General features: G+C 48.5%; 67 protein-coding genes (2 of these 67 only partly in view). 23 read left to right on the forward strand and 44 right to left on the reverse strand.

Annotated features, from left to right (window positions below; translation table 11 throughout):
* The 5 genes in view from pilQ to CWB99_RS07390 are tightly spaced (at most 57 nt apart) and all read right to left on the reverse strand, a layout consistent with a single transcriptional unit that may run on beyond the window.
* Positions 1 to 1,797, reverse strand: partial view of a type IV pilus secretin PilQ family protein gene (pilQ, locus tag CWB99_RS07370; protein ID WP_249331778.1) — the 5' portion only. It extends 207 nt beyond the left edge of the window; 1,797 of the gene's 2,004 nt are visible here — the first part of the coding sequence; its start codon is at positions 1,795 to 1,797; its stop codon lies off the left edge, out of view.
* A gap of 57 nt (positions 1,798 to 1,854) precedes the next feature.
* Positions 1,855 to 2,391 carry a pilus assembly protein PilP gene (locus CWB99_RS07375; RefSeq protein WP_138551781.1) on the reverse strand — a complete coding sequence of 179 codons (537 nt, stop codon included), beginning with the start codon at positions 2,389 to 2,391 and terminating at the stop codon, positions 1,855 to 1,857.
* Positions 2,391 to 2,993 carry a type 4a pilus biogenesis protein PilO gene (locus tag CWB99_RS07380; RefSeq protein WP_138551782.1) on the reverse strand — a complete coding sequence of 201 codons (603 nt, stop codon included), beginning with the start codon at positions 2,991 to 2,993 and terminating at the stop codon, positions 2,391 to 2,393. The genes CWB99_RS07375 and CWB99_RS07380 overlap by 1 nt, the downstream gene beginning before the upstream one ends.
* Before the next feature lie 3 nt (positions 2,994 to 2,996).
* Positions 2,997 to 3,593, reverse strand: coding sequence for a PilN domain-containing protein (locus tag CWB99_RS07385; protein ID WP_138551783.1), 597 nt, complete (start codon positions 3,591 to 3,593; stop codon positions 2,997 to 2,999).
* On the reverse strand, positions 3,581 to 4,660 hold the full coding sequence (locus CWB99_RS07390) for a pilus assembly protein PilM (protein ID WP_138545873.1): 1,080 nt from the start codon (positions 4,658 to 4,660) through the stop codon (positions 3,581 to 3,583). The genes CWB99_RS07385 and CWB99_RS07390 overlap by 13 nt, the downstream gene beginning before the upstream one ends.
* A 224-nt stretch (positions 4,661 to 4,884) precedes the next feature.
* Here CWB99_RS07390 and CWB99_RS07395 point away from each other — a divergent pair, with 224 nt between their 5' ends.
* Complete coding sequence (locus CWB99_RS07395) at positions 4,885 to 7,332, forward strand: penicillin-binding protein 1A (protein WP_138551784.1); 2,448 nt, start codon at positions 4,885 to 4,887, stop codon at positions 7,330 to 7,332.
* Between the two features lie 61 nt (positions 7,333 to 7,393).
* Here the strand turns inward: CWB99_RS07395 and metL are convergent, their stop codons facing one another.
* Positions 7,394 to 9,742 carry a bifunctional aspartate kinase/homoserine dehydrogenase II gene (metL, locus tag CWB99_RS07400; protein ID WP_138551785.1) on the reverse strand — a complete coding sequence of 783 codons (2,349 nt, stop codon included), beginning with the start codon at positions 9,740 to 9,742 and terminating at the stop codon, positions 7,394 to 7,396.
* A 5-nt stretch (positions 9,743 to 9,747) separates the two neighbouring features.
* Positions 9,748 to 10,971, reverse strand: coding sequence for a cystathionine gamma-synthase (gene metB, locus CWB99_RS07405; protein WP_138551786.1), 1,224 nt, complete (start codon positions 10,969 to 10,971; stop codon positions 9,748 to 9,750).
* Between the two features lie 300 nt (positions 10,972 to 11,271).
* On the opposite strand from metB, the gene metJ reads away from it, so the two are divergent.
* A complete protein-coding gene (metJ, locus tag CWB99_RS07410; RefSeq protein ID WP_010386199.1) occupies positions 11,272 to 11,592 on the forward strand; it encodes a met regulon transcriptional regulator MetJ in 321 nt (106 codons plus the stop codon).
* Positions 11,593 to 11,662: 70 nt separating this feature from the next.
* Here metJ and CWB99_RS07415 read toward each other — a convergent pair whose 3' ends face one another.
* Together CWB99_RS07415 and rpmE are read right to left on the reverse strand one after the other, a co-directional pair.
* On the reverse strand, positions 11,663 to 12,904 hold the full coding sequence (locus CWB99_RS07415; protein WP_010386198.1) for a malic enzyme-like NAD(P)-binding protein: 1,242 nt from the start codon (positions 12,902 to 12,904) through the stop codon (positions 11,663 to 11,665).
* 632 nt (positions 12,905 to 13,536) lie between these two features.
* On the reverse strand, positions 13,537 to 13,752 hold the full coding sequence (gene rpmE, locus CWB99_RS07420) for a 50S ribosomal protein L31 (protein WP_010386197.1): 216 nt from the start codon (positions 13,750 to 13,752) through the stop codon (positions 13,537 to 13,539).
* Positions 13,753 to 14,059: 307 nt separating this feature from the next.
* Between rpmE and priA the strand changes: the two genes are divergently transcribed.
* From priA to CWB99_RS07445, 5 genes are all read left to right on the forward strand, one after another.
* Complete coding sequence (priA, locus tag CWB99_RS07425) at positions 14,060 to 16,231, forward strand: primosomal protein N' (RefSeq protein WP_138551787.1); 2,172 nt, start codon at positions 14,060 to 14,062, stop codon at positions 16,229 to 16,231.
* An 8-nt stretch (positions 16,232 to 16,239) separates the two neighbouring features.
* Positions 16,240 to 16,773: an SPOR domain-containing protein gene (locus tag CWB99_RS07430; protein ID WP_138551788.1), complete on the forward strand. Its 534-nt coding sequence runs from the start codon at positions 16,240 to 16,242 to the stop codon at positions 16,771 to 16,773.
* Between the two features lie 76 nt (positions 16,774 to 16,849).
* Positions 16,850 to 17,368, forward strand: a complete 519-nt coding sequence (gene hslV / locus CWB99_RS07435) for an ATP-dependent protease subunit HslV (protein WP_054016975.1) — start codon at positions 16,850 to 16,852, stop codon at positions 17,366 to 17,368.
* An 11-nt stretch (positions 17,369 to 17,379) separates the two neighbouring features.
* Complete coding sequence (hslU, locus tag CWB99_RS07440; RefSeq protein ID WP_138545866.1) at positions 17,380 to 18,708, forward strand: HslU--HslV peptidase ATPase subunit; 1,329 nt, start codon at positions 17,380 to 17,382, stop codon at positions 18,706 to 18,708.
* A gap of 40 nt (positions 18,709 to 18,748) precedes the next feature.
* Complete coding sequence (locus CWB99_RS07445) at positions 18,749 to 19,111, forward strand: gamma-butyrobetaine hydroxylase-like domain-containing protein (RefSeq protein WP_138551789.1); 363 nt, start codon at positions 18,749 to 18,751, stop codon at positions 19,109 to 19,111.
* 62 nt (positions 19,112 to 19,173) lie between these two features.
* On the opposite strand, the gene CWB99_RS07450 is transcribed toward CWB99_RS07445, so the two are convergent.
* The 3 genes from CWB99_RS07450 to CWB99_RS07460 all read right to left on the reverse strand — a co-directional run bounded on the left by CWB99_RS07450 (position 19,174) and on the right by CWB99_RS07460 (position 22,733).
* Entirely contained in the window at positions 19,174 to 21,054 is a 1,881-nt protein-coding gene (locus tag CWB99_RS07450) for a methyl-accepting chemotaxis protein (protein ID WP_138551790.1), read from the reverse strand.
* 108 nt (positions 21,055 to 21,162) lie between these two features.
* Positions 21,163 to 22,215: an MJ1255/VC2487 family glycosyltransferase gene (locus CWB99_RS07455; protein ID WP_138551791.1), complete on the reverse strand. Its 1,053-nt coding sequence runs from the start codon at positions 22,213 to 22,215 to the stop codon at positions 21,163 to 21,165.
* Complete coding sequence (locus CWB99_RS07460; protein WP_138545863.1) at positions 22,212 to 22,733, reverse strand: phosphatase PAP2 family protein; 522 nt, start codon at positions 22,731 to 22,733, stop codon at positions 22,212 to 22,214. The genes CWB99_RS07455 and CWB99_RS07460 overlap by 4 nt, the downstream gene beginning before the upstream one ends.
* 161 nt (positions 22,734 to 22,894) lie before the next feature.
* Between CWB99_RS07460 and rraA the strand changes: the two genes are divergently transcribed.
* Both rraA and CWB99_RS07470 read left to right on the forward strand, forming a co-directional pair.
* On the forward strand, positions 22,895 to 23,401 hold the full coding sequence (gene rraA / locus CWB99_RS07465; protein WP_138551792.1) for a ribonuclease E activity regulator RraA: 507 nt from the start codon (positions 22,895 to 22,897) through the stop codon (positions 23,399 to 23,401).
* Positions 23,402 to 23,477: 76 nt separating this feature from the next.
* Positions 23,478 to 24,536 (forward strand): formimidoylglutamase, encoded by a 1,059-nt coding sequence (locus tag CWB99_RS07470; RefSeq protein ID WP_138551793.1) that lies wholly within the window; start codon positions 23,478 to 23,480, stop codon positions 24,534 to 24,536.
* Here the strand turns inward: CWB99_RS07470 and CWB99_RS07475 are convergent.
* Positions 24,533 to 26,377 (reverse strand): GGDEF domain-containing phosphodiesterase, encoded by a 1,845-nt coding sequence (locus CWB99_RS07475; protein ID WP_138551794.1) that lies wholly within the window; start codon positions 26,375 to 26,377, stop codon positions 24,533 to 24,535. The genes CWB99_RS07470 and CWB99_RS07475 overlap by 4 nt on opposite strands.
* 24 nt (positions 26,378 to 26,401) lie before the next feature.
* The gene (gene hutI / locus CWB99_RS07480; RefSeq protein ID WP_171045285.1) at positions 26,402 to 27,622 is read right to left on the reverse strand and encodes an imidazolonepropionase; all 1,221 of its coding nucleotides are present in this window, start codon (positions 27,620 to 27,622) and stop codon (positions 26,402 to 26,404) included.
* 150 nt (positions 27,623 to 27,772) lie between these two features.
* Between hutI and hutC the strand changes: the two genes are divergently transcribed.
* Positions 27,773 to 28,483: a histidine utilization repressor gene (gene hutC, locus CWB99_RS07485; RefSeq protein ID WP_138551796.1), complete on the forward strand. Its 711-nt coding sequence runs from the start codon at positions 27,773 to 27,775 to the stop codon at positions 28,481 to 28,483.
* A gap of 6 nt (positions 28,484 to 28,489) precedes the next feature.
* Here hutC and CWB99_RS07490 read toward each other — a convergent pair whose 3' ends face one another.
* The gene (locus tag CWB99_RS07490) at positions 28,490 to 29,251 is read right to left on the reverse strand and encodes an NADP-binding protein (protein ID WP_138551797.1); all 762 of its coding nucleotides are present in this window, start codon (positions 29,249 to 29,251) and stop codon (positions 28,490 to 28,492) included.
* Positions 29,252 to 29,509: 258 nt separating this feature from the next.
* Between CWB99_RS07490 and CWB99_RS07495 the strand changes: the two genes are divergently transcribed.
* The 3 genes from CWB99_RS07495 to hemN all read left to right on the forward strand — a co-directional run bounded on the left by CWB99_RS07495 (position 29,510) and on the right by hemN (position 35,117).
* Positions 29,510 to 31,540, forward strand: a complete 2,031-nt coding sequence (locus CWB99_RS07495; protein ID WP_138551798.1) for a methyl-accepting chemotaxis protein — start codon at positions 29,510 to 29,512, stop codon at positions 31,538 to 31,540.
* A gap of 139 nt (positions 31,541 to 31,679) precedes the next feature.
* Positions 31,680 to 33,629, forward strand: coding sequence for a HAMP domain-containing methyl-accepting chemotaxis protein (locus CWB99_RS07500; RefSeq protein WP_138551799.1), 1,950 nt, complete (start codon positions 31,680 to 31,682; stop codon positions 33,627 to 33,629).
* A gap of 117 nt (positions 33,630 to 33,746) precedes the next feature.
* Positions 33,747 to 35,117, forward strand: a complete 1,371-nt coding sequence (gene hemN / locus CWB99_RS07505; RefSeq protein ID WP_138551800.1) for an oxygen-independent coproporphyrinogen III oxidase — start codon at positions 33,747 to 33,749, stop codon at positions 35,115 to 35,117.
* Between the two features lie 46 nt (positions 35,118 to 35,163).
* Here hemN and CWB99_RS07510 read toward each other — a convergent pair whose 3' ends face one another.
* The 13 genes from CWB99_RS07510 to rpsJ all read right to left on the reverse strand — a co-directional run bounded on the left by CWB99_RS07510 (position 35,164) and on the right by rpsJ (position 43,364).
* The gene (locus tag CWB99_RS07510) at positions 35,164 to 37,041 is read right to left on the reverse strand and encodes a methyl-accepting chemotaxis protein (protein WP_138551801.1); all 1,878 of its coding nucleotides are present in this window, start codon (positions 37,039 to 37,041) and stop codon (positions 35,164 to 35,166) included.
* Between the two features lie 406 nt (positions 37,042 to 37,447).
* Complete coding sequence (locus CWB99_RS07515) at positions 37,448 to 37,816, reverse strand: hypothetical protein (RefSeq protein WP_138551802.1); 369 nt, start codon at positions 37,814 to 37,816, stop codon at positions 37,448 to 37,450.
* 582 nt (positions 37,817 to 38,398) lie between these two features.
* The gene (gene rpsQ, locus CWB99_RS07520) at positions 38,399 to 38,656 is read right to left on the reverse strand and encodes a 30S ribosomal protein S17 (protein WP_049863782.1); all 258 of its coding nucleotides are present in this window, start codon (positions 38,654 to 38,656) and stop codon (positions 38,399 to 38,401) included.
* Positions 38,656 to 38,847, reverse strand: coding sequence for a 50S ribosomal protein L29 (gene rpmC, locus CWB99_RS07525; protein ID WP_010376372.1), 192 nt, complete (start codon positions 38,845 to 38,847; stop codon positions 38,656 to 38,658). Before rpmC ends, rpsQ begins: the two co-directional genes overlap by 1 nt.
* Positions 38,848 to 39,261 carry a 50S ribosomal protein L16 gene (gene rplP / locus CWB99_RS07530; RefSeq protein ID WP_070986409.1) on the reverse strand — a complete coding sequence of 138 codons (414 nt, stop codon included), beginning with the start codon at positions 39,259 to 39,261 and terminating at the stop codon, positions 38,848 to 38,850. It lies immediately after the preceding gene.
* Between the two features lie 13 nt (positions 39,262 to 39,274).
* Complete coding sequence (gene rpsC, locus CWB99_RS07535; protein WP_010386168.1) at positions 39,275 to 39,976, reverse strand: 30S ribosomal protein S3; 702 nt, start codon at positions 39,974 to 39,976, stop codon at positions 39,275 to 39,277.
* 12 nt (positions 39,977 to 39,988) lie between these two features.
* Positions 39,989 to 40,321 carry a 50S ribosomal protein L22 gene (gene rplV / locus CWB99_RS07540; RefSeq protein WP_010386167.1) on the reverse strand — a complete coding sequence of 111 codons (333 nt, stop codon included), beginning with the start codon at positions 40,319 to 40,321 and terminating at the stop codon, positions 39,989 to 39,991.
* A 12-nt stretch (positions 40,322 to 40,333) separates the two neighbouring features.
* The gene (rpsS, locus tag CWB99_RS07545) at positions 40,334 to 40,612 is read right to left on the reverse strand and encodes a 30S ribosomal protein S19 (RefSeq protein ID WP_010367084.1); all 279 of its coding nucleotides are present in this window, start codon (positions 40,610 to 40,612) and stop codon (positions 40,334 to 40,336) included.
* A 16-nt stretch (positions 40,613 to 40,628) separates the two neighbouring features.
* The gene (gene rplB / locus CWB99_RS07550) at positions 40,629 to 41,453 is read right to left on the reverse strand and encodes a 50S ribosomal protein L2 (protein WP_054016992.1); all 825 of its coding nucleotides are present in this window, start codon (positions 41,451 to 41,453) and stop codon (positions 40,629 to 40,631) included.
* A gap of 17 nt (positions 41,454 to 41,470) precedes the next feature.
* A complete protein-coding gene (gene rplW / locus CWB99_RS07555; RefSeq protein WP_049863779.1) occupies positions 41,471 to 41,773 on the reverse strand; it encodes a 50S ribosomal protein L23 in 303 nt (100 codons plus the stop codon).
* Entirely contained in the window at positions 41,770 to 42,372 is a 603-nt protein-coding gene (gene rplD / locus CWB99_RS07560; RefSeq protein ID WP_010386164.1) for a 50S ribosomal protein L4, read from the reverse strand. Before rplD ends, rplW begins: the two co-directional genes overlap by 4 nt.
* A 17-nt stretch (positions 42,373 to 42,389) precedes the next feature.
* The gene (gene rplC, locus CWB99_RS07565) at positions 42,390 to 43,025 is read right to left on the reverse strand and encodes a 50S ribosomal protein L3 (protein ID WP_049863778.1); all 636 of its coding nucleotides are present in this window, start codon (positions 43,023 to 43,025) and stop codon (positions 42,390 to 42,392) included.
* A 27-nt stretch (positions 43,026 to 43,052) separates the two neighbouring features.
* Positions 43,053 to 43,364 carry a 30S ribosomal protein S10 gene (gene rpsJ / locus CWB99_RS07570; protein WP_005495349.1) on the reverse strand — a complete coding sequence of 104 codons (312 nt, stop codon included), beginning with the start codon at positions 43,362 to 43,364 and terminating at the stop codon, positions 43,053 to 43,055.
* Positions 43,365 to 43,749: 385 nt separating this feature from the next.
* Between rpsJ and plsB the strand changes: the two genes are divergently transcribed.
* Entirely contained in the window at positions 43,750 to 46,176 is a 2,427-nt protein-coding gene (gene plsB, locus CWB99_RS07575; RefSeq protein ID WP_138551803.1) for a glycerol-3-phosphate 1-O-acyltransferase PlsB, read from the forward strand.
* Positions 46,177 to 46,201: 25 nt separating this feature from the next.
* On the opposite strand, the gene tesB is transcribed toward plsB, so the two are convergent.
* Positions 46,202 to 47,068: an acyl-CoA thioesterase II gene (gene tesB, locus CWB99_RS07580; protein WP_138551804.1), complete on the reverse strand. Its 867-nt coding sequence runs from the start codon at positions 47,066 to 47,068 to the stop codon at positions 46,202 to 46,204.
* A 174-nt stretch (positions 47,069 to 47,242) separates the two neighbouring features.
* Between tesB and CWB99_RS07585 the strand changes: the two genes are divergently transcribed.
* Positions 47,243 to 47,707 carry an EVE domain-containing protein gene (locus CWB99_RS07585; RefSeq protein WP_138551805.1) on the forward strand — a complete coding sequence of 155 codons (465 nt, stop codon included), beginning with the start codon at positions 47,243 to 47,245 and terminating at the stop codon, positions 47,705 to 47,707.
* 27 nt (positions 47,708 to 47,734) lie between these two features.
* Here the strand turns inward: CWB99_RS07585 and CWB99_RS07590 are convergent, their stop codons facing one another.
* The 15 genes from CWB99_RS07590 to CWB99_RS07660 all read right to left on the reverse strand — a co-directional run bounded on the left by CWB99_RS07590 (position 47,735) and on the right by CWB99_RS07660 (position 107,052).
* Entirely contained in the window at positions 47,735 to 47,932 is a 198-nt protein-coding gene (locus tag CWB99_RS07590; protein ID WP_046004895.1) for a hypothetical protein, read from the reverse strand.
* Positions 47,929 to 48,990, reverse strand: a complete 1,062-nt coding sequence (locus tag CWB99_RS07595; protein WP_138551806.1) for a potassium channel family protein — start codon at positions 48,988 to 48,990, stop codon at positions 47,929 to 47,931. Before CWB99_RS07595 ends, CWB99_RS07590 begins: the two co-directional genes overlap by 4 nt.
* 162 nt (positions 48,991 to 49,152) lie before the next feature.
* On the reverse strand, positions 49,153 to 50,139 hold the full coding sequence (locus CWB99_RS07600) for an Ldh family oxidoreductase (protein WP_138551807.1): 987 nt from the start codon (positions 50,137 to 50,139) through the stop codon (positions 49,153 to 49,155).
* The gene (locus CWB99_RS07605; protein ID WP_138551808.1) at positions 50,136 to 51,386 is read right to left on the reverse strand and encodes a PLP-dependent aminotransferase family protein; all 1,251 of its coding nucleotides are present in this window, start codon (positions 51,384 to 51,386) and stop codon (positions 50,136 to 50,138) included. The genes CWB99_RS07600 and CWB99_RS07605 overlap by 4 nt, the downstream gene beginning before the upstream one ends.
* A 148-nt stretch (positions 51,387 to 51,534) precedes the next feature.
* Positions 51,535 to 52,020, reverse strand: coding sequence for a VOC family protein (locus tag CWB99_RS07610; protein ID WP_138551809.1), 486 nt, complete (start codon positions 52,018 to 52,020; stop codon positions 51,535 to 51,537).
* 37 nt (positions 52,021 to 52,057) lie between these two features.
* Positions 52,058 to 56,188 (reverse strand): amino acid adenylation domain-containing protein, encoded by a 4,131-nt coding sequence (locus CWB99_RS07615; protein ID WP_171045286.1) that lies wholly within the window; start codon positions 56,186 to 56,188, stop codon positions 52,058 to 52,060.
* 222 nt (positions 56,189 to 56,410) lie between these two features.
* Positions 56,411 to 57,391, reverse strand: coding sequence for a TauD/TfdA family dioxygenase (locus tag CWB99_RS07620; protein WP_138551811.1), 981 nt, complete (start codon positions 57,389 to 57,391; stop codon positions 56,411 to 56,413).
* Positions 57,388 to 62,166, reverse strand: a complete 4,779-nt coding sequence (locus CWB99_RS07625; RefSeq protein WP_138551812.1) for a non-ribosomal peptide synthetase — start codon at positions 62,164 to 62,166, stop codon at positions 57,388 to 57,390. Before CWB99_RS07625 ends, CWB99_RS07620 begins: the two co-directional genes overlap by 4 nt.
* The gene (locus CWB99_RS07630) at positions 62,163 to 72,092 is read right to left on the reverse strand and encodes a non-ribosomal peptide synthetase (protein ID WP_138551813.1); all 9,930 of its coding nucleotides are present in this window, start codon (positions 72,090 to 72,092) and stop codon (positions 62,163 to 62,165) included. The genes CWB99_RS07625 and CWB99_RS07630 overlap by 4 nt, the downstream gene beginning before the upstream one ends.
* A complete protein-coding gene (locus CWB99_RS07635; protein WP_138551814.1) occupies positions 72,092 to 73,747 on the reverse strand; it encodes a cyclic peptide export ABC transporter in 1,656 nt (551 codons plus the stop codon). The genes CWB99_RS07630 and CWB99_RS07635 overlap by 1 nt, the downstream gene beginning before the upstream one ends.
* Positions 73,748 to 73,755: 8 nt before the next feature.
* The gene (locus CWB99_RS07640; protein WP_138551815.1) at positions 73,756 to 77,172 is read right to left on the reverse strand and encodes a non-ribosomal peptide synthetase; all 3,417 of its coding nucleotides are present in this window, start codon (positions 77,170 to 77,172) and stop codon (positions 73,756 to 73,758) included.
* A complete protein-coding gene (locus tag CWB99_RS07645) occupies positions 77,169 to 88,121 on the reverse strand; it encodes a non-ribosomal peptide synthetase (protein WP_138551816.1) in 10,953 nt (3,650 codons plus the stop codon). Before CWB99_RS07645 ends, CWB99_RS07640 begins: the two co-directional genes overlap by 4 nt.
* Positions 88,122 to 88,127: 6 nt before the next feature.
* On the reverse strand, positions 88,128 to 97,829 hold the full coding sequence (locus CWB99_RS07650; protein WP_138551817.1) for a non-ribosomal peptide synthetase: 9,702 nt from the start codon (positions 97,827 to 97,829) through the stop codon (positions 88,128 to 88,130).
* Positions 97,820 to 101,152 carry a condensation domain-containing protein gene (locus CWB99_RS07655; protein ID WP_138551818.1) on the reverse strand — a complete coding sequence of 1,111 codons (3,333 nt, stop codon included), beginning with the start codon at positions 101,150 to 101,152 and terminating at the stop codon, positions 97,820 to 97,822. Before CWB99_RS07655 ends, CWB99_RS07650 begins: the two co-directional genes overlap by 10 nt.
* Positions 101,149 to 107,052 (reverse strand): non-ribosomal peptide synthetase, encoded by a 5,904-nt coding sequence (locus tag CWB99_RS07660; protein ID WP_138551819.1) that lies wholly within the window; start codon positions 107,050 to 107,052, stop codon positions 101,149 to 101,151. The genes CWB99_RS07655 and CWB99_RS07660 overlap by 4 nt, the downstream gene beginning before the upstream one ends.
* Positions 107,053 to 107,542: 490 nt before the next feature.
* Here CWB99_RS07660 and CWB99_RS07665 point away from each other — a divergent pair, with 490 nt between their 5' ends.
* The 8 genes from CWB99_RS07665 to CWB99_RS07700 all read left to right on the forward strand — a co-directional run.
* Positions 107,543 to 108,532, forward strand: a complete 990-nt coding sequence (locus tag CWB99_RS07665; protein ID WP_138551820.1) for a cupin-like domain-containing protein — start codon at positions 107,543 to 107,545, stop codon at positions 108,530 to 108,532.
* A 1-nt stretch (position 108,533) separates the two neighbouring features.
* Entirely contained in the window at positions 108,534 to 108,899 is a 366-nt protein-coding gene (locus CWB99_RS07670; protein WP_138551821.1) for a hypothetical protein, read from the forward strand.
* Between the two features lie 11 nt (positions 108,900 to 108,910).
* Positions 108,911 to 109,678: an aspartyl/asparaginyl beta-hydroxylase domain-containing protein gene (locus CWB99_RS07675; protein WP_138551822.1), complete on the forward strand. Its 768-nt coding sequence runs from the start codon at positions 108,911 to 108,913 to the stop codon at positions 109,676 to 109,678.
* Between the two features lie 13 nt (positions 109,679 to 109,691).
* Positions 109,692 to 110,417, forward strand: a complete 726-nt coding sequence (locus tag CWB99_RS07680; RefSeq protein WP_138551823.1) for an aspartyl/asparaginyl beta-hydroxylase domain-containing protein — start codon at positions 109,692 to 109,694, stop codon at positions 110,415 to 110,417.
* Positions 110,418 to 110,458: 41 nt separating this feature from the next.
* Positions 110,459 to 111,229, forward strand: a complete 771-nt coding sequence (locus CWB99_RS07685) for a thioesterase II family protein (protein ID WP_138551824.1) — start codon at positions 110,459 to 110,461, stop codon at positions 111,227 to 111,229.
* Between the two features lie 184 nt (positions 111,230 to 111,413).
* Positions 111,414 to 112,358: a chemotaxis protein CheV gene (locus CWB99_RS07690; protein ID WP_054016996.1), complete on the forward strand. Its 945-nt coding sequence runs from the start codon at positions 111,414 to 111,416 to the stop codon at positions 112,356 to 112,358.
* Between the two features lie 147 nt (positions 112,359 to 112,505).
* Positions 112,506 to 114,671 (forward strand): DNA helicase II, encoded by a 2,166-nt coding sequence (gene uvrD, locus CWB99_RS07695; protein WP_138551825.1) that lies wholly within the window; start codon positions 112,506 to 112,508, stop codon positions 114,669 to 114,671.
* Positions 114,649 to 115,343, forward strand: the 5' end (the start) of a protein-coding gene (locus CWB99_RS07700; RefSeq protein WP_138551826.1) for a GNAT family N-acetyltransferase. It continues 1,411 nt past the right edge of the window; the window shows 695 of its 2,106 coding nt (coding positions 1-695); it begins with the start codon at positions 114,649 to 114,651; the stop codon falls past the right edge of the window. The genes uvrD and CWB99_RS07700 overlap by 23 nt, the downstream gene beginning before the upstream one ends.

A 115,343-nucleotide genomic window follows, 5' to 3' on the forward strand; every position in this document is an offset into this window, starting at 1 on the left:
CCGTTGCGTGTTTATCGCCACCGCGGGGCCATTGGCTGTTTGCACTGTATCACCTCGCGTATCCTGCGTTATGACAAGATCCAAAATAATTTTATTATCCGGTGTAATTTGTGGTGTCACCTCTAAACTCAACACCGCTTTTTTAAACTGCACGGTTGACGCACCACTTGAGGCTGATTCCACATACGGGATTTCGGTACCTTGCTCAATACGTGCCGTCTTCTGGTTTGCTGTCGTGATACTCGGTGTTGCGATGATCTCACCCTTGTTTTCCTGCTCCAGCGCTGACAGTTCCAAGTCTATCAAAGTCCCATCTGACAATTTGGCAATGTGCATGCCTAAGCTGCCTGCGGGGTTTTGCACCGGCAGATTCACGTTCAAACGTTCGGTCAAGTCAGGGATAGTGCCTCCGGAGAGCTTATTGGTGGCTTCCAGAGTGCCCGAAATCGCGTCGGTGCCTTGCTGGTCACTGAACCCCCAGCGGATACCTAAATCTTCCTGAACATTATCAGATACCGTCACCATACGAGACTCGATACGTACCTGCTTAACTGGCACATCCAGCGTCTCAACCATGCGTCTGACATTCTCAATGCTGCGTGATGTATCCTTGATCAATAAGGTATTGGTTCGCTTATCAACCGATACACTGCCGCGCAAGCTGATGATCGAGTTTTCATCTGTTTTTAGCAGATCAGCAAACTCCTCAGCTTTGGCATAATTGAGTTGAATATACTCGCTATATAAAGGTTCAAGTTCCTCGACCTGACGCTTCGCCTGCAATTCTTTCGCTTCTCTGGCTGCCAACTCCTCAGACGGTGCCACCATTAAGATGGCGCCTTCCATCCGCTTGTCCAGCCCTTTAACCCGCAACACCACATCTAATGCCTGATCCCAGGGAACGCCGTCCAGACGTAGCGTAATGTTCCCGGTTACTGAGTCACTCGTGACCAGGTTAAAGTTATTGGTATCAGCAATGATCTGTAGCACTGAGCGAATTGGAATGTCCTGAAAGTTCAGCGTGATCGGCTGACCCTGATAGTTTTTCTTGTCTGTGTAAGAGAATTCCTGGTCGTCTTTTTCGACTGTCAGCGTAAAAATGTTATCCAGTTGCTGATAATTGAATTTAAATGCCCCATTGGGCTTAATCACCAGCCGACTCTTGCCTTCTTCCCGGAACGTTTCTACCGTACTTACAACAGTGCCAAAATCCACCACGTCAAGTTCATACAGTAACTCATCAGGAATATCGATGTGATGAAAGTCAGCAAAGATCTGCCCGCCCCGTTCCTGTACATCTATTGCCGCCTGGCTGGAGTCCAGGAATGCCAGGATCTGCGCCGCGCCTTTTTCTGTGCGCCTGAAGTCAATATTTTGGATCCGATTCATCGCACTGTGCAGTGTATCTGCCTGTGTATCATCGCTGGTAACCGGAATAGGCTGATCAGAAACCTTAACGTAAACCAGGTTGTTCTTTACCTCGGTACGATAAAGTTTGAGGGCTTTCATTTGCACACTGAGTACGAAGCCACCATTTTCCATTCGGCTCTGGATCTGTTCAATGCCAGCCTTGTTTACCTTGAGTAATTCCAGGCTTTCTTCAAATTCAGCATCCGGAAAAAATAGCTCAATGCGTGCGGGCTCGTTCAGTACCTGTACTTTTGGTTCAATGGCCAGTTTTTCGTCAAAGACAAGCTGCAATTCTGTTTCGCCGGTTGGCACCGGGTTGTAACGAACATCATACAGCATTGGCATCGCATGGGAGAACAGCGCAGTCCCCATTAAAATGCCGCCCATCAGCGTTTTCACAACGTATTTGATCCCGTCGCGCGCAATCATATTTTCACCTTTTTATTATTCACCGGCACCGACGTCCTCGGCTTCCACCATTTCGACTTTGCTCAAGCGCTCTTTCCAACACCCTGTCCCATCCGGGATCAGCTCCATCAGCTCGAGATGGTCGGCCTGTACACTGACAACTTTACCGTGATACAAGCCCATATATTCGTTTTTCTTTATTCTGAACAAGCCCTGCTCGCCAGCACGGATCAACGCCCAAATTGTTTCCCCCCGAGTAATGGTTCCTTTCATAATCAGGTTATCCAAGGCGTATTTTTCTAACGGATCCCGTGGCCGATTGGGGTCTGGATGCAGACAGTTTTTTACTTGCACCAATCGACTTTCAATGACTTCAGGTTGCGGTGCCACAAAAGGACTACGTAATTTACCCGCACTGTAGGGGAAGTGCTCAAACTGCGCCATTTCGGGCATAGGATCTATGCTCGGTGTCGCATTAGCCTGCACCCGATCGATAAACTCTTTTTGTTCTGCGGTATTATCATTGCAGGCTGCGAGCAATACCAGCGGCAGCACGATGAACAGGTGCCTCATTAATCAGCCTCCTGTTCGTAGCGATAAGTTTTTGCCACCACACTGAATACCAGTTGATTATTGCCAGCCCCTTCAATACGAAAATCGTGTAGGCTCACGATCCTTGGCAGTTGTGCCACTTTGCTGACAAACTCACCAAACTCATGATAGGTGCCGACCACCTCGAGGTTAATAGGTAGCTCAGTGTAAAACTCTTTTTTCACTTCGGGCAACCAGCCAATTTTTAGAAAGGTCAGCCCACTCGATGTCCCCACATAGGTCAAGTCGTCGAGCAGTCCCGGAGTTTCATTTGAAGTCGGCAATTTTCTTAATAGCTGAGAAAACTGCGCTTCCATATCCTTCATTTGCTGGCGATACAGCTCCAGGTTATTCGCGCGACCATATTTAATCCGATAACTGGTGCGCAAATCTTCTTCTTCTTTCACTGCGTGCTCAAAATTTGCCACGGACGCAGACACTAACATGCTGTAGCCGACCACCAGCATCACAACCACAACCACAACACAACAAATGGCTTTGACTGGCATTGGCCATTCGCCAATATTGTCCAGTTCAATCTCGTTCCAGTCGATCTCCTGCAGCGACTTCAGGTCAAATTTCATGGCCTAGTCCCCCGCCTGCTTGGTCTGCGCTAATTCTGCGCGCTCTTTTTCCATTTGTGCGAACGTTTTAACGTAAAAGTTCATTGTAAAATTACTCAGTAAGCGTTCTTCACGCTCACCGGCAACAATGCCCTGAAGCAAAGGGTCTCGTAGTAAATAGGATGACTCAACCGCCCGCAGCATTTGCGACAAACGGTTATTCGACTCACTGCGCCCGATCACTTTGATCATATTTTGCTGGCGCTCCAGACTGGTCAGATAAACACCGGCCGGTACTACGCGCGCAACTTCATCAATCAGCTGAGTGCCCAAGTTACGATTGCTTTGCAGCTCTTCAATTAAGCGAATACGACGTTGCAGGTTTTCTTTTTGCTGGTTGAGTCCCTGTATCTCGCCAATCCGCTTATCCAGTTTTTTTATCTCACTTGAAAGATAGCGATTTTTGATTTCCTGTCCTTCTCTGAGCGTATCGTAAAACGCCCCGATCCCGTACATCAACGCCAGACTGGCAGCAACAATCACGCCCAAAATGGTCAGGAATTTTTGTTGAGAAGCTTGCCGCTGTTGTTCCCGCCAGGGCAGTAAATTTATATGTGGCATGATGAAAAGCTCCTCAATGCCAGACCGGTAGCAATGGCAAACTGTGCTCTGTGGTTGCTCAGTACACCTCTGTCTACTTTCGGTGCAATTTCCATATTCGCAAACGGATCCGCCACAATCGCATGAACGCCTAGTTCATCGACGAGCAGACGATCAAGCCCTTCAACCTGAGCAGTACCGCCTGTCAGAACAATATAGTCAACCTGCTCCTGACCGCTGGTCGTCATAAACATTTGTAATGCACGACGTACTTGCTGAAGCAACGAAGTTTGAAACGGTGCCAATACCTCAAAGGTGTAGTTTGGCGGCAGATCTCCGGTGGTTTTTGCCAGCTCAGCCTGATCAAAACTCTTGTTATAATAGGCTACAATGCTGTTCGTATACTGCTCGCCCCCAAATACCTGATCTCGGGTGTACAAAGTTTTGCCTGACTGCACAACGCTGACTAAAGTCACCACAGCCCCAATGTCTATGATACCCACGACTTTATCATAGGCATCCGAAGGTAACTGGCCATATAAAACGTCCACAGAACGCGCCAGTGCATAGCTTTCAACATCCACCACTTTGGCTTTTAAACCCGCTTCCTCTAACGCGCTGACCCGCGCCTGAACACTTTCAGTTCTTGCCGCAGACAGCAGCACATTGACTTTAGACGGGTCCGCTTCATTCACCGTTAACTTTTCAAAGTCCAGACTCACTTCATCAAGTGGATAGGGGATCAGACTGTCAGCCTCAATGGCAATTTGCGATTCTAGTTCAGCATCGCTTAAGGATACATCCATAAAGATCATTTTGGTGATGACCGTTTGTCCCGATACGGCAACGGCAGCGAAATGGGTGGTTTTAGGTAGACGCTTGCGAATTTTACTGATGACTTTACCGACCGCTTCAATGTCCTGAATCGCTCGCTCTTTCATCGCGCCTTTAGGTAAAGGTTCAATGGCCACAGCTTCTACCCGATATCCGGCACTCGATTCAGCCAGCAAAACGGCTTTTACACAGTGTGACCCTATGTCTACCCCGACCATCATGGGTGCTTGTTTTTTTAAGAATTGACGCAGCATGCGATTAGCCCAAGTATCCAGAATACAGTACTGTCTTAATTAAGAGTTTAGTCATTTAGGTACGGTTTGGCGAAAAGCGTTATACTACCTGCCAACTTTCGGCCACACTCCCATGCGCCTTAATCAGGCACAAAGTAATTTACGCAAAAATTATTAATCGTTTTTTAATCAGGATATACTAACAGCGTCCGATTGTAATTGGGAGTCTCGCTAGGGATAAATTCGTGAATTTATTAAAAAGATTACTACAACTTATACTGCTTTGCACGACACTGGGCCTGCTTACCCTGTTCGGCCTTTATTACTATGTTAAATCCGACATCCCCAGTGTTAAGGTTTTAAAAGATGTACAGCTGCAAACCCCAATGCAGGTCTTTACCCGCGACGGCAAGCTGATCAACCAGTTTGGCGAAAAACGCCGTATCCCGGTTAAAATCGACAATATTCCCGAACCTTTGCTCAAAGCCTTTTTGGCAACAGAAGATAACCGCTTTTATGACCATTTTGGCATCGACCCGATAGGCATAGTCCGTTCCTTTATCGTTTTGGTCAGTACAGGTGAGAAAAAACAAGGTGCCAGTACCATTACCATGCAGTTGGCACGAAATTTCTTCCTGACCCGGGAAAAAGCTTATATCCGCAAGGTGAAAGAAATTTTCATCGCCCTGCATATCGAGCGGCTACTGAATAAAGATGAAATTCTGGAGCTTTATCTGAACAAAATAGAGCTGGGCCACCGTGCTTTTGGCATTGGCGCCGCGGCGCAGGTTTACTACGGCAAAGAACTTCATGAGCTCACATTGCCACAAATGGCCATGCTGGCAGGTTTACCCAAAGCCCCTTCAGCACTTAACCCGATCCGTAATCCGCAACGGGCAAAATTACGCCGTAACGTGGTACTGGGCAGAATGCTCACCGAGGGCTATATCTCTCAGGTTCAATATAACGAAGCCACTCAGGCGCCCATCACCGCCAAGCGCCATGGTGCAGAAATAGAGCTCTATGCGCCTTACATATCAGAAATGGTGCGCGCGTACATGGTGAAGACCTATGGTGAAGATCAGGCCTATAACTCAGGCTTTAAGGTCTACACCACGGTCGAATCAGATATTCAGGCAGCGGCACAACAAGCACTAATCGACAACCTGCACGCCTATGATATGCGACATGGTTTCCGCGGCCCGGAGGCACAATACTGGCAGGCAGAGGAATCTCCCTGGTCACCCACTCAGATCCTGGAAAAGCTCGAGAAGGTCAAAGAAATTGACCCATTGCGCGCTGGGGTTGTGACAGCCGTTGGCGAGCAAAGCGCGACCGTATTATTAAAGAATGGCACTGAGATCACTGTACCCTGGTCTGGATTAAAGTGGGCACGCGCGTATATCTCGGAGCGTCGTCAGGGTTTACCCCCCAAGCTAGCGAGCGACATTCTGACGCCAGGAATGCAAATCTGGGTGCGTGAAACAAATCAGGACTGGCTGCTGAGCCAGCTGCCACAACCGGCTAGTGCATTGGTTTCTCTCGACCCACAAAGTGGTCGTATCAAAGCCTTAGTGGGTGGCTACAGTTTTCAGCAAAGTCAGTACAACCGTGCCGTTCAGGCCAAACGCCAGGTTGGCTCTAACATTAAGCCCTTTATCTACTCCGGTGCACTGGAAGCCGGTTACACCCTATCGACTATCATCAATGACGCCCCCATCAATCATTGGGATAAAAGCATGGGCGTTGCCTGGCGCCCCAAGAACAGTCCCGATGTGTACAGTGGCCCTATTCGTATCCGTCGTGCCCTGGCGCAATCGAAAAACGTGGTGTCGGTACGCCTGCTGAGAGGGATGGGACTCAACGAAGCAGCAGACCATATTCTTAAGTTTGGTTTTGATAATGAAGACATCGTACGCAGTGAATCATTGGCGCTGGGGAGTGCTTCCCTGACCCCGCTCGAAATGGCACGGGGCATGAGTGCCTTTGCCAATGGCGGCCACCTGGTCGAAACCTACTTTATCGAAAAGCTGACCGACAGTTACGGTAATGTGTTGGGCGCCGCACAACCACTGAAAGTCTGCACTGAGGATGAGTGGGAAGTCGATCAATACACCTGTGCACCCCGCATCATCTCCGAGCAAAATGCGTTTTTAATCGCAGATGCAATGAAGAGCGTCGTCTGGGGGGGCGGCAGCTGGAAACACAAAACTGGCTGGAGTGGCACCGGCTGGCGTGCCCAGGCACTTAAACGTAAGGATCTGGCAGGGAAAACAGGGACCACGAACAACTCAGTCGATACCTGGTTTACGGGTTTTAACCGCAACGTATTGACCACCGTATGGGTTGGTTTTGATGATCCGGGTAAATCGCTGGGCCGCGCTGCGTACAATGCCAACCTGGGCAAGCAACAAGTGGTTGGTGCCGAAGCCGGGGCTACCTCTGCGCTTCCAGGCTGGGTGCAATTTATGCGCGCAGCGTTAGAAAACGAACCCCTGGCGCCAATCGATCCGCCTCCGGGCCTGGTGTCGGTGCGTATTGATTTGAAAACCGGATTACTGAGTGAACGCAACGATCACACCAGCCGCTTTGAGTATTTTGAACGAGGCACAGCGCCGAGCAAATACGTGCTGGATACCGGGTCAAGTACGCCATTTGAAGAACAACTTCCGAATACCGAAGAGTTGTTCTGATAGTCATGACTAAAAAGGCCGGTCAGTGACCGGCCTTTTACTATGTCATAAGCGGTACTGATTATCTCAGCTGCTGAGTTAACCAGTACAAGTCTGAGTGGATCCCCGCCGCGGTCACTTCTTTACCCGCACCAGGGCCCTGGATCACCAACGGGTTTTGTTCGTACCACTGAGTCGTGATAACGAAAATATTGTCTCCCGGAGTCAGGTTCGCAATCGCGCTGCCCTGAGCAACCTCAGCAATACCCACTTTAGCGTGAACCGCACCCGAAGCATCGATTTCTAATGCCCCTGTATAGCGCAGCACCTTGCCACTGGCCTGTGCCGCATCATTGCGCTGCTGGTAAAATGCATCTAACTCCGCTTTGCGTGCTAAAAAGGCTTCCCAGCTACCTTGTGCCAACGCATCAGGCATCAGGGCCTCCAATGCAATGTCATCCAATTCCAGCTGCAGACCCAGTTCACGCGCCAGGATCAACAGTTTGCGCTGCATATCCCGTCCGGATAAGTCTTCTCTGGGATCGGGTTCGGTGTAACCCATTTCCTGTGCGGCCAGTACCAGCTCTGAGAAAGGACGCGAACCGTCAAAGCTGCTGCACAGCCAGGATAAGGTACCCGAAAACACCCCTTCAATGCGTACTACCCGGTCACCGCTGTTTTGCAGATCGGCCAGTGCAAAATTCACCGGCAGCCCGGCGCCTACACTGGTGTTATAACGCCACAGCAAATTGCGCTCCTGGAGTTGAGTACTCAATGCCTGATACCAGTCATGTGGAGCGGTACCAGCATATTTGTTAGCGCTGATCAAATGACAGTCGTGCGCCGCAAAATCAGGGTAAAGCTGGCTAAATGCCTCGCTGGCAGTGATATCAATCACCACTTTGTGCTCATAATCAAGTTCACTGATACGATCCAGCAACTCTTCATGTGAGTAATCCTGCGCTTCACTTTGCCACTGCTGTTGCCATTGAGACAAGGTCAAACCGCTGGGGCAGAACACCATTTTCTGTGAACGCAGTAGCGCAACCACTTTTAGATCAAACTGGCTCTGCAAACGTGCAATTTGCTGCTGACACTGACTGAGGAACACTTCACCCACGTTACCCAACCCGGCGATGATCACTGCCAGTTCACGGCCTTTGTTAACCAGCTTATCGTGCAAGATAGCTAAAACATCGCTGTCAATGGCCTGATCCGTAAGGAACAAAGCATAGTCTGTGGCACTGTGCGTAAAGCGTACTACGACTGCCTGTTCATCCAGCACAGCCTGTGCCTGACGCACTAATGGCGCAATATCCGGACTCGGCGCCACGACCGCAAATCCGCGTAAGTGCGACTCAACTATGGTTACCCGACCACTCAGGCGCAATACCACCTGATGCGTGAACTCGCTGGGCACCAGCAGGTAATCTTCGCCGTTTTGATTGAAGTGATGAATGCCATGCTGAATAAGCTGGCTAAGCGCCCTTACTTCACCTGAAACCAAAGTATCAACGCGCAATAAATCCAGGTCGCCAAAGGTGGTCACAAAGCGCTTTTCTTTGCTGTAACCTTGCTTGACCACTTCGGTGCCCTGCACATCGGGGTCAAAGCTGCTGCGAACCTGTAGCTTTATGGCAGTCTCTTTCAGTGGTGACAGGGTTTTTGCATGCAAGACCGGGTTACCCAGACGTGCCAGCAAATTCGCCTGGGCACGACATACCTTACTATATTTGATGGCATTACCCACTTTACGTGGATCGGTGCTGAACACCCCCGGTGTGTCTGTCCAGATAGACACTGACACAGCGTCCAGATAGCTGGCTAACAGTGTCGCACTGTAATCGCTGCCATTGCGCCCAAGCGTGACCGTATTACCTGCACTGTCGGCTGCAATAAATCCGGTCACAACATAAATCTTGTCCTGTTTGAGTGCCTGATGGCAGGCCAGACGATTCTGGCTATGCATCAGCTGCCCCTGATGCTGAGTAAACAAAGACCGCGCATCCACAGCTTGCGCAGCAATATTGAGTGTATTCAACAGGGCTGCGAGTAAACGTGCCGACCAGATCTCGCCGAATGCCAGCAATGGTGCCTCTTGCAACTGGCGCGACTGGGCTTGTCGGCCTATGCTGCTTAGCTCATTTCGCAACTCTGATACCAGCTGGTCCTGCTGAGCAGCAGAGAACAACTCACTGATCAGTTGCACCTGATGATTTTCAACCTGCAGCAAAATATCGCTAAAAGCGCGCTCATCCTGCTGTTGATAACTCTGCCACAGCGCGACCAGAGTATTGGTTGTTTTACCGGCGGCCGATACCACGATACAGTCACCGCTCTGGCACTGCCCAATGATGATATTGGCAACAGCCTGATAGCGCGCCGCTGAGCTCAGGCTGGAACCACCGAATTTATGTACTGCTTTTGTCATTTCTTCTACCACAATGCCGTATGTGCTGGCGAGAGCTTGAATGCTTTCGCATTATCACTGGAACCGCCTTGCGTGGTTTTCACCGCTGCAAAAGCCTGCTCTAGGTCTGCTAATAAATCGTCGATTTCCTCAATGCCCACCGAAATGCGGATCAGCGTATCGCCGACACCCGCTTCAAGGCGCGCAGCTGGGTCCATGCCGGCATGCGTCATGGTCGCTGGGTGACAGATCAAACTTTCTACCCCGCCCAGAGATTCTGCCAGCGAGAATTGCTTTACACTGGTCAGGAACTTAGCCGCGTCAGTCAATTCTCCCTTAATGTCAAAGCTCACCATCCCCCCGAAGCCTTGTTGCTGCTGTTTTGCCAACGCATGCTGAGGGTGACTTTCCAGTCCGGGATAATACACCTGGCTGACATACTCAGATTGCTCTAGATAACGCGCAATCGCCAGCGCGTTTTCCTGATGCTGTTTCAGGCGAACATTGAGCGTACGCAAACCACGTAATGTCAGGTAACTGTCGAACGGTGCGCCTGTGATACCGATATTGTTCGCCCACCAGGCTAGCTCATCACCGAGCTCCTCGGTTTTGGCAATCACTGCACCGCCGACGACATCCGAGTGACCATTGATATATTTTGTCGTGGAGTGCACCACGATGTCGACGCCAAATGCGATGGGATTTTGTAGCGCCGGCGACAGAAAGGTGTTGTCGGCCGCAACCAGAGCACCGCACTGTGCAGCAACGTCGGTGACCGCTTTAATATCGGTTAATCGCAAAATCGGGTTGCTCGGCGTTTCTATCCAGACCAGCTTAGGTTTAATCGCCAGGATCTCCTGCAAGCTCTCGCTGCGTGTCAGATCCAGGACTTTGACCTTCAGCAAACCGCGCTTTTCCAGCGAGGTAAATAAGCGATAGCTGCCGCCGTAACAGTCGTGTGGGATCACTAAGGTATCGTCAGCATTGAGTAGCTGAGTCACCAGATGTACCGCAGCCATGCCGGTAGCCGTAATGATGCCCTTTGCGCCACCCTCTAGCTCTGCCAGTGTTTGCGCGAGAATGTCGCGATTTGGGTTGCCGCTACGGCCATAATCATAGTCACGCTTCTTATCGAAGTCCGCAAATGAATAGGTGGTCGACAAATAAAGCGGAGGCACCACCGCACCATGATGCTTGTCAGCATCAATGCCTGTACGTACCGCTATGGTTGACTTGTTGCTTTGGCTCATAGGTCACCTGGCTAAGTTAGATGTTTAGACGTCTAAAAGGTTAGATGAACAAAAGTTAGAAGTCAAAACATTTATACCGCTAAATGGCTAAATAACTAGTATTTGACTATCTTTTTTAAACCGATAAAATTTCGCCACTCAACGCGAACTCTATGCTAATAAGACTGAGTATTTGAGCTTAAACTATGGCAAATGACGTGCAACATTGCCAACAGAGAGCCTACGTGTCACGGTTGGATCCATACACAGTACACAGTCTTATTCGCATTGCATCTACAACACTGAGGCAAGTACACCACTATGGCTAAATGGAACGGTGAATATATTCACCCTTATGCAGAACACGGTAAGAAATCAGAACAGGTAAAAAAGATTACCGTTTCTATCCCGCTCAACGTGCTTAAAGTGCTGACCGATGAGCGCACCCGCCGCCAGGTTAACAACCTGCGCCACGCGACTAACAGTGAGTTGCTGTGTGAGGCATTTCTGCATGCCTTTACCGGCCAGCCGCTACCTGGTGATGAGGACCTGCGCAAAGATAACCCGGAGAAAATCCCGGCAGAAGTGCGTCAGATCATGACAGAAATGGGGTTGGAGATCCCAGAGATTAACGAAGAGTAATCTCGTCGGCGCCAGAGAACCACAACAAAAAAAGCCTCACACTGTGAGGCTTTTTTTTGCTTCGACGAGCTTATGCCATATAATTTTCTGGCATCTCTATTTGCGCCACACCGGATTCAACCGCTGCCTCTGCAACTGCTCTGGCAATTCGAGGCAACAAACGCGGGTCCATCGGCTTAGGAATGATGTAATGTTCACCAAACTCCAGACTGTCGACATCCGCCGCTTTAAGTACTTCAGCAGGAACCGGCTCTTTGGCAATGCTTCGGATCGCTTCAACCGCCGCAATCTTCATTTCATCGTTAATGGCCGTTGCACGCACATCTAGTGCACCACGGAAAATAAACGGGAAACACAGCACATTGTTTACCTGATTTGGATAATCCGAACGGCCGGTTGCCATGATCAAATCATCACGTGCGCCATGCGCCACTTCCGGGCTAATCTCAGGATCCGGGTTAGAGCATGCAAACACCACAGGCTTGTCCGCCATCAGTTTCAGGTCTTCCGGAGACAACAGGTCCGGGCCAGACACGCCCACAAACACGTCCGCGTCTTCAATCACATCCTGCAAGGTACGCTTGTCGGTGTTATTGGCAAACAGCTTTTTGTACTCATTCAGATCATCACGACGCGTATGGATGACGCCTTTACGGTCAAGCATATAAATGTGTTCACGCTGCGCGCCGCACTTGATTAATAGCTCCATACAGGCGATGGCAGCAGCACCTGCACCCAGGCAAACGATAATAGCGTCATGAATGTTCTTGCCCTGGATCTCCAGTGCGTTCAGCATACCCGCAGCAGTAACAATTGCAGTACCATGCTGGTCATCATGGAATACCGGCACATCACAACGCTCAATCAGCGCACGCTCAATCTCAAAACACTCAGGTGCTTTAATATCTTCCAGATTGATGCCACCGAAGGTATCGGCAATATTGGCAACCGTGTTGATAAAGTCTTCTGTAGTACGGTGCTTAACTTCGATGTCTATCGAATCCAGGCCTGCAAAGCGTTTAAACAGTAACGCTTTGCCTTCCATCACAGGCTTAGACGCCAGAGGACCAAGATTACCCAAACCCAGGATCGCAGTACCATTACTGATAACGGCAACCATGTTCCCTTTACCTGTGTAACGATAAGCATTGCTCGGATCGGCAGCAATTTCACGGACTGGTTCAGCAACACCTGGGCTGTATGCCAGGGCCAGATCCTTGACGGTTTCCGCAGGCTTGGTCAACTCAACGCTGATTTTTCCTGGAACGGGGTGGGCATGATAATGTAACGCTTGTTCACGAAAGTCTGACATGACGCGATTTTTTCCTAACGAAGAAGTTGAAAGTGAGAGTGAGATAAAAAATTCGCTAACTGCTTTAAACCATACCTTTTTTAAAAATTAATTCAAGCGATATCAGGTCTATCCTGTCAAAGCAAAGATAGTTGACAGTTAGCAAAATTTAGCGACTTTTTTGCTACTTTTCGGCAAAGTTAACTCACAATAAATGATCTGATAAGTGTCACTTTCAGTTCAAAATAGCGTCATTTTTATGCAGAATATAAATGAAATGAATAAAGCAAGCCAAAAAAACAGGTTAATACCATTTGGCGTATTTTACCGTTTATTTATATAGTTATCGAAGCATTTAGCGAATTATGAAATAGAATTTGTAACGGATAGCTATGCAGTTTAATCAGTTGAATATGGCCATTCACGTTGAAACAGGCCATGACAGGATTGTCATAAAGTTTGCACCTTAAAGTACCACCAAGTACACCTACTTGCTGACAATAGGTACCTTTAAACTGGAAACTTTACCAACCAAACCGAACTGATCCGTCCACTTCGTACTGAAGGGAAAAGGCAAATGCCAGATTGAAAAACAGTGAGTATAGAAACGAAAAAAGCACCCGAAGGTGCTTTTTCTACAGCAAAAGTAGTGCTTACTTCTTGCTGCTAAGCGCACCGAAGCGCTTGTTGAAGCGATCAACACGACCACCTGTGTCTAGGATCTTCTGCTTACCAGTGTAGAACGGGTGACATGCAGAACATACGTCCAGGTGAATGTCTTTACATAGTGTTGAACGAGTCTCGAATTTGTTACCGCACGAACAAGTTGCTGTAATTGTTTCGTACGTAGGATGAATACCTTCTTTCATAGGACACCTCTAGTTAAGGCCGTATCGCTCTCCAAACCCGAAGTCTGGCACCATACGTAGTTATACAAAAATTGTGGACGCGTATTTTAGGGTCAATCCGGGCGATCCACAAGCAATAAATGCAAATTAACAGTTATTTTTTGTGCAATCTCACCATGACGCCGTGGATCACTCAGTGAAAAGCACTCTCTGTAAGCATACACATGCAATTTTACGCTGTTACGGTATACTGTCTGCCGGTTCTGATTGCATGCTTGCACCGTCAGACAACTGTCCTTAACTTTGATACTCAGATGCCGGAGTCTCCATGCGCTTCGCCGAAGTCGCTTTAAAAGTGCCTTTACATAGAACCTTTGATTACCGCCTTGATCCGCAGCAGCAGCCTTGCGTCGGAGGCCGGGTTCGGATCAAATTCGCCAACAGAGATTGCATTGCCATCGTGGTCGCACTAAAAGCTCACAGTGATGTACCTGATGACAAAATAAAAGCAATTGAGTCGGTACTCGATACCGCACCTATCTTGTCGCCCGGGCATCTTGTTTTTTTGCGCTTCAGTGCACAATATTACTGCCACCCGTTAGGCGAAACCCTGTTTACTGCCCTGCCTGGTGCATTGCGCGAGGGTGAGCAGGTCGATAAAACGCAAGTGCCTGTGCTGACCCTCACAGAGGCCGGCCGCGAAACCACGCAACTCAGAGCCAAAAAGCAACTGGCCTTGATTGAGCAACTGCGCAGCGCTGGAGATGCCACCGCCAGTGAACTGAAAACGCTGGGCTTCTCACAGGCACAAATAAAAGCACTGCTAGAAAAAAGCCTGATCCAGGAAGAACTGCGCACCGATACCGACTGGCAATCTGCCCCATTGCAACTGGGTACTAAACCCAGGCTTAACCCCGAGCAGGCCACCGCTTGCAGTGCCATCAATAGTCAAACCGGATTTCGTACATTTTTACTTGAAGGTGTCACGGGCAGTGGTAAAACAGAAGTGTATTTACAAAGCCTGGAGGCCATTTTAGCCAGCGGCAAACAAGCATTGGTGCTGGTACCAGAAATAGGCCTGACACCACAAACCGTGAATCGCTTTAAACGCCGCTTTGAGGGGCTGCCCATTGATCTGTGGCACTCCAATCTGACCGACAATGAGCGCTTACATACCTGGCGTCGTGCTGAACAGGGTGAATCGGCACTGGTGATAGGCACCCGCTCAGCCATCTTTTTACCTTTTCAGACTCTGGGCATGATAGTAGTTGATGAAGAACATGATGGCTCCTTCAAGCAGCAAGATGGATTACGTTACCATGCGCGCGATCTGGCCGCTTATCGCGCCGCGCAGGGCCAGTTCCCCCTGATTTTAGGCACTGCCACTCCAGCGTTGGAGACCTTGCACAAAGCCTTGCAGAACCGCTATCAATTACTGCCGCTCACTAAGCGGGCACAAACCCAGCAAGATAACCGCTTTGTGTTGGTGGATATGAAAGGGCAAGCTGAACAGGCCGGGTTTGCTAAGGCCAGTCTGGATGCTATTTCCGCCACCCTGGCTCGTGGGCAACAGGTCATGGTGTTTCTCAACAGGCGAGGCTTTGCCCCTACCCTGATCTGCCATGAATGTGGCTGGCTCAGCAACTGCCACCGCTGCAGCACCAGTGCCACTTATCACAAATCGTTGCGCAGACTGATCTGTCACCACTGTTCAGAGCAAGCCTTTGTGCCTGTGCAATGCCCAGATTGTGGCAGCACCCAGATCATGCCAACCGGGTTTGGTACTGAGCAGCTGGAAGAGTTCTTATCCGAGCAGTTTGCCGACTTTCCTGTACACCGCATTGACCGGGACTCAACCCGTCGTAAAGGTAGTCTTGAAACGGTACTGGATGAAATCAACCAGGGAGGCGCACGATTATTGATTGGCACGCAAATGCTCGCCAAAGGCCACCACTTCGCCGACGTCAATCTGGTGGTGATCCTCGACGTAGACAGCGGGCTGTATTCTTGCGACTTTCGCGCCACAGAACACATGGCTCAGCTGATAACACAGGTGGCAGGACGGGCAGGGCGTAGCGGCGAAGCAGGTACAGTGCTGCTGCAAACCCACTTCCCGGAACACCCTTTATTACAAGATCTGGTCAACAACGGGTATCAGGACTTTGCGCGCTATGCTTTACGTGAACGCGAAGAAACCCAGATGCCACCTTACAGTCATATGGCCCTGATCCGTGCTGAAGCCACCAATGCACAACTGGTCATGGCGTTTTTATCGGATCTGGTTCCAGCCAACCCCTACCCTGGTATACAATTACTCGGACCGATCCCCGCGCCGATGGAACGCCTGGCCGGAAAATACCGATATCAATTGCATATTCAGGCAGCGCAGCGCAAAGTACTGCACCAATACCTGGCGCAACTGGCTGAGTATATTGGCCAACATAAACTTGCTAACCGGGTGCGCTGGAGTATTGACGTTGACCCAATGGATACCTATTAAAAAACGTTATGGCACAACACGATTATATAAATAAGAAACCGGGTGGTAAAAAAGCCGCCAAAGGAAAGGCCAGCAAGCCCTTTCCTAAGGTTTTTGCGGCACTGACACTGGTGCTGGTCGGCGCCTTTGGTTATGGCCTGTGGTACATCAAACACCACGGTGAACCTCAGGTACAACCCAGCAGCCCTAAGCCTGCGAAACAAGCTGAGCAACCCAAAGTAGAAAAAGACCTCCCTCGCCCGCCCGATTTTATAAAAGACATCAAAGATCATGAAGTGATCGTTGAGGTGAGAAAGTTGGAGAGCAAAGGCCCATATCAGATGCAATGTGGCTCATTCAGAACCTATAAACAGGCTGAACAGATGAAGGCTAAAATGGCGTTTGCTGGCCTGATAGCCGAGATCCGTCGCACCGAAGGCTCAAATGGGGTCTGGTATCGGGTGCGTCTGGGCCCCTATGAAACCAAACGGGGCGCCGAGAGCGACAAAAATAAGCTGGAACGGATTAACATCGTCAGCTGTGGGATTTGGAAGTGGACTTGATCTTCGCAAAATCGTCCCTATCTCTACCCTAATTGAATTTACAGGGGAGGCTTAAGCCTCCTGATTAAGGAATACTATGACAACTATCGTAAGTGTTCGCCGAGGCGACAAAGTCGTAATTGGCGGAGATGGCCAGGTCTCTCTTGGCAATACGGTCATGAAAGGCAATGCCAGAAAAGTGCGTCGCCTGTACAACGGTAAAGTACTAGCAGGCTTTGCCGGTGGCACTGCCGACGCGTTCACCCTGTTTGAACGCTTTGAAACCAAACTGGAAATGCATCAGGGTCACCTGACCCGTGCGGCTGTTGAAATGGCCAAAGACTGGCGTACCGACAGAGCGCTGCGCAAATTAGAGGCACTGCTGGCTGTTGCCGATGAAACTGCGTCATTGATCATCACAGGTAATGGCGACGTAGTACAGCCTGAGCACGATCTGATAGCCATAGGCAGTGGCGGTAACTTTGCCCAGGCCGCAGCCACTGCGCTGATTGAAAACACCGACCTGAGTGCCCGTGAAATTGTGGAAAAGAGCCTTAAAATCGCAGGCGACATCTGCGTCTTTACCAACAATTTCCAAACCATCGAAGAATTGTAATAGGAATTGCCATGACAGCAATGACCCCCAGAGAAATCGTCCATGAGCTTGACCAACATATTATAGGTCAGGACAAAGCTAAAAAAGCCGTCGCCATCGCACTGAGAAACCGCTGGCGTCGTATGCAGCTCCCTGAAGAGCTGCGCAGCGAAGTTACACCAAAGAACATTCTGATGATTGGTCCAACTGGCGTAGGTAAAACCGAGATCGCCCGTCGTCTGGCCAAACTGGCAAACGCACCATTTATCAAAGTTGAAGCCACCAAATTCACCGAAGTGGGCTATGTCGGCAAAGAGGTCGAAACCATCATTCGCGATTTGGTGGAAGTCTCTTTCAAAATGACGCGCGAGCAGCAAACCAAAAAGCACAAGCACCGCGCTGAAGAAGCTGCGGAAGAGCGTATTTTGGATGCCCTGCTGCCACCAGCGAAAGACGCCTGGGGTGAAACTCAGCAAAGCGATAACAGCTCTACGCGTCAGGTATTCCGTAAAAAGCTACGCGAAGGCCAGCTGGATGACAAAGAGATCGACATCGACATCGCTGAAACAGCGCCTCAGGTAGAGATCATGGCACCGCCGGGCATGGAAGAGATGACCAATCAATTGCAGGGCATGTTCCAGAACCTGTCGGGCGACAAAAAGAAAAGCCGTAAACTGAAGATCAAAGAAGCCTTCAAGCTGTTAATTGAGGAAGAAGCCGCCAAGCTGGTCAACCCGGAAGAGCTCAAAGAGCAGGCCATTTTTGCCGTCGAGCAAAATGGTATCGTGTTCATCGATGAGATTGATAAGATCTGTAAGCGTGGTGAAGCCTCTGGTCCGGATGTCAGCCGTGAGGGCGTACAGCGCGACCTGCTTCCGCTTATCGAAGGCTCAACAGTCAGCACGAAACATGGCATGGTTAAAACGGACCATATTTTATTTATTGCCTCAGGTGCATTCCAGATGGCCAAGCCTTCTGATCTCATTCCTGAGCTGCAAGGTCGTTTACCGATCCGTGTTGAATTGGAAGCCCTCACTGCAAAAGACTTTAAACGTATTCTGACAGAGCCACATGCATCGCTCACAGAGCAGCAACAGGCCCTGATGAACACAGAAAGTGTCAGTATCGAATTCAATGATGATGCGATTGAACGCATTGCCCAGGCTGCCTGGCAAGTTAATGAAAAGACAGAAAACATTGGTGCCCGTCGTCTGCATACTGTGATGGAAAAACTGATGGAAGAAATTTCATTCGACGCATCTGACAAAGCCGGCGAGTCACTGACAATAGACGCCGCGTATGTCGACAAACATTTAGATATGCTGGTCCAGGACGAAGACCTGAGCCGCTTTATTCTTTAACGGATACCAGCCCGATCAATGATCGGGCTTTTTTCTGCCTATGTATCAAGTGACCAAATTACATTACCACACTCAGCAAAACCTGCTCGATGTGTACTTTGATGATGGCCTGACTCACTCGCTCAGTGCCGAGTTTTTGCGTGTCCACTCGCCTTCAGCCGAGGTGCAGGGACATGGCCCCGGTCAGCAGCAACTGGTGCTCAATAAGCAGGATGTGGCCATTGGGCAAATCGAGCCGGTTGGCCATTACGCAGTCAGACTGGTATTTGATGACGGCCACAATTCCGGGTTGTTTAGCTGGCAATATCTGAGAAAACTGTGCGAACAACACGAGACACTGTGGCAAGACTATCAGCAGCGAGTGTCGGCAAAGCACGATGTGCCGATCAAGTTTATGCCATGAGGGCATTCCAGACACAAAAAAGGCGACCGAGGTCGCCTTTTCTTTTACCAAACCCAGTTACATTACACCTGGTATTTTTCTACCGACTCATACAAATTGCGAGCCTGCTCGGACAGTTCCTCACTACTTTGCGCATTACTGCTGGCATGCTCCGACGCCACTTGTGCAATATCACGGATCTTAACCACATTCTTGTTCACTTCTGAGGCCACCTGCTTTTGCTCATCAATGGCGGTAGCAATATGTGTACTCATTTCCATAATGGTCTGCACATCTTCGGTGATCATCCCCAGCAAATTACCGGCGCGTTCAGCCTGCGCCACGCTTTCATTACCCTGCTCACGGCACTGCTCCATGATATTGACCACTTCACGGGTACGTTGCTGCAAGGTGGAAATAATGCTTTCGATTTCCTGAGTCGAATCCTGGGTACGCTGTGCCAGCGAGCGAACCTCATCCGCAACCACCGCAAAGCCCCGGCCCTGCTCACCGGCACGGGCGGCTTCAATGGCCGCATTCAGCGCCAGCAGGTTGGTTTGCTCGGCAATACCCCGGATCACATCAAGGACAGAGCCAATGGTTTCACCATCTCGCTCTAACTGACCAACCACGTCGGATGCTCCACCCAAAGACTCAGACAACTGCATGATGTGCTCTATGGTTGAGGTCACCTCAGTGCGACCCAGCTGGGCATTCTTGTTGGTAGACTCGGCTTTTTCTGCAGCCGCTTCGGTATTGTGCGAGATATCCTGGATAGTCGCCTGCATTTCGGTCGCGGCAGTCGCCACCATATCGGCTTCATGAAGCTGCTCACTCATACCGGCACTGGTTTGCGCCGTAGTATCCGACAGATGGTGAGTCGCATCATTAATGATCGCCAGCGCGCTATTCACATCACCAATCAGCTCTTTAAAATCGCCAATCAGACTATTGAAGTCTTTGGTCATCAGAGTAATTTCGTCATTACCTGTCTGTTCAATATGAATGCGCAAATTGTTCTCGCGGCGGATCCGCTCTATGGTCTGATAAACCCGCTCAACCGGACGAATAATCGACTGGCTGGTAGACAGCACTAAAATCATCACGAGTACCGATGCCACCACAAAAATGATCAGTGCGGCCATCTGTGCCATTTCGGTGTTCTCGGTCACAGCCTGTTTGGACTGTTCAACAATTCTGGCCACCACGGCATCACTTTGCTCCACACTCTGCTTCATGCTGCCGAGGGCACCACTGTTAAGATCCAGTCCGAGCTTAGTCTGGGTATCCACCAAATTTCTGAAACGCGTTTGATACTGTTTCAATAAGTTCAGCATCTGACTTTCATATTGGGCGTCAAAACCCGCCGACTTAACCTGCCCCTCAAACTTAGTGATCTGATCATCAAACTTCTTGAGGTATTTTAAATCCAGTCGCAGCATAAAGTCTTTTTCAGCCCGGCGGAGCATCAACATGCTTACCAACAGATCGTCACGCTCTTGCTGCTTGAGCATAGTTTCGACTTCATGTACGGCGCTACGTAGCGCGCCATATAGCCCGTCTTTAGGATGCAGGCCAATGATTCTTTGCAAGTCAACGACGTTGTTAAAGTCGTCCACATAAGTTTGTGCCAGATGCTCGAACTCACGTAAATTGCTATCGTCTATACCAAACTCAGCAAAAATCTCATCCAGTAGGCCAGCTTTACGCTGCAGCTCGCTGTAATCCTTGGCAAATAAATCCAGTGCCTCAGTATCTTTGTAGAACAAAAAGTTCTTCTCGTGTTTGCGCATGGAGAGCTCGTGAATATCCAGCTCCTCCGCGTACTGAATGGTTTCATTCAGCTTGCGCATGGTACTGGCTTCGATCATGATCACTGCCAGCATAACGACTAAAGCCACACCCACAACCAGCGCATTCAACTGCAAGCGCCGCTTAATGGTCAGATTTTCCAGAAATGCCATACGGTTACCCAATTATTACAAGACCTGCAATAAGTATAGATTATTCCGCCAACATCGCCGCGCACTATTTGTCATTTTTGCACGACTTTATTACCATTTGCACATTAATTAAGCAGCCCTTGATGTTTTATTGAGCACCGTCTGCCAGAGCGTGTCATGGAGCTCACTGACATTGCCCCATTGTCCCTTAGTTAGCCACAGCGCCAACGGTGTTGCATCACTTGGGAAATTGATCTGCTGCCCTGCGGGAGATTCAAGCCACTCATCCAGAGCCTCGGAATTAAGATAATTCATCACCTGGGCCAGCCCCAGAGATTGTAATGTCATCGCATTGCTTTGCTGCTCAAATTGTCCCTGCAAAGGCTTTAACAGTAACTTTTTACCAAATTTCAATGCTTCACTGGACAACTCAAACCCGGCATTTGCCACAACGCCAGATGCATTGGCCAGATCACAGATAAAGCCGTCACGCGAGGGAGAGCGCAGGTGAATATGGTTAATTGAGGTGTTTTGCGCATCCGGATGGTAGCAATAAAATTCTTTGTCCGGAAAGTCTTTAAGCAACTCAACAATGTGAGATAAATCCTCAAACGGCAAATACACCAGCACTTTGTTGGCAACCGACTGATTCCCAAAGTCACCAGGCTGATACGGAATAAAAGGGGGTACTATGTTTTCTGCAAAAGGCTGCCAGTGCACGCCAAGGTGAATATCAGCCGGTGCAAACCAGCGTATGAGTGAGCGCAGTAAAAAATTGCCACCGAATAAAGGGACTTTAGGTGATAAAAAAGCACTTTGATGACTCATTGCAACCACAGGGACCTTTGCCCGTCGCGCCGCCCAGGCGGTCACCGGCTCAAAGTCGTTAAAGACCATATCGTAGCCACGTATATCAAACGCCCGAACATCTTTGACGAAGCGACCCAGTCGCAACTGCTGGAGCGTGCCCTGATAATTTAATCGTCCATGCTTAGTCGCAAAGCTGATCCCGCGCCGGGTTTGATACTCACCAAACACCGACATATCAAAATAGCGCTCATCTGGTCGACCAGAGAATAGATAGTCAACGTCGATCCCCAACCGGGTAAAACACTCTGCCATCACCCGTGCACGAGTGATATGGCCGTTGCCAGTCCCTTGTACGCCATATAAAATCTTCATAATTCCCCTACAACTCCTATTGCCAGCAAAGCACAACCGCTACCTATTATCGCGCCCAGAATGACATCAATTGGGTAGTGCACACCAACCACAATTCTCGACAAAGACACTCCGGACGCCCAAATCATCAAAGGCAAAGCCAGTGCAGGAAAAGGCTCCATCAGGCACGTGGCGTATAGCCAGGCACCGGCGCTATGCCCGGAGGGCATGCTAAATTTATCACTTGGTGTAAGCATGGCCTTAACTGCAAGGCAATCACAGGGCCTGATCCGTGCGATACGGTTTTTCAGGTAAAGGTAAAGCGGCCGCTCAATGGCAAATGCGACCACGGCACAGAGCGCAAACTGCTGGCCCACTTCCCCCATAAACAGTGCACTCAGGATGCCAAGGATGACATACAGCCCACCGTTTCCGCTTTTTGACAGTGCCAACATCACCATTTTGAACCAGGGCTTACACTCGGGTTTATAAAGGGCGAAATACAGCGCCGTATCGAGTTTAATGATCTGTGTTTTCATAGTTCATGCTTACATTTGTTCACAATTTCAGCATAGAAGAGCTAAATAACACTGCCACGACATTTTTGTGACACAATTATGTATGTTGATTCAAAGCATTGCGCACCTACGTAATGGGAGTATACTGGGCTCTGAATTCAGTTATTTTCGAGGACGACCGTATGGATTACAGCACTTCCGACTTATGTGACCATTTTGCCGATGCCGTTGACGTATTGGAGCCAATGTTTATCAATTTTGGGGGTCAAAGCGCCTTTAGTGGTCGTATTAAAACGCTTAAGTGCTTTGAGAATAATGAGCTGATTAACCAGACATTACAGCAAGATGGCGCTGGCCAGATACTCCTGATAGATGGCGGGGGCTCAACGCGTCGCGCGCTCATCGACATCGAGCTTGCTGAGCTGGCAATCGAAAATAACTGGCAGGGTATTATCGTCTATGGCGCAGTACGTCATGTTGAAGAGCTGGAAGAGTGCGACATCGGAATTCAGGCTATTGCATCCATCCCTGTCGCCGCCGACAGCCATGGCAGTGGTGAGCAAGGCATCCCCGTGAACTTCGCTGGCGTATCTTTTTACGACGATGATTTCCTGTATGCCGATGCAACGGGCATTATTATTTCTGCAGAAGAGCTACTACTGGAAGTCGACGACGAGCAGAGCGAGTAGCACCGCCTTTCAATTATTAATTCAGTCGGGCAAAGTCTGCCTTTGCCCGGTTTAACTCCATTGATCGACCAATATTATGAGTAACCACTGGCTTCATATCTACAGCGAAGCGGATATCACCGCGTATAGTCACACCCGTGAAAATGAGCAACGCTTTTGGCAAACCCTGTCATTCCTGCAACCCAAAGAGGACTTGACTCAGGCTCTGCGCGATGCGGCACAATTTGGCATTAAGTATGTACTGGTTGCCATCAACGAAGATTTAGGTCCCCGGGCAAACTGCGGCCGGGGCGGCGCCCACCTTGGGTGGCAGGCATTTTTGCAGCGATTCCTGAACTTACCCTGCAATCGTTTTCTGACTCCGGATGATGTCTTACTGTTAGGGGAAGTCAGATGTAACGACTTGCAACAGCAAGGGGCCGACCTGGACAATCGGGATGCGCAGCAGCTCGCGCAGTTACGCACCTTAAATGCCCAACTGGATGAGCGTGTCAGCGTTGTGATGAAAGCCATCTTTGATGCCGGACTCACGCCCATAGTGATTGGCGGCGGCCACAACAACTGTTTTGGCCTGCTACAGGCACTGGCGCAAAGTACTCAGCAGGCGTGTCATGCGATTAACTTCGACCCGCATGCCGATTTTCGTGCACTGGAGGGACGTCACTCTGGTAATGGCTTTAGCTATGCGTATGAGCAGGGTTATCTGGCGGACTATCATGTTGTCGGTATGCATGAACAGAAAAACAACCACACCATTATCAGCGCATTAGATCAGGCTGGATTCAGTTACAGCAGTTATCAGGATATCCTGGTGCGTCGTAAGCTCACTCTGACTGAAGCCTGTAACGCTGGGCTACAGCGCTTTGCCGGGGGTGCGCCACTGGGTGTTGAGGTCGATGTAGACGCCATCTCTGGCATGCCTGTTAGTGCTTATACAAACTGTGGGTTTACTACCAATGACGCCGAGCATTTTGTCCATCAGGCCGCCAGCCAGGACAACGCCCGTTATTTGCATCTATGCGAAGCCGCACCTGAACACCATCCTCAGGGACTACAACAAGGGATCAGTGATGCAGGTCAGGTATTGGCCTCTTTGGTATGTAGCTACTTGCAGGCGCGCAAAACAGGCGTTTAATGTGAGTCTGGCTGAGGCGAAACAGAGGCATCTTCCGGATGCTCCCAACGCCATTGCTTCAGCCAGCTGATCATTCCAACGCTACTTAAAGGTCTGGCAAAATAATAGCCCTGCGCAGCAAAGGTATTCAGGCTTTTCACAAACTGGAGTTGCTCCGGTGACTCAACACCTTCACAGATCACCTTACATTCCTGGATCTGCTGCATTTCAACAATGCCACGCACAACACTTTTGAACGACCCCTGATTACCATGGTCCAGGGTAAGTGAGCGGCCCAGCTTAACGTAGTCAACGGTAAGCTGAGGCAGCTTCGACAAAGTAACCGGCGTTTCCCCAAAACTATCGATACACAGACGTACCCCAATTGAACGCAACCGAGATACCATAGCAATTCCCTGAGGGTCGAGGCTGGTAAACAAACTGGACGGACATTCAATGATTAAATCCCCAGGTTTTAACTGATGCTCCAGCAGGACGTGATCGATAAACTCAATGAACTCTTCATGCAACATTTCCGGGCCAAACAGATTCAGACTCAGTGGCATCGCAATCCCTTCAACGCGCAGTGCTAACGCAATCTCAGCTGCGCGTTCAATCACATACTGTGCAACGGGCAATGCCAGACCTGCAATCCGGATGTCTTCAATGAATTTGCCCGCCGCCAGGATCCCCTGTTTGGGATGTTGCCAACGTAACAGCAACTCAAGGAATTCAATATCGCCATCTTCATTGCGCACAACAGGTTGAAAATACAGTTCCAATTCTTTTCTGAAGTCAATATGTGCCAGCTCGGCCAGGCGAGCCTGCTGCTCCAGTCGATTGATTTGCATCTGTTGCTGATAAGGCGCAATGGGGCTGTCGGGCTGACTATCCAGCGCCAAAAAGGCACAGGTGAGCAGGTTTTCGAATTGCCCCTGCTCTTCGTCACAGTTCACATAGCTGGCACGCGCCTTAACCTCTATCGTACAGTTACCCACATTGAAGGGTTTTAACGTGCTTTCAATAATTTCGTTGATCATCTGCTCATGCAGGTGATGCTGATTCACCAGACTACAGACAAAGACAAAGTGCAGCCCACCCAAATGTGCCAACCGAGACACATCGTTGCCCAGAGGCACTGGCATCACATCCGGATGCTGTAAATGTTGTTTTATGCGGTTGGCCGACTGGGCCAGTAACAGATCGCCAAATTCCCGGCCAAGGTGGAAATTCACCTGCTGAAATCCCTCAAGGCGGATCATGACTAACATGGCGGCACTGGGATCGCGCTGACGGAATTCATAAAACGCACTGCGAAATCCAGCTCTGTCGGGCAGCTCCAGAATGTCAGCCGCTTTACTTTCCTCATTGGCTGCCTGCTGTGCTTGTATATGAGGTGTTCTTGCCAGCATCAGTTCGGCCAAAAACATCGGCAACAAGGCGACAACCAGTAAGCCCGGCGTCAGCTGCCAGTATACCGTGCCAGCCAGTGCCAACGCGGCGCCACAGGCACTGAGACAGGTGATCACCTGAAATCTTAGCTGCTCTGAGCGTAACGCCAGCCAGACATGTAACACCAGCAGCGGTGCCAGCAAATAAGAAAAGTAGTATGTCGTATTGGCGAGGTATGCCAACACCACTGCGGTTGTGGTGGCATACAATAATCGGTGCAATGGCTGCTGACTGACCATTATCGCTGCAACACTGGCACTGAGTAAGGTCCCGGCTACAAACGCCACCAGCATGGGGGACTGTGGGCCAGAGACTTGCCAGAAGGTAGCTGCCGACACCACCGGAGCGAACAGGACCAGAAGCAAGGTTATACTTATATTACCATGTTTTAGCAGCGCACTTTTTGTCATCGACAGACCATTGCGAAATTCATACTATTGCACAAGTTTACCCGAAATCCAGGTATTTAACAGATCATTTACGCCAAACTGATAGCTCAGTTCAGCCGGATGACCGACCTGCCACAGCACCATGTCAGCGCGCATACCCACTTTCAGACTACCACGATCTGACAGCCCCAACGCCTTCGCTCCATGGCGAGTAACACCGAGCAGAGCTTCTTCTGGCGTCATACGGAATAAGGTACATGCCATGTTCAACATAAGACGCAAAGAACATAATGGCGCTGTGCCCGGGTTGAAGTCACTGGCAAGCGCAATCGGGACATTATGCTGACGCATCAGGTCAATCGGTGGTAACTGAGTTTCACGCAGGAAATAAAAAGCCCCCGGCAATACCACGCCCACAGTCCCCGCTTTGGCCATCGCCTTAACGCCCGCTTCATCAAGGTACTCAATATGATCCGCAGACAGGCCGTAAAATTCCGCTACCAGCTCAGTGCCATGCTGATTGGACAGCTGCTCGGCATGACATTTCACTTTGATGCCCAGCTCAGTGGCTTTGGCAAACACGCGACGTGTTTGATCATTACTGAAACCGACATTTTCACAAAATGCGTCGACCGCATCTGCCAGTGAGCGCTCAGCGACCTGTGGCAGCATTTGCTCGCAAACCAGTTCTATGTAACCATCGGCGTCATCCCGGTATTCCGGCGGTAATGCATGCGCTCCCAGAAAAGTACTTTGTACACTGACAGGATGGTGTTCATCCAGCATGCGGTTGACTTCCAGTAGCTTGATTTCGCTTTCGCAATCCAGGCCATAGCCAGATTTACTCTCAACTGTGGTCACCCCTTCTCTGAGCAGTGCATTAAGTCGCTCTTTGCCTACCACAAACAACTGTTCATGATCCGCCGCACGGGTGGCTTTCATGGTGGTCGCAATGCCGCCCCCCTGCTGTGCGATTTCTTGATATGACACCCCATTGAGGCGTTGTTCAAATTCTTGGGCCCGTGAGCCGGCAAATAAAATATGGGTGTGGCAGTCTATCAGGCCCGGTGTCATCCAGGCGCCCTTTGCCGAAATGGTGGGTGTTGATACCGCATCAAATTCTGGTAACTGAGCCTGCTCGCCAAGCCAGCAGATCACACCATCTTTGACCATGATGGCGCCATTTTCAATCGCCCCATAAGGGCGCTCAATATCCGGGTCCATCGTTGCCAGATTGACATCCAGAACCACTAAATCTACTTCCATCACCACTCAAATCCTCATCACTAAATTGCTGATTTGAGTGTAGCAAGAATACTTGTATATACAATAGAGGTGTGCCATGTTTATTAGCTGACGATGTTTACTCTCTCTAACGCAGAGTAGACTTTCCTTTACTAACCATGGCACGAGATTGTGACAACGCAACCCAAATTCGCTCAGATAAAACAACATATTATTGCCCAGATCCGCAGTGGTACCTGGCAAGAGGATCAGCAAGTTCCCTCAGAAAATGCGCTGTCGGCACAATTCAGAGTCAGCCGTATGACCGCCAGGCGCGCGCTCAGTGAACTGACCGATGCAGGCATACTCACTCGCAGCCAGGGTTTGGGCACCTTTGTTGCCAAGTTTAAGTCACAATCTTCCCTACTGGAGATCCGTAACATCGCCGATGAGGTAAAGGAGCGTGGAGGCAATTACACCTGTGTTGTACTGTCATTGGAGTCCATCGCAGCCATTGCCCCCATCGCCATTGCACTGGGTGTCGACATGGACAGTCAGGTCTACCGTAGCGTGCTGGTACACCATGATAATGAACAGCCCTTGCAGGTTGAGGAGCGCTTCGTCAACCCTCAGCTGGCGCCGGATTATCTGCAACAAGATTTCACTCAGATCACGCCACACGAATATCTGATACAGATTGCACCGCTTACGGAAGCTCGCCACACCGTTGAGGCGATCATGCCCGGGCCCGACATTTGCCAGTGGTTAAATATGTTTCATGAAGAGCCCTGCCTGCAGCTGATCCGCAGAACCTGGTCGCAAGGGGGGATTGTCAGCTTTGCCCGGCTCATCTCACCGGGCAGTAAGTATCGTCTGGGTGGTCACCTGACATTTAAAAAGTAAACAGGATCAGATGGCATGCCGATAGGTGAACCCCAGTTCGCCAATCATGGCGCCGTCAATGATCCGCTCCTTACTGTCATCCTTGGCAAAACTCGGTGGGGTTGTGCCTGAGCGCTCACAGTGCACCTGATAGTAGGTTTGCTTAACAGGGTGCTCGGGCGCGCACACATTGTACACTGACTGAGCCTGGGGCCAGTTTGTCAGTACCGCCATGATGGCTGAAATCACATCATCCCGGTGGACCATATTAACGCGCTCCTGACTGGCACTGCGCAGCGCTTTCCCGGCAATAAACTGTCCGGGCTCTCGCCCAGGCCCGACTAACCCAGCTAATCTCAGTACTTTGCCACCACGCTCCAACACCAACTGTTCAGCCTGTTGTAAAATACGTTGGCGCTGAGAATCCATGGCTGCAAGCGCCCCTTGCTCGGTATACACGCCATCCGCCTCGGCATAGACGCCGGTACTGGAGCACAGCAAAAATCCCTGCATCTCTAATTCAGTCGCCAAAGCCAGTGTCGCCTCCAGTGTAAGTAAATAATTACTGTCCTCGCGACGTGTCCCCGGCGGCATGGCGCACAACCAGAACGCCTGTTGCAATGACACATCATGGATCAAGGCGTCACCATCATGTACCAGCTGCCTCGAAAACGCATCATCATGTGGCTGTCGGCGGGTTGCCTGCACTTGCCAGCCAGCACGAGCCGCAGCCTGTGCCGTCGGCATACCCAGCCAGCCAGCGCCAGCTACAACGAGTCTATTGAGCATGTCTTTTTCCTGTGGTTTTAAGCATTGCCCGCATGATGCACCAGCCAATAGCACTGTGGCAACACCATGATTTGGTATAGCAAGTAAGAAAAATGGCTGATTTATTGCTAAAAGTTAAAGTATCTGTCCCCATTGCCGATTATTGATGTAAAGATTTTTCGCCAAGTGTTATCAATCAATCGCCGTAAATTGTAGCCTTCTGGGGTGAGATATGGTTTGATTAAAGCTTGCCTGATCCCAAGAAAAAGAAAAATACGCATGTTAGTAAATTTATCTCTTCGAAAAAAAATCCTGCTGTTAATTGGCGGTACCATCTCCATTTTGCTGGTTGTTGCGTCTGGGTATTTTGTTAACCACATTGCACACCTCTCCAGAGAAGGCATTGAGCGTGAAGCCCAAAGCCATTTGTATGCCGAAAAGCTATCCATGGAGTCTTTCTTTACCCGATATGGTGCAATTGTAGAGACTTTCGTGACCAATCCGCACAATGTAAACTGGTTTAACGAATATACCGAACGAGAAAAACCTCTCAGTTCAGATCTGGGCTATCAGGAAGTAAATCAAGACTTTATTCGTATCTCGGCCAGTGATGAGAATATCCTCTCGGCCTTTATGGCATCAGCAAAAACAGGCGAATATTTCAAAGAAAACGAACGTACGTCAAATTATGCTGACGGCCGTCCTTATTACTCATATAAACGTCCCTGGTGGCAGGACGCGTTAAGCCACGGCGGGTTATACGTTGGTGCGGTATCAGTAGATATTAATACCGGTGCCGTCTCAGCGGTGGTGCAGCAGCCGGTTTATAATGCACAACGCGAACTTGTTGCCGTAGGTGGCGTAGATCTGCAGATTAATAAAATCAGTGAGCTGGTCGAGCAGATCCAGTTCGATGGTCAAGGCTATGGCTTTTTACTAGACCATAACTATAAAGTCGTCCACCTGTCCAAACGGACAGGTCACCAGCTGTCTATCACCGATGAAGGCCCAAATGGCAAAGAAGGTCTGGAAGCACTGGAGCGTCAGTTTGCCGATACGCAAGGTTTTACAGAGCTTAATCGTGCGATGCGCTCAGAAGGTGCCGGTGCAGCTAAGGTCACCCTAAAAGGCGTGGACTACTATGTGGTCTTCAACAACGTCAAGCTGGACAAGCCCATCCTCGACTGGCATCTGGGCATCCTTATTCCCGTTAGCCTGATCGAGGAACCTGTTAATGATGCCGTGATGAGTACTGTTACGGCTGTGATCATCATTCTCGCCATTATCGTTGCGATGATATTATGGGCAACGCAAATGATTGCAGCGCCGATCACAACGCTGACCAATACCATGCGTGATATCGCCTCTGGTGAAGGTGACCTGACCCGCCGTATCGACATCAACAGCAAAGATGAAGTCGGCCAGCTGGCGCATCATATGAATACCTTTATCGACAAGCTGCGCAGCATGATGCTGGACACGGCTGCACAGGCACAACAACTCAGTGGTGCCGCTGCACAGTTGCAGGACGTCTCTACCAACACCAATAACGAGATCCAGCAAGAGAAAGAGCAAGTTGACAGTGTCAGCGCCGCAGTGACAGAAATGGCTGCCACAGTGACGGAGATTTCCCGCAATGCCCATGAAACCAATCGTGCTGCAGATCTGGTACAGAGCATGACCAATGATGGTGCTTCCCGTTCTGGCCAGGCACAAGAAGTCATGACCGAGCTTGCCAGCCACATCGGAGAAGCAGCCAAAGTTGTGGCCGGCCTGGAGCAGGAAACCAGTAACATTGGCGCCGTGATTGACGTTATCAATGGTATTGCAGAGCAGACCAACCTGCTTGCCTTAAACGCCGCCATTGAGGCCGCTCGCGCCGGTGAACAGGGCCGTGGTTTCGCGGTGGTTGCTGACGAAGTTCGCAGTCTGGCAAGTCGTACACAAGAGTCGACCGACGATATCCGCAATATGATTTCACGTCTGCAACAGATTGCTCAGCAGGCTTCGGTCATGATGCAACAAGGCCAGGAGCGAGCCGAAGGCTCCGTTGGACAAACTCAGGAAGTGCTTGACGCACTGCGCAACATCACAGAGTCCGTCAGCACAGTACAAGATCAGAGTCATCAGATTGCGACCTCAACGGAAGAACAGACTGTCGTGGCTGAAGACATTAATAACAGCCTGAACGCCATTAACGACCTGGTGAACAGTACTGCCAACCATGCCCATTTACTGGCGGATGAGGCCCGTGATCTGAACAGTCTGGCTAAAGCCCTGAACAATACCGTAAATCAGTTCAAACTCTAGTAATACCTCGCTAGCCCGAATGCCGGGCTAGCACTTTTGTGCCCGCTTCTATTACGACTTACCCATTGCCAAAACTTGACTAATGCACAGTTGCAGACGATCACTTATAGGGTGACTCTTTGCAATATCGTGCTTAATTATGTTTAAAAACCTCAAACTAACGCAAACGCTTGCGTATTCATTTGGTGCGCTCATTACCCTGATGGCAGTGATTTCGCTGGTTGCTTACCTGGGCCTGAGCTCGGGCTACAGCAACTTCGTCGATTATCGTACCCTGGCACGTAATGCCAACCTGGAAGGCCGTGTTCAGGCCAACCTGTTGCTGGTACGCCTCAATGCCCTAAAGTACCTCAAGGAGCAAAATGCAGCCAATATAGCAGGGTTCAACGAAAGGTTTGCATTACTGAGTGACTTAATGGATCAGGCACAAAATAGCATAGACGACCCACAGTATCGTGCTCAGCTCAGCACCAGTGCCGATGAAGTGCAGCAATACCGGGTTGCCTTTGAGCAAATCGTGCAACTTTACGCCCGGCGCGATGATATTGTGACGAATCAGCTGGATGTAAATGGGGCCAAGATGCGGACCTTACTGAGCGACATCGTAGACAATGCCTATCAACGCGATGACAGCACCGCCTTGTATGCTGCCGCCAAGCTGGAAGAAACACTGATGCTGGGGCGATTATTTGTGACTAAGTTTTTAGTCACCAACGCCAGTGACGATTATCAGCGTGCTGTGACTGAATTCAGCAAGTTGGCAACTTTACTCGATGAACAGGGCGATGCCTTTGCCTGGCAGCCAGCACAGGGAATGTTGGCCCGATTTTTACAACATAAACTGGACTATCTGGCGGGTGTCAAAGCGGTGAACCAAACGATTTCACAGCGCAACCAACTGATTGAACAGCGCCTCAACGTACTGGGCCCCAAGGTGGCCAACACCCTCGAGGACATTAAACTGGACATCAAAGCGCGCCAGGACGAACTGGGACCCAGGGCACAGCAAGCCAGTGAGCAAGCCGTGATGTGGGTGTCAATTGTCTCGGTATTTGTTGTCTTTGCGGGCATATTCTTAAGCTGGTATGTCAGTAAGTTACTACGCGACCCCATAGGGGGTGAGCCCAGAGACATAGAAGCCCTGGCCAAAGCCATTGCCAAAGGTGACCTCAGTTATCAATTTTCTACCGGCAATACCACTGGCATCTATCGGGCCATGTCTGAAATGACCACGACCCTGCGCGATATTGTGGGCAAGATAAAATCAGCAACAGCCACACTCAATGATACCTCAGGCACCATGATCACCGTCACTGAGCAAACTAAAAGTGAGACCGACCAGCAGCAGGACCAGTTAACCCAAAGTGCCACCGCCATGCAGCAAATGAGCGCGACCGTACAGGAGATCACCCAAAGCGCCCAACTTGCTGCCGACGCCGCCACTGAAGCGGATCAACAATCCCAGACTGGGATCCAAGTGGTACAGGCCTCCCGCGAAGCCATGAGTGAGCTGGTTGGCAGTATCCAACAAGTCAGTGAAGCCATTACCCAGCTAGAGAACGAGACGGAGTCAGTCGGGTCCATTTTGGACGTGATCCGCAGCATTGCCGATCAAACCAATTTACTGGCGCTAAACGCCGCCATTGAAGCTGCCCGGGCAGGCGAGCAAGGCCGTGGATTTGCCGTGGTAGCCGATGAAGTACGCAGCCTGGCGAGCCGTACTCAGCAAAGTACCGAAGAGATCCAGGCAATGATTTCGCGCTTGCAAAGCGAAGCCAAGCGTTCGGTGGAGCATATGCATCGTAATGTCGACCACGCGGAGCATTCAGCAGAGCAAACCGAGCATGCCGGTGCGACCTTACAGGCCATTTGCAGCTCAATCAGTACCATTCGCGACATGAACCTGCAAATTGCCAGTGCGTCTGAAGAGCAAAATACGGTGTCTCTGCAAATCTCAGAAAGTGTCACCAACATCAGTGAGAGTGCCGCTGAAACTGCGCAAGGCGCGCTGCAGGTTTCTCAGGACGCCAAAGCACTGAGTCAGGTTGCCAGAGAGCTCAATACCCTGGTCGATCAGTTTAGGCTGTAATACCGGAGCAGTGTGCGGGTGTTTCAGCCCCACCCGCACCTCCTTTTGCTTTAGATCAACGCCTCAAAGCGCAACTTTGCTTACACTGAGCCCCTCAATAGCAAAGAGAGTGCGATCGTGATTAAATTACCTCAGTGGGATGATTCCCTTATCAACAAGTACAATATCTCGGGCCCCAGATATACGTCTTATCCAACGGCCCTGTCGCTGGAGTCGGGTTACTCACAGGCCGATCTGGTTGATGCCATCACCCACTCAGACACCCGTGCGCTGTCGTTATATATTCATATTCCGTTTTGCCATCAGCTTTGCTATTACTGTGGATGTAATAAGATCATTACCCGTCACCAGTCTAAAGCGGATGTCTATCTTGACCATCTGGAGCTGGAAATCGCCGCTCAGGCCCCCTTGTTCAACGCGTATCAGGTTGAGCAATTGCACTTGGGAGGCGGTACACCGACCTTTCTGACCACGGCGCAAATGACGCGCCTGATCACTATGTTAGAACAGCATTTCACTTTTACAGCGGATGCCCAGCGCGGCATTGAAATTGACCCAAGATCACTGGCCGACGACATGCTGCCAGCGTTGAAAACGCTCGGCTTTAATCGGGTTTCATTCGGGGTGCAGGATTTTAACGATCAGGTGCAGGCTGCCGTGAATCGCCCGCAGCAGGTTGACGAAGTACTGTCTTTGCTCAAACAGGCTCGCGAACTGGGATTTAAGTCTATCAATATGGACATGATCTACGGCCTGCCACATCAGAGCGTCGAGTCCTATCGTGACACCATAGCGCAGCTGATTAAGTTAGGTCCTGATCGGGTGTCGGTATTTAACTATGCCCACCTGCCGGACAGGTTCGCCGCCCAGCGCAAGCTCAAAGACGCCGATATGCCGGGCCCAAAAGAAAAGCTGGCTATCTTTAAGCAAACGCTGGAACAGATGACTGCCGCAGGGTATCAGTTTATTGGCATGGACCATTTTGCAAAAACCGATGACGAACTGGCTGTGGCACAGCGGCACAATCACCTGCACCGCAATTTCCAGGGCTATACCACCCATGGTAACTGCGACTTGCTCGGTCTGGGCGTGTCGTCTATATCACAGATTGGTAATGCCATTTTACAAAATGAAAAAGACCTGAAACCTTACTATCAGGCTGTGACTGAGCGTCAGAGTGCCATTCATAAGGGCGTGCAACTCACCCGGGACGATGAAATTCGCGCTGCGGCCATCAAACAGCTGATCTGTCACTTTGAACTGGATAAAGTGACCTTTGCCGCTGAATACGACATCGACTTTGATGACTATTTCGCAGATGCCCTGGTTGCGCTTCAACCACTGGCAGACGATGGGTTGGTTGAGCTTAGCGAGCAACGCATAGAAGTTACGGCCAGAGGCAACCTGTTTATTCGCATCATTTGCATGTGCTTTGATGCCTACCTGCAACAGCAAATCAAAAACACCCGCTTTTCACGGGTGATTTAAGCGTAATAATGGCTGAGTAACACAATGCTACGCAGCCATTTTTTCTCTACAGTCTGAACTTACCTATGGTGCCAGAGAGGGACTTAGCCTCACTGTCTAAGTCATTGCAAAACTGATAGGTCTGCTCCATCGCCGTTTTTGTCTGCCTGGCCGTGTCTGATATAACCGTGACATTCTGGCTGATATCTCTGGTTGCTGCTGATTGCTCTTTAGTCGCTGTGGCTATTTGAATATTCATTTCTGATAGCCTGACTATGTGCTCTGAGATTTCTCTCAATGATTTACCACACTCGGATAAGAGCTGAGATGTTTTGTGGGTGCCGTCACTGCCATGCGTAATGGTGTTCACTGTTTCGGTTGCAGTGGCATTCAGGGAGTTGATCATGCCATTAATTTCTTCCGTCGACTCTGCGGTCCGCTTCGCCAGATTACGTACTTCATCGGCTACCACCGCAAAACCACGCCCCTGTTCACCCGCCCGCGCCGCCTCTATCGCTGCATTGAGGGCTAACAGGTTGGTTTGCTCAGAGACCCCTCTGATCACCTCCAGGACACCTGAGATTGATTCAATTTCTTTAGAGAGTTGATTAACAGAGAGCACAGAATTACGCATTATCGACTCCAGCTCAGCCATATGCCCTATGGTATCCGATACAATCTTGAGGCTCACCTGGGCATTGCCCTCGGTATCCGATGCCACTTGCGAGGCGTCCTGCGCGTTATTTGATATATCTGAGACCGTCATATTCATCTGCTCAACCGCTGCCGCGACCGAGTCTGTACTGGATGATTGTTGTTCAGAGAGGCCATGGACATGCTTTACATTCTGATATACCTCAGCGGCCGTGCCTTCGACATGCTTTGCCGTCTCAGATACGCTTTTAAACATCTCGTGCAATTGATCCAAAAAGATATCAATTTGTTTTCCCAGGGAACCCACTTCATTGTTTTGCTCAACTCTCAGGCGTGCAGTGAGATCCCCGCCTTTACCAGACAGTTCTGTTACCGCATCTGAGATCACTTCTATTGGCTTAAATATCCGATTCGCAAGTAGGTTTGCACCAAACAGACCTATCACAGCAATCACGAAGCCAATCACAATGTTTGTCATAATTGCAGTATGGATTGCTGAGAACATTTCCTCCTCAGGGATCTCCACAACCACATACCACTCTAATGAGTCCAGCTTTATTGCCGAGCGCACGACTACCCTGTCATTGACTTCATCCGTCACCACATTGCCTGCCAGAGCCGCAATGTTGACCTTGCTACCCACGGCGGATCTGTCAGGGTGGATTTGGATCGTGTTGTCGGCGTCCACTAAAAAGACGATCCCAGATTCACCAATTTTATATGAGCTTATTAACTCGGTCATGGCGCCCAGTGACTGTCCCACTCCCGCCAAACCCACTCTGCGGCCTTTGTCTTCAATGACATAATTGATAAAAGCGGTCGCTTCGGTGGACGACTTGTCTACATCAATCGAAATTTCATATTCAGCGCCGGAATTGATAAAAATATCCAGCCACGGCTCCTTATCAGCCTCCACTTTCCTTACAATACCCGCGGGTGTGTAGTAATTTCTGCTAACAGCAGAAACAATAAACGCAGTATTGCTATTGTTCACACGCTTTACTGAGCCCAACTCCCGAACGATCATGCCAAGGTCGTCTGGGGCCTCCCCATTCGCCATCCAGGCTTTGATAAACTCACTCTTTGCCAGCGCTCTTGATGGCGCGATGGACGAATAGATATCAAGCTCAACCGCATATTTTATTTGTTTGAGTACGGTGGGGATTTCGGATTGCTCAACCTTCTCAGTTAAAAAGGTACTTATCGTGGTCGCAAAGACAAGGGTAACGATAAGCAGAGGCAATATCGTTGCTGAAATCAGGGAAAGTACCAAGAGTTGCTTGAGCTTCATAAATTACCTTGCTGAAATCAAAAGATTTTTCATAAAAACAATATAGTAGAGTATTGTTCTGATTGACAAAGTTTGCGGACCATATTGCAACAAGTACACTCAAAGGCTCAGATCAGTAGTTTTAACCTACTGGTTTTAATAACATTACTCGGTTTTGATAAGCCACTGATAACAGACCAAAACGTCTATCAAAGTCCAGGATGTTTTCTTAGGGGGTTGGTGGTGACGCACATTCACGGAGCGTTGCTCTATTCAAACGACCACTTGAATAGCCTGACCGTCCAACACGCTAAAGCCCCGACCAAAAGGCCGGGGCTTTTCAAAAGTCTTATTCTATTAAGGATGAACATTAAGTGAGCACTGGGTTTTGGCAGTCACCTTGCTCTACAGACAGCCCTCTTATTTTCTATTGGCTACTCACAAAACGGCTATATAGCCAATGGATCCCTACCGCTAAAGTAGCAGCAGCCACACAATACAGAGGCAGAACGACGAGCAATAAAGCAGACGTTGAACTCCCGGTAGCAATCTGGCCTATATCGAGATAAAACCCTAATGTTGTCAATAACATCAAAAAATGAACAATCCCATTCACCATTTGCTGGCGAAAACTGATACGAAACCCCTGATAATGATTGATCAGGCTAATAACAAGAAGAAATAATGGCACTGAAATTATCCACAGCGACATTAACACAGAAGATGAACCAATCAATATCAGGTACAGCCCAATCAACATGCAACTTGCTAGCTCAGTACTGTATTTTATTAGCATAGAAGCTCCTAATTCCTTATCAACAACTCAGTACAATGTTTACTTAGATTATTCTGAAACTCGGTAGGCCGGCGAATGATGAGAATGACACTTTTCGCATACTTACTCCTTTAGTGCTTAAGTTATGAATAAGTATCTTAAATGGGTACTCAGAGTATAGCAATAAAAACAACTTAAAAACTAAAATTAAGCTTTCTTAGGACGAACCAGAACGTCTACCAAAGTCCAAGATGTTTTCTTAGGGGATTTTGGTGGTGACGCACATTCAAGGACAGTCGCGCTATTCAAACGACCCGTTAAACAATAACCTGAACACACCAAACGCAAAAGCCCCGACCAAAAGGCCGGGGCTTTTCAAAAGTTTAATTTAGTTAGAAACTAAAATTAAGCTTTCTTAGGACGAACCAGAACGTCTACCAAAGTCCAGGATGTTTTCTTAGGGGATTTTGGTGGTGACGCACATTCAAGGACAGTCGCGCTATTCAAACGACCCGTTAAACAATAACCTGAACACCCCAAACGCAAAAGCCCCGACCAAAAGGCCGGGGCTTTTCAAAAGTTTAATTTAGTTAGAAACTAAAATTAAGCTTTCTTAGGACGAACCAGAACGTCTACCAAAGTCCAAGATTTTTTCTTAGAGATCGGCGCACATTCACGGATAGTCACAGTATCACCTGCTTGCGCAGTGTTGCTCTCATCGTGTGCGTGCAACTTAGTTGTACGCTTGATGAATTTACCGTAGATCGGGTGCTTAACCTGACGCTCGATAGCAACAACGATTGACTTGTCCATTTTGTCGCTAACTACACGACCTTGAAGAGTACGGATCTTATCGCTCATTATGCACCTGCCTTCTGGTTGATAACCGTTTTAACACGCGCAATATTGCGACGTACTTTTTTCAGCTCGTGAGTCTGAGCCAGCTGACCAGTGCTCGCTTGCATGCGCAGGTTGAACTGCTCACGCAGAAGCTCTAGAAGTTCAGCATTTAGCTCTTCTACGCTTTTGTCTTTAAGTTCGCTAGCTTTCATTTACATTACCGTCCGAGTTACAAAAGTGGTTTTGAAAGGTAATTTACGAGCAGCTAGGTTGAATGCTTCGCGAGCAAGCTCTTCTGAAACACCTTCCATCTCGTAAAGTACTTTACCAGGCTGAATTTCAGCAACCCAGTATTCAACAGAACCTTTACCTTTACCCATACGAACTTCAAGCGGCTTTTCTGTAATTGGCTTATCTGGGAACACACGGATCCAGATTTTACCTTGACGCTTGATGTGACGTGTCATAGCACGACGAGCTGCTTCGATTTGACGAGCAGTCATACGGCCACGGCCAGTCGCTTTCAAGCCGAAAGAACCGAAGCTAACTTTATTACCGCTATTTGCAAGACCACGGTTGCGGCCTTTGTGCACTTTACGGAATTTTGTACGTTTTGGCTGTAACATTAGTCGCTACCTCTTACTTAGCACTTTTTTTAGCTTTCTTCGGAGCGCGCTTGGCTGGCTTCTCAGCTTCTTGTTTCAGTGGAAGACCACCGATAACTTCGCCTTTGAAGATCCAAACTTTAACACCGATGATACCGTAAGTGGTCAAAGCTTCAGAAGTTGCGTAGTCGATGTCAGCACGTAGAGTGTGTAGAGGTACACGACCTTCACGGTACCACTCAGAACGTGCGATTTCAGCACCGCCTAGACGGCCGCTAACTTCAACTTTGATACCCTTTGCACCCAGACGCATTGCGTTCTGTACCGCGCGCTTCATAGCACGACGGAACATTACACGACGCTCTAGCTGTGAAGAGATACCGTCAGCAACTAGTTGTGCATCAAGCTCTGGCTTACGTACTTCTGCGATGTTGATTTGCGCAGGTACACCAGCAAGCTTAGTTACAGCGTGGCGAAGCTTTTCAACGTCTTCACCTTTTTTACCGATAACAACACCAGGACGAGCTGTGTGAATTGTTACACGGATAGATTTAGCTGGACGCTCAATAACGATTTTAGACACAGAAGCGTTTTTCAATTCCTTAGTAAGGTATTGACGCACTTTGTGATCACCAAAAAGCTGCTCAGAGAAATCTTTTGAATTCGCGTACCAGGTAGAAACCCAAGGTTTAGAGATACCTAGGCGAATACCAGTAGGATGAACTTTTTGTCCCATTACTTATATCTCCTAGCTATCTGAAACCACAACAGTGATGTGGCTTGAACGCTTAAGGATGCGGTCAGCGCGTCCTTTAGCACGTGGCATAATACGTTTCATTGTAGGACCTTCGTCTACAAATACTTTAGCCACTTTAAGCTCATCAATGTCAGCACCTTCGTTGTGCTCCGCGTTAGCGATAGCAGACTCAAGTACTTTCTTAACTAATACAGCCGCTTTCTTTGGGCTGTACGCTAGGATTTCTAGCGCGCGATCAACCGGAAGTCCGCGGATCTGATCTGCAACTAGACGTGCTTTTTGCGCCGAACCAGAGGCGAATTTGTGTTTAGCTAATGCTTCCATCATACCCTCCGATTAACGCTTTTTAGCTTTCTTATCCGCAGCGTGACCGCGGTAAGTACGTGTAGGTGCAAATTCACCTAGTTTGTGACCGATCATTTCGTCTGTAACGAATACAGGTACGTGCTGACGACCATTATGGACAGCGATGGTCAATCCGATCATGTTAGGGATGATCATTGAACGACGGCTCCAAGTCTTGATAGGCTTCTTGTCACCGCTTTCCAACGCCTTCTCTACCTTCTTCAGCAAGTGTAGGTCAATGAATGGACCCTTCTTGAGAGAACGTGGCATGGCAATTCCTCAACTATTACTTAGTACGACGACGTACGATAAATTTATCAGTACGCTTGTTCTTACGTGTCTTAGCACCTTTAGTCGGCTTACCCCATGGAGACACAGGGTGACGACCACCAGATGTACGACCTTCACCACCACCGTGTGGGTGGTCTACCGGGTTCATGGCAACACCACGAACTGTAGGACGAACACCACGCCAGCGAGTTGCACCAGCTTTACCTAGTGAACGTAGCATGTGTTCAGCGTTACCTACTTCACCGATAGTTGCGCGACAATCCGCTTCAACTTTACGCATTTCACCTGAACGTAGACGTAGAGTCACGTACTGGCCTTCACGCGCTAGGATCTGTACATATGCACCAGCAGAACGAGCAATCTGAGCACCTTTACCAGGCTTAAGCTCAACATTGTGTACCGTTGTACCTACTGGGATGTTACGCATAGGCATTGCGTTACCAGCTTTGATTGGTGCATCAACACCAGACTGGATTGCATCACCCGCTTGAACACCTTTAGGTGCGATGATGTAACGACGCTCACCGTCTGCATATAATACAAGAGCGATGTTTGCGCTACGGTTAGGATCGTACTCTAGACGCTCAACTTTAGCTGGGATGCCATCTTTGGTGCGTTTAAAGTCGATTAAACGGTAGTGTTGCTTGTGACCACCACCGATGTGACGAACCGTGATACGACCGTTGTTGTTACGACCACCTGATTTAGAGTTTTTCTCTAATAGCGGAGCGTAAGGCTTACCCTTGTGCAGATCAGGGTTAACCACTTTAACGACGTGACGACGACCCGCAGAAGTTGGTTTACACTTTTGAAGTGCCATAATTCTAACTCCCCTTATTACTCGGCGCCGCCGACAAAGTCTAGCTCGCTGCCTTCTTTAAGAGTAACGTAGGCTTTCTTCCAGTCTGAACGACGGCCGAAACGCATGCCTGTACGCTTAGTTTTACCCTTAACATTTAGCGTGCGAACACCAGTTACTTCTACTTCGAAAAGCTTCTCAACAGCAGCTTTGATTTCTGCTTTGTTTGCATCTTTAACTACTTTGAAAACAATCGTGTTGTTCTCTTCAGCAGAGATGGTGCTTTTCTCAGAGATGTGTGGAGCAAGGATTACTTTTAAAAGACGTTCTTCACGGATCATGCTAGCGCCTCCTCAAGTTGCTTAACAGCAGCAGCAGTAATCAGTACCTTATCGAAAGCGATTAGGCTTACTGGGTCGATGCCAGCTACATCACGCGTGTCAACCTTGTACAGGTTACGTGCAGAAAGGAATAGATTCTCATCTACTTCTTCAGTCACGATTAGTACGTCTTTAAGCTCAAGCTCTTTCAGCTTAGCTACTAGTTCTTTAGTCTTTGGTGCTTCTAGACCAAATTCTTCAACAACTACTAGACGATCTTGACGAACAAGCTCAGAAAGAATGCTCTTGATCGCACCGCGATACATCTTACGGTTAACTTTTTGGCTGTGATCTTGCGGCTTAGCTGCAAAGCTCACACCACCGCTGCGCCAGATTGGGCTGCGGATTGTACCAGCACGTGCACGGCCAGTACCTTTTTGGCGGAATGGTTTTTTACCACCACCAGCAACTTCAGAACGTGTCTTCTGAGCTTTAGTACCCTGACGAGCACCTGCTGCGAAAGCAACAACTACTTGGTGTACTAATGCTTCGTTAAACTCACGTCCAAAAGTAGCTTCGGAAACTTCAAGCGCACCAGCGCCTTTAATTGCTAATTCCATCACTAAATCTCCAGGACTTAAGCTTTAACAGCTGGTTTAACGATAACGTCGCCGCCGATAGCGCCAGGTACTGCACCTTTAACTAAAAGCAGATTACGCTCAGCGTCAACACGTACTAGCTCTAGGTTCTGAGTAGTTGTTTGCACATTACCCATTTGACCAGCCATTTTCTTACCTTTAAACACCTTACCAGGTGATTGGTTTTGACCGATTGAACCAGGAGCACGGTGAGATAGAGAGTTACCGTGAGTAGCGTCTTGCGTGCTGAAATTCCAGCGCTTAACACCACCTTGGAAACCTTTACCTTTTGAAGTACCAGTAACGTCTACTTTGTTTACTTCGTTGAATAGCTCAACAGTAAGCTCAGCACCTACTTCAAACTCACCTTCACCGCCGTTAAGACGGAATTCCCACAGGCCGCGACCCGCTTCAACACCAGCTTTAGCGAAGTGACCCGCTTCTGGTTTGTTTACACGGCTTGCTTTTTTCTCGCCTGCAGTAACTTGAAGCGCGTTGTAACCGTCTGTTGCGTCAGATTTGATCTGAGTAACACGGTTAGGAGTCGCTTCGATAACTGTCACAGGGATAGATACACCATCTTCAGTGAAGATGCGTGTCATACCCACTTTACGACCGACTAGACCTAATGCCATTTTCCTAAAACCTCTCTAATCTTTCGATTAACCCAGGCTGATTTGAACATCAACACCAGCAGCAAGGTCTAGGCGCATTAGAGCGTCTACAGTCTTGTCAGTTGGTTCTACGATGTCGATCAGACGTTTGTGGGTGCGGATTTCATACTGATCACGCGCGTCTTTGTTTACGTGCGGAGAGATCAATACAGTGAAACGTTCAAAGCGAGTAGGAAGTGGGATTGGACCACGTACCTGAGCGCCAGTGCGTTTCGCAGTTTCCACGATTTCCGCCGTTGATTGGTCAATCAAACGGTGGTCAAAAGCTTTTAGGCGAATACGAATGCGTTGATTTGACATTCTTAAACCTCAATTAAAAGAGCATTTAAAAAGAGCATAAAAAAACCCCCGAGGCCATCTCAATTTATAAGAGGTCGGTTGTTCTTCTATTTCTACCATTGAACTCCAAATCGGAGTTCCTGTTTACGTGCCTGAAATCCAGGCCTTTGTATGACTTTCTTGTGACGAATCACAGAAAGTTTGAGCATTATAATGACACTGGTGATAAATGCAACAATTATTGCAAAATTATTTGTCCTGCGCCGCGTCTTCACTGTAAGTGGCACAAGGCGTCTATACTTTACGCAAGGGAATACACATCAGCCTTGTCATTGAACTGACACAAATGGTCAGTCCAGTTAAAGCCTGATATTCTATACAGCAAAAATACAAACCTGGTACTGCTATGCGCTTACTTTCTCAGGGGCTCAACCGAGTGGCCCAATGGACCAACTGCTTGCTGGTCAGGAGCAAACTGTTGCCGACAGATCCAGTGTCGCAGTTCGACCTGGATCCAAGCTTGCCCACTTTTTATGTTGCCCGACTAAACTCTCGGGCCGATCTGGCTGCACTGAATGCGATGTGTAAAAAGCTGGGACTGCCAAGCCCGATGCAGGATCAGGTGCTGGGAAGTAAAACGCTACCGCGTTTTATCGGCATCAAGAACCCGACTCCGCTACTGAGCAAAACGCCAGGCCCAAGCCCGGCGATTGACCAGGGCAAAGCCATTTTCTCTGCCCTGCGTGCGCATCCTGATATCAAAGCACAAGTGATCCCAGTCACAGTGTTATGGGGTCGTAACCCCGGTAAAGAAAAGCCCGGCTTAGGTACCCTGTTTAGCCATTCACTGACCCCCAGCTGGTTGCGAAAGGCTATGGTAGTGCTGTTTTCCGGTCGCGACAATTTAGTACGCTTTTCCGCGCCCATCGCGCTGGACCAGCTTATGACTGACAAATCGGACGTCGACGAGTTACCTCATAAGCTGCTGCGCGTGGCCCGGGTGCACTTTCACCGCCAGAAGCTGGCTGCAACAGGACCCAAGTTGCCTTCGCGAGAAGCCTTGTTCAATTCTCTGTTGGCTGCCCCGAGCATTAAAAGGGCCATTGCCGACGAAGCCAAATCAAAAGGGCTGAGCCATGAAGAAGCGCGCTTAAAAGCACTGGAGTTGCTCGAAGAAGTCGCCGCCAATTATTCCGAAGCCATGGTTCGCGTGGGCGATCGCGTACTGACCTGGTTGTGGAACAAACTCTACAACGGCATTGAAGTCAAAAATGCCGAGCGCGTGCATGAGCTGGCCGACAAAGGTCATGAGATCATTTACGTGCCCTGCCACCGCAGCCACATGGACTATCTGCTGCTGACCTATGTGATTTACCATCAGGGCCTGGTGCCGCCACACATAGCCGCGGGGGTGAACCTCAACTTTTTCCCGGCCGGTGGCATTTTCCGCCGTTGTGGTGCATTTTTTATTCGTCGCTCCTTCGCTGGCAACAAGCTCTACTCCGCTATCTTTAAAGAGTATCTGACCCAGCTGTTTATCAAGGGCTATTCCGTTAAGTTTTATACCGAAGGTGGCCGCAGCCGTACCGGTCGCTTATTACCACCCAAAACCGGTATGCTGGCCATGACTATGCAGTCAATGCTGCGTGGTATCGACCGCCCCATCTCCATTGTGCCCGTTTATATTGGCTATGAGCATGTCATGGAGATCAACACCTATCTGAAGGAACTGGCGGGTAACAGTAAAAAGAATGAATCCGTCGCCGGGGTCTTTAAAGCCATTAAAAACCTCAAAAACTATGGCCGCGGCTATCTGAACTTTGGTGAGCCTATCCACCTGAATCAATACCTGAATGAACATCAGGCAGACTGGCGAGATACCATAGGCCAGGATGAGGGCGTTAAGCCGCAATGGCTAAACGGCCAGGTGGCATTGGTCGCAGACCAAATCATGACCAACATTAATGCCAGTGCTGCACTAAACTCCATCAATCTGCTGGCCATGGTACTGTTGTGTAATGAGCAGTTTGCACTGAGCAAGCAGAAGCTGCTATCCCAACTACGCTTTTATCTCACTTTGCAAAACCAGGCACCTTACAACACCAATGTCACAGCACCGGATGAAGATGCCGAAGCCCTGCTAGAGCATGCGCTGAAACTGGATAAATTCGATGTGCTGGAGGATGAGCTGGGTGAGATCATCACCATCAAGGAGAAAGAACGTACGCTGTTCAATTATTACCGCAACAACATTTTGCACCTGTTTGCCGTACCCAGTGTGATTGCTCAGATGTTGTTTAACCGCTACAGCGTCACAGTTACTGAGTGCCAGGAGCGTCTCAGCACACTGTACCCACTCTTTGCCAAAGAGTGGTTTATGCATGACCTGCGTGAAGACTATATCACAGAAGTGCTGACCTGCTTCGCTCAGCAGGGTCTCATAGACTTTGATGGCCACCTGGCCACAACAGTGAAAGACAACAAGGCACTGGCACAACTGGAAATGCTCGGTAAAGTGATCCATCTGACACTGGAGCGCTATGCCATCAGTGTCAGCTTGCTGCTGCGAGATCAGGGTATTGCTCGTGCCACACTGGAAAGTGAAAGTGAGGTGCTGGCCAAAAGACTGGGGACCTTACATGGCATTAAGAGCCCGGAGTTTTTTGACAAGAAAGTACAGAGTAACCTGATTAATGTGCTGCAAGCACAAGGCTTTATCGACATTTCTGATCAGCAAAAAATCGCAGCAATGCCCGCACTCACAACGCTGTCTGATCACCTCAATGATCTGCTGCCAGCCAGGATCTGGCAGTCCATCCGCGACACACTATAAAGGACGAACTACCAACAAACCGGCGTCAGCGCGCTTCGCGCTGGCGCATCACCCCTTCCTGAATAGTCGACGCCACCAACTCTCCCTGACGGTTGAAGAACTGGCCTCTGACCAGACCGCGACCATTACTGGCACTGGGGCTGTCAACACTGTAGAGCAGCCACTCGTCCATGCGGAAAGGACGATGGAACCACATGGCATGATCTATGGTTGCCACTTGCATATTCTTCTGCATGAAGGATACGCCATGGGGCTGCAATGCCGTCGGTAAAAACTCAAAATCCGAGGCATACGCCAGCAAGTAGTTATGGATACGGCGATCATCGGGCATCTCGCCACTGGCTTTAAACCAGACATGACGTACAGGCGCCATCACCTCAGGCTGAAACGGGTTATGAAATTCCACCGGGCGCATTTCAATGGGCATCTGTTGCGTAAACTTGGCAACCAGCGGCTCAGGGATCAGATCGGCTTTGTCCTGATAAAACTCCAGCGATGACCGCAGCGCCTCGGGTCCGGGAACCTCAGGCATTTCAGACTGGTGTGATAGGCCTGGTTCATCTCCCTGGAAAGAAGCCGTCATATAGAAGATAGGCTTGCCGTACTGAATGGCGCTGACCCTGCGTGTACTGAAGCTGCGCCCATCACGAATATTCTCCACATCGTACACTATGGGTTTGCTGGCATCACCCGGGCGTAAAAAGTACGAGTGCAACGAATGAACATAACGCCCCTCTGGCAATGTATATTTAGCTGCCGACAACGCCTGACCCATTACCTGGCCGCCAAACACTTGCGGGAAGCCCAGATCCTGGCTCTGACCGCGGTAGATCCCCTGTTCAATTTCTTCCAGCTGAAGTAGCTCCAGCAACCCTTTTAATGCCTGACTCATTGCGCACCTCTTTCACTGCGTAGCGGATCTCATAATTATACACTATTGTGCAAGTAAAGAGAGGCATCGCAAGTTAAATCAGGTGGTTAACCCTGAACGACAGACTGAGTACATAGCGGGTCAGGCAAGAGTGAGGTAAACTGGTTACCCGCTTTCTCAGACAAGGTAATTGACATGGCATACTGGTTATTTAAAACCGAACCCGACGCATTTTCCATTGACGATCTACATCAGGCACCTGAGCAGAGTACGTTCTGGGAAGGGATCCGCAATTATCAGGCACGTAACTTTCTGCGTGACGATGTGCAGGTAGGCGATCAGGTCTTTATCTATCATTCAAGCTGTAAAGTCCCAGCCGTTGTGGGTATCGCCACAGTGACCAAAGGCGCTGAGGTCGATCCCCATCAGTTTGACCTGAGCAGCGATTATTATGACGCCAAGTCCAGCCAGGACAACCCCCGCTGGGTAGGTGTGACACTGCGCTTTGCGCAACATCTGGCACATCCGGTGACACTGAAAGCAATCAAAGCCGACCCAGCCATCACCGAGCTGGCACTGAAAAAAGCCGGCCGACTTTCTATTATGCCAGTCACCGAAACGGAGTGGACACATATCTGCCGGCTTGGCGGAGCTGTGTAACACCGCCAGGCCAGAGCGCAATAAACTTCAGCGATGTTTTTTCTGTTTTCCCCCCTTGGGGATCATAGAGAAGTACAAGATCAACGCCAGCCAGGAAAACAGCAAAGTACCTATCAGCCAGCCATTTTTTTCATGGCCACGGGTGCGCTTACTGCCAGCAACCAGCCCTATGGGCAGTAAATACAGGCAAAGCGCGCCCATCAGTAACATCAGTTCGTCGGTCATACCCGCTCCCAGTTCACCTCACTATGGAGCACCCGCTGCGGAGCTATGTAATGTAGTACATCTCCCCCTTTTAGCGCGTAGTCCAGAGGTGGGTTTAAATCCATATCACGACCACTGAGGTCGTGCGCCACCCCCAGCAAAGTCGCATTGTGATGCTGTTTAAAATACAAAAATAGCTGACCAAAGGTCAGAGCGCCTAATGACATCGGCAACTGCAAACTAAACTGAGTATCACCATGCAGAGTCGATAGCAGCTCTTCCTGAATACGACTGGACCCTGGGTCCTGCATCGAACGCACCAGGATCTCGGCAGACATGGCTGTCGAGCACTCGACATTACGGCAGTGCTGACGCAATAATTGTGCTTTAGTTTCATCATTAAAATGGGCACTGATGTGCGCAGACGTTTTTACCAGTGGGCTCAGTTTTAACGCCGTAGTAAAGGTCTGATCGTCATCCTGACCATCCACAATGATTTTGTCTGCATGAGCCAGTCCGGTGCGCGCCAGTTGCAGATCATCGGTAAAGCTTACCAGGCGAACAAAGTCGACCTCGGTGAAGCGCAACAGCGGGTGCTCCATCTCATCACACACCGCCAGCACGATGCGTCTTGCTATGCGTTTGTTGTCGGCCAGTATATATTCGATCATGCGCTCCGTGCGGGTTGCATGCCAACCGAAAATAATGATGTGATCGCTCAGATGTGAATAGTCTTTATCGCCCTTCATTGCTCGTTTTACCCAAATTGTAATTAGTTGCCCAACCTTACCCAGCAAAATACCAAACAGTGCCAGCCCCAGCGGGATTTGAAATATGGCCACAACCCAGCGTCCCATATCGGTTGTGGCACTAAAGTCGCCATAACCGACGGTCGATGTGGTCACCACGTAATAATAGATATAAGTGCTGCCGGGCAATAACGCATGCTCCTGAGCGAACCATAATAGCGCCCAGGTTGCCCCCATATGCAACAGTGTCGCCAGACCAATCAAGGGCCAGCTGGCCTGATCAATGTGCGTTTGTAATACAAAAAGTATACGTTTGATAAGTAAGGGCATAAATTTCCTTTAGATCCACCGCCAAATCCCTGGAAGCACGACTTTGTCCAGTGTGCTACCGGCATTCAGCGATCAGCGTTAAACCTGAACGTCATATGCTTTAATGGGCATACTACACTGTGAATTTACCAAAAGAAAAATACGTGCACAAAACGTTTGCATTTAGCACATATAATCACGCAACCAGGGTTCGACTGGGATCCCTGTTTCTTGCCGCGCTTGCTTATTTTTCAACTCTAACTCACCCGGTAAAATAGCCTCAGGCGCAACTTTCATTGCTTCTTCCATTAAGCGTGCGACATCATTTTTAAACTGCTCTAAGGGAATAAACATTTCGGGGTTAATGGCCAAAAAGAAATGCGAAACTTTTCTTGGGCTATCATAAGGTGCTTCGTACAAATGACTCAACTGATGATCGAATGGCATGCCGGCCAGCAACGCTGTCATAACCTGTACAAAAAAGCCTAGAGCCTGACCTTTATATCCGCCCAAGGGAGTCAATGCACGCACGCTTTTCCCTTCACCTGTGTGCTCTATATTGGCCCAGCTTTCAGGTATGGCCTCATTAGCCGCCAGCATTTTCTTTATTTTAGAGTAACTGACTTGGCTGGTCGCAAAATCCGCACTAAAGTGCCCCGTCGGAGTGGGCGCACTGAATGCGATTGGGTTGGTGCCCAAAAATGCATCCAATCCGCCTTTTAGCGATACCAGCGCATCGCTATTTGTCATACAAATACCGAGTAACCCCTCTTGTGCAGCCATTTTTGTGAAGTTTGCTGCTGCGCCAAAATGATTTGAATTTCGCACCACAACGGCTCCCAGCCAGCTTTGCTTTGCTTTGCAGATTGCCTCACGCATGGCCCAGGATGATGCCACTAAACCATTGGCCCCATCGGCATCGACGAGTCCGCCTACTGGCGTTTCATGAACAAATTGAATATTGGGGATAACTTTGGCCCTGCCACCAATGAATTCATTCACATAGGTTGGAAACAAACGAATGCCATGGGTGTCAGTGCCTTCTAAGCTGGTATCGGTTAACATATCAGCAATGAGCAGGGCATCGTCCTGACTGAGCCCCAACTTAACCAACTCACGTTGCATGATACTACAAACGTCTGCCGCCGAAATAAACGAAGATTGCGTCATAAGCCTGCTCCCATTTTGCTGTCAATAAATTCACTCAACTTACACACAGCATCAGACACTTTGTCTTCACTGATGTTACTAAATGCAAGGCGGATCAAGCGCCGGTTTTTTTGCTCAGCCAGAGAGAAAAAGTACACGGGCGTAAAAATCACATTGAAGTGCTCTGCACAATCGAACACGTCTTCATCCGATACATCAAAAGGGACAGACACAACCAAAAAGAACCCGCCTGGTGGCAAAGTCCAGCTAATTGCACTGTGTTTACCCAGGTAATGGGTCAGGGCACGATCCAGTGCATCTCGTTTTGTTTTATAGACATCGCGCAAAGGTGCCATGGCATTATCGAGAGAGTAATCATGCTCTAGCAAGTAACCACCTACCATTGCCTGACATACCTGGCTCGTATTGACACTGATCAGACTCTTCAGCGCAACCAGTTGTGCAGCCTCCTCAGTACGCTGTGCTGGCAACACCAAATAGCCAACCCGCAGTGCCGGTAAGATGGTTTTAGCAAAAGAGCCGATGTAGTATACGCAACCGCGGTCGTCCAGAGATTTAATCGTTGCTGCGCGCGTACCTTCATAATTGAACATACCGTATGGATTATCTTCGATAATCTTGATGCCGGATTCAGAACAAACATCAATCAACACTTTCTTGTGTGCATCCGACAAACTAAAACCCAATGGGTTATTAAAATCACCATTCACGTATAGGGCTTTGGGTTGATACCCTTTGTTACGAGTGTTGCGGATTTCAACGTCTAAATTTGCTTTGAATGCCGCGCTATCTTGCAATACCGCCTCGTCAACAGGCAAAGGCTCAACATGCTTACCAACTGACTGAATAAAGCCTGACAATCCGATATATGACGGATCAAGCGTCAAAATACAATCATCAGGGTGTGTCAGTTCGGTAAGGCAAAGCAGGGTTAAGGCTTCCTGGCAGCCATTCGTCACTATGATATCTGCCGTAGATGCATGGATCTGTTCATCAGTTAACAAATGTCGCACCAGGATATCATTGATAATTCCGGCAGTGGGGCCATATTGCAACAACAACGCCTGCGCATCAGCATAAGTTAAACCGTTTTTTTCAGCATAATACGTTGTATAAGTGTGCTGTAAGTTCGATAAGTTAATACTCTTAAAAAACCGGGCATCCGGGCGCCCCGAAGCCAATGAATAGGCTGCGGGAAAACGGCTAGATACTTCGTTTAAAAAGTTCATTACTTCGAGTTGTTTCATGAGGTAATACCATTTATAGAAGGTCCCTCCGTTCTTTATCCAGTATATCAACCGTGTTGTGATTTACGCACAGGCTCAGCTGGGTAAGAATGGAGAATAAGTGGTCTCTCTGGCACAGGTGCCAGCAATCACGCCAAATTCAATCCTGTTAGTAGGACTCACCTGACTCTAGTTGCTCAAACAACCGATTGATATTGCTATCTTCAAACGAGAAGTTGCCATCACGCTCGATAAACTCGTACATCATGCCAGTATTAGCATCTCGCTTACTGAATACTTGTTTCAGCCCCGCAGAACACAGTATTTCTGTAGAAAATTCCATGCCTTTTTTTTGTAGCTCCTCATACACGTTCTCAATTCCTTCAACCTGAAATGCAACGTGCTGAACGCCAGTACCATATTGCTCTATGTAACGCTCAATTTGAGAACCTTCACTGTTCGATACCAGTAAAACGACCGAAAACTCTTCAGAAGCCATAACCGCAGAGCGCATACTGGTCAATTTTCCTTTCGTTTCCCTAATGGAATCTAGTTCAAACCCGAGTACATCCTGATGATATTTAATTGCTGCATCCAAATCTGTTACAGCAATGGCGAGATGGTCAATCTTTTTATAGTCCTTGAATAAATACATACTCTTATCTCTTTTTATTATAAATTCTATTTTGCTCTTAAAATGCGCGCTTAATAACTGCCAGCAACTCTTCAATCAAGTTTTTAGCCGTTTCCCCTAGCACATCATTGCTATCATACTGTACGACCCACGTCAGTATCTCCCCCTCAACACTGAAAGAAAACTCCAGCGGAAACCCAAAGTAATCTTGCCCAATCAGTGTGTTATGCGTCACCTCCTGGTCTTTTGTTAATTGTTCTTTTTGATAACGCGTCAGCTCATTGTTAGACGTTAAATGATGGAACTCAACATAGTTAAATGTCACCTGAAATGGCACACAACCACCATGTAGTGCTATTTGCTGTGGCAGTGGCAAACGAATGGCCTGCTCCATTTCAAGCAGTTCAGCATGTGCCTGTAATGCCATTTCTCGAGTGGAAAGGTTGCTTGCAACCCTGACAGGCAGCAAGTTCCAGAATAACCCCATTGACCCCAACGGATCCGACAAAGCTGGATTACGCCCATTAGAAATCAGTCCTAAGGTTGTCCAGGGCTCTCCAAGCTGGTGCGCCAGCGCTTTCGTCAGTGCCGCAATCAATACACTCTTAAAGTGAACTGAATGCTCTTTGGCCCATTGCTGGCCGGAACTGAGCTTAATGTGTCCCGTAAATGACTCAACATGCTGCACATAGGGGCGCTGTTTTTCTAGTCGACTGCCACTAAAATGTGCGGCCTTGTTTTGCCAATACGCCAGGGTCGCAGAGTGTCCAACCATCTCATTGATTTCCTGCGCAACAAACTCTTTAAGCACGTTTGGCTGTCCAGCCACTTCAGATTTACTTAAGACTCGTTGACCCGCAAGACGCTGCTCAACATTGTTTTTAAAAGTGACATTACCCCAGCCATCCTGAATAGCGTGCAGATTACTGGTGATCAGACTTGCGCCTCCGGCACTCTCTTCGATGTAATAAAAACGCACTAAAGGGTCAGCTATCTGACGCCACTCATAGGGCCGCTGATTATCTTGACGCAGCAGCTGTGCAACTAACTCATCGCGCTCGGCACGGCCTGACACCTTGTAGGTTTCGATGCTGGGTTCCACGTGCTCTAGTAACACCTGAAACAAACGCCCTTCATGTTCGACAAAGCGCGTTCTGAAATTGACACTTTGTAATTCATAGTCCAACGCAGTACGCAACTGAGCAAAATCCGCCATTGCCGGCGGTAACTCAATGACCTCCTGAGGGTGAAACAGGCCCACCCTGTGTATATCGAGATCATATTGATTGAGCATATAAACCTGCATGCCCGTTGCAGGATAAACATCGCAATATTGAGTCCGCAACGCCTCTGGCACGGCTTCTTCTGGCAGCACATTGCTCGTTGCATCGTGTGTGCCTGCTTGTTGTTCCATCACTGTTGCCAGAGATTGTATTGTGGGGTTATCAAACACCTCCATCAGTGACAAATTAAAGCCTCGCTGGTTCAACTCATAAGCGACTTTGATCCCTTTAATGGAATCCCCTCCCAACGAAAAAAAGTTGTCATTGATGCCGACTTTTTCTGACAGACCCAGTACTTTTTCCCACACCTGAGCCAGCTGCTTTTCTACTTCGGTGCTCGGTGCCTGATATTCTGCCCTTGCCTGCTTCTGTGCCAATAACAGCAGCGCTTTTTTATCAACTTTGCCGTTCACCGTCATTGCAAATGTATCGACTTTAAAAAAGTGCTCAGGGATCATAAAGGCGGGCAGCATATTCTGCAGATACCCCCTCAGCGTGTCTTCTGACAAAGTATCGTCTTGTGTTTTATAAAAAAGTGTTAGCCTGTTTTGAGCACAGTGGTACACGCACTCCGCTTTAACAACGCCGTCACATTGTGCTGCTGCACTGCTCACTGCACTCAAGTCAATACGATAACCATTGTGCTTAATTTGATTATCTTTTCGATCAATATAATAGATATTGCCATCTGCCAGTGTGCGTACAATATCACCTGTGCGGTAGTAACGAACGCCTGCCTCATCAACATAAGTGGCTCGCGCCGTAGCCTGAGGGTTATCAAGGTAACCGCTAAAGAGCGCTGGCCCTGACAGCACAAGCTCTCCGCTTTCCCCCAACGACACAGGTTTATCATCCCCATTCAAAATCTGACAAGTCACATTGGCAATTGGCTGACCGATCGGAACCAAGTCGCAACTCAACTGTCGATCAACAACATAGTAAGTCGCATCAATACAGGTTTCTGTCGGACCATACAAATTAACCAAGGTGCAATTCAACCTTGTCTTAACCTGCTCAGCACTGCGAGTAGGCAGCGCCTCCCCTCCACAAAACAAGGTACGCAGTGCCAACTGCTCGGCATTAAAGTCATCATGTTCCAGCAGCACGCTCAAATACGACGGCACCACCTGCAATAAGGTAATGTCATAACCCTTAACCAACTGCATAAACGCATCGACATCATATAGCACTGATTGCTCAGCTATCACACAATTCACGCCTGACAGCAAAACAACCCAAAACTCCCAGACTGAGGCATCAAATCCAGCACTGGTTTTTTGTAACAATGTATCGCCCGGCCCGACTGAAAAGGTCTGCTCGAACCACCTCATGTGGTTATTCAGCGCGCCATAACTCACTTCAATGCCTTTCGGCTCACCAGTCGATCCCGAGGTAAAAATAACATAGGCAATGTCCGTCTCGACAACGTCAGCAATCACCATAGCACTGCTGTAATGAGTCAGATCCAGTTCTTGCAAATTAATGCTCATTACCGAGCCAATTTGTTCAGTTCCCAATAAGGAAGTGATCACACATGTCGCGTCGAGTTGCGCTGAAATTGCAGCCACACGTTGCGCGGGCATACTTTCGTTGAGGGGCACGTAAGTTGCCCCAAGCTTAGTCACTGCCAGCATCGCTGTAAAAAACGCAATGGAACGAGGCTCCCAGATGACCACTTTGGCCCCTTTTTTAACCCCATGCTCCGAGAGGTAATTGGCCAATTTATTAGCCCTTTCATGCAATCCAGCTAATCCGCATTGCGCCACGCCCGGCTCAATAATTTTACTATCAGGGTAGTCAGTTGCAGCTTGTTCAAGCCAGGACTGCAATGAGTTTTGAATTGGCATCTGCGCGCCGCTCAGCTGCCAGGGTTCAGGTAAGGAATCCTGCTGCTTCAAAACCGAAGCTATGTTACTGTGTAGCAGCCTCACAGCATCAGCTGTAAATCTGATCGAAGAAAAGCTGGTGTGCAGTGCCAGTGAGTCAGCACAGTCAAACAAGACGTGGGTTAAGGCGCCACCGTTATGACAATAAATAATATCTTGTGGAGTAAAACGGCTGTGCAATTCTGGTGAGAAGTAATAATAGGTATGCAAATAGGGTGTCTGGCTTTCAGCATAAAAACACTCGGCAATACCACCTAGTAACTCTCTGCCCGCGAGCTCTGAAACAATCGCATCGCTTAACGTGCTCACCTCGCCCATTGCCATTGGTAATCCGCAAAGTAAAGCACCCGGCACCGATCGCAAATCCTCATCTTCACGCAACGATACCAGGGATGTCATCTGAGCCTGGTTATTAAAGCGCCGCATCGCCAGTTTAGCCGCAGCTGACACGACGGCTTCTGACGTGGTATCAAATTGCGCCGCAAGTGCAGCAATGGTTGCCCGGTAACCCTGTAAATCCAGTGTCACAGTGTGCACCTGCTCTTGATCTTCTAACTGATAATGTTCAATACTCAGCCTTTGCTTTTCCTGATCTTCTAAGCTTTCTTTCCCCACCAGTTCAGCCAGTTGTGGTTTATCAGGATCCATGGCAATACCATCAAGCCAGGCCTTCACTTCGCTAAACTGAATGCGCTCTTCGTCTGGGTCGCTGTTACATTCGGTATCAAGTAATTGCGCTAAGATAAGTTGCAGCGTCTGGAGGTCTGCATAATGGTTTGGCGCACAAAGGGTAAGCCAGAACTGCTCATCAGAAATCGCCAACACTCCCACAGCAAGCACAGCCAAAGCTTGTTCTGTTGCACAACGCAATGCTTCTTGTGCTTCTTCCACTTCTGATTCGCATGAGACATTGCGACGCTCGAGCACAAAAGGCTGCAAAGGATGCTCTCCCTGAGGACTCCATGAACTATCAGTGGAAAACGCATCATGAACTGAGGTTAAACTAAGCAATTTTTGCATAAGCTCGGACTCATTGAATAAGCCTGTACAAATACCGCTGAGCCTGACTTTATGTGAATTTTGAATTAACATACCCTTAAAAATGTCCTTTCCTTTATTATTATTATGAATAATATTAACAACTAACAAATTAACCCAGTTTATTGTTATAAAGTGAATTTAAAATATGGCGACCAGTAGGTTCACTTGTTCAAATTGATTGCAGATTAGTGTGCATTGATATTATCCCATCGCGACCAACACACGCCTGTCTCCGCTAAACGGTTTGCGACCATGTGCGACTAATTTATTATCTAGTAGCAGCACATCACCGGCCTTCCAGTCAAACATCACCTCTGCCTGCCTGTAGGCGTCACGAATATGCCCGATCACATCATCTGGGATCGGAGTTCCGTCCCCATAAAGTGTCACGAATGGAAAGTCCGTCAGTTTGAACGACTTTGCCAAGGTTGCCTGGAACTCCTCTGGCAAACTGGATGGATGCCAAAAAACGGCATGGTTAAACCACACGTCCTCGTTTGTTTCCGGATGTTGATGCACAACAGGACGACATTGCCGAGTTTTTAACGTTGAACCGGTGTGATCCAGGATCTCAATGTTTGCTTGCTTGCAATATGCAGCCAATGATGCTGGATCATCAGTACCAAACGACTTATGTATTGATGGGCCCATGCCAAAACCAAAACTACGATACAAACTCCAGCCCCCTCGATGCTTAAACTCTTCAATCACAGCGGGATCGATCAATGACAGCACTTTTCTGACATCTGCCAACTGTGTCTGCCCACCTTTGCTCGCCGACGTGACACAATAAAATGCCAACAACGCAGGTGGTGTCAGGACATATGAAAGCTCATTGTGTAGGAAGATCTCCTGTTCCTGAGGGAACTCGGTAGAGGTATATACACCCTTACCAACATGTGAACGGGGTGTAGCTCCTTCGGTATACTGACCTGTTTGGTCTACCATTTCTGTAACAAAGTCCTCAAACCCTTCAACGGCTCCCACATCAAAACGTCTGAAGAGAACAGCACCATAGCGCCTCAGCTCTGACTTCACTTTCGATTTGTGTTCACAAACCCAGTTAACCAGGTTGGTGCGACGTACATTTGCATCAAAAATGACGGGTAATCCAGCCTCCTCTGGAGGCTGGGCAACTATCTCTGATTTTTCCTGCTGTTCTTTCCAAGCGTTAAACTTCATGATGTAAGTTTCCTTTTTGACTTAAACCCACCAAGCTGCGCTTTAAAACTGCGGCTTACATGCTGCCGCCAGCTTTGCCTCAGGGTCGAGACACATAGTGCTGGGTCTTCTGCTACCTGAGCCAGTACAAAACTAAAACACTGCTGCAGTTTCTCAACTTGCCGTCCCTCGACCACCAGTTGGTTATAAACGATTTGCCCACTCATCCCTTTGGCAGAGTCGCTCAATACAAATGACAGGTCGTATTTTAACCCTGAGAACTCAATACTATTTTCCTGCTCCTGAGTCTCATAGACCGTATTATCATCGCCTGCTTGTGAGCCACTCTGATACACAAACTTATGTCGCAAATGTGCTTCCAGTAGACTCGCATCAACCCCTTGCATATCTTTAAGCACTTCTTTGAACGCAAAATCGCCATGCCTGAACGTGGCATTACAGGTTGCTCTGAGCTGCGTTAGTAACGCACTAAAATCACGCTCGCCTGCCAGCTCCTCAACAATTAATAGCGAGTTGACAAACATACCAACCAGGCCCTCTGTGCCTGGTACATTTCGGTTGGCGAAATCCACATTCACGGTGAACACGTCGGAGTTGGTAAATAGCGTTGTCGCCACCGCATACACGGCTATCCAAACATTAAACTCCGAACACACATTCGCTGCCGCCAGCCGACGCATTGCTTCTTGATGACTTGACTCAATATCAAAATGTACAAGTGCGCTCTCGATCCGCGGACTCGTGCCTATGCCACTTGCGAGTAACCTTGCTTCATTGAGCAAGGTTAATTGGTGCAGCCAGAATTGGCGTGGCTGGCTCAGCTCATCTTCAGTTCGACGTTGCTGCCAGTAAGCATAATCAATATATTCAATATCGCGTTTGCTAGCGGGAATTGCTCCGCCCGATTCAAGCACAGTGTAATACTCTTTCAGCGCTGCTTTGATCAAATCCATAGACCAGCCATCAACAGCGATATGTGAGAAGTTCAGTAGCACAATTTGCAACCCTTCAGCATGAGCAAAGTGATGACAATGCATCATTTCTCCACTGTATATATCCAGAGGTTGCTGTAAAACCTGTGTGATCCGGGTATTCGCGTCGCTAATAAACTGCACCTGCTCAGCCTGCTCTGAACCGGGTAATTGTTGCCGTGTTACGGATATGGCTTTGGTAGTCAAAACCTGTTGTCTGGGCTCTCCTTCTGTGCAGAAGAACCGCGTTCTCAGTACCGGCTGGTTGATCACCAGCGCTTCCAGTGCCTGCACAAAAATAGCGAGATTAAAGTCACCATCAAAGTACATTAAGAGGGGCACATTGTAGGCCGCCCCCCTGCCAAGCTCATATTCGAAAAAGACACCAGCCTGAGCCGTCGACAGAGGATATGCATCCCGGATTGGGGCCGGTTTTATCGCAGCAATCACGCTGCCAGCGGTGTCAGAAACGCGCTGAGCAATACCCTGTATGTCTGCGGCATTAAGCAGATCTTCCACTTTAATTGCCGCCTGACATGTTTGATTAAGCACACGAACCGCCTTCATTGCCAACAAAGACGTACCACCCAGCGCAAAGAAATTATCTGCCATCCCGATATGATTTATCGACAAAAGTGACTGTATGACATCACACACCTGTTTTTCTACTTCCGTCTCAGGCGCGCGAAAGTGTGCTGCACTTTGCTTTTTTTGTGGAACGGGTAACGCTTGAATATCGACCTTTCCATTGCTGGTCAATGGCAATGACTGTAGCGCCACAATGTGGGTCGGTAACATATGTCGGGGAAGATGGGATGCTAAAAATGCCTGCAGTGATTTCTCAACGTCTGACTGAGCAAGCTGACAAACCACGTAGGCAACCAGGTAGGCACCCGATGGGTTAGGTACCACTCTGACGATACAGCTCTCGATACCTGAGAAGGTGTTAATGTATGCTTCAATTTCTTGCAATTCGATGCGATAGCCACGAATTTTAACCTGTTCGTCAATACGACCGAGATATCGGGTGTCTCCATTTTCGTCGATCCGAACCAGATCGCCCGTCCGATACATCCGCTGTGGCGCCCCATTCAAGTCGGTAACATATGGATCCTGAGTGAATACGCTTGACGTTAGTTCAGGTTGTCCTAAATATCCTCTCGCAACGCCAGGACCAGCAATATACAGCTCACCAATCCCACCGCGCGGTACCAAAGCCTGGTTTTCATCCAGCACATAGTACTTCATGTTTGCATTGGGCTGACCTATCGTAATGGCTGCCGATGAACAAAGTGGTTTGATTGATGAACAAATAGATGCCTCTGTCGGGCCATAGGCATTGAAGACAGATTTGCTTTCTTCTAACCAAGGCGCAACGACCTCAGGTTTACACTCTTCACCACCCACAATCACAGTATCAATGTGCGGTAAAGCCGATGCTTCGAGCGTTTCTAGTATCGAAGGCGTCATCATAATGTGCGTCACATCGGTATAGTGTTGCAATTCTGAATGCAAGTCCTGGGTTGTCGCCAGGCGCAGTGTCGCGCCAGATGTGAGCGCCATAAATATCACCCAAGCCGCCGCATCAAAGCTCAATGATGTAGACTGAAACAACGTGCTTTGTGCTGTCACTGAAAACGTGCTTTGACAGTGCATCAGGGTATTGACGACGCCTAAGTGTTCAACCATGACCCCCTTTGGTTTACCACTGGACCCTGAGGTAAAAATAACATAGGCCAGATCGTTCAGTGCGACATCGGGGCAATGATTCTTAACAGACTCAATGGCGTGTACATGCTGAGCGTCATCGCTCATCCCCACCATGATCGCATCGGATACCATACTGGTGCCCTGCTCAATCGTTGCCATATCACATAGTAGAACAGCAATGTTTGCCCGCTCAATCATATACTCAATGCGTGCCTGTGGATAAGCAGGGTCAAGAGGCACATACGCAGCTCCCACTTTCAGTGCCCCGAGAATAGCAATGACCATATCTGCCGAACGAGTCGCATAGACCCCAATGCAAGCACCTGGTCCAATGCCAGAGTGTGTTTGTAACCGCTCAGCAACTTGCTCTGCACGGAGATTAAGCTCTGCATAACTCAATGACGCATCACCCCAAGCAACGGCCACCTTATCCGGATTTTGCAAAGCCTGCTGTTCGACCAGATAATGAAGCGGCTTAGCAATCGCTAAATCAACGGACTGACTGGACTGAGGTGCAAGGGTTTGCTGTACTTCAGCATCGGGGATGAGGGGCAAGGCAGCCGGAGCCTGATACGCGCTCACACCATGCTCAGCGAGTGTTGCTAACAAGTGGCCAAAATGAACACTCAATGCTGACACATCGGCTTCACTGAATAAGCCACAATTATAAATCCAGTGGATCGCACCGCTTTCCCGGCTAAACTGACAATCTATATGCAAATCATACTTTGTTTGCAGTATAGGTAAGCTCAATGGCTCGAGTTTGGCGCCACCCAGCGCAACGGGCCCCTGAGGCTCGCCGCCAACAGAAAACTGCCCGTCCAGTGTCAACAGGATCTGAAATAATGGAGAGGCCGAACCTGTACCGCTCAGCCCGAGGGCCTCAACAATCGCATCAAAAGCGATATCCTGATTTGCCTGCGCATCCACATTGACTGTGCGAACACGCTCAAAATACTCACTTAACTGGTCATATCGTGTATCAACCCGCAACGCCAGCATATTCACAAAAAAGCCGAATAGAGGTTCAAGCTCTTTTTGGTTTCGCCCCGCAATGGGCGTGCCGATAACAATATCATGGCTGTTGCTGAAACGACTCAGTAACAGCGCCAGCAAGCCGTGTAACAAAGCAAACACAGTGAGGTTATGTTGTTGTGCGATATCCTTTAGTTGCGACACCTGCTGTGCCGATAGCGTATAGCTGACCGCAGCACCATCATGCGTTGGAGTCAGGGTTCTTGGCAAGCTCGACGGCAGGCTATGCATCACAGGTGCATCAGCCAGCTGTTTCTGCCAATACTGCAATTGTTTGTTTAACGCACTTTGCGTCCCTTTAGACTGCTGCCACACCGCGTAATCAGCATACTGTATCGGTAATTCAGATATATCAGCAGTACCGTCAACCTGGTTATATAGTGCGAAAAACTCCCGTGTAAAGATGTCCATTGACCAGCCATCAGAGGCAATGTGATGCATCACTAACGCCAGCGCGCCTTCCGCAGCGCCGGTCGCAATATACGTTGCCCGGAGCATCAGGTCCTGACTCAAGTCAAATGTATATTGAGTGGCTTGTTTCATCAACTCTAATACTTGGGCTGCCTGCGCAGATGCATCCAACTGGCGTAGATCAAAATGCTGCACGTTAAATACGACATCCTCAGCAGCAAGAATACGCTGATAAGGCTCACCGTTTTTCTGAGCATATACGGTACGCAAGATCTCATGTCTGCCAATAATCTGCTTTACGACTGACTCAAAGCGTTCAACGTCGAATTCGCCGAGCACTTTAAAGGTTGAAACCATATTGTAATGTGCTGAGCCACCCAACATATGATCAACAAGGTACAAACGTTTTTGAGCCGACGACAAGGGCAAATACGGAATATTACCGGCGCGTTTCGTTATTGCCGGTGTCCGCTGAGCATGAGAGTTTAACTGCAATAAAAATGCTTTCAGCGTATCTTTATGCGTGCGTAGCATATGCTTTGCTTCATCACTCAGGCCTTTAGGGAGCTTTAAGTTAACCTGTCCATTGACCACTTCAAATAACACTCCTTGCTCTTTTAGGCGTGTAAATACTTCATTTCCGGTCACAGTGAAAAGTCCTCGTAATCATCGGTAGAGAGCTGCTCATCGACCCCCTGGGATACCATAGTTACATCTTCGATCAACGATACAAGCTCGCTAATTGTTTGATACTTAAATAACTCCTGCACACTGAGCGACACCGCAAACCGTGCATTCACCTCATTTAACATGCGTATGCCTAAAATTGAGTGACCACCTAACTCAAAGAAATTCGCATGAATGCAGAGCTGGGCTTGGTCAATTTCAAGTAATCCAGACCAGATTTCACATAGCAGGCGTTGCTGCTCTGTGCTGGGTGATGTGACGACACGCTGTGCCGTCACCATCTCAGGCTCGGGCAGGGCTTTTTTGTCGACTTTACCATTCGGTGTTTTTGGCCATTCACCGACCGTCACCAACTGATGAGGCAACATGTGGGGGGGGACTAACCGAGCCAAAGCAGTGCGTACCTCTGCCACAGTCAGCGCATTGCCTGGTTCATCTGCATTAAGCCGGACATACGCAATCAATTGCACTGCTGAGGCTTTTTCTTTAGCAACCACCAAGGCAGATTCAACCTCAGGCAATTGCCCAAGGTGATATTCAATCTCCCCGAGCTCCACACGCAATCCGCGAATTTTAACCTGATGATCGGTTCTACCCAGGTACTCAATCGCACCATCGTGACGTAACCTTGCCAAATCACCAGTGCGATAAAGACGCGGCGAACTGTTTTGACGACCGGCTTCATAGTAAGGGTTTTTGACGAATCGCTCTGCGGTCAACTCCGCACGGTTCAGGTAGCCTCGCGCCAGGCAATCTCCGCCAATATAGAGCTCACCCACACTGCCATGCGGCGTCAGTTGCTGGCTGTCATCCAGAATAATCAACTGAGTATTATCAATTGGTCGCCCGATAGGCACTGTGCTTTGGTTGTCCCCGGCACAATCCCAGTAGCTGACATCGATAGCAGCTTCTGTTGGCCCATACAGGTTATGTAACTCAACCTCAGGGCGCTGTGCATACAACTCTGTGACATGGTTCAGCGCTAACGCCTCACCGCTACAAAAAATCTGTTTGATGCTGTGACAATGTGACAAACTGCCGTGCTCGAGGATCACACCCAGCATAGAGGGCACAAAGTGCAACTTGGTAATGCCAGCCGTTTGAATAATCTCACTCAGATACTGAGGATCTTTATGCCCTTCTGGGCGTGCCATTACCAACTGGCCGCCATATCCCAATGTCCACAAGAATTCCCACACTGACACATCAAAGCCAAACGGCGTTTTTTGTAGTACTGAGTCGCTCGACGTCATGCCATATTGGTTGTGCATCCAATGCACGCGATTAAACAAGGCCTGATGCTCAACCATGACACCTTTTGGCAGCCCGGTGGAACCAGAAGTATAAATAACATAAGCCAAATTCCGTGCATGAAGCCCAAGTTCACGGACTGACAAATTGAGCGGGCTCAACTGAACAAGGTCGCTGCTGCTGTCATTCAGACACTGTGCAAGTATTATTTCTTGTCCGGTAAAAGGCACCGGCAATGGGTGCTGAGCGTGACTCAGCACCAATTCAACCCCCGCGTCTTCAAGCATATGTGCCAGTCGACCATCAGGCAAACTGGGGTCAAGCGGTAAATAGGCGGCCCCGGCTTTGAGTATGGCCAGTAGCGCCACCACCATCTCTATCGAACGCTCAGCATACAGGCCGACGATGGCATCAGGTGTCAGTGTCGCCTGAGTACGAATATACCGAGCCAGTTGGTTTGCCTGGCTATTTAGCTCACCATACGTTAGTGAACGGCACTCATAAGTGACCGCGATCTGATTAGGCTGCATTTCTGCATGTTGCTCAAATAACTGATGAATGCATGTCTGTGATGCATACTCGACAGCGGTCTCATTTAGCCCGTATAGCAGGGCCTGCTGCGCTTGACTGTCCAGCATTGTCAGGCTAGTTAGTGAGGTCTGTTGCGGATCGCGCACCTTAGATAAACTCTCTGCCAACTGGCAAAAGTGGGTGTTTAGCTGCTCGATAGACTCATTGCTGAATAACGCATCATCATAAACCCAGGTAATGCCAACCTCTTCACCCGAAAAGTCAAAATTCACTTCCAGATCAAACTTACTGAAAGCCGCGCCCAGATCAGCCGGTGTTAACGTTGCACCAGGTAACGACAGTGCATGGTGCTGCTCTGTATCCAACATGCCGTAGTCATTGCTGGACGTCATCAATATCTGGAAGAGTGGACTGTGACTGGTATCTCTCGCCGCCTGCAGTTGCTCTACCAGAAAATCAAACGGAATATCCTGATTAGACTGTGCACTTGAATGCACGTCTCGGATATGTGAAAAATAAGAAGCAACCGCTTGCGACCCAGTATTGAGCCTCAACACTAGGGTATTTACAAACAAACCAACCAAGGATTCCAACGCCAATTGAGTCCGGTTAGCCACAGGGGTACCAATCACAATGTCATGTGTCCCGCTGTGTCTGGATATCAGCACTGCCAACAACCCATGCATCAACATAAACGGGGTTAAATCATGCGCTCTGGCAAGCGCCCGCAGTTGCTGTGTCGAAGATTCATCAAGATGTCCATTCACCACGCCTGCCATATGTTGCTTTATTGGCGGTCTGGTATTGTCCAGAGGCAAGCTGTGAACCACTGGCAAATCATACAACTGCGCTTGCCAATAGGCTAGCTGCTCATCGACAGCCTCGCTTTGTAAATAGTTTCGCTGCCACTGTGCATAATCACGATATTGGATCGGCAATGCGGGCAAATGCAGTGTCTCTCCCGTAACATTCGCCTGATAAAGACTGCAGAACTCATTAGCCAAGACTTCTAAAGACCACCCATCTGACACAATATGGTGCATGTTAAACAACAACACAGCTGAGTCTGAGCTGAGGGTGATTAGCGTAACGCGTATCGGCAAATCATTTTCTAAGTCAAAAGAATAGGTCATCGCTTCGGAGATGATTTCGGCGACTTTTAATTCCTGCGTTCCAGCTTCGATATGAAGTAAATCATGCACCTCGACAGGAAGTTCATCCGCAGCACTTTTCACCTGATAAATGATACCGTCACGTTCTATAAAGCGGCTTAATAACACCTGCTGACGTTGGAGTATCTGAGCGCCCGTCTTCTTAACTATGTCAATGTCAAGCTGGCCAGAGACCTTAAACAAGCTAGGAAGGTTATATTCTGTTGACTGCCCCTGGAGTTTATCGATAAACCACATACGCTGCTGGCTATAAGACGCCGGAGCTATCTCATCTAAGCCACTATACGCCTCAAGTTTGAGGGCAGACTCTTGCGGTGTCTGACTGTCCAGATTGGCGGCAATTGCGGCAATGGTTGGCTGATTAAAGATATCAGCCAAAGGCAGCGTCTTATCAAACTGCTGCCGAATGAGCGACGCCAGTTTTACTACGCTAAGTGAGTGACCACCTAATTCAAAAAACTTACTGCGCGTGCTAATTTGCTCACCTGGCAGTGCAAGCAAATCTGCCCAGATGTCTACCAGTACTCGCTCAGTGTCGTTCTCGGGCGGCTGATAGCACTGCTGCGACATATCGGCTTCAGGTGTATCCAGACGCGCAGTATCAATCTTGCCATTGGTGGTGAGTGGCCAATCTTCAACCAGAACCAAATACTGAGGTACCATATAACTCGCGAGTTGCGTTTCAAGCCCCCGCTTTAACTCGGCCAGTAATGCTTCTTTCCTGATCCATGCAGCCTGGCTAGGTTTGATGTAGGCAACCAAATGGTCTGCCCCGCCAACCTGGCACACACGCACCAGACAAGAATCCACACTCATGTCCGTACTAAGACAATACTCAATTTCTGCCAACTCAATACGAAAACCGCGTAACTGCACCTGATTATCTAGTCGACCAACATAGTGCAAGCCGTCCACTGAATCGTGGCGCACTAAATCACCGGTACGATAAAACCGTGATGCCTTGCCACTGAATGTCAGTGCTTGGAATGCATGACGGGTCATGTCTGCTTGATTCAGATATCGCGCGGCCAACCCTGCACCACTCACCCACAACTCACCGATGCCACCTGAGGGCGTCAAAGTCAGATCTGGTTGCAATACCACAGCAGTGTGCCCGGGTATCATCTGGCCAAGCGGAGCAAATTGTCCCAGCGACTGAATATTCGTGTGGTTCACTTCGAATGCCGTAACCACATGCGTCTCAGTTGGCCCATAATGATTAAATACTTTACGTGCAGGGTCTTGCTCTATCCAGGTACGGATAGCTGACGTTAGTTCACATGCTTCACCCGCTAGGAAAACGTCCTTCAAAGCTATATCGGGCGCACTGTCCGCCCATTCCTGTGTCAGGATGTCGAAGACTTTTGGTGGGAGAAATGCACGTTCAACATGTTGCCAAATAGCATCATGTGCAAGCGCCAGTAGATCCTCTTTGAGGGTTTGATCGATCAGATGCAGTTCTGACCCGGTCAGCAAGGCCGAAAAGATTTCCTGCACCGACACATCGAACGTATAGGGCGCAAATTGCAGTGTATTGTGTCGACTGTGCGAGCACAGTGTCGCATCGACTAGATTAACAATGGTGCGATGTGTCTGACAGATCCCTTTGGGCATCCCGGTCGAACCAGAGGTATAGATGACATAAGCTAGCTGATCCACCGCCACGTGCACAGCATCTTTGAGTGCTGTGTCACTGACAGATGTCAGCAACAGTGACGGGGCCACACTGAAAGCACCTTGGTCAATGTCGAATACCGTACCATCAAATTGCGCAAAACGATCGACAAACTCCTGATGACAGATCACGGTTGCCATAGCCGTATCGGCTATCTGATGCAGCAGGCGCTGTTGCGGGGCATGCGCATCAAGCGGCACATAGGCTCCCCCGGCTTTCAATACGGCGAGCATGGCAACGATGGTATCAATTGAGCGATTCAGACATAAGCCCACTAAACTGCCGGGCTGCACATCAAATTGTGTTTGTAACACATGTGCCAGTTGTTGCGCTCTTTTTTCCAGCACCTCATAGGTGATTGTCTGCGCACCATGACGAACCGCAATATCCCCTGCAAAACGTGTTGCCGCTTTCGAAAACATCTGATGTAAAGAGGTATTATTCTGTGTATTTGCGGGTGTGTGGAGCTCGGTAAGCTGCTGTGCCGCCTCTGACTGGCTTAACATAGGGAGCTGCTGCAGCAATGTGCTCGACGGCTGACACTCAGACAGCGCAGTCAGTACGTTCGCCAAATGTTGAACAAGTAATTCAATCCGTGCTTGTGTGAACAAACTGGTCGCATAGTTAAACTCAATATGGACCCCATCATTACTGATGTACAGGCCAGCTTCTATGTCAAATTTACAGAACCCGTTCTCTGTTTGCCATGGCTCGATACGCAGACTGGGGTCGTTATCCAGGGTCTGCGCCTGCACACCAAATTCCGTATGTGTCAGTAATAACACCTGGAATAGCGGAGAAAATGCTGTACTGCGCTCGATATTGAGCTCATCAACTAATTTCTCAAACGGGATATCCTGATTTTCCAGTGCCTCGACATGTACTTGCTTCACATGCTGAATATAATCGTCAAGCTGTGCAAAATCCGTGTTTACTCTGAGCGCTATCGTATTCACGAAGCACCCAATCAAAGCAGCCAGCTGCGGATGTTGCCGGTTCGCCACAGGGGTACCAATGACGATATCGGTGCGATTACTGTGACGGGCCAACACTAAAGACAAGGCGGCATGCAGCAACATAAATGGCGTGATATTAAAATGCTCGGCAAGACCAGTCAGTGCCGTCGATACCTGCGCAGGTAATCTGTGCTCTACCTTAGCACCGGCATAACGCTGCTCTGCAGGACGGACATAATCTAACGGCAGGCCATGGATGGTCGGCGCATCACTTAACTGATGCTGCCAATATCTCAGTTGCTGATCTGCTTCAGGTTGAGACAAGTATGCCGACTGCCAGTGTGCATAATCTATGTATTGTACTTCGGGCTTTGACAGGGTCCGGGGTACCCCTTCTGTCAGCGCAATATAACGCTGCGCAAACTCATGCTTGACCAACTCAATTGACCAGCCATCTGCCGCAATATGGTGCATATTCACAACCAGCACACCCTCAGCTGGTGACAACTGAATATAGTGCACCCGAATCATCAAATCTGTTGCAAGCGCAAACACATGCTGCGCTTCATTAATCAGTAACCGGTCAATATGGGCTGATTGCTGTGCAGGCATGACACGGGTCAGATCGATAAGCCCAATGGTAAAGTGAATATCGCTTGTCGCCTGCACGCTTTGCCAGGTTTCTTCCTCCCCCAGATACACCGTTCTCAATATCTCATGGCTATCAATGATTTCAAGAAAAGCACGTTCAGCGATAGCAACGTCAAATTGGCCCGTTATTTTGAACGCACTGAAAATATTGTATTCAGCTGATCCACCCTGCAACTTATCTAAGAACCAGAGTCGCTGTTGGGCATGTGACAGCGGGTAGAGCTTGAGGTTACGTTCTAGCGGCACAATTTGGTTCGTATTGGCAGACAGTTGAGACACTGACAACTCAGTGACACATCGTTCAGCCAGGTTTTTAATGGTCGGGCGTTCAAAAAAGTCTGCCAGTTTGATGCCAAGCCCAGACTCTTTTTTAAGCATCGAATTGAGGCGAATAGCGAGTAACGAGTTCCCTCCGATCGCAAAGAAATTAGTCGTTGTACCGATGTCGTCGGCGGGTATACCCAGCAAAGTTGACCACAGTGCCACCAGCTGCTTTTCCAGTTCAGATACCGGCACAACACGCTCGGCCTCAGCCGCAGCCACCTCTGTTTTAACCAGTTGTAACTGGTCAATCTTGCCGTTCACCGTCAGCGGCCATTCAGTTAGCACCATCAATACATTGGGTACCATGTATCCCGGCACTTTTTTTGCCAGCTGCGCGCGAATATGTTGTAAAGTCTCCGGCTCAGAGGTCTCAATACCCGGGGCTAATTCAACAAAACCAACCAGGCGCTTTTCATGTCCCTCTCCTTGCACCACAACCGCCGCCAGTTCAACTTCGGGTAAAGCCTCCAAATGAAACGCAATTTCACTTAATTCAATTCGGTATCCCATCATCTTGATCTGGCTATCCGTTCGGCCGACAAACTCAATGTGACCCTGCTCCGTCATGCGAACCAAATCACCGGTGCGGTAGATACGCTCACTCGATGATGGCCACTGCGGATCATAATATGGGTTAGGAACAAACCGCTCTTCGGTAAGCTCCGGGCGATTAAAGTACCCCCTTGCCAGTCCTCTTCCCCCGATATAAAGCTCACCGATGGCACCCTGAGGCGTCAATTGCTGTTGCGCATTGAGCACCAGCAATGACGTGTTATACATTGGTTTGCCGATAGGAATAGGCGCTTGTTCAACCGCAACCTGTTCAATCGCACACCATATGGTTGCTTCCGTGGGACCATAGGCATTGAAGAATCTTGGTAAATGCTGCCAGCGTTGACGCGTTCTGGGTTCACACGCTTCTCCCCCAGAGATAACCACCTCTATGGTACCGAGCGGTTCCGGATCTATTTCAGCAAGGATCGAGGGGGTCATCATCAAATGAGTCACAGAGCCAAGCTGCTCCAGCTCATGCTGCATGTCGAGGCTGGCAGAGACGGTCATCTGCGCCCCGGTGCATAAACACATCCATACCACCCCCGAGGCCACATCGAATCCAAATGCGGTTGAATGATAGAAATGGCTCTGAGACGTCACGCCAAACTGCGTAAAATTATCAACGATAGCGTTCACAAGCGCGGCATGCTCAATCATGACGCCTTTCGGGTTGCCCGTAGAACCGGAGGTGTAATTGATGTAGGCCAGGCTATCAGCCGCCACTTCTATGTCTGGTGCTGACCGCGCTGATTTCGCAATTTGTTGTTTGGTTTGCGCATCATCTAATACCACATAGGTCAGCATATCGTCTGGTGCAGCGAGTGACTCAAGACAAGCCTCAGAGGTCACCACCAGCGCCACCTGAGAATCAGCTATCATATATCTGATCCTGTCAGTTGGATTGCTGGGGTCCAGCGGTACATAGGTCCCGCCAGCTTGCAAAATCGCAACCAAAGATACCACCATGTCTACGGAACGCTCTATAAATACGCCGACTCTGGTGTGAGCAGAAACGCCACCATGAGTCACCAAATAATTCGCCAGCTGGTTAGCACGTTCGTATAGTTCGCGATAGGTGATAGAGTGTCCGGAATAACTCACTGCGGGGTTATCTGGTACCCGGGCAACTTGCTGTTCGAAATAATGCTGAATACACACGTTGTCAGGAATATCCTGCGCCGAGTCATTAAACTCGCGGAGTAAATAAGCCTGCTCCTGCGGGCTTAACATCGTGATGTCAGTTACCTTAGCACAATTAATATCCTCAATGCTGGCCATCTCAGTCAACACATTGGCGACATGCGTGCAATAGCGTTCAATTGAAGCCTGTTCAAACAAACTGGTATCGTAAGTAAAGTTCAATAGCACGGAATCGTCTTCCAGGTGCAAATTGATCTCCATATCACATTTACAGTATACCTGCGGGCTGGGCAAAATGGCTACGTGTGCAGAAGATGCTTCGTCCTGTTGTGAGCTCAAACCACTTTGACCATGTAGCATAATCTGGAACACTGGCATATGCGCTGCGGTTCTTGGCACATCCAGCTCTTCAACCAACTGCTCAAAAGGCACGGCCTGGTTCTTGTGCGCGTCTGCATGTACAGACTTTACATGTTCAATATACGCATCCAAAGCGACGTGTTCGGTGTTTACTCGTAACACTAAATTATTGACAAAAAAGCCGACTAAGGACTGTAAAGACGATTGCTCCCGGCCAGAGATCGGAGTGCCGACGACAATATCTGAAGTGTTACTGTGACGTGCTAACACTAAGCTCAAAGCGGCATGTAATAAAACAAACGGCGTTGTTTCGAGCTGTCCCGCTAAGGCTTTTAAGCGACCAGCAATTTCGGCTCCCAGCACACGCTCTACCTGTGCGCCTGCATATTGTTTTTCTGTTGGTCTGGGGTGATCAAGCGCCAGGCTATGTACAGCAGGAAGGTTATTTAAATGTTCCCGCCAGTACGCAACTTGCTTTGCTATGGATTCACTCTTTACATAGTGCGCCTGCCAGCTCGCATAATCGACATATTGACGTGGCAACTCCGGCAAAGTCACGGGGCGTCCCGTCATTGCTGCATTGTACAGAGCGAGCAATTCCTGACGAACGATATCCATAGACCAGCCGTCAGAGGCAATATGATGCATTGTGAGCACAATAATATGCGCTTGCTGATGTTTACGTACAACCACCACTCTGAGCATCAAGTCTTGTTCAAGATTGAACTCAAAACACATTTCCTGCTCTAACAGTGCGTCAATGCGCTGCTGCTGAGCATCGGCTTCAAGCTCACTCAGATCCACAAACTCACATTCATATTGATGATGCTCGTTGATAACCTGGTATGGGTTACCCTGTTCATCCACTGCAATAGTGGTGCGTATTGCTTCATGTCGATTAATCAATGCCAGAATGCTGGCATTGAAATGAGACAAAGTCAGTGCCTGATCCCAAGACAGGGCAAAAGACATATTATAACTGGCACCCAAATCACTTAACTGTGCCAGTGTCCACAACCGGTTTTGTGGCGACGAGAGTGGGAACTGAGTCACTCCCGTCCTATCAAGTAACGCGATATCATGGTGCGGGTTACCCGCACCTTCATCCATGCGTTCGAGCAACTCGATAAGCGCTGCTCTATGCTCTTTTATTGTTTTTTTTAACGCATCTGGAAAATGCGTTGTTTTAGCTTTAAATTTGAGTTTGCCCTGCTCAAGGTACAAATAAATTCCCTTACTTTGCGCCTCTTTTAATATACTATTCGCTTCCATTAAAACACCTTGCTCAGGGGCTGCGTATAGTTACTGGGCACTAACTTCCCTTCATCTACTTTGTAGATTCTGTCCGCTACATTAAAGTATTTTTCATCGTGGCTAATCATTATTATTGTTTTTCCCATACTTCTTAGCTCAGGTATAATCCTTTCGTAAAAGTAAGCCCTGTATGACGGGTCCTGATCAGCGGCCCACTCATCAAAAACCAAGACTTCTTTATTTCTGGCATAGGTCAGTAATAACGCCAGGCGCTTCCGTTGACCCTGGGATAGAGAAGTTGTGGACATTTCACCCGCATTAATCTCCACCTTGTTGGATAGATGCAACTCTTCCAGGCGCGCTCTAAGATCACTTTCAGAAACTATATTCGCTTTTTCATCAAGCACATGCTTGAAAAGATAATAATCTGAAAAAATGGCACTAAATAATGATTTATAACCAAGGTCCCGAGTTGCATCCACTAACTTGCCATCGATATAAATACCACCTCTATCGACTTTATACAATCCAAGCAGGAGTTTTATGATAGAGGACTTACCAGCACCATTTCCTCCTTCAAGGATAAGCACCTCCCCTTTTTTAATGAGAACAGAAGCGGGCCCAACCTTAAAACCACTGCCATTATTGTCTGTATACTTATATACAACATCTTTCAGTTCTATCGAGCGCCAATCAGGTGCTTTAACCTGCTCATGTGACATGAAGCTATTCTGCCCTTCCATCTCAGCATCATGACCACTGTATATTTTTAAGCTGGAAAGTTTATTCAGTGAGTTTTTGCAGGTAACTACGGGTGTAATTGATGAGAGAATAAAACTAATTGGCTGCATCAGATATAGAGAAAGCATTACAAAAGAAGTAAGCACTTCCAAACTTACATTGGATAAATATATACCATAAAATACAACCGTGCCTATTACCAAAAACAGGCTGCTTGCCCCCCATGTCTGAATTAAGGTTATTATCTTATGTACACTCAGCTCTTTACGATGGGCTTCTTCCAGACAAGGATTGACTTGATGGGTAAAAAAGAACTGCTTTCTGCCTTCATCTATCGCTAACTCTTTTGCCCCATCACTCAGAGCTCTGAAGATATCGAAAATCTTATCGCCATGTTCCCTGAGTACAAATATCTTCTTGAACATTTGCATACTGCCGAAGAATGAAAGCAACAGAGAAAGTAAAAGAGAAACGAAAAATACCACAAATAGCGCGGGCGACTGATAACACAGATAGCCCATACCAAATATGATAGTTATGAAGCGAATAGAAAGACCAGGCAGTAACGCCAGACCATTAGAAATTTGGGAAATATCGAATGCCAAAGACGCTGATACCTTGCTCCCTAATTCTCTCTCTATATGCTCATAATCTGCAACCATGAACTTCTTTGCTAAAAGCGAACGCAGCTTATAGACCAGCTTGGTTGCAAACCTAGCCGTTTGCCATTGCGAGATATAAGTACACAAAAGCAGAGCAAAAAATGAACCGGAAAAGATCCAGACTGTATTAGGCGAAACTTCCTCTGCATTAATCAAAGAAGTGATTAACAACATTAAATAGATTATCAACCCAGACGAAATTATTCCGGTCAAAAATGAGACAAAGAGTGGTGCTTTATTATTGTATATTTCTTTTTTTATTGTATTCATACCAAAACCTATATATCGCCTTCCATTTCAAATTCTCCTGACTCTATTTCTTCTTTGGCTACAGAGTAGTTCTGTAGCAACTGGATTGTGTCAGATAACTCTGCCAGGCTTTTTGCGTCAATGATGTCTCTAAGTGTGACTGTGATACTGAATGCTTGCTTGAGCATAGAGAGCATTTTCATCATCAGAATTGAGTTGCCATTGAGTGCGTAGAAGTTGGCATTAATGCTGATGTCTTCTGGTTGGCACTCCAGTAACGCAGCCCAGATCCCCTGTAAATGCAGGTCCACATCTCCCCTCGGTGGTACATATGCAACAGGTGTAAAGGTAATCTCTAACTGTGCCAGCGCTTTTCTGTCAGTTTTACCATTTTGATTCACTGGCCAATCATCAAGCAGCAAAAACTGAGAGGGCACCATATAACTTGGTAACTGCTCAGACAGATACTCGCTCAGCTCAGCAGCAACATCGCCGTCACTGCTCTCAGCCGGATTAATCAAAGCCAACAAATACTCCATGCCATTCGCTGACTCTTTTTTAACCACCACAGCTTCACTGACCAGCACATGGCTTTCCAGACAGCTTTCAACTTCTCGAATTTCTAAACGGTTGCCTCTGATCTTAACTTGATCATCACAACGTCCCTGAAAGATGAGTTGCCCTTGTTCATTCAGTTTGACCAGATCACCGGTACGATAAAGCGGGCCATCGTGCAATGCAGGTATTGAAATGAACTTTTGTTGTGTCTCTGCCGGGTTATTGAAATAGCCACTCGCCAACGAAGCGCCACCGATAAAGACTTCGCCCACACACCCTTGCGGTACAGGCATCAACTGCTGATTCAGTACATATACGGCTACATTGTCGAATGTTGTATCTAAGTAAATGCGGCTGGCGTCGGTGATTCTGGCGTACAGCATATACACCGCGCTTTCTGTGGGACCATAAGTATTAAATACAGGGTATTGCGTACACCATTTACGCATAACATTGGATGAAGGTGCCTCTCCCCCGACCGTCATCGCTTCAAAAGCATAGTGCCGCTGCGAGTCGATCAGGGACAATACACTGGGTGTCACATTGATATGGGTGATCCTCTGTCTCTCCAGGCACTCAGACAGTGCGACGGGATCAGACTTCACCGCCTCATCACACAGGTAGAGACTCGCACCATGGGCCAGCGCCCATGCCCAGTCTGCAACCGAAATATCAAAACTGACCGACGAGAAGCTAATCATTTTACTTGCTGTCGATACAGAAAAGATCTGCTTTTGGTTTTCTGCCAGATTCAGTAACGCACCGTGAGACACCGAGACCCCTTTCGGTTTACCCGTCGTCCCGGATGTAAAAATAAGATATGCAATCTCTTGCGGGCCGATGCTCTGACGTCTTTGTGTGAGTATTAAGGGCTTATTAACAACCTCAGATGAGCCTGAGAGCGTCGAGATGATCTGCTCACTGTCCAGGATACGCATGGCTGAAGAGACTCCTTCACAGCACTGCATCCGCTCAGCGCTCATGATCATCGCACTTGGCTGTGCGCTCGCTATCACGCTTGAGATACGCTCATCAGGATATCCTGTATCAATTGGCACATACGCCAGCCCGGCTTTGAGCACAGCACAAACCCAAATCATAAAGTCAGTACTTCGCGGCAAGCAAATGCCAACACGCTCACCGACAGACAGTCCTTGCTCAATCAGTAATATGGCGAGCTGATCCGATTGATGACTCAGTTGCGCATAACTCACTGTGCCGCGATTATCTGCCAACGCATCCGCATCCGGTGTCTCATGCGCCCATTGATCAATCCGGTCGATGATCAAACTGGTGTGATCGCGCTCAACGTGCTGACCAATAAACCGTGTGTATGCACGTTGTTGAGCTTGGCAGACATTGACCACCTGCTTCAACGGCTGATGTGGCTCAGCCATCAATTGACGCAATAAAAAGTCGAAATTTTCCTTCATTGCCGCAACGGTCTCGGGCCTGAATAACCGTTGATCATATTCCCAGCTACACATCATCTGCGCTCCGACTTCGCCAAATTGCAACATCAGGTCAAATTTTGCTGCATTTGTATCTGGGGTTTGCAGCTCAACAGCAATATCATGTTGTTGCGCTGAGATATTTTCTACTTTCTCTTGTAAAACAAAAGAGTGTTGGAAAAGAGGGTGAGCATCTTGCACTCTGGGAATAGCCAGCTGCTCCACCAATAAGTCAAACGGCATCGACTGGTGAGACAATATCTCAGCAACATCGCACTTTGCCTGCGACAGCGATGCCAGGAAACTCTGCTCATAGTCAATCTGGTTGCGAACCACTAAGGTATTAGAAAAATACCCTACCACTTCTTCCAGCTCTTTATGAATACGGTTAGCAACAGGAAAACCCACTGCGACATCGTGTGTACCGGCATACAGAGATAACACCAGACTATAGACGAACTCAAGGGTCACAAACATGCTCACCCCGTGATCCGCACAAAACTGGCGTAGCGCATCATAACTGGCCTGATCCATAGGCTGTTCTATGATGCCGGCAGGAAGTGCCATCGATGCCTTGCGTGGAAGGTCTGTTGAGATCGCTAAATACCCACTGCTACCCGCCAGATAGTTTTGCCAAAACTGCATGGCAGGAGAATCCGCACCATATTCATGCATGCGCTCGTGCTGCCAATAGGTGTAATCTTTATAATGCAACCCAGCCACCTCTGGCGACTGCTTACCTGCGCCGACAAAATTCGCGTAATGTGCCAATATTTCCTTGGTAATTAACCCAATACTCCAGGCATCAGCGGCAATGTGATGTACCAAAAACGCCAATGTGAAGGTTTGCTCAGACTCCTTTATCAAAGTTGCCCGAATACTGATGTCCCGGGCCAGGTCAAACTTAAAAGCAAACGCCTGCTGCAACAGCTCACTACGCTGCGCGGCCACATCTGCACGCTGAGTCGATAAATCATGATAAATAAACGGCACCTCTACCTGAGGTAAGATAACCTGGCGAGTCTGGTCACCGCGCACCTGATACAGCGTGCGCAATATTTCATGACGCTCGACCGTTAACTGAATCGCCCGCTTGAGAGCATTTTCATCCAACGCGCCAACCAATCTCATTTGAGACGGAATATTGTAAACCGTACCACTTTGTTCTGCCTGTTCAATAAACCACAACCTCAGTTGATTAGAACTCAGTGGGTAATCATCCTGTAGCGGAGCCGGTTTAATGGTGTTGTCCACCTCAGTTCTGGTCTCAGCTTGTGTTGCCAGCCAGGCCATTAACTCTGCTTTATGTGCTTTTAAATTAGCAACCAACTCCGGTGTCAGTGCCCCCGCAGGGGCTTTAACATCCAATCGCTCATCAATCACGGACAGCTTCACATTTGCCGCAACACACATTTCAATAACGTCACCTAAACTCATAGTGATAAATGCTCCATATCTTGAGTATCTTCGGCTTCTTCAGAAAGTTGCTGGAACTGTTCTGTGCGCTTTTTCGCCTCTATTGCCTTGCCAGCAATACTGCGAATATCGACCGCATTGAAGATCTCAGCAATACCTATATTGCATCCTTCGCTGCTACGAATGTGATTCACCAATCGCACGATCATTAGCGAGTCAGCACCGATATTGAGCAAGTTTTGTGTGACACTGATAGACGTTACTTCAAGCAAAGACTGACAATAGGCCTGAATGCGCGTTTCCATATCATTCATTGGTGCAACATAAGCGTCATTGAATTGCGCCATATTCACATCAGGCAGCGCAGCCCTGTTTAGCTTCCCGTTGGCAGTCAACGGTATCGCATCCAGATATACAAATGCTTTTGGCACCATGTAGTGCGGCAACACATTCATCAGCATCACTTCCAGGTCATACCATTGTGGTACGACCGGTGCCGCTGAAAATACCGACGCGGCTTCATTCTCAGGCTCAATGAACCCACCAATCAGGGTATGGATCACCTGACCTTCCTGGCTATCTATTCCGGTTGCCTGTGCAAACAACGTATCTTTGATCAAACCGACCGGGCAGATCCCCAGCCCTACTGAGGGGAGATAGCACTGCAATGCCTGGCTGAGCTTACCAGCAGCCACATGGCTGTCTAATCCAGCTTGCTGCGCAACGATAAACAAGCTGAAGACAGCTGACGTCATGATCTTTAATTCCGCCCCCTGCACCAGCTCCTCTGTCACAGGCTGTTGCTCACTTAACCACATTAGCCTGTGGGTCGCTTGACAATACTCATAAAAGCCTGGTGCATATGGGTGTGCGCCATCAACTTCATTGTGCAAACGTACCACCAAACGTACACCACTGCGCTCAGGCTCAGGTAAATAACGACGACATACAGCCATCAGTATATCGATATCCGATCCCTGCGCTTTTGTTGCTGTAAATTTACGATAACTTTTTCGAGTCAATGCATTAAAAGTAAAAGGCACTTCTTCGTATGAGTCTGCCAAAGGAATGTCGAGTCTCGATGCCGCTGAGTGTACTTCTGAACAACTTGCCAGCTCTGACTGGCCGGTGGCCGTTGCTTTACGTAACGTCAGCTCGGATAAAATTTCCTGACCTACATCGAGTCTGGCGCCACCATGCCAGGGTAATGACACTGGCTGATCGGATAAACACAGGTCCAGTCCCTCAACGCAGTCGAGTAAACCAAGCATATAGCCTGTTTCCAGTTCGCAGAACGCACGACTTTGCTCTTTGTACAACAGCTCAACCTGCGCCAAATGAGAGACCAGTGCAATGTTAACCTCAATCTCAACGCCATCTTCAATGACAGACAGCTGCTGCAAAGTATGGGAAACCGGCTCATACACATAGTAACCAGACGGCCAGCCCAACGCGGCCCCCGCACCATTGACAATTCGCAGATAAAGCCGCACGGGATACAACGCACTGACTGATGGATACAAACCTTTTGTCGGCTCATCTTCCTGAATCTGCTGACGCTGATACAAAGCAAGTAAATTATGAATATCATCATCACACAGCACCGGGTGTGGCTGCTCAGACCCGGCGCTGGTTTGCAACGCCCGTAAGTCGATAGGCTTTAACATATCAACCTGAGGCAAGGCGCAGGTCTGAAGCACTTCAGAGTGAGTTGCCTGCGGCCCATTGTCTTTGATAATCGGCTTTTGCTGATAATTCGTCGGCTTGGCCACTAAATACGCAATCAGCTGATTGCGCCCTTCGTTATGCTTAGTCGTAACAACCGCGTTGTCGATTGAGCTATGGCGTAACAAGTGATGTTCGATTTCCTCCAGCTCAATACGATGCCCCTGCACCTTGACCTGCTGATCCAGGCGTCCCAGAAACTCAATATTGCCATCATCTAACAGACGCCCTCTGTCCCCGGTTTTATAAAGGCGCACACCGGTAGTCGGGTGGGTAATAAAACTACTGCGGGTTTTCTCTTCATCGCGCCAATACTCACGCGCCAACCCAATCCCGGCAATATATAAATCCCCCTCAACCCACAGAGGCACTTGATTTAATTGAGAATCAAATACAAAGAACTGCTGATTACTCAATGCTTTACCGTAAGGAATACTGCGTGACTGAATATCCACATCTGCAATCGCATAAGCTATTGACCAAATGGATGCTTCTGTCGCCCCACCTAAACTATGCTGCTTACACTGCGGGAAGTGCTGGTGCACTTTCGCTGGTAAATTAGTAGCAATCCAGTCTCCGCTCATCATCAACAAGCGCAGACTCTGGTTGAGGTAGTCAGGTTCAACAAAGTCTACCAACATTTGCATGAGCGCTGGGACGCTATTCCATACGCTGACCTGATGCTCATTAAGATAACGCAACCAGGCTGATGGCTCTCTGGCCTCTTCTGGCTTGGGCAGTATCAAAGTGGCACCTAGCCCCAGTGCGCCAAAAATGTCATACACCGATAAATCAAAATTCAGATTAGACAAGCCAAGGAAGACGTCATCTGAACAGACTTGATAGCGCTCGTTGATGTCTAAAATGGTGTTCACCGCACCACGGTGCTCGATGGCAACCCCTTTCGGGTTGCCGGTCGAACCTGACGTAAAAATCACATAGGCCAGATCAGATTCCAGCGTCGCTGTGGGTTTCAATGCAGGTAACTGCGGCGTGACCTCTGGTACAGTCACCTCAAGCCAGTCCACACTGTCATTGACACGCGATACAGCAACCTGACTGCATAACGCCACAGACGCCTCACCCTGTTCCAGGAGCTGCGAGATCCTGGATTCAGGCAGGCTGGCATCAATGGGTAAATAAGCCGCGCCCGCGCGCAGAATGGCCAATACGGCAACCACTTGTTGCCAAGATTTTTCCATAACCACGGCAACCAGAGAATTTGCAGTCACGCCTCGCGCCTGAAGTTGCAGCGCATAATGATGACTCAAATAGTCTATCTGCTGATAGGTAAAGGATTGCTCACCACTGATCACTGCAATTTTTTCAGAAAATTGTGCCGCACTTGACTCAAAACCCTGATGAAGCAAAGGAAATGCTCTATCAACATAAGTGTCATTGACACGCTCGATGAGCTGTTTTTGTGCTTCTGGTAGCTGCAATAATGCACGCTTCTCCCAGCTTGCCTGGTCCGCCAGTGATGTCAGGGCCTGTTCAAATGACGTAAACATGTCATCCAGCATCGTTTCATCGAATAGCCCAACCACACTATCCCACTCAACCACCAATGCACCGCGCTCTTCGTACACCTTACAATCCAGCCATACCTGAGAGGTCTGAGTGACACCAAATACGTCGTCATAGTCAGACTGTTTGAGCGTGTCCAAACCGTCAAACTGGTCAAGGCCCAATGTACTGGTCAACACCACCGGGTAACGTAACTCTTCATCTCGTTGTGCATTCAATGCACGCTGAAAGGCAACACCGGAGAAGCTTCGATGGCTGAGATCTGACCACAGCTGCGACTGCAAACGCTCTGCACGTGCGCAAAAATGTGCATCAGCGTGTCGGTAATCTGCTTCCAGTAAGGTCAAGGTGGTAAAGTCTCCCACCAGCTGATTGACCTCAGGGTGAACCGGTTGACGATTAAAGAGCGTCATATTCAAAGCGAAGTGTTCGCTCCCACTCCAGGTGTGCAATGCGTCTGTCAGTACCCCCATCACAACGCCCGTCGGCGTCAGGCCATGGTTGGAGCCCTGTGCTTTTACAGCTTGCCAATGCTCACCGCTCAGTCGACACGCGCGACGCTCAAAACGTGGGGCGCTGATTGTTTTGGGGTCCACCAGAGTCGGCAATGCAGGCCCTTTCGGGAATTGTGCCACGCGCTGTAGCCAATAATCCTGTGCCATCTGGTAATCATACCCAGACTGACCTGATTCTAGCGCGACCACATAGTCTCTAAAGCTCAATGACAGTGGTTGTAGCGACTGTTCAAGCAGCAACTGCGCAAACTCAGAAATGAGTATCATGGCACTGGAAGCATCCACAACCAGTGCATCAATACTGAAATGCAACAAGCCATCACCATTGCTCAATTCAGTCATTCTGAGATCAAACAGCGGCCATTGTGTACCAGAAAAATGGTTATGTGACATGTCATCACGCACTTGCTGCAGGTGCTGTCCTGACTGGTTTGCAAGTGTATAACGAATCACGTCATAGCCAGGTACAGACGGTAAGATGCGCTGCTGGCCTTCTTCAGTGAGGACCATACGCAACATATCATGACGCTGGATCAGGGTATTCCAAACGGCACTGATACGATCAACATAGTCTTTATGGATCGGGATCTCCGTATAACTATGCGTACCGACATTGCTCAGTTCAATTCCACCTTGCCTGCCCAGCCAGTAAGCCTGTTGCACATCCGTCAAAGCAAAAGGTTCAAATCGCTGTTCAAAATCAGGGCTGATCGTATCCTGACGCTCAGCAGTCAGTGCTTCCTGCTCTGTGAATAACGACAAACTGCGAACCGTGTCATATTCCAGCAGGTTTCGAATAGAAATCGCTTTACCCAGTTGCTGCTGCATTTCGCCTACAACCCGGATCGCCGATAAAGAGTCACCACCGAGCGTGAAAAAGTCGGTTTCCACACAGACTGACTGATGCCCTAATACCTGCTTCCAGATCGCGGCGACCTTGGCCTCCATTGGTGTCTCAGATGCCACTGTACGACCATGACTGACAGTCAGCCTGGCCAGCTTCTTCTCATCTATTTTGCCATTGATGTTAAGAGGTATGTCTTTCAGATACTGGAAATGAGCCGGGATCATATAGTTCGGGAGTCGCGCTTTTAGCAGCTCTCTGAGTTCAGGCACATCCATAGGCGCGCCATTCCAGCTGATATAAGCAATCAGTTGCTTAGTCGCATCACCTTCGCCAATACACATCACCGCAGCATCTTTCACCGCCGTAATATCGGCGATAATGGCCTGAATCTCGCCAAGCTCTATCCGGTAACCACGGATTTTAACCTGTTTATCTCTGCGGCCCAGATACACAAGTCTATGCTGTTCGTCGTATAACGCCATGTCGCCGGTACGATAGAAGCGTTTGCCCGAATGAGCGGGCAACTGAATAAAGCGCTCGTCAGTCAGCTCGGGACGATTTAAATAACCACTCGTGACCCCGCCGCCGCCAACCAGCATTTCACCGGGTACCCCCTGTAACGTGGGGCACATATTTTCATCGACCAGTAGGATGTCATAACCTGGAAGTGGTTTACCTATAATGCTTTGCTGCTTTTCGTCCGCATTTTCATGGCTGATTTTATACTCAGACACAAATACCGTGGTTTCTGTAATACCGTAAATATTTAGCAACTCACATGCCGTGCCATAGCGCTCCGACCAACCACCAACCCGATTCAGGTTGAGCTTGTCTCCCGACAGGATAACCAGCCTCAGTGGCAGCAAACTGGTGTGCTGAGAGTCTTCATCAATCAACGAATAGAAAGCACTGGGCGTTTGATTTAAAACCGTAATGTGGTTGTTCCGCAGGTACTCCCTGAACTCCTGCGGCGAGCGCCTGACCTGATTGTCAGGGATGTATAGTGTCGCGCCAAACAGCAATGCACCCCAGATTTCCCAAACAGAAAAGTCAAATGCATACGAGTGGAACAGCACCCAATTGTCGTCAGCACTAAACTGCACACTGGCTTGCGTGCTGTCAAAGAGATGATTCAGCGGACGATGGTTGACCAATACCCCTTTTGGCTTGCCCGTCGAGCCCGACGTATAGATCACATAAGCCAGTTGATCAGGCTCAATGGTAGGCAGCTGATCGGTCTTCAACGCCTGTTCCGACAACTCATCAAACAGCCCATCGCTGATTTCAATGACTTTATCTCCAGAGAGCTCACGACAACGTACACTGGCCTGTGGTGTGGTCAGCACCGCCGCGAGCTGCGCGTCTTCGACAATCAACTCGGTACGCTCTGGCGGGTTAGCCATATCGATAGGCACATACGCCGCACCACATTTAAGCACCGCAAGAATGGCAACGATCGTCGCCACACCGGGAGGCATAAATAGTCCGACCTTATCTCCCACTTGCACCTGACGTTGTTGCAGATAAGCCGCCAAATGATCAGAACGCGTATCCAGCTGTGCATAGGACAACGCTTCTCCCTCTTCGGCAATCGCGATTTTGTCAGCATGGGCTTTAGCGGCAGCAGCAAATCGTGTCAGCACGGTTTGTTCGCTGCGTGCGACCATACTTTCAGCAGCCACCGGTACACTTGTCTGTGCAACCAGCTTAGTAAAGTCGACCTGACTTTGCAGATCAGCGATCATGGCAGTGAAGATTTCAATATAACATCGTACAATCCGGGCCTGGAACGGCGCAGGGAAAATCTCACTATCAATAAACAGAGACAGTTCAAACTGGTCTGTATTCAGATTCTTTGAAAATTCAGAGGTAAGTTTGTAGTTAGTCTGTAACTGACCATCAAACGCCACGACATCCAGTTTATCTGATACCTGTTTATAGACATGGAAGCGGGTAAAGTTGAATAACGATGCTGAAAAGTCGAGTCCGGTGTCTTCATGAACCGCAGCTATCGGATAATGACGATGTGACAAGCCTGCCACTGACTGCGACTCCACCGCTTCGACAACCTCAGCCCAGCGCTTACCAGATAAATCAACTCTGAACGGTTGAGCATTGAGGAACAAACCTAAAGTTTCGATACCGCCGTGACGCTCAGGGCGACCATTACATACATTACCCGTCAGAGTATCACGACGCCCGGAGAGCATAGAGATCAAACACGTGTGTGCACTCAGGAGCACACTTTTTTCCTGACACTTGAGCTGTTTCGCGACCCGCTCAATGCCTTCACTTATTTCAGCCGAAATGGGTACGACGACCCGTTCAATTTTGGCGCTCGGCTCTGAACTCCACCAGGGCAGTTGAACGCCTTGCAATAGCTCGCCCCAGTAAGCGCGGGACTGCGCCGAGTCTTGCGCCGCCAACTCTTCCGCCACATAGTAACGGTTCAGCAACGGAGTTTGTCCGGGTGTATAGTCTTTGTTCTCCAGCGCATGCCAGTAACGGTCAAACAGCTCGGTATCAAAACTTGCCACACTCCAGCCATCCAGCAACGCATGATGAACGCATAAGTAGTAGCTAATTTCCTGTTCTGACAGAACATGAATCACCACTTTCCAAGGTGACTTGCCTGGATTAAATTCACTCACCGCTTCGTGCGCTTTCCACTGTGCAATATGGTGATCAATCTCATCACGCGCGATATCTGTCAGATCGAAGACCTCGATATTGATCTCTGCCGTTTTATGCACCAACTGCAATTCGTGGTCTGCACTGACATAGAAATGCGTTCTGAGTGCTTCATGTCGGGTCACCATCTCTGTCAATGACTGGCGGAATAATGTGTCGTCCCAAACCACTCTCAATCGGGTACCAATAATATCGTGGTACAAACCCAGCTGTTGATCTTTCTGCGCATGAAACAGCATACCCTGCTGTAGCGTTGTCATTGGGTAAGCGTCTTCAAGTAACGGAAAATAACCCAACCGGATCAGCTCTTCTTTTTGATGACTCTGCAACAACTCAAACGGGGCAATGGTTTTTTCCGGCTCAGGCGCGACATCACTGGCAACACGTACATTCTCAGCGAGGGTCCGAATAGTAGGGTAAGCGATGATCGATTTGGCATCGAGTATAATCCCCTGCTCGGCCGCAGCAGCTGCAACCCGAATTGCCAGTATGGAATCTCCTCCAAGCTGGAAAAAGTTATCCTCTACGCCAATGTGGTCAACTGTCAGAACCTCCTTCCACAGTACAACAAGCTGTTTTTCAAGCTCTGAAGTCGGTTCAACTAAGTCTTCTGAAAGGTCAGCAGGCACTAGCATAGACTGCAGTTTTTTATAGTCTAATTTACCGTTTGCACTGAGCGGGAATGCCGGCACCTCAACAAACTGGTTGGGTATCGCGTAGTGCGGGATCATGCCTTTGAGCTGCTCACTCATGTGCTGATAACTCAGTGCGTCAGACGCTTCTTTATTTGCAACGTAAAAACACGCCAACGTCTTTTTGTCATCGTTGCGGGCCACCTGACAAACCGCAGCCTGTTGGATCCCGGTTAGCTGACAGATCGCATTTTCAATCTCTGCCAGTTCAAACCGAATACCATTGAGTTTCACTTGTCGGTCGTTACGCCCCAAGTACTCCAGCTCGCCATGTGCATTCCATCTAACCAAATCACCCGTTTTATAAACCCGCCGTTGCTCACCATTAAGCGCAATAGTCACAAACTGTGCCGCAGTGAGTTCAGGGCGATTAATGTACCCTCTGGCTAACCCAACCCCTTCAATATGCAGCTCGCCGGGACACCCCAACGGTAGCAACTGACCATACTGATCCAGAACATGAAGCGTGATATTCTGGATCGGCCCGCCTATGCTGATCACTTCCAGAGCAGTGTCAGTTTGGCAAAATGAAACATCAATTGCCGCTTCGGTTGGACCATAAAGGTTATGTAAAGCCACACCGCTAACCTGCTGATAAAACGCGTCAACATGTACCTTACTCAGCGCCTCGCCACTACACATTACGTGGCGAAGCTGCGGGCATTGCTCAAATCCGTTGATATTCAACATCAGTTGTAACATGGAAGGCACAAAGTGTACGATTGTTGCCCCTGAGTCTTGTAGCACGCCTTGTAACTGTGCAGGCTCAGCGTGAACATGCGCCGGAGCCACATACAAACGAGCACCACAGATAAGCGGTAAAAAGAACTCCCAGACTGAAACATCAAAGGTATATGGCGTTTTTTGCAACACCACATCCTGCGACGACAGCGCATAGGCATTTGCCATCCATTCGATTCGGTTGACGGCGGCACGGTGCTCAACCATAACCCCTTTGGGCTTACCGGTTGAACCGGATGTAAACAGAACATAAGCCAGATCCGTTGCCGCTGCCTGATCCAGACTCGTGTCAGGACATTCAGCCTCATCCTGTTGCAATGCACTTAGCGTCAGCACCTTGCAGGGCGTATTCAATGTGCCCATATCTGCGCTCAGCACCAGCTCACAGTCTGCTTCATTCAATACATCATTGATGCGCTGTTCAGGCCACTGTGGCTCCAACGGCAAATAGGCACCACCAGCACGCTGTACAGCAATAATCGCCAATACCATGTCGATTGAACGCTCAAAGTGCAGCGCGACGGGCTGATTAGCGCCAACGCCAGCGAGCTTCAATGCCCCAGCTATCTGGCCCGTTTGCATAATCAGCTCGCTGTAGGTGAGCCGCTGAGTCGCATCTTCCAGAGCAACCGCATCCGGCGTACGTGCCGCTTGCTGACAAATCAGCTGTGTCAGCGTGCTGTGTGCGCTAAACTCTGCCTCAGTATTGTTCCATTGCGCGAGTTGTGCGTGCTCATGGGGTAATGTCAGGGCGAATTGTGCAATCTGTTGTTGCGGGTTAAGTACGATTTGCTCCAGTAATGCAACAAACCGCTCATGCATTCGCGCAATCACAGATTCCGGGAAAAGATCCGTTGCATATTCCCAGTAGAGTTCAAGTCCCGAGGTTAACTGCATCACATTGAGTGACAAATCGAACTTAGTCGCTCTGGCCTGCAAATCAACACGCTCAACACGCGTGCCATCTGCAAGCTTTAACGTATCCTGCTGTGGCATCTGCATGGTAAACTCAACCTGAAACAACGGGCTATGACTCAGATCCCGTTTCACGTCTAGTTCATCCAGCAACGCACTGAATGGAAACCCACTGTGCCGGCTACCCGCAACAAAAGCGGCTTGCTGGCGTTGGGCAAACTCGACAAAGCTTTCTTCAGTACGAAAACGATTTCGTAATACCTGAGTATTGGCGAAAAAACCAATGACATCGTCAAATTCAGGAAGCGGACGATTAAGCACCGGTGTGCCCATCAAAATGTCATTTTCGCCAGACAAACGATGCAATAGCACTGCAAATGCAGATTGCAGTAAATTGAACTGAGTAATACCCGTACTTTTCTGCACCAACTTTAACGCTGAACTGACATGTTCAGGGACAACTTTAGTTATGCCATTGCCACGAAATGACTGTGTCTGAGGGCGCATTTTGGTTAACGGCAAGTCCAGGCATGCAGGGGCATCGGCCAAATAGGACTGCCAGTAAGCCGCGTCTTGCGCCATCTGAGTTTCACTATACTCTAACTGCCAATAAGTATAGTCACGGTAATCGTACTGAGACTGCACTGGTACGGCTTCGCCGACACAAAGCTGCTCATAATGTGCAAAGATTTGCTCAGATAACAACGCCATTGACTGACCATCAACCGCAATATGGTGCATCACCAGCAATAACACGTGTGTTTGTGCATCTAGCTCAAACAACACCGCTCTGAGCATTGGTGGCGAAGTCAGATCAAAAGGTACTGCCACCTCTGCGGCAACCAGTGCATGCAACTGCGCGTCATTGTCGACCTTGCGATGTGCCAGAGCAACCTCCTGACACGCCGTCACCTGTGTGATAACCCGATCATCAAAGTTATAAGCGGTACGCAGGATCGGGTGGTTTTGCACCACCGAAGTCATTGCCGACGCCAGGTGTTGTTTGTTCAATTCACCGTGCAACTTGACGGCTGTCTGCAGGTGGTACTGAGACAGCTGATTGTTTTCCAGCTGAGCTAAAGTCCAGAGCTGCTGTTGCGCAAAGCTTGCGTCACAGAAATCAGCCGGCGCTTTCACCAACTGATTCTCTTTTGCCGTATTTTCAGTTAAGTATGCAACAATGGCATCCTTGTGCTGTCGTATTTCCTGTGCAATCTCAGGTGTAATTGCCTCTTTTTGCGCGCGTGATTTAAGTTTCCCTTCTTCAACAAAGAAAAAGATCCCCTGTTCATTCAGTTTTTTTAATAATTTTTCCATGATGTACTACCACTCAAGCGTATCTAAACTGCTGTCTTCTGCTTTTGCTTTGTTTTCCTGTGCAAGCAGTGTTCTCGACAGTAGCGCGGCTTGTTCTTTTATTGTTCTTTTTTCAAATACTTCATGACTTGCCAATTCAACCTGGAACTGCGATTTGACCTCGCCTAACAGACGGATCGCAGCGATCGAATCTCCCCCAGCTTCAAAGAAGTCTTTGGTCGTACTTATCCGTTCAACACCCAGTAACCCAGACCATATCGTCATCAACTGAGACTCAGTGTCATTTTTTGGCTCAACATCTTCAGCAGTTTGTTCAAAAACAAATTGTGCCAATTTACTCTTATCTACTTTGCCATTGCTGGTCAGTGCCAGGCGCTCAATCAGCATGTAGTGCTTGGGCACCATATAATCAGGTAACAAGGTACGAAGCTGCGCCATTACATCCGCGTAAAAATCAGCCTCAGTGCCTTTCAGGGGATTGCTTTCTAAAAGCAAATGCGCAACCAATGTCTGGTTTTGTACAGACACAACCGCATTATCAATGAGCGCTATCTGTTTGAGATGACTTTCAATCTCTCCCAGCTCAACGCGGTGTCCTTGTAGCTTAACCTGACTATCTTTGCGCCCCAGGAATTTGAAGTTGCCATCAGGCATCAGACACGCGCGATCTCCGGTGCGATACAGACGAGCCTTCGTTACCGGATGGGTAATAAAGCTGTTAGCCGTTTTGCTTTCATCTCGCCAGTAACACTCGGCAAGTCCATCACCGCCAATATACAAATCGCCCTCAACCCAGAATGGCACTGGCTCAAGCTCGTGGTTCAGCACATACAAAGTTTGGTTCGCTAATGGCTTACCATAAGGAATGCTGGTCCATTGCGGGTCAACCTGCTCGATGTGGTAACTGACTGACCAAATTGCCGCTTCAGTTGCCCCACCTAAGCTAACTAGCTGAGCAGGGCAAAGCGCATTCAACATGGCAGGCAACTCCAGTGGGATCCAGTCCCCGCTCATCATGATCAAGCGTAACGATTCCAGTCTGGCCTGCTCTTTGTTGTGCTCGGCCAACATTTGCGCCAGTGCAGGCACAGAGTTCCATAGCGTAACCCCATGCGACGTCACGTAGCGATACCAGGCATCTGGATCTCTGCGCTCGCTGTGCATCGGTAGCACAACCGTGCCGCCTTGGCCTAACAGGCCAAAAATGTCGTAGACTGATAAATCAAAGCTCAGACTCGAGATCCCTAGACACACATCTTGTGCGCTTACCTGATAGGTTTGATTGATATCATCAATCGTGTTCATCGCAGCCTGGTGACTAATCGCAACCCCTTTTGGTTCACCCGTCGAGCCCGATGTAAAGATCACATACGCAAGCGCTTCTATTGAGGTGGTGTTATCCGGCAGCACAAATTTTTCGCCGGACAGCGTGTCTGCCTCAACCGCATGAATAGAACCCGGTATCAAGTGTTTAAATGTGCTGGTCGTGACGACCTGTGAGACGCCACCCAATGCCAGCAATTTCTCAACCCGGGCTGCTGGCAAATGCGCATCAATCGGCAGGTAAGCATAACCCGCTCGCAAAATACCAATGACCGCCGCCAACTGATGCCAGGATTTTTCCATCACTACGGCAACCAGCTGAGATGCCTGTGCAGGTTGCTGCAGTAACTGATGTGCAATCTCTGAACTGTACGCATCCAGCTGATCGTACGTAATCTGCTCACCACCATGGATCACAGCGACTTTTTCAGGCCGTAGCTGGAACTGCGAAAGAATTTGATCATGCAGCAATGGTGCTGTGTAAGGCTGTGCAGTCGAATTGGTCTCTGCAAGGACCTCGTTGTGTGCCGTTGGCATAACGTTCACACTCGATTCAAGCCAGGCCTGCTCTCCTGAAGACAGTGCAGATAGCACTTCCCAAAACTGCTCAAACATATCTTCAAGCATGTTATCCGGGAACAGATCCTGCACACAGTCCCAGTTACAATACAGACCGCCACGCACCTCTTCGTATTGAACATCAATCCATGTTTGTGGTGTTTGGGTGATGCCAAATTCAAATTCAGAATCATTACCAACGTCAAACGAGTTCATCGCAGCAAGGTCATACTCATCACCAGACAAGCCCAGCGTACTGGTAACCACTATCGGATAACCGGCATGCTGCCCTTTAACTGAAGTCAGTTCCCGCTGGATTTCAATGCCAGAGTAATACCTGTGTTCCAGATCCGTCCAAAGCTGCTTCTGAATGCGCTGAAAGCGCGTCGCCAGATCGGTGTTTAACTCTCGGTTGTCAACTTCAAGTAAGTTCAAAGTGGTGAAGTCGCCCAGAATATCGTTGACCTGTTCATGCATCGGATGACGGTTATAGAGCGTCAGGTTCAACATATAGTGCTGCTTGCCAACCCAGCGATTGAGCACTTCTGCAAACGCACCTAATACGATGATGGTGGGTGTCACTTCATATTGAGTCGCAATTTTCTTTAATGCTTCCCATTGAGACTTTGGCATTCTGGATGCAAGACGGTAAAACTTAGGCTCCTTGATTTCGCTGGCAGCAACTTTCAGTGGCAGCTCGGGCATTTCAGGTAATGTCTCTAAACGCGATTTCCAGTAGTTTTTCGATCCATGGTACAGGTCACTGCTTTTCAGCTGCTGCTCCGCCATCACATAATCTCTGAAACTAAGCTCATGGTGAGGCAGTTCAAGATTAGGATCGTGCATTAACTGCATCATTTCTCGGAACAGCAACAAGGTACTGGAAGCATCCAACACCAGTTCGTCCATACTGTAGTGCAGCACCGATATGCCGTCAGGTAAGTGACTAATCCGCAAATCAAACAAAGGCCACTGTTCACCGCTAAACAAGTTATGGGACAACGCGTCCCGCATGGTGTCACGATGTTGTGACACGGCCGTCTCATTGTGCTCAGCCAAATCATAACGCTTGATTCGATAGTACGGCGTATTTTCGCATATCTGCTGCATACCCGACTGGTTGATAAACATACGCAAGACGTCATGGCGATCTATCATGGCATTCCAAACCGCTTCAAAACGATCGGCATTGAGAGATTTAACCGGGATTTCCAGATAGACGTGAGACCCGACATTACCCATTTCAAAGTGCTGGCGTCTGCCAACCCAGTAAGCCTGCTGAACGTCAGTCAGTGGGTAAGGTTCTAACCGCTGCGCTCGCTGAGGCTCAATTAAAGGCAAGGTGGCTCGACTGCCCTGGTTTTGCATAATGTAATTTGACAGCGCGCGGATCGTCGGGTTACTCAACAACTCACCGATTGACAAGCTGCATGAGAGCGCTTTTTCAATGCGATTTACCAACGCGACCGCTTTTATAGAGTCTCCACCTAAATGGAAGAAGTTACTATTGGTGTCGGTGATCTCTACGCCTAAGCTGGCACGCCACACTTCCAACAAAGTTTGCTCGGTCAGGTTGGCCGGAGTCGTTTCCTGAGCTGAAGATAAGCTGGCTGGCGCAGGCAACCTGGCGCGATCCACTTTACCGTTACCGGTCAGTGGTACTTTGTCTATCTGCTCATAAATAACCGGCACCATATACTGAGGTAATTGAGACTGTAAGGTTTGCTGTATCGCATCAATCGAGACATCATCCGCGACGATATAAGCGACCAGGTTCTTTCCTGCTGCCATGTCAAAGACATGCACACAACAGTCCTGAACCCCTTCACAGGCCTTAATATGGTATTCAATTTCGCCCAGCTCTATACGGTAGCCCTGGATCTTAACCTGGGTATCATTGCGCCCTAAAAATTCAATATGACCCTTAGGGTTTAAGCGACCTCTGTCACCCGTGCGATATAAACGCTGTTGCGTTTTAGGATGGTAGATAAATGCCTGCCGGGTTTTTTCTTCATCTCCCCAATACGCTTGTGCTAACCCTTCGCCACTGATGTAAAGATCACCTTCAACCCATGGGGGCAATAAAGACATGGTGCTGGAATAAACTAAAAACCCTTGATTCGCCAATGGCATACCATAAGGAATGCTGCGCCACTGTGGATCGATCTGCGTAATGGGATAGTAAATAGACCAAATAGACGCTTCTGTTGCCCCACCCAGACTTGTCAGTTGCGCACCGGGAGTAAATTGCTGAGCTTTATCGAAAAGATCCAATGGGATCCAATCTCCGCTCATCAATACCGTTTGCAGCGTCTCGAGGGCATCACGCTGATTCACCGCAATGTAGTCGTTCAGCATCTGGAATAGTGCAGGTACTGTGTTCCAGAAGTTAACCTGATGCTCAACAACATCCTGATACCAGACCGCAGGCTCTTTAAGCGCATCCTGTGCAGGTATCACTAACGTGCCTCCCAGGCCCAAAATACCAAAAATATCAAAAACAGATAAGTCGAAGCTGAGGCTGGATAACCCATACGCCACACATTCATGATCCAGTGTAAACCGCTGCTGCACATCTTTAATGGTGTTCCAGGCTGCCTGGTGAGTAATCGCAACGCCTTTTGGCTTGCCGGTAGAACCTGAAGTAAAGATGACATAAGCCAGGTCCTCAACCGATGCACTGACGCGTGGCAACGTAACCCCTTCGTGGATGAGACGCTCAACCACCAGGTGCGTTAAGTCTGCCGGTAAAGCTGGCGCTGTTGAGGTCGTTACAACCAACTGTGCGCCACCCAGTTCTATCAGCTCCGCAATACGACTTGGTGGTAAAGTTGCGTCAATAGGTAAATAAGCGCCACCCGCTTTGTGAATGGCCAACACCGCCACAACCTGTTGCCAGCACTTGGGCATCACCACGGCCACCAAAGCATTGGGCTTGCAGTTATTTGCCAGTAATTGTGCAGCTATCTGATCACTGAGCCGATCCAGTTCAGCATAGCTCAGCTGGACGTCTTCATTAATGAGTGCAATTTTCTCTGCGTGATTGGCTACTTGTGCAACAAAAGCCTGGTGCAATAAAGCAGGTTCAATCGCAGCACTGCTCGCATTGAGCGCATCAAAATAAGGCTTAGCGATGGCTTCGGCCTGGACAGCGCACTGTGCTTTTTCGAGCTTCATCGGAGCCGCCAGAATCTCTTCCAGATGTTCCCAAAATGCCTCAAACATATCGTCTAGCATGCCTTCTGGGAACAATCCAACGACGCTATCCCAATCACAGTAAAGCCGACCACGAGCTTCGATCAGCTTCACATCTAACCATACCTGAGACGTCTGAGTGATAGAGAATGGACCATGACCCAGAGAGTCAACGCCCATAATGTCTTCCAGGGTCGTGTCTGTGCTTTCCAGGCCCAAGGTACTGGTCAATACGATTGGGTAGCTCTGTTGGCCACCCTGGTGCTGGCTGATCAGCTTTTGTAGTTCAATGCCATCAAATGCACCGTGTTCAAGATTTTTCCAGAGTTTTTTCTGAAGGCGTTTCAATCGGGTAATACGATTTTCTTTACCCGCATTAAACTCCATGTCAAGCAGGGATAAAGAGGTGAAATCACCCACTAGTGAAGACACGCCCGGATGAATATCCTGACGGTTGAACAAAGTCAGGTTCAGCGCGAACCTCGATTGCTGTGTCCAGTTGGCCAACACATCAGAGAAAGTATCTATAATCAGGCAGGTAGGCGTCAACTGGTGAATGCCGCACACCTTCTTGAGCCGCGACCATTTTTCGGCATCCATCATACGTGACCGACGCTCAAATTTTGGTACCTCGATTTCCTGTGGATCACACGCCAGTGGTAATTGGGGAGCACCCGGGAACTCTTTCGCCAGTTCACTCCAGTACGCTCGGGCTTGTTCATATTTGTCACCGCCCCGAGCCTGCTCAAGCGACATCACATAGTCGCGGAAAGTCAGATCGATTGCCGGAAGCTGTAACTGGGGTTCTGCGATGAGTTTTCCCAACTCTCGGGTAAGTAGCATCAAACTCGACGCATCAATGATCAGGGCGTCGATACTGAAGTGGATCATCGCCTGCTCATCACTCAGCTTACTGATCCGAATATCAAACAGTGGCCACTGTGTTCCGGAGAAAACATGGTGTGACATCTCTTCACGCAAGCTGGCAAAATGGCCATCTTCGCTGTCCGATGGTGCCAAGGCGTATTCGGTGAATTGATACTCTGGGACATCCGCCAGACAATGCTGCATGCCATCTTCATTGATCACCATACGTAGCATGTCGTGGCGCTCTATCAGCTTCAGCCAGGCCGCTTTAAAGCGTTCGATATAGTGAGCAGGCAGCGGCAGTTCGGTGTAACTGTGTGTGCCCACGTTACCCAGTGTGAAATCATCACTTCGACCAACCAAATAAGCTCTTTGTACCTCAGTTAATGGGAAAGGCGCATAGCGGTTTTCATCATCCCGTACTGTGGTCTGTTGCGTTTCAAGGTGGGTTTCTGTCTGCGCGATTACTGCGGCGAGCGCAGCAATGTTACCCTGCTCCAACACCTGAACTGTGGTCACCGCCACTTGCAATTGCTCCTTAAGCATATTCACTAACTGAACCGCTTTCAGAGAGTTACCGCCCAACGAGAAGAAATCGTCCTGAACAGAGATTTTGTCTGCTTGCAAGTTCAGGGCTGTAGCCCATAACTCACGAAGTTGTGATTCAAGCGCATTCTTAGGCTCGACAATGTCAGACCCACCTTCAGCAGCAGGTAAACGCGCCACATCTATTTTACCGTTGGCAGTCACCGGTAATGCATCGAGTAACAAGATATCGTGCGGCACCATATACCTGGGTAAATTATTGATCAGACTTTCACGCACTGATTGAACCGATAACTCACTATCACGTGATACCGCATAAGCAACCAGGCGGCTCCCCGTTTCGTCGAGCTGAACATAGGTTGCAGTGATCCCGGGGTATGATAAAACAGCATTTTCGACTTCAGTGACATCAACACGATAGCCACTAATCTTTAACTGTCGGTCGGCTCTGTGAAGATACTCAAGGCGGCCACTGGGTAACCAACGGACAATATCACCCGTTTTATAAACGCGCTCCATATTGCCATCAATGTCAATCTCCAAAAACGCCTCAGCCGTTTGTTGCGGCTCATTCAGGTAACCCTGTGCGATACTTTGGCCGCCCAGGTAGAGCATACCAGGTGTACCAACAGGCTGATGTTGATATGCCTCATTGAGCACAAAACACTTATAATTTGCCAGTGGCTGACCAATCGCATATTTATCTGCTTCCGCTGTCACAAATTGCGTAGTTGCGACCACCGTTGCCTCAGTTGGACCATAGGTATTAACCAGCGCAATCTCCGTTGTCTGCACCCAATGATCGATATGCCACGGCTGCGCCGCCTCACCGCCAATAATACACAGACGCACAGTTTGTGCGTGCTGCTTTAATACCTCTGGTGCGCTCTCCTGACACAGTACATGCCAAAATGACGTTGGCAACGCCAGCACAGAGATCTGAAACTGTTCAATGCGTTGCCAGTATGTCGCAATGCTATCCATCACATCAGCGGGTTTAAGTACCAGTTTCGCGCCATTACATAAGGTGACGAATAGCTCCTCAATACTCGCGTCAAAACCAAGCGAAGCAAACTGCATCACCGTATCCTGCGCACTCATCGCATATCGCTCTGTCGCAGCAGCCACATAGTTCAGTAACTGCGCATGACCTATCTGTACGCCTTTTGGTGTACCCGTACTACCGGACGTGAAGATGATATATGCATCCGCGTGACTAAGCGTGTCCAACTCTGGGAGAGACACTGTCAGTGATAAGTCAGCCGGAGCCAGACAAACCGGCACAAACGCCACTGCAGATAGCGCTTCGGCGCGTTCTTTGAATGTAGCGCTTCCGGTTACAAAACGGGCCTCACACAATGACGCGATTTGTCGGAATCGCTCCACAGGGGCACCTAATTCAACAGGTACATAAGTGGCACCGGCTCGCATGATCGCCAACGCAGCAACCACAGTTTCAATAGATGACTCTGCGGCAACCATCACCCGAGCCCCTGGCGTTACCCCCTGGCTGATCAGGTGTTGCGCATTCACTTTAACCAACTCCAGCAACTGCGTATAAGACACATTTTGTGTTTCGCTGACCAAGGCAATGGCATCTCCACGCTGTGATGCCAGTAACTCAAACACCGATGAGGCTGACACCTCAAGCTGCTTACCCTGGCTCCAGTGCTTTATTTGTTGCTGCTGTTCAAAGGTTAAGACTTGAATGCTGTCCAGCTCACTGTCAGGGCTTGCAATCACGTGTGCAACGATTTGTTCCAGTGAGTCATGGAACCCTTGTACATCGCTATGTGTAAACAGATCACTTGCATATTCCCACTCAAACTCAAGCAGGCCATCCACTTCGCTAACATTGAGGTACAAATCAACTTTGGTCGATTTGCTTGACAAGGGCACCACTTCAACATCCGCACCGCAAAGAGATAAAGTTGGTTGCTGTGTTGACTGAAAGCTCAGCATCACCTGATAAACCGGGTGATGCGCCGCGTCGCGCTTGATATTGAGTGCTTCTACCAGCTTCTCAAACGGCAGCGCCTGGTGCTCAAAAGAGGCGCTGAGCTCATCTTTACAATTGCTAATAAGCTCAGCGAACGATTGTGTTGATGAGACTTGCTGGCGCAAGACTAAGCTATTAACAAAATTACCGATAACCTGTTCAAGGGCCGCTTGTTCACGACTTGCCGTTGGGGTGCCAATTACCACATCATCTCGGCCGGCATAACGATGTAAAAACACCACATAAATAGCATAAATAACGTTGAACAAAGAGGTATCAAACTGCTCCGAAAGGCGGGTAAGTCCTTGATAATTTTCAGGCGTGAGCTTTGCTCTGAATACTGCCCCCTGATAGCTTTGTACTTTTGGGCGGGCAGGAATAGTCGGTAATGTATTATCCGACTCTATGCCTAACAGATGATCTTTCCAATATGTGAGGTGCTGCTGAACTTTATCTTCGCTCAACATCTCACTTTGCCACACTGCGTAATCCAAATAACGCACTGGCGATTTAGCCAGCTCAGGCATCTCATGGCCCATTCTGCGTGCATAAAAATGTGCCAACTCATCTAATAGAACTTTTATAGACAAGCCATCAACAGCCATGTGATGCACATTGATAAATAAGGCGCTTTTGTTATCAGGCAGCGTCGCCACAAACGCTTTGAGCATCAAGTCCTGTTGCAAATCAAAAGACCGTTTACTCTCTTCTGCCACTTTTTCATCTAGCAACGCCGAACACTGCTGTGTGTCCGCAAAATCCACCACTTCAAGTTCGAACGGCACGTCATGATTAATTTTCTGTAACCAGCGTCCCGCATTTTCAAAGTAAGTTGTTCTAAGCGATGGCTGATTTTCGATAACATCGGCAAACGCGCCCTGCAAGTTTGCGATATCCAGCGTACCATTAATATAGAACAAGGCCGGGATGTTGTACTTACTGTTACTGCCTTCAACCAAGTCACTGAGGAAAATTGCGCGCTGCTGAAATGAAAGCGCATCTATTTCATCGTGGCCCAGACGCATCAGCTGCGTATCTTGTGTTTCTTCACTGCTGTACTTAGTTAACAGCGCCAGAATATCTGCTTTATTGGCACGAATGACGTCAATACGCGCCTTATCAATATTTCCTTTTTCTTTAAAAACACCAAGCTCGCCATTTTTAACTTTAAATTTAATACCTTCGCTGGCGCACTCTAAAAGAAACTTTCTTATATCCATAGTCCTTCCACTTCTTCTGGTTCGTCTTCTAAAACGACATTTTTTATTATTTTCTTTCTATTCTGTTCATCCCGGATCAAGACGCTAAGCTTATTAACGGTCGGTGCGCCGTAAATATCCTTAACACTCAACTCAAGTTCAAAATACTGATTTACTTCGCGTAACAACCTCATCAATACCAGTGAGTCCCCACCTGACTTGAAAAAGCTCACGTCAGGGTCAATGGCCCGCATCCCCAATCCGGTTGTCCAAATGGTCATGATTTGACTGGCATCATCGGTAACGGGTAAATCACTGCTGAGTTCAGTAGTGGGTTGTTTAAACTCAGCGACTAAGCCCGCCCAGTCAGCCTTACCATTTGCATTGGTTGGCACGTGCGAAACCAAGTGAATATGCGAGGGCACCATGTAACTGGGTAACAAGTCACTGAGTCCCTGAGAGATGTTTTCCGGGCACAGTGAACCAGAGGCCGGCTGTTGAACAAATAATACGAGCTCTGCACTTTGCTGGTTACTGATAAGGCAAGCATGAGCTGCCTGGACACCGTCAATGGGCACCGTTGCATTGGTGATTTCATCAAGCTCAATGCGATAACCCAACAACTTCACCTGATTGTCGGCACGACCCAAAAACTGCAGTTCACCACAGTCAACCTGACGCACCAGATCACCGGTCATATAAACTCGGTGAGTCTTTCCTGCAATGGACACGTATTGAAATTTATCGTCCGTTAGAGCTGCTCTGTTGAGGTATTTATCCGCCAGACCAGGGCCAAAAATAGCCAGCTCACCGACCACACCATGGGGGACAACCTGCTGATTTTTAAGAATACACATACCATAGTTCGGCAATGGCGCGTGCAGCAGGGCAAGCGCACTTTCTGCTGAGTCCCGATGTAACTCTTTCAACATGGCGTAAACACAGATTTCAGTCGGCCCATAGCCATTAAACAGGCGTCCGACCTGGTTCAGTAATGATGCACTGAACTTGGGCAGCAAGGGTTCTCCACCGCAGATCAAAGTCAGGTTGTCAGTTGGTTGCCAACCTGCCTCCAGCAATAACTGCACCCTTGAGGGGGTCGACTGATAAACATTCGCGTTGTAGCGCATCAACGCACGCAAGGTATCATCCGGATAACGCGCTTCATCATCATTCGCTACGATCGAGGTACCGCCTGCCAATAACGGGGCGAATAGCTCAATCAGACTCATGTCAAAACTGAATGAGGTCGTTGCAAACAGGCGTGTCGCCTTATCCAATTCCAGACGCTCACAACAACCCAGTAGCTGGTTAACCAGGGCTCGCTGAGAGAGCTGCACCCCTTTAGGTTTTCCGGTCGTGCCGGATGTATACATGATGTAGGCAGGTAAATGCGTCTCGGTCTGAGCAGCAACCCGGACACTAGACTGTCTGTCTTGTAACAGCCAATTCAGATCGATGGCCTGCGCAGTCGAATCAGCCAGCTCTAAACCATGACTGATAATCGCGGTACTGTCACTGTCAGACAGAATATAGTTTATACGTTTAGTTGGCAGGCCAGTATCGAGTGGGATATACACAGTGCCTAGCCTGAACAAGGCCAATATCAGAGGCACCTGGTAGTAGCTTCTGGGCAGTGCAACGGCGACCTTGTCGCCTTGTTTAATGCCTAGCTCGCTCAAATTCGTACTGATCGTATCAATCAGGTCCGCTAACGCCTGGTACGTAACAGATTCCCCATTACTGATCAGGGCCGTTGCCTTGTCGTTACTTGTGCTATGCAAGATCAGCTGCTCTAGGGTCGCATCCCGATGTGAATTTGTCGCATCAGCGAGCATCACACTCTGTGCGGTACTTTTAAGCTGATACTGACTTAAAACTGTGTTATCGCACTCCAGTATTAACCCTATCAGTTCCAATAATTCATTAGACCAACGAGAGATAGTCTTTGCGTCAAACAGATCCGTATTATATTGCCATTGAAAGTTGTAGTGATTGTCTTCGACATCCACAGCCAGAAACAAATCATACTTAGCAATATGGTGCTCCCCAGGTACTTTTTGCACCGCAAGCGCATCCCAATGCGCTCCACCAAACTCGTAGTCACGAAAGGCAAACATCAACTGAAAAATCGGCGAGAAGCTCAAACTGCGTTCACCCGGCATCGCTTCAACCAACAGCTCAAAGGGCGCGAACTGATCTTCCAGCACGGCCAGCACCATGGCGTTATAACGTGACAAGTAATCAGTGAACACGTCGTCCTGCGTGAAGTCATAATTCAGCACAACATTGTTGGAAAACATGCCAATAAGGTTTTCAAGTTCAGGCTTTGCACGGCCCGCAACAGGCACCCCAATGCACAGATGCGGATCATCACTGTATTTAGACAACAATAATGAATAACACGCACTCAAAAACACAAACTCTGTCAGTTTGTGTCGCGCACAAAAAGCTTGCACTGCGCGCCTGAAAGCAGAGTCCGCTGACGTATTGATTGAAGCCCCACGAAATGTCTGCATGGCTCCTCTGGCTTTATCCAGGGGCAATGAATGCACTTGCGGCGCTTCACGTAATCTGTGACAGGCTTTTTCAATTGCCTCGTCATAGCAACCAAGCGCAATGCCATCCGCCTGCCATTGACAAAAATCCTGATACGTCACGGCAAGTGACTCTAAGTTCGTCTGACGCCCCTGAATATACTGCTCATAGCTATTTTTCAGCTCATTCAGCATCAGTTGTTCAGACCACGCATCACCGATAAAATGATGGGTGACGATAGACAAGTAGCTTTTGTCGTCAGTACACTGAAACAAGCACGCCCGCAGCAGCAAATCACTCTCAATCTCGAAAGGGATGTGCTGATGGTCACGCACCTTCTCTTGTAGCGCATCTGCCGAAGTATCATCGACCTGCACTGTTATTAAGCTAAACGATACGTCAGGGTTTTCCTGCAACAAACCACGCTGATCGGGTACCAGACACAATAGCTCATGCCTGGCCAGTAACGCTTTAAACGCATGTTCCAGCGCATCGTGATCCACTTCCCCTGTGAGCATCAGGACCAGCTGTTCATTATAAACGGGCTCACCTTGCGTTAACCAGTGACTCGCCAGAATGCGACGCTGAGGACTAGAGCAAGGCACAGGTAAAGTGGATTTTGGGATCTGAGCAAGGTGTGCTTTTTGCTTATAATAGACAAGCAAAGCTTCCTTATGCTGTTTCATCCGTGCAAGTAAGTCGGGCGTCAGGGCGCCTTTTGGCGCACTGTATTTTAACTGTCCATTAAACACACTGAGCTGGATGCCATGGCTTTCAAGTTGTTTTACCAGTTCTTTGATGCTCACAACACACCCTCTTCCAGTTCCAGTGTTTCAGGCACTGACTGGCACGAGAGCTGCGCCCGAATGAGTCCCTCTAATTGCCTCAATGTCGAGTGCTCAAACAAACTTGCCAGTGCGAGGTCGGTTTCAAAGTGCGCATTGATACGGGTCAGCATTTTGACCGCATTAATGGAATTAACGCCCATTTCAATAAACGACTCGTCCAGACCAATGTCTTGCCGGTCAATGATACTTGTCCATAGCTCTTTGAGGTATTTGAGAATGTCACTATCTATATTGGCGTCGCTCTGTTCGGCCTGAAGCGGTCGTACCGGGGCCTTTTCCAGCATACCAATTAATGTTTTTATATCCACTTTGCTGTTCGATGTCAGGGGCAGCTGACTCAGTACCCGCACTTCATGCGGCTGCATATAACGCGGTAAATTCGTTGCCAGGTGTTGCTTGACCTGCTGTTGATATTTACGTGCAACCATTGACGACAAAGAAGAAGATACGGCACCGGTAACCCCAGGTTGCGCTTGCACCTGGCGATAGACATCCATTTTGACCGTGCCCACAGCCAAAGTATGTAGCATTTCCTGTCCTTCGCTTAAACACAACCGCTCAGCCAACCCAGAAAACTGTGTATAGCCGAGAGGACAAACACCCAGCCCGTTACTTTTCGCTTCTGACATCAACAACTGCGACATATAGCCGGCTTCTAGCAGGCCAAAATCTCTAGCTTTGGCGCCATATTTTGCCCCAATTCGTTGAGTATCAGAGGCCAGATACAACACGAAGTTTGCATCTGCAGTAATCTCTGCGACCCCGCCAAACTCAACCTGCTGATACAACTCACAATCATCACTCAGGTACACAACTTGATGAGTGTCGGGCTCGTATGCATAAAACCCAGGTACCAACGCGCCGCAAGGTTTAAGTAAATGCAGATAAATCTGAACTGCATAAATGCCGCCGGCTGATGGGTAACGGTATTTAATCGCGCCCGTTTCTGGCATTTTCCATCGCGACACGGCCGACAAATAGTGCCCCAAAGACGCCTCGCTCAGCTCTGCAGCGGTGTCAAAGGATCTAATTGACTGGCGATCCAGATAGTGCTGAGCCACATCGGCATCTGTATTGAGCAGCAAAGCATGTTTGGGCTCAATATTTTCCGCTGTGACAAACAAAGCCAGCTGACGTGCATCATCTTCACCATAAGGAACGGCCATGGCCCCTTTCACGAAAGGCAGCTGACGACAGGTGCTTTCTAGCTCTCCCAACTCAATTCGAAAACCATTGAGCTTGATCTGGTTATCTTTGCGACCACAGAAACGGATATTGCCATCACTCTGATAAGCGCCTAAGTCGCCTGTGCGGTATACTTGTTCCTTGATGGACGGGCACCAGAAAAACGCCTGCTGAGTTTTTTCCTGATCGTTCAGGTAGCCCTGCGCAAGACCACTTCCAGCGATAAAAAGCTCACCGACTTTACCGGGTTCGACGGGCGCTAGCTGCTCATCCAGAATATAGAAGCGTTGGTTGTCCAACGGTTTACCATAAGGGATGTACCCTAGTTCTTCATGCTCCTTCCCTGTTACGGAATAATAAATCGACCAAATAGATGCTTCTGTTGCACCACCCATATTAATTACGGACGAATAAGGTAGGACCTTACCAATCATGACGGACAAGGCCGATGGAAACCAATCACCACTGAGCTGAGTGGCACGTATACTCTGGAGCTGGCGATTTGACTCATTCAGATAGTCACACAACAATGACATACTGGCTGGCACGCTGTTCCAAATTGTTACCTTGTGTGCCTCTATCAAGTCTGCCCACTGCTTCGGAGCCTGTGATGCGCTGGCAAGTACAATACTGCCCCCAACACTTAACATGCCAAACAGATCATAGATAGCGAGATCAAAGGTCAGCTCTGACAAAGCCAAAACCGTGTCGTCATACTTTGCGTGCCATAACTTATTCACACTCTCGATGGTGTTCATCGCACTTCGGTGCTCAATTGCCACGCCTTTTGGCACACCAGTAGATCCTGACGTAAAAATGACATAGGCCAGCTTATCTGGCTGCGACTTATTCAATATCTGGTCGTTGGATGGCCGAGTCAAAACAGCATCACCACAGCGATAAACCGTATTTATCTGTGCCTCAATAGGTTGTGCAATAGACGTTGCATGATCAGTCACTATCAGCTCGGCATTAGCCTGCGTGATTATGGACTGAAATCTCGATGGCGGAGTGTCGGGATCGACAGGAATAAATATGCCCCCAGCTTGTAGCACAGCAATCGCCAGTGCCAGCTGACGCCAACTTTTCTGCGCTGCAACAATCACCCTATCACCTGGCTGACAGTGCTGTTCGGCTAACCGGTGTGCAATCGCATTGCTGAAGTGCAGTAACTCTCGATAAGTCACGGTATGATCGCCATCAATGATAGCCACCTTATCTGGCATCACCGTCGCACACTTTAGAAAATCGTCAATCAGTGTGTTAGGAGGACAATTTACATGGGTGTCATTTGCAGCAACAATATTCGAATGCGGCATCGGAGTATCAGCATCTTGTACAACAGGCCACTCTTCGCCACCCCGGGCAAGGTGCTCTAATAGGGAAGCATATCCCTCAAACATATCTGCCAGCGCAGCTTCATCGAACGCATGTTGTTCAAAATCCCAACATACTCTTATCCCATCATTAGTCCTCATAACCTGACAATCAAGCTGAACTTGTGGGGTTCTGGTAACTGAGTAATTCAAACGCCCCATGGTCGCTTCAAATTGCTCTAATCCGGCGCTTCGCTCTAAATCCAGTAAGTTCGTAAAAACAACCGGATAAAAAGCATGTTTGTGCTGCTGTCTGACTAAATCTAACAATTCAATGCCAGAAATAGCGCTGTATTTCAGTGTATCTCTCGTCTCTGCCATGGTGGCTTTTGCCAGTTGTGCCAGAGTCCGACATTTATTCAAATCAAACGAGGTGAGCGTGAAACTCGAAAAGTGCCCGATTGCTTCGGCAAGTCCCGGCCTCAACTCACTGCGATTTTGTAACGGCACATTTATGGTGAAAGACTGGTTGAGCGATTTGTCTGACAGTGCTTTGGCAAATGCAGACAACAAAATAGCATGTCTTGTTACACCCAGCTGCTTGGCTAGATTATCCAGGCTGCCTAACTGTGCAGCAGAAAAATCTCGATATAGCCGCTTGAAAGCAGGCCGTGCTTTGTGTCCGGTATGGCGAGAGGCTTGTAGTTGAGGGCTCATCGGTAAGGTGCCAATGCGTGCCTGCCAGTATTCGGTGCTGATTTGGATCTTTGCTTCATCTCGGTGAGATGGCAGATAACGACAAAAATACTCAAACCCAAAGTTCTGCTTTTGTGGCTTTGAGCGCTCACCACGATAGTAACTACCAAACAGTGAGAATATTTTTATGATGCTGGTTGCGTCTAAAAACGTGCCATCCAACAGAATATGAAGTCGTTTGAGCTGAGATGATAACGCTGTCACCTTTAGCTCGAAAGGCGGCCAGGCTTCAATATCCAGCGTTTTGGATTCCATTTTGGCACGCGTATTCTGCAAATGATTAGTCTGTGCTTCAGCTGGCAGGGCAGTGATGTCTTCGCACTCAATGTGATAGTCAGGGACGTCTGGTAAAATACGCTGCATACTTGGCATATCCAGCACAGCTCTGAGCATAGGCACCTCTTGCACCACACAATGCAGGGCGTCCTGTAACCGCGTCAAATCAATATTGCCATCAAACTCAAAGTAAGACTGGAGTGCTACCCCACCCATTTTCATCTGATCCAATTTGCCCAACACGTAACCCATTTGGACATCTGTCAGTGGAAAGCTGGTGCTATCAACAGGTTCATTGATGCTTAGCTTGTTGGCATCATGGCACACAGAGAATTGCCACTGATGTGCATTTAACAGCTCTGAAAAGCTCGCTGTTTCAAGCAAAGTTTCAATGGTGATTGTCGACTTAGAGCAAAGGTCAAGGCGGTGCGCCAGTGAACCGGCTTTAATGGAATTGACACCCAAATCAGTTAACGACAGATGCGGCTCTATCTTGCTAACCGGGAGCTCACACTCCTGCGCTAAGATATCACGTAAGGCCAGCCAGTTGTCTTCATGTGGCTGCGAACTTGCGGGCGGCTTAACTGGCTGTTGGTAAGTATCGAATCCCTTAATTAATGACAATTCATTATTGAGAATGGCAGCCAGACACGCGCGCCTTTTCACCTTGCCCGACGTCGTTTTTAGCATTGTTGCTGGCTTAATAAGAGCAATATACTCAATTTCCAGCTGGTGCTCAGCGGACACTATGGTACGAATTTGCTGACATACGGCATCCGCATCTATTTTCCTCAAAGCCGTCCGCATAATCTCGGCGACAACAAAGACTTTCTCGACGTCGCCAATTTCTTTGGATGAAACAGCAATGCCATCGGACATGACACAATCAATATTGTTCGCAATCGTAGATTCAATATCTTGTGGGTAATGGTTTTTGCCATTGACGATAATCAGGTCACTTGCACGGCCTGTTATATAGAGGTGCCCATCATGCAAAAAACCAAGATCACCAGTTCTGAGAAACGGACCTTTGCCACAGGATGTTATTGCATTAAAAGTTTCTTCGGTCGCAACCTCGTTGTTAAAATACCCTTTGACAACACTTGGACCTTTAAGCCATACCTCGCCCTCGTGTAGGTCCTTGCTAATACTGTTGTCATCTCGATTCACGATCACAATATCAGTACCATCCTGGTTGACACCGCAAGAAGGTAGCTGTTTGGCCAGCTCAGGCGTTTCACAAATTTCTAGCTGGTTGTTTTCAAGCTTTTCCTTGTTCAGGCTCAGATAGCGAGGAGTTTCGTCAACCGCTACCCCAGTGATCATCAACGTTGATTCAGCCATACCGTAACAAGGAACAAACGCCTTGAAGTTGAAGCCAAATGGTTCAAAGCGAGTTTTAAAGCGCTGCAATGTTTCCCATTTAACGGGCTCAGCGCCATTGAACACCCCTTTCAGAGCAGACAAATCCAGCTCTGCCGAAGCCGCCTGCTCAGTACTAATGCGCTGTGCGCACAAGTCGTATCCAAAGTTAGGGCCACCGGTGTAGGTTGCTCTGTATTTACTACACAAAATTAGCCACTGGAGTGGGTTTTGAACAAAGGCTGCTGGCGACATCAAAACCAAGGTGCCCCCGACATAAAGCAGGTGCATCAAAATACCAATCATGCCTGCGTCATGGAACAAAGGTAACCATGACACACTCACCGTGTCCTCAGCAGAATCAAATGAGCGAGCAATCAATTTCGCATTACTCAAAACATTACTGTGCGTGACCATTGCCCCTTTAGGTGCGCTTGTAGAACCGGATGTATATTGCAAGAAAGCGAGGGCGTTTCCTTCTGGAAATGCAATGTTAAACTCGCTATCACATCGCAATTTTAAGTCACGACTAGTTAACATTTGAATATATTCATAACCTTGTTGCTGTGAAAGCCAATTATGGTATTTCTCTATATATCCAGATTCACCAATGACAGCTAAGGCTTGAGAATCCTGCACAATAGGCATTAATTTTTGCCATTGCGGCTCCTTTGCTGCTGGCCTGTGAACAGGCACAGGAATGGCTCCTGCTAACAAACACCCCAAAAAACACTTAACAAAATCAATACCTTGACCAAACACAAGCAAAACAGACTTACCCTGAAGACCCTGTTGAAGTAGGTGTTGAGCAATATTTAAGCTGGATGTGTATAGTTCTTTGTATGTCACCGAGGTCTGTTGTGTGTTGTCCTCGAAGATAATTGCTTTTTTAGTGGCTTTAGTGACTGAGTAATATTGAATGACGTCCAGGATTGAATCCCATGTATTATTCTTATGTTCCATCTTTCAACCTTTTTCCTTCTCGCGCACAACCCTACTGAGACTTCTCCTCATCCCTGAATAAGCTCTTACATGTTGGGTGGCTAGCGAGTTTCTTTATTGAGTACAAATGATATTTTAAAGTTAGTGACAACGCATTACTTGTCTCATATCATGCACATAATGAAACAAAAATACAATCACAAAAAACACTGGAAACATAACCGCAACCTAAAAACAAAAAAAACACATTGAGGCTGATAAAATGCACAACGAAAACAAAAAACAAAGCAAAAACTCAAATCTAAACATATTTTTTACATGCGGTCTTTCCATCAGCAGAAGTAACTAAAAATTCGCTTTGTATAATGAACCAGATGGCTGGGAACCCGAAGCAGAATGACGCTCAAGCTCAGCTAATAGTGCGCTGCCTTAGAGGTAGGAGCCAAATGCTGAAATCATTTTATCTATATAAAAACTTGTTATTAACAAGGAAAAATAAAGTGCTATAACTATGGAAGATATAAAAAAATTAAAATCACTAAAAAACATTGCGACTTCAAAATGCAAGCAAGTGCAATCCCTTCCTGTCGATGAGGTAACAGAGAGTTACTTTAAGCGAAACCATATTGATTTAAATTACCCTTTACTGATAAAAGGTGGAGTTAAAAAGTGGCCGGCCAGAACGATATGGACCGATGATTATCTTAAGGAAAAACTAGATAAAACGGATGTAAATTGTTACAAATCAATGAACTTGAATGACGCCTCGTTAATGCAAGAAAGTGCAAAGCGTATAAAAGGTAGCGAATATATATCAATGAGACAAGATGAAAATGAAGACGTACTCAGTGCGCCACATATTGTTCTTGATAAAAAATGGGTTAACCACAGCGGATTCGTGTATCAATCTGGTCTGGATTTCATGATTAAAGACATTCCCGCTTTCCCTTTTTTGAAAAAGCCTAAATTAGGCGTCAGCTCACCATTTTATCGCTTGTATCTATACAAGAATGCGGGAACAGGGTGGCATGAGCATCCAAATGATGAATATATCATGTGTCAGGTGAAAGGCAGCAAGCGCGTTGCACTACTCCCCACCAGAAAAGTCGATAACTACACAAAACTGCACCAAGATACGCAGAAAAATGACTACTTGTATGATCCCAATTATTTTAATGATTATGAGCAATATATGCTGGTTGCAGATGTCAAGGAAGGTGATGCACTTTACATCCCACCACATTGGTTTCACGGGGTTGACACATTAGATACAGCACCTGGGATCACACTAGTATACAGCTTTAGAACTCCACTGCATAAATTGGGGAACTTTAGATACCCTTCAGTGAAAAGAACACTCAACTACGTTTTCAAATATGGTAGTAAGAAGGCTGCTATTGGTTATACACTACTTACAATCGCCAGCAATATATCCTCTTTAGCAAAAACCACACTGTCCATATTCAAAAGAAACTCAAAAATAAAGTTCGGAGAGTATTAATATGGATTATCTAGCAAACAATTATAAGTACATATTTTTTGCATTGTACTCGCTCCCTTTCATAAAAGGAGTTTTTAGTCACCGTGGAGTTTTTACAAATAAAGACTGGGGTAAAAAACCAACACCTTGGAAGGTGGCAGATCTAATAATCATTATTACTTTCCCTATCACAGCGCTACTTTTAATAACAAACTACAACATTGGATATTATGTTTCTGTTGCATCAATCGTATCAGCCCAAATATTACCTCTAACAATATTCAGAAGTAAGTTCGGATTTTCAAATGAACACAAAAAAGTAGCAAATGGCATTTTGTTATTCTGGCTACTTCTGATCGCTTTATCTTCAGCAATATACTTTTATTAAAGGAAATAAAAATGAATAAAGAGCAACAATTAGAGCTCGTTCCTAAACAATTTAGAAAGCACCCTATTTTTTGGTTGATCACCTACAAAATGGCTGAAAAGTTTAACCGTGTATTCTCTAAATATGGTAACTCTCCCTACCTTAATAAGGATAACTTTGAATGGACTAAGCCTATTGAGGAAAACGCAGATGCAATTAATAAAGAGCTGCATGCGTTCTTATATGATGAAGTCATTCCTTCGATACATGAGATAGACGTCAACTGGAAGCCCGCGATCAGTGACGATCGCTGGAAGAGCTTCTTCCTGGTCGGCTATGGCCGTCCTGCTGAAGAAAATTGTCAGCGTTGCCCTATCACCTATGATCTGGTTAAAGACGTACCAGGTTTGGTAAGTGCCTTTTTCTCAGTGCTCAAACCTGGTGCAAAAATACCTCCTCACAGAGGACCATTCAACGGCGTGTTAACTTATCACATGGGGCTCAAATTACCGAAAGACAGAGATCAATGCTTTATTAAAGTAGACAAGAAGAAATATGTTTGGGAGTACGGCGAAGGCGTAGTGTTCGACGATACCTATGTGCATGAAGTCGAAAATAATACTGACGAAATTCGAGTCATTCTGATGCTCAATTTTGCACGCCCTGTCCACTCGCCATTCTCTAAGCTCTGTAATTACGTACTTAAGTGTATCTCTGAGTTGCCATTTGTTGAGCGTGGCTATCAGAAATTAGTAGATCGCGATTACGCTGACGTAGAAAAATTTTCCAAGCCACAATGACGGGAATCACAGAATGAAAGCACTTGAGGCTATTTTCGATGACATCGAAGAACTCTTTGGTTCAGGCTGCCTAGATCGTGTAAAGACCATGATTACTGATAATCAATCATATCGCGTCACAGGACAGGAAGGTGCTAAATGGGTAATGCCAGGGCTATCTTCAAGTGCTTGGCTTGATCCCGCTAATACCGCTTCTGAACTGCAGGCAGCCATTGCTCAACTGGAAGCAAACGCAGACTTGATCAGCCAGGAGTACCATCAAGCAAGACAGGCTAATATTCTAACTCCCTATGACCATTACCTGGGTCGACGTGACAACTGGGATGGATTGTACCTATTTAGGGATGAAGACTGGACGTCTGAATCAAGCGAGTATTTTCCAAACAGCAGTGCCAAGTTAAAGTCTGAGTTCGAGGATTTATTGTGCCCATTACTGGAAGTACACTTTTCCATTCTGGGGCCGGGGTCACACATCCCTCCGCACAGTGATCTGTGGAATTTTACACTCAACCTACACCTGGCCATTGATATCCCTGCTGACTGCGATATCACAGTCAATGGCGAAACTCGCGGATGGCAAAATGGTAAGGCGTTATTGTTTGATTACTCGTTTGTTCATGAAGCGAGTAATCGCTCACAGAGTGAACGCGTTTGCCTTTTAATGGATGTATGGCATCCAGATCTGACGCCCGCTGAAAGATACGCACTGACCTCTTTTGTTCAATTTCTACGTGGGTGACTAGTTAACTAGCCACCCCTTTTTACAGGCTAATAATAATAATGAAAAAAATCAGTAATTGGCTGGTTCGGGTCGACAGCAATACAGATACCGACATCAGTCTCATTTGTTTCCCCTATGCCGGAGGTGATGTAGCAATATTCTCAAAATGGCACACCTTACTGCCGGACAATATCGCTATATATGCTGTTCAGCTGCCCGGTCGGGGACGCTGTGCAACCAAGCCATTTGTAAACGAAATAAACTTAGTCACTGAAGGCGTTTATCAGGATATTAAACGTAATCTCACTGGTGATGTTATTTTATACGGACATAGCAACGGAGCCATATTGGCACTCGACCTGGCATGTCATTTTAAGCACACGAACAACAACCGATTAAAGCACGTGATCTTCTCTGGTAAGAATTTTCCCGACAAGTCAGCACCGGCACTGACCATAAGCGAAAGCTCTGATGAAAATGAAGTCAAAGCACTGCTTAGCGACTATGGTGCCACGCCAACTTACTTGCTCGAAAGTGAAGATTTTTTGTCTTACTATTTGCCTATCTTCAAATCGGATATTGTACTTGCTGGCGGTTATCACTATCCACTTAAGCAACCACTTCCTTACCCCTGCAGTTTTATCTATGCATCAGAAGATCAACTGATACACCGCGATCTATTATACCGCTGGGAACAAGTTTCAGAACATTATCAACTCATAGAGGTTTCAGGCGGCCATTTTGTCATTGACAGTGAGCCGGAGTCCTTTACTCAGATCATTGATGGGTTAATCCAAGAATATCAGATGGTTAAGCTACTAACATACTAACATTGCATGGTCTGACTGGTCGCTAAGTCTGCATCAAAGTAAAACAGGCGACCTGTTGCGACTGTGTAGTATCTTCAGACTATAAAGCGATAGCGCTCAATCACAGAAGAATACCTTGAGACAGTCGTAATTCTGCAGTGATTGTGTATATACTTATTAGAGAGAAATATCTTAGAGTAGCTTTATGGCTGGAGTATTAGCATCCGTTGATCAACGCACACAATTGGTGGGAGAAAACCGCCTGGAATTACTGTTGTTCCATCTGCACAGCCGACACTTGTTTGCACTCAATGTATTTAAGGTCAAAGAAGTCGTTAAACTGCCCCACCTGAATAAGATGCCAAATGCACATCCTAAGGTAGCCGGTGTAACCACCATACGGGGAGAGTCTATCCCAGTGATCGACTTACGCCAGGCGATATGCATGCCGCACTGTGAATACGACAGCGACAGTAACCTGGTGATCACGGAATATAATCGCACCATTCAGGCGTTCCTGGTTGGTAAAGTCGACCAAATCGTCAACACCACCTGGTCTGATATTATGCCGCCGCCACGCTCAGTTGGTCGCAATCACTATCTGACTGCACTGACCAAGCTCAAACGGGGCGATCAGGAACTGCTGGTTGAAATCATTGACGTAGAAAAAGTACTGGCCGAAATCATTGCGTACGACGTGGTGATCCCTGAAAATATTCTGGATAAAAACATCATCAATGAGTTCCAGGGACGCAAAATCTTGCATGTTGATGACTCTCCTACCGCTCGTCGCCAGGTGTCAGATACCCTGGCCCAGCTGGGCATTGAAGTACTGCCCGCCACCGATGGTCATGAAGCCTTAAAGCTATTGCAACACTGGGCCGACGAAGGCATTAATGTCGAACAGGAGCTGATGGCGGTGATCACCGATGCGGAGATGCCGGTCATGGATGGTTATCGATTAACCTATGAGATCCGCAACGACAGTCGTCTGAAGAATCTCTACATCGTGCTCAATACCTCGCTCAGTGGCAGCTTCAACAAAGCCATGGTTGAAAAAGTAGGGTGTGATGTTTTCTTGTCCAAGTTCCAGCCGGACCGCCTGGTTGAGGAAATGCAGCGTCGACTAAAAGACGTACTGAATCAGTAACTGTATATAAAAACAGGTAAGTGACAATTTAAACTTTATATTTTTCATGTGGTTAATTTTAACTACGTGCAAAATACCCGCACCAAACTGGGCTTTGTGCCCTGCCCTAGGTATACTTTGCGCTGAATATAGACGATGGGCGCAAAGATGGACGTATCAGAATTACTTGACGGCTTAAACGACAAACAACGTGAAGCGGTGGCTGCACCGCTGCAAAATATGCTGGTATTAGCAGGCGCGGGCTCGGGTAAAACCCGGGTACTGGTGCATCGCATTGCCTGGCTGATGCAGGTTGAGCATGCCTCTCCCTACAGCATCTTTGCCGTCACCTTCACCAACAAAGCCGCTAAAGAGATGCGTACCCGGGTCGAAGAAACCTTGCAAAGTCCGGTAGGCGGCATGTGGATCGGCACCTTCCACGGTCTGGCTCACCGTATTTTGCGCGCCCATCATCGCGAAGCCAAACTGCCCGAGTCTTTTCAGATTTTAGATTCCGACGATCAGCTGAGAATGATCAAACGCCTGCTGAAATCGATGAACATCGATGATAAAAAGTGGCCACCCAAGCAGCTCAGTTGGTATATCAGCGCGCGTAAAGACGAAGGTCAGCGCCCTAAAGACATTACCGCCCATGACGTCAATGAACAACTGATGTTACAGGTGTATACCGCCTATCAGGATGCCTGTGATCGCGCCGGATTAGTAGACTTTGCAGAGATCTTGCTGCGCTGCTATGAAGTACTGCAACAACACCCCACTTTGCTGCGCCACTACCAGCAACGCTTCCGCCATATGCTGGTTGACGAATTCCAGGACACCAACAGCATTCAGTATTTATGGCTAAAACTGCTGGCAGGCAGCGACAGCAACATCATGATCGTAGGCGATGACGACCAGAGTATTTATGGCTGGCGGGGCGCACGCATTGAAAACATCAAACGCTTTTTGAGCGACTTTGGCGCAGAAACCATTCGTCTGGAGCAAAACTATCGCTCCACCGGCACCATATTGAAAGCGTCCAATGCCCTGATCCAGAACAACGCAGAGCGCATGGGTAAGAGCCTGTGGACCGATGGCAATCAGGGTGAGCCAATTTCCGTGTATGCCGCGTTTAACGAACTGGATGAAGCGCGGTTTATGGTCGGTAAAGTAAAGTCCTGGCTGCAGGGCGGCAACGCACTGAGCGACTGTGCCGTGCTTTATCGCAGCAATGCCCAGTCTCGGGTACTGGAAGAAGCTTTGTTACAGGAAGGCCTGAAATATCGTATTTACGGCGGTATGCGCTTCTTCGAACGTCAGGAGATCAAAGATGCCCTGTCTTATCTGCGCCTGATCAGCAACCGCAATGATGATGCCGCGTTTGAACGGGTGATCAACACCCCGGCCCGTGGCATTGGCGACAAAACCCTGAGCCATATTCGTGATTGCGCCCGGGCAGAGTCGCTGCCGCTGTGGTATGCCGCCAAAGCCGTGCTGGAGCAAGGGCACCTGGCTGGCCGCGCCGCCACCGCCATTCGCCGTTTTATTGAACTGGTTGAGCAGCTCGACGACACGCTGATGGAACTCGAACTGGCCGAACAAGCCAAGACCACCATAGAGCAATCCGGTCTGCTGGCCATGTATCAGGCCGAAAAAGGTGAAAAAGGCCGTGCCCGGGTAGAAAACCTTGAGGAATTGATCAACGCCTGTGGTCAGTTTGAACTACCGGTAGAAGAAGAGTTTACCTCACCACTGCAAGGGTTTTTGGCGTATACCTCGCTGGAGTCTGGAGAAGGTCAGGCCGATGAGCATGAAGATGCCGTACAGATGATGACGCTGCACTCGGCCAAGGGCCTGGAGTTTCCACTGGTCTTTATGGTGGGCGTGGAAGAAGGCATGTTCCCGTCACAACAAAGCCATGAAGAATCCGGTCGCCTCGAAGAAGAGCGCCGTCTCTGTTACGTGGGCATGACCCGGGCAATGGAAAAGCTCTATATCAGTCATGCGGAAAGCCGTCGCCTCTATGGTCAGGAAAAATACCACAGCCCGTCGCGCTTTTTACGCGAGATCCCCGAAGACTGCCTGGAAGAAATTCGCATCAAGACGCAAGTGTCACGCCCGGCACCCAGTGGTCGTTTCAGCAGCTCGGTGAGCCATGCCGTGTTTGAAGACAGCGGCTTCAGCCTGGGTCAGCGCGTATTACATGCCAAATTTGGCGTCGGCACGGTACTCAATTACGAAGGCAGCGGCGCACAGTCACGCATTCAGGTTAACTTTGACGATGTCGGCAGCAAATGGCTGGTGACCGCCTATGCCAGACTGCAAGTGCTCTAAGCTTGCGCGCCTGCTCACACAACTTGCGCAGGCGCGGCATCGTCAGCTTTTACTGATAAGCGGCGAACAGGACTGGACTTACAGCGAAGTACAGCGTTTGTTCCCTACTCTGGCTGATTCAGCATTAGTGCTGAGTCAACATACACAACTGCCTGGCGCCCGCTGGCCTGAACACCTGCATCAGGTGCTGGGCCAGGAATATTCCTGCGTCGTTTACGACCTCTACAGCGGAGTGTTGCCGAATAAACTGGCTGCCGCCGCAGGCACAGTGCAAGCTGGTGGCCTGTTGATTTTGCTCGCCCCGGAATTATCTCAATGGCATAGCTGGTGCGATCCGGCATTGGCGCGCTGGCTGTCTTATAACGAAACGGCGCAGTTCAGTCCTTATCTGCAGCGCTGGCAGCGCTTGCTAACCAGCAACTCAGTATGGCAGATCAGTCAATCACAGGGCGACTTACTGCCACAGCACTATGACGCGCCACAAGCGACGCCAGACACCAGTGAACAACAAGACACGCTTACCCAGCTGACAGCGCACTTAACGCAGCCTGCGCCCGGACCCGTGTTACTCAGCGCTGATCGTGGTCGGGGCAAATCCTCGTTACTGGGCAAGCTGGCAGCCAGCCTGCCCGATTTGACCTTTATTCTGTGCGCGCAGCAGCGCCGTGCGGT

Origin of the sequence: Pseudoalteromonas rubra, from assembly GCF_005887095.1 — a bacterium.
GTDB lineage: Bacteria > Pseudomonadota > Gammaproteobacteria > Enterobacterales > Alteromonadaceae > Pseudoalteromonas > Pseudoalteromonas rubra_E.

Coding starts and splice junctions, on each gene's coding strand:
- CWB99_RS07375 (WP_138551781.1), bottom strand. CDS start 2,391: ATGAGGCACCTGTTCATCGTGCTGCCGCTGGTATTGCTCGCAGCCTGC.
- CWB99_RS07380 (WP_138551782.1), bottom strand. CDS start 2,993: ATGAAATTTGACCTGAAGTCGCTGCAGGAGATCGACTGGAACGAGATT.
- CWB99_RS07385 (WP_138551783.1), bottom strand. CDS start 3,593: ATGCCACATATAAATTTACTGCCCTGGCGGGAACAACAGCGGCAAGCT.
- CWB99_RS07390 (WP_138545873.1), bottom strand. CDS start 4,660: ATGCTGCGTCAATTCTTAAAAAAACAAGCACCCATGATGGTCGGGGTA.
- metL (WP_138551785.1), bottom strand. CDS start 9,742: ATGACAAAAGCAGTACATAAATTCGGTGGTTCCAGCCTGAGCTCAGCG.
- metB (WP_138551786.1), bottom strand. CDS start 10,971: ATGAGCCAAAGCAACAAGTCAACCATAGCGGTACGTACAGGCATTGAT.
- metJ (WP_010386199.1), top strand. CDS start 11,272: ATGGCTAAATGGAACGGTGAATATATTCACCCTTATGCAGAACACGGT.
- CWB99_RS07415 (WP_010386198.1), bottom strand. CDS start 12,904: ATGTCAGACTTTCGTGAACAAGCGTTACATTATCATGCCCACCCCGTT.
- rpmE (WP_010386197.1), bottom strand. CDS start 13,752: ATGAAAGAAGGTATTCATCCTACGTACGAAACAATTACAGCAACTTGT.
- priA (WP_138551787.1), top strand. CDS start 14,060: ATGCGCTTCGCCGAAGTCGCTTTAAAAGTGCCTTTACATAGAACCTTT.
- CWB99_RS07430 (WP_138551788.1), top strand. CDS start 16,240: ATGGCACAACACGATTATATAAATAAGAAACCGGGTGGTAAAAAAGCC.
- hslV (WP_054016975.1), top strand. CDS start 16,850: ATGACAACTATCGTAAGTGTTCGCCGAGGCGACAAAGTCGTAATTGGC.
- hslU (WP_138545866.1), top strand. CDS start 17,380: ATGACAGCAATGACCCCCAGAGAAATCGTCCATGAGCTTGACCAACAT.
- CWB99_RS07445 (WP_138551789.1), top strand. CDS start 18,749: ATGTATCAAGTGACCAAATTACATTACCACACTCAGCAAAACCTGCTC.
- CWB99_RS07450 (WP_138551790.1), bottom strand. CDS start 21,054: ATGGCATTTCTGGAAAATCTGACCATTAAGCGGCGCTTGCAGTTGAAT.
- CWB99_RS07455 (WP_138551791.1), bottom strand. CDS start 22,215: ATGAAGATTTTATATGGCGTACAAGGGACTGGCAACGGCCATATCACT.
- CWB99_RS07460 (WP_138545863.1), bottom strand. CDS start 22,733: ATGAAAACACAGATCATTAAACTCGATACGGCGCTGTATTTCGCCCTT.
- rraA (WP_138551792.1), top strand. CDS start 22,895: ATGGATTACAGCACTTCCGACTTATGTGACCATTTTGCCGATGCCGTT.
- CWB99_RS07470 (WP_138551793.1), top strand. CDS start 23,478: ATGAGTAACCACTGGCTTCATATCTACAGCGAAGCGGATATCACCGCG.
- CWB99_RS07475 (WP_138551794.1), bottom strand. CDS start 26,377: ATGACAAAAAGTGCGCTGCTAAAACATGGTAATATAAGTATAACCTTG.
- hutI (WP_171045285.1), bottom strand. CDS start 27,622: ATGGAAGTAGATTTAGTGGTTCTGGATGTCAATCTGGCAACGATGGAC.
- CWB99_RS07490 (WP_138551797.1), bottom strand. CDS start 29,251: ATGCTCAATAGACTCGTTGTAGCTGGCGCTGGCTGGCTGGGTATGCCG.
- CWB99_RS07495 (WP_138551798.1), top strand. CDS start 29,510: ATGTTAGTAAATTTATCTCTTCGAAAAAAAATCCTGCTGTTAATTGGC.
- CWB99_RS07500 (WP_138551799.1), top strand. CDS start 31,680: ATGTTTAAAAACCTCAAACTAACGCAAACGCTTGCGTATTCATTTGGT.
- CWB99_RS07510 (WP_138551801.1), bottom strand. CDS start 37,041: ATGAAGCTCAAGCAACTCTTGGTACTTTCCCTGATTTCAGCAACGATA.
- CWB99_RS07515 (WP_138551802.1), bottom strand. CDS start 37,816: ATGCTAATAAAATACAGTACTGAGCTAGCAAGTTGCATGTTGATTGGG.
- rpsQ (WP_049863782.1), bottom strand. CDS start 38,656: ATGAGCGATAAGATCCGTACTCTTCAAGGTCGTGTAGTTAGCGACAAA.
- rpmC (WP_010376372.1), bottom strand. CDS start 38,847: ATGAAAGCTAGCGAACTTAAAGACAAAAGCGTAGAAGAGCTAAATGCT.
- rplP (WP_070986409.1), bottom strand. CDS start 39,261: ATGTTACAGCCAAAACGTACAAAATTCCGTAAAGTGCACAAAGGCCGC.
- rpsC (WP_010386168.1), bottom strand. CDS start 39,976: ATGGGACAAAAAGTTCATCCTACTGGTATTCGCCTAGGTATCTCTAAA.
- rplV (WP_010386167.1), bottom strand. CDS start 40,321: ATGGAAGCATTAGCTAAACACAAATTCGCCTCTGGTTCGGCGCAAAAA.
- rpsS (WP_010367084.1), bottom strand. CDS start 40,612: ATGCCACGTTCTCTCAAGAAGGGTCCATTCATTGACCTACACTTGCTG.
- rplB (WP_054016992.1), bottom strand. CDS start 41,453: ATGGCACTTCAAAAGTGTAAACCAACTTCTGCGGGTCGTCGTCACGTC.
- rplW (WP_049863779.1), bottom strand. CDS start 41,773: ATGATCCGTGAAGAACGTCTTTTAAAAGTAATCCTTGCTCCACACATC.
- rplD (WP_010386164.1), bottom strand. CDS start 42,372: ATGGAATTAGCAATTAAAGGCGCTGGTGCGCTTGAAGTTTCCGAAGCT.
- rplC (WP_049863778.1), bottom strand. CDS start 43,025: ATGGCATTAGGTCTAGTCGGTCGTAAAGTGGGTATGACACGCATCTTC.
- rpsJ (WP_005495349.1), bottom strand. CDS start 43,364: ATGTCAAATCAACGCATTCGTATTCGCCTAAAAGCTTTTGACCACCGT.
- plsB (WP_138551803.1), top strand. CDS start 43,750: ATGCGCTTACTTTCTCAGGGGCTCAACCGAGTGGCCCAATGGACCAAC.
- tesB (WP_138551804.1), bottom strand. CDS start 47,068: ATGAGTCAGGCATTAAAAGGGTTGCTGGAGCTACTTCAGCTGGAAGAA.
- CWB99_RS07585 (WP_138551805.1), top strand. CDS start 47,243: ATGGCATACTGGTTATTTAAAACCGAACCCGACGCATTTTCCATTGAC.
- CWB99_RS07590 (WP_046004895.1), bottom strand. CDS start 47,932: ATGACCGACGAACTGATGTTACTGATGGGCGCGCTTTGCCTGTATTTA.
- CWB99_RS07595 (WP_138551806.1), bottom strand. CDS start 48,990: ATGCCCTTACTTATCAAACGTATACTTTTTGTATTACAAACGCACATT.
- CWB99_RS07600 (WP_138551807.1), bottom strand. CDS start 50,139: ATGACGCAATCTTCGTTTATTTCGGCGGCAGACGTTTGTAGTATCATG.
- CWB99_RS07605 (WP_138551808.1), bottom strand. CDS start 51,386: ATGAAACAACTCGAAGTAATGAACTTTTTAAACGAAGTATCTAGCCGT.
- CWB99_RS07610 (WP_138551809.1), bottom strand. CDS start 52,020: ATGTATTTATTCAAGGACTATAAAAAGATTGACCATCTCGCCATTGCT.
- CWB99_RS07615 (WP_171045286.1), bottom strand. CDS start 56,188: ATGCAAAAATTGCTTAGTTTAACCTCAGTTCATGATGCGTTTTCCACT.
- CWB99_RS07620 (WP_138551811.1), bottom strand. CDS start 57,391: ATGAAGTTTAACGCTTGGAAAGAACAGCAGGAAAAATCAGAGATAGTT.
- CWB99_RS07630 (WP_138551813.1), bottom strand. CDS start 72,092: ATGGAAGCGAATAGTATATTAAAAGAGGCGCAAAGTAAGGGAATTTAT.
- CWB99_RS07635 (WP_138551814.1), bottom strand. CDS start 73,747: ATGAATACAATAAAAAAAGAAATATACAATAATAAAGCACCACTCTTT.
- CWB99_RS07640 (WP_138551815.1), bottom strand. CDS start 77,172: ATGAGTTTAGGTGACGTTATTGAAATGTGTGTTGCGGCAAATGTGAAG.
- CWB99_RS07645 (WP_138551816.1), bottom strand. CDS start 88,121: ATGGAAAAATTATTAAAAAAACTGAATGAACAGGGGATCTTTTTCTTT.
- CWB99_RS07650 (WP_138551817.1), bottom strand. CDS start 97,829: ATGGATATAAGAAAGTTTCTTTTAGAGTGCGCCAGCGAAGGTATTAAA.
- CWB99_RS07660 (WP_138551819.1), bottom strand. CDS start 107,052: ATGGAACATAAGAATAATACATGGGATTCAATCCTGGACGTCATTCAA.
- CWB99_RS07665 (WP_138551820.1), top strand. CDS start 107,543: ATGGAAGATATAAAAAAATTAAAATCACTAAAAAACATTGCGACTTCA.
- CWB99_RS07670 (WP_138551821.1), top strand. CDS start 108,534: ATGGATTATCTAGCAAACAATTATAAGTACATATTTTTTGCATTGTAC.
- CWB99_RS07675 (WP_138551822.1), top strand. CDS start 108,911: ATGAATAAAGAGCAACAATTAGAGCTCGTTCCTAAACAATTTAGAAAG.
- CWB99_RS07680 (WP_138551823.1), top strand. CDS start 109,692: ATGAAAGCACTTGAGGCTATTTTCGATGACATCGAAGAACTCTTTGGT.
- CWB99_RS07685 (WP_138551824.1), top strand. CDS start 110,459: ATGAAAAAAATCAGTAATTGGCTGGTTCGGGTCGACAGCAATACAGAT.
- CWB99_RS07690 (WP_054016996.1), top strand. CDS start 111,414: ATGGCTGGAGTATTAGCATCCGTTGATCAACGCACACAATTGGTGGGA.
- uvrD (WP_138551825.1), top strand. CDS start 112,506: ATGGACGTATCAGAATTACTTGACGGCTTAAACGACAAACAACGTGAA.